Origin of the sequence: Methylomicrobium lacus (genome assembly GCF_041897535.1) — a bacterium.
Classification (GTDB): Bacteria; Pseudomonadota; Gammaproteobacteria; order Methylococcales; family Methylomonadaceae; genus Methylomicrobium; species Methylomicrobium lacus_A.
The window spans coordinates 3,087,096-3,200,685 of sequence record NZ_CP169217.1 but is presented as its reverse complement, the minus strand read 5'-3'; the positions used below and the strand labels follow the sequence as shown (position 1 = coordinate 3,200,685).

Below are 113,590 nucleotides of genomic sequence, written 5' to 3'. Positions count from 1 at the left end.
AATTCTTCTTCAAACCCAAAATAAAGCGCGACAGCCGATGGGCATCATCAAAAAACTCGCCTCGCAAACCGCGATCTACGGCCTCAGCAGCATTTTCGGGCGGTTTCTGAATTATCTGTTGGTGCCGCTCTATACCTATCATTTCTCGGCGGCCGAATACGGGGTCGTCTCCGAGTTTTATGCCTATGCCGGCTTTTTTGCGGTGCTCCTGGTGTTCGGCTTCGAGACCGGCTATTTTCGCTTCCGCGACAAGAACGACCCGCAGCGCGATAGCGCCTATGCGACCGCGTTATGGTTCGTGCTGGGGGTCAATCTGTGTTTCCTGCTGCTGATCCAGCTCGTCCAGACGCCGCTTTCGGACGCGCTGCATTATGCCCACCATCCCGAATACGTGCAGTGGTTTGCGATCATTTTGGGTCTCGATGCGATCGCCTCGATTCCGTTTGCGAGATTGCGCGCCGAAAACAAGGCGTTTCGCTTTGCCGGCATCAAGATCGTCGAGATTGGGGTCACGGTGGGGCTGAGCCTGTTTTTCATCGCCTATTGCCCGCCGCTCTACGCGAAAAACGAACAGATCTGGTTCGCGCCGATTTACGATCCGCATATCGGCCTCGGTTACGTGTTCATCGCGAATCTGGCCGCCAGCGGGGTCAAATTCGTGCTGCTGACGCCGCAGCTAAAAGGTCTGCTCTGGGGCTTCGACAAGGCGCTGTTCCTTAGCATGCTGCGCTATTCGCTGCCGATGGTGGTGATCGGTTTCGCCGGCATCATCAATGAAATGCTCGACCGCGCCTTGTTGAAGTATCTGCTGCCGCACGATCCGCTGACGAACATGCGCATGCTCGGCATCTACAGCGCCTGCTACAAGCTGTCGATCCTGATGTCGCTGTTCATCCAGGCGTTCCGCTATGCGGCCGAACCCTTTTTCTTCGCCTATGCGGACAAGAGCGATGCGCGCCAGGTGTATGCGGACGTGATGAAATATTTCGTGATTTTCTGCATGGCGATCTTCTTATTGGTGACCCTGTATATCGATTTCTTCCAATATTTCATCGGCAGGGAATTCCGCGCCGGGCTCGGCGTGACGCCGATCCTGCTGCTCGCGAATCTGTTTCTGGGCATTTATGTGAACCTGTCGATCTGGTACAAACTGACCGACCGGACCTTGATGGGCGCGTTCGTGTCGCTCGGCGGCGCGCTGATCACGATTGGACTGAATCTGTGGTGGATTCCGCTGTACGGCTATGTCGGCTCGGCCTGGGCGACGCTGGCCTGCTATGCGGCCATGGCGCTCGTTTCGTACCTGCTGGGCCGGAAGTATTACCCGGTCGCCTACGACCTGAAACGGATACTTTTCTATATCGTCTTCGGCCTCGGCCTGTATTTCGCCCGCGAACCGCTGTCGACGAATACTGCCGCTTTGCCGTCCTGGCTGATCGCCGCCTTGCTGATGCTGAGCTATTTATCGGCTGCGGCGCTGCTGGAACGCCGCCGGCGCATTGCGATTCAATGAGGAATCGGCCATGCAACTTAGCGAACGTGATTTTTTGGAAGTGATCGAGCGGACGCCGCTGGTGTCGATCGACCTGGTCGTTCAGGACGCTGCCGGCCGGGTGCTGCTCGGCTGGCGCAGCAACGAACCGGCCAAAAACACCTGGTTTGTGCCGGGCGGACGCATCCGCAAGAACGAAACGCTGGACGCCGCCTTCCTGCGCATCACCGCCGCAGAGCTCGGCAAGGCCGCCGCCCTTGCGGAAGCGGTGCCGCTGGGCGCCTATACGCATTTATACAAAACCAATTTCGCCGAAGTGGACGGCATCGGCACCCATTATGTGGTGCTGGCCTATGCGCTGCGCCGAGCCGAACTGCCCGACCGACTGCCCGCGGAGCAGCACAGCGATTATTGCTGGCTGAATGCCGACGAGGCACACCGGAATGCGGAAGTGCATCCGAATGTGTTGCCGTATTTTGAAGCCCTTTCAGGATTGGCCGGTGGCAATAAAAAACCTGCCGGGTTTTAAAAACCCGGCAGGTTTTTTGATCAATCCTTCACCCAGCCTTCCCTGAGCGTGACGGTCCGGTTGAACACCAGATTGCCGTCCTGGCTGTCCTTATCCAAACAGAAATAGCCGATCCGTTCGAACTGGAAGCGGCTTTCCGGCTCCGCGTTCGCCAAACTGGCCTCGACCCGGCAGCCGCTCACGACCTGCAAAGAGTTCGGGTTCAACGCATTCAGGAAATTGTCTTCATTGTCTGGCTGCGGCACCGAGAACAGGCGGTCGTACAGGCGCAGCTCCGCCGGCAGCGAATGCGCTTCGGAGACCCAGTGGATCACGCCTTTGACCTTGCGGCCTTCCGGATTCTTGCCGAGCGTCTCAGGATCGTAGCTGCAGCGCAGTTCGACGACATTGCCGTCCGCGTCCTTGATCACCTCGTCGCAGCGGATCACGTACGAACCGCGCAGACGCACCTCGCCGCCCGGCACCAGACGCTTGTATTTCGGCGGCGGATTTTCGGAAAAGTCGTCGCGCTCGATCAACACAGTCTTCGCAAACGGGACGGCCCGTGAACCGAGCTCGGGGCGCTGCGGATGATTGCCGAGGCTCAGGTTTTCGACCTGCCCGTCCGGATAATTGGTGATCACGACCCGCAAAGGCTCCGCGACCGCCATGGCCCGCAGCGAGTTCTGGTTCAGATCCTCGCGGATGCAATGTTCGAGCACACTCATCTCGATCCAGGAGTCCTTCTTGGTCAGGCCGATCCGTTCGCAAAAATCGCGTATCGCGGTCGGCGTGACCCCAGCCCGGCGCAGCCCGGCGATCGTCGGCATGCGCGGATCGTCCCAGCCCGACACATGCTTTTCGGTGACCAATTGATTCAGCTTGCGCTTGCTGACGATCGTATATTCGAGCTGCAGGCGGGCGAATTCGATCTGCTGCGGCCGCCACGGCGTATCCAGTTGCTCAAGCACCCAGTCATACAAGGGCCGGTGGTCTTCGAATTCGAGCGTGCACAACGAATGCGTGATGCCCTCGATCGCGTCCGAAATGCAGTGCGTGTAGTCGTACATCGGATACAGGCACCAGTCGTCGCCGGTGCGCTGATGATGCACCCGGCGAATCCGGTACAAGGTCGGATCGCGCATGTTGATGTTCGGCGACGCCATGTCGATCTTCGCGCGCAGCACATATTGCCCGTCCGCATACAGACCGTCGCGCATGCCCTGAAACAAGGCCAGATTTTCCTCGATCGAACGGCGGCGGTCCGGGCTGTCATTGCCCGGCTCGGTCAAGGTGCCGCGGTAGGCGCGAATTTGCTCCGGCGTCGAGCTGTCGACATAAGCCTTGCCGTCCTTGATCAGTTGCACCGCATAATCATAGAGTTGGCCAAAATAGTCGGACGCATGGCGCAATTCGCTCCACTCGAAACCGAGCCAGCGCACATCGCGCTTGATCGCCTCGACATATTCATCGCTTTCCTTCTCGGGATTGGTGTCGTCGAAACGTAGGTTGCAGGTGCCGTTATATTCGAGCGCGAGGCCGAAATTCAGGCAGATCGATTTGGCATGGCCGATATGCAGATAACCGTTCGGTTCGGGCGGAAAGCGGGTCGCGACCTTGCCGTTGTGTTTGTTGGTTTTTAAATCGTTATTGATCAGATGGCGAACAAAATTCGCCGGCGACGGATTATCGTTAATGGACATGAACTCTTGGCTTCAGGTTTTATCGTGTCGCGCAGATTAGGCAAGCACGAGTTATCGGAATGTTTTTGGCAACCTCAAATGCTACTTGATTTGCCGATCACAGTAAAGCTCAAAAGCCCGAAATCATTGATGCACGGCAGGTTTTGCACGCCGCAACGGCCCGCCTTAACAACGCGGCGAAATCTCAGCTTGTCATCCGGACGCAGGCCGGCAAGGCGCTTGCTCCTCGTGAAGAGGCTTGGGCTTGCCGGTGAAATAGCCTTGCGCATAATCGACTTGCAAACCGGTTAAGGTTTGCAGGATCACCTGATTTTCGACAAATTCGGCAATCGTTTTTTTGCCGAGCACATGGCCTATATCGTTGATCGATTTGACCATCGCCAGATCGACCGAATCGTGCTCGATATCCTTCACGAAAAATCCGTCGATCTTCAAAAAATCGACCGGCATATGCTTAAGATAGGCGAATGAAGACAAGCCGCTGCCAAAATCATCCAGTGAAAACTTGCAGCCGTATTCTTTCAGGCGGTTCATGAAATCGGTCGCGAGCGTCAGGTTCGCGATCGCCGCGGTTTCGGTAATTTCAAAACAGACCTTCGCAGGCGGCATCGCCGTTCTGACAAACTCGCTTTCGATAAAACCCAAGAGACCAGGATCGCTCAGACTGGCGCCGGAAAGATTGATCGAGCACAACGACAAACGTTCCAGGCGTTTGCGATGCTCGGTAAAATAGTCGAACACATGGCGAATCACCCAGCGATCGATTTTGGTGGCCAATTGGTAACGTTCCGCGGCCGGCAGAAAAGCATTCGCCGTGACGATATTGTCATTATTGTCCTTCATCCGCAGCAGAATTTCGCAGTGCTCGCCTTCATCGGCGCCGAGCGGCACGATATCTTGCGTATAAAGGCAAAAAAGATCCTGTTCCAGCGCATTATTGATCCGAACCACCCAATTCATCTCGCCGTGGTGTTGCACCAGCGCCTTGTCATCATCCCGATAAATGTGCGTCCGGTTTCTACCGGCTTCCTTGGCCGTGAAACAGGCCATATCGGCCTGCTTCATGTGAATGTCGGCGCCGCCTTTGCATAAATCGACCATCACCAGGCCGATGCTGACGCCGATCCGGAAACTTTTGTCTTGCCAAAAAAACTGGAATTGTTCGACCGCTTGATGAATTTTGTCGGTCACCGCCACCGCCGCTTCGAGCGGGCAATTTTCCATCAAGATCGCGAACTCGTCGCCGCCCAGACGCGCGAGCGTATCGCTGCGCCGGATCACTGTCGAAAACAGGTTGCTGATTTGCCTGAGTAGCTCGTCTCCGGCCGCATGGCAGCAGGTGTCATTGACGATCTTGAACTGATCGAGATCGATATAGCACAAGGCATGTTGCGCCGTGCCGTTGTCCGTCAAGGCGACGACGCGTTCGAGGCGCCGATCAAACTCCTGCCGGTTAATCAGTTGCGTCAACGCATCATGGCTGGCTTGATAGGACAACTTCTCGGTCAATTGCAGCGCTTCGGTCACGTCCTCCTGAATCGCGACATAGTGGGTGATTTCGCCTTCCGAATTAATCACCGGCGCGATAGACTCCCGGGCCCAATACAGATCTCCGGATTTTTTCCGGTTTTTCAAAACGCCTCGCCAGACCTGCCCTGACGAGATGGTATCCCACAAAATCATGTAACTGTCCGCCGAGAAGCCGGAGCTGAAAATCTTGGGCGTTTTACCGATGACTTCTTCCGAAGAATAGCCCGTCGTTTCGGTGATTTTACGGTTGGTATATTCGATAATGCCATTCCGATTCGTGATGAAAATCAGATTCGGGCTATTGTCCATCGCGTGATACAGCTTGCAAAGATCGTTTTCAACCAGTTTCCGCTCATGAATGTTCCTGATTACGCCAAAAACTCTTGGCAGCGCATTGGCTTGACCATGAGCCAAGCTAAACAAATCGATCGAATGCGGATTAATGTCCATCGAGGTAATTTCAACATACTTTACCCCTTCCCCATTTTGACATTGCAAGCGTAACTGGGTAGTTACAGGATGATGGCAAAGACCGTTGCTTTTGAATACCGCTTCGGCTTTTTTCCAGTCTTCCTGATAGACCACCTGCGAATAATGCTTTCCTGTCATTTCGGCCAGCGCACAGCCCAACAAGTGCTCTGCCGCCTTATTCAAATAAGTAAAATTTCCGTCCTCATTCATCAAAAAAATGATGTCCGGAGAATTTTCCACAAAAAACCGGTGCATTTGCTCCGAATGATGAAGCCGGCTCAAAATCTGCTGGTTTTCATCTTGCAAATGGATAATTTTTTGCGCTTTCGCGACCGTATTTTTCAACGCCTTGACGTCATAGGGCTTTTTAATGAAGTCATGAACAAAATTATAGCGCAGGACATGCCGTGCCTCGGCAAAGCCGGCTTCGCCGCTAAGCACGATCACCTGCGTATTCAGCATCATGTCGGCGATATGCTTCAACACATCATATCCGTTTAAGTCCGGCATGTTCAGGTCCAGTAAAACCAGTTCCACCGGATGCGTGTTTAAAAGGTCGATGGCCGCGCGGCCGCTGGGCGCCACGGCCACTTTATGCCCGTCCAACTCAAAAACCTGGCGCAAACTGTCTCGCGCCAGCTTTTCATCATCGACGATCAAAAGTTCGATCACCCCGCCCAGGGCGCTGTCTGAAACGGCTATTCGAGAGATGAGACTTGAATCTAAAAGCATGACAATTCACCGTTACATTTTTCGATCGGATTTGTAGGGGCTCGCGGTAGAAAAACATGAAAAACCGTACCGGTCGCCGCGGATGAATCGCAGCGTATCATGCCTTTTAATTCATCGATCAGGCACTTACAGATTGTCAGGCCAAGCCCTGCGTGATTGTTACCCTTGCTGCTAACCACCGGAGCGTATAATTGCCGCAAAACTTCCTGAGGCAGACCCGGGCCTTCATCTTCGACCCTGATCTCGATCAATCCGCCGCTCCCGAAGTCAACGTTATCTCGGGTCGCGATCGTTATTTTGCTACCCGGCCTTGAGGCTTCCAGTGCGTTTTTTATCAGGTTGATCAATAGCTGTTTCAGCTTGTTTTGACTGATGAATACCGAGGGTATGGCATGATCCAGCTTCAGATCGATGTTGATTCCACGTAAGGCACACAGGCCGGTTTGAAAAAGTTTTCCCAAGTCAATGATCAGCGCATTGACGTCGACCCTGCCGGATTCATCATTCGGCATATCGTCGATCATATCTGGCAAACTCGACAACAATTTGCCAACCCTGTCCATTTCATCCTGAATGATTCTGATTTCATTGGCATTTTCGCCGCCCAATCTTTGCGCAAGCAAATAAAGATAGTTTTGAATGATACTGAGCGGATTGCTGGCTTCATGCGCCAATTTTTTGGCCTGCAAGCGGTAATTTTCACGCATCTCTTCCAGTTTTTGCAGGGTCGTCCGCTCGCTCGAACTGAGATTCAGCAGCGCGCGCGCCGCCTCCCTCGAAAAAAGCAGCATAAATTCGGCTTTTGACGCCATCGCCTGCGCGTCGGATTGACTGAGACCGGCAGCGACGACGCCAACGTCCTTCTCGCCTTCATACAGCGGGATCAACATCAGCCCTTCGGCACCCAACATGTGGCAAATTTGCCGATCCACGACGGACATGCTGGGCTGCGAACCCGCCTCGAACGAATGCAGGAGGCGCCTTTGCAAAAAGCACTGAGCAAGCAAGCTTCGATCCGGAGATAGGCTAATGATCACCGATGACCATCGAAAATCCTCTTCCGGGTGTCTGGCCACTCCCACTAGGTCATTCGTTTCAGATCGGAACAGAAAAACAGCGGCGACCTGAAAGCCGAATAAGGCGCACAAGTCTTTCTGAATAACGCCAACAACGTGATTCAATTCCGGGGACGCATCCAATTGCTGCCGCACCGCGGTCGACAGCATCATGGATTTGATGCGCTCCCCTAGGCTGCCCCGAATCGTCTCCCTTTGCTGTACGAGGGTAAGGCACTTTAACCCCTTGCCTTCGGCATGGACCACCATTATCCCGAGTTCATCCGCAGATTGCCGAACCGAGTGGACGACTTCTTCGAGCATATCGTCGAGCAAGGGCTCATTGATACCGAATAGCCTATCGGCCAAATCCAATACGTCCTGCCTGTCGGCTGTGTCGATGCTGGCAATTTGGCCGGCAAGGTTGATGATTTTTACCAATGGGGCGCTATCGGCGACCTGATCGAATGCTTGATACTGACGACACACCGCATCGGAGATAAAAGACTGAAGATTCCAACTTTCAATCAGCTGTCCCCCAATTTCATTATGCCGGGCGCCAAACAATTGCCCTTCAAGTTCACCTTCCCTTCCGTCCAGGTGCTGCGCCAGAAATAGCGGGTAGTCTTGCGGAAAACAGTCCAATAAAACCAATTGGCCAATTCTATGCAGCAAACCGGTCAAATAAGCTTCCTCCGGAAACGGATAAGCCGTCAATTTTGCCAATTTGTGCGCGAGATGAGCGCAGGTTAGCGAGCGGTACCAGATAAGCTCGAGGGAATCATGATTTGCCCGCGGCATTTGAGAAAAATACTGTTGCACAGAGCGGGTGATCGCAATGGTTTTTACGGTGGACAAGCCTAAAACAATGATCACTCGATTTAAGTCGGTGATCTCTCCCCATTGCCGATAATAGGAAGAATTGGCGACCGCCAGCACCTTCGAACTCAAACTGGCATCTTGGCCAATGATACTCGCCAATTCCTTAAAATTGACCTCGACACGCTGGGTGACCCTGATCAGATCAAGCAAGACCTTCGGTACGACCGGCAGATTGTTGAGATCAACCCTGGATAAGATGGACAGTACGGCATTCTCCATAGCTCTATTTCGCCTGATTGCGTTGCAGTGAACAACATCTGAGTCGATGACTTAAAGACGCGGACTCGCTCTACCCACAAAATGATGCTGTTTTTGCACACCCACATCATAATGTTTATTTAAGTTTAGCAGATTTAAGTGTTCTTTTCGTCAAAACTGTTTGCTGTCCGGCTACCACTAGGCGCAGTCCGTGTCACGGCAGCGCGTCACTTCCACGGTGACATGCGACAATTTATTCAGTCCTCCCAGCCTATTGAATTTTTTCAACAAATTTTTGTAATGCTGCGGATTTTTCGGATCATGGGTCACAATCGACACAATCAGCGCATAATGATTCGGCGCGATCCGCCAAATATGCAGATCGGCAACCCGGTTATCGGCATCGCTTTCGATCCGCTCGACAATCGCCTGACGGTAATCGGAAGCTAAGCTCTCATCGAGCAGGACCGGGCTGGTTTCCTTGACCAACGCGTAAGACCAGCGGGTAATGATGATAGCACCGACCACGCCCATGGCCGGATCGAGCCAGCCCCAGCCGTAAACCTTGCCTAATACCAGGGCAGCGATCGCCAGCAGCGACGTCAACGCATCCGCCAGCACATGCAGGTAAGCCGCCTTCAGGTTATGGTCATGATGATGATCGTGGTCGTGATGGACATGAGGGTCGCCATGATGATCGTGAACATGGTGATGATCTTTCAGCAACAAAGCGCAAATCAGATTAACTCCCAAACCGATGCCGGCGATTGCGATCGCTTCATCGAAATGAATTGCGTGCGGGTGAAAAAACCGGTTGCCTGACTCGACGAGCATCAGCAATGCCGCGATGCCGAGCGCGATCGAGCTGGCAAATGCGCCGAGCACGCCGACTTTGCCGGAACTGAAGGCAAAAGTCTCATCGTGAAGATGCGCGCGCGTATAGCGGTAGGCGAGCAAGGTAATCAAAAATGCCGCCACATGCGTTCCCATATGCCAGCCGTCGGCAAGCAATGCCATCGACCCCAGCTTTAAGCCCGCGACGATTTCGAGCACCATCGTCACGATCGATAGCGCCAGCACCTGCCGGGTGCGTCTTTCGCCTTTTTTGTTGATCAACGCAAAGTTGTGGTCATGTTGCAAAAGACCGATGGTACGAGCATGCATAAGGAAAATCCTGGGTCTGTTTTTTGTGAAATCGGCTATGGATTGATCTGCCGCCAAGGCCGAGCGCATTGACCGACATAAGGATAATAGCCGGCAGGTTCGTCGCAGTAATACCAGTAGCCGGGCGCCTGTCCATCAGGATAAGGCCTGACGCTCTGCCAGCCTTCCGGACAGTCCGTTACATTCGGATAATAGCCGTCAGCGCTGGGGCAGTAAGACCAATTCTGCGCGCCATAGGCCGGATTTCTTCGCGGTTCGATATAGGCAGGCGGCACCGGTAGCTGATAGGCGGGTGGGTAATAATAGGGTTGATAAGGATAGGGACGATAGTAATACGGCGGATATAAAAAAGGAACGCCAAAATAAAAGCTGAATCCCGGATGGCCCCAGCCCCAATAAACGCCGCCATGCGCCAACGCATCTATGCTGCAAGCCGCTAAAAGTAGCAAAACACCCGCGGTAGTATATCTTCCGAGTTTCATCGCCTCCTCCTTATGTGTATTCAAACCGGCTTAGGCCTTAGCGCCGCCCCGAACCGCCGCGTCCACCGCCAAAATGATGGCCGCCGCCTCCGCGACCGAATGAGGCGCCCGGACTGGAGCGAAAGCCACCGCCCTCACGAGGACTGCCGCCACTCCATTGATGGCCGCCGCCGACACTTCCTCCCTGCCCCGAATGCCAGCCGCCATCGCCCCCTGAACGTCCGCCCCAAGAGTGACCGCCGTCGTGTTCTCCGCCCGGTCTGCCGCCATGTCCCCAACCGCCGTCCCAATGATGGCCGCCGCCTCCGCCTTGCCAGTAGTGTCCGCCATGTCCTCCCCCATAGTAACGACCTCCGCCGCCATAGTAGTAAGGCCAATAACCGTAGGAATAATAAGGCCGATAACTGTAATAGGAATACGGCCAATAGCCATAACTCCCATAACCATAACCGATTCCAAACGAGGGATAATAAGAGTCATAGCCGTAATAGCCCCCCGCAGGGCCATAATAGTAGCAACCCTGAATGACCAGCAGCATTCCCGTTGCCACGGCCAGCTTGAGCAAGCGTTTCATCTCTGCTTCTCCTCTAAATTGTTCATGGATTTCTGCTCCGGGCTTCATCTGGCGGCAATGCCGGCGCCTGCATTCCAGGCAGCGGATAGGACGCTTCCGGGTATTGTCCGGCATCAGGCGTTTCATCAGCAAAAGCGCCGCTGACCGGCACCTGGTTACCGTAAGCATACATGCATTGGATATAGCCCATGTCGTAACGCTGCTGGGCTTCGTAGCCGGTCGCGCGGGCGGTCTCCGAACCGGAAATCGTGCCCGCTCCCGCCTTGCCGACACCGCTCTCGGTTGCGACCTGGCTTGGCGTGACGCCGCCTGTCTGCGCGAAAGCATATTGCCGGCACCGCGTATCATCGGCGCGAAATTGCTCGAACGATTTGTCCGAGCCCGGCAGCACCAGCACGCTCGGCCCCATCGGCAGGGTCGAACATCCGGCCAGCAGCAAAACCGGCAGAGATAATGATTGCGTCATCCTCATTGAACTTCCCCTGATCGATAAGCCATCCGATACGGATAACCTTGGTAAATGAAGCAATTAGATAAATGCAAGCAGGCCGGGTTCCTGAGATGCATGGCGCCCTTTTCAAAACGGCATGCTATTGACTCGGGACGTCGCGCTACCCTATGATGGGGTGATCTTGAAACTGAGACAGGCACTGAACGGGCCGCGCTCATTTTAACCCGCATTCGCGCCTCCCTGACTGATGGCTTTCAAACTAGCACAATCTTTCCAAAACCGCACCTTGGCCGTGTACCTCGGCCGTCTGGAACAACAACAAGCGTTGCTCCGGCGCATCCGCGCCGAACTGCCGCAATCCTTGGCGGGCCATGTGCTGCATTGCGTGGTGCATGAGAATACACTGCTGCTGTATACCGACTCGGCGGCGTGGGCTTCGCAATTGCGTTTTTTGAAACAGGACATTCTGCAAACGGCCGGCAAGGCGCAGAATTACGCATTCGAAAAACTGCAGATCCGCATTTTGGCCGATCAAATCGGCGCGAGCCCGCGTCCCGAAAGCAAAGCGAATCTGCCTTCGGCGGAAAAAATCGCGATGCTCAGGCATCAGGTAGATGACATCCGGGACATTCGGTTGCAGCAAGCGTTGCAACGGCTGAGCGCAACGCTTGCGAGACTGAAGGACGAATAAAGCGGGGGGTCAGGCGGCGGGTCTTGGCGCCTCGGCCGAACGCATGAAGGAAATCGGCGCTTCGTTTTCGTTTTCGAAAGTGACCATTTCCCAGGCCTCCTTATCGTCCAGCAAGGTGCGGAGCAGTTGGTTATTCAGGCCGTGTCCGGACTTATAGCCGGTAAACTCGCCGATCAAACTGTGCCCAAGCAGATATAAATCGCCGATCGCGTCAAGGATCTTGTGTTTGACGAACTCGTCGGCATAGCGCAGGCCGTCTTCGTTCAGGACTTTCGCATCGTCGACCACGATCGCGTTATCCAGACTGCCGCCCAGCGCCAGATTGTTGCGCCGCAGCATGTCGATGTCTTTCATGAAGCCGAAAGTTCTGGCACGGCTGACTTCCTTCACGAAGGTCGTCGAGGAAAAATCCATCGTCGCGGTTCGGAGATGCTCCGCAAAGGCCGGGTGCTCGAAATCGATCGTAAACGTCACCTTGAAACCGTCGAACGGATCGAAAGCCGCCCACTTATCGCCGTCTTCGACCCGGATTCGCTTTTTAATCCGGATATACTGTTTGGCTGCGTCCTGTTCCTGAACCCCGGCCGATTGCAGCAAAAAGACAAAAGGTCCGGCGCTGCCGTCCATGATCGGCACCTCGGCCGCGCTGACATCGATCAGGGCATTGTCGATGCCTAGACCGGCGAAAGCCGACAGCAGATGTTCGATCGTAGAGATCTTGACATTGCCGGCAACCAGTGTGGTAGAAAGCACCGTTTCGCCGACATTGCTCGGCGAGGCCTGAATCGTGACCGGCTGATCAAGATCCACCCGGCGAAAGCGAATGCCGGTATTCGGCTCGGCCGGATGCAGGGTCAAATAGACCTTCGCCCCCGTGTGCAGGCCGACGCCAGTGGCTCTGATCGAATTTTTCAAAGTACGCTGTTTAATCATAAATGATCTGTAGAATTTAAAGCATAGGAATAGCTCATTCTATCATGTTCGGTCCGCAAAAACAGAAACCGGCCGGGTTTGCAGAGCAAAACCCGGCCGCCACCGCAATCCGTCAATCGGCCTGACGGCGCAAGAATGCCGGAATATCCAGAAGCTCGAGATTGGTTTCCTTGCCGGCCGCGGCGTTGAAACGCGCTTCCCGGCCTTCCGGTTTGTTGCGCATCACGGTCGGTTTGTCGAATTCGTTATAGCTGACCTCGCCGGCCGCGGCTCTGTGCATCAGTTTAACCGGCGCCTTGGCCTGTTGCCGCTGCGATCCCATGCCGGTCGCGACCACGGTCACCTTGATTTCATCGCCGAGCCCCGGATCGATCGCGGTGCCGATCTTGATGATCGCGTCTTCGGAAGCAAACTCGTGTACGATTCTGCCGACTTCATCAAACTCGGCGATGCCCATGTCGGAAGCGCTGATATTGACCAGAATGCCTTTTGCACCTTGCAGATTGATGTCTTCGAGCAGCGGGCAGGCGATCGCTTTTTCGGCCGCTTCGCGCGCGCGCTGATCGCCGGTTGCGGAACCGGTACCCATGATCGCCGCCCCCATGCCCTTCATGACCGTACGCACGTCGGCAAAGTCGACGTTGATCATGCCGGGATGCACGATCAGTTCGGTGATGCCCTGAACCGCATCGAGCAATACATGATTAGCCGCCTTGAACGCATCGACCAAGGATACGTTATGGCCCAACACCGGCAGCAATTTCTGATTCGGGATCGTGATCAACGAATCGACATATTTTTCCAGTTCCGCGATGCCTTGCTCCGCAATCGCCAGTTTCTTCTTGCCTTCGAACAGGAACGGCTTGGTGACGACCGCAACGGTGAGGATGCCCATTTCACGCGCCAAGGACGCGATCACCGGAATCGCGCCGGTGCCGGTACCGCCGCCCATGCCGGCGGTCAGGAACACCATGTCCGCGCCTTCCAGCACTTCCTTGATGCGATCGCGGTTTTCCTCGGCAGCCTGGCGGCCGACTTCAGGATTCGTGCCCGCGCCGAGGCCCTTGGTCAGCTCGACACCCAGCTGGATGATCGTGCCCATATTCAGTTTCCTGAGCGCCTGCGCGTCGGTATTCGCGCAAATGAACTCGACGCCCTCAATGTGGCTGTTCACCATCTGACTGACTGCGTTGCCACCGCCACCGCCGACGCCAATCACCTTGATCACCGCCGACTCGGTGCACGTATCGATTAACTCATACTTCATAACCCACCCCTAATTCGTCTTTGAAATTAAAAATTACCTTGAAACCAATTTTTGATCTTTGACCACCAGCCAGTTCCATCATATTCGATGGTTTTTCCGTAACTTTGGTGCTCCCTGCCGTAAATCAATAAGCCGACACCTGTCGAGTAAATCGGATTTCTGACCACATCCGGCAACCCGGTCACGTTTTGCGGAACCCCCATCCGCACCGGCATGTGGAAGATCTCCTCCGCCAACTCGATCAACCCCGTCACCTTCGAACTGCCGCCGGTCAGCACGATGCCGGCGGCAATCAGTTCTTCGTAGCCGCTGCGCCGGAGCTCCGACTGCACCAGCATCAACAATTCTTCGTAGCGCGGCTCGATGATTTCCGCGAGATTTTGCATCGAAATCTTGCGCGGCGCGCGGTCGCCGATGCTTGGCACGTCGATCGAGCCTTCGACATCGGCGAGTTGGGTCAAGGCGCAGGCATGTTTGCGTTTGATCTCTTCCGCATTCACGGTCGGCGTTCTCAAGGCAACCGCGATGTCATTCGTGACCTGATCGCCGGCGATCGGAATCACCGAAGTATGCTTGATCGCGCCGTCGGCAAACACCGCGATATCGGTCGTACCGCCGCCGATGTCGATCAGACAGACGCCCAGTTCTTTTTCGTCTTCTGTCAACACCGCATTGCAGGACGCCAGTTGTTCGAGCACGATGTCATCGACTTCGAGACCGCAACGGCGAATGCATTTGATGATGTTTTGCTGCGCGCTGACGCTGCTGGTCACCATGTGCACCTTCGCCTCGAGACGAATGCCGGACATGCCGATCGCTTCCTTGATGCCTTCCTGCAAGTCGATCACGAACTCCTGCGGCAAAATGTGCAGAATCTTTTGATCGGCCGGAATCGCGACCGCGCGCGCCGAATCGATCACCCGATCGATGTCGTATTGCGTGACCTCCTTGTCCTTGATCGCGACGATACCGTGCGAATTCAGGCTTTTGATATGGCTGCCGGCGATTCCTGCGAACACCGACTTGATCTGGCAACCGGCCATCAGTTCGGCCTCCTCGATCGCGCGCTGGATCGAATTGACGGTCGACTCCAGATTTACCACGACGCCCTTTTTCAAGCCGCGCGACGCAGTCTGGCCGATGCCGATCACCTCGATATGGCCCTCGCTGGTAATCTCTCCGACAATCGCAGCGACTTTGGTGGTGCCGATGTCCAAGCCGACGATTAAATTACGTTCTGTTTTTTTTGCCATATTTTTTACTCTGAGTGGCTTTATTCGTTTGTTCTTCGCTGACCGGTTTCGGATCGGCCAGTTTGCTCCAATCGATTGGCGGCGTGTCCGGCCGCCAGGTCACCGCATAACCGTTCGGATAGCGCAAATCGGCGATCGCGATCGCATCCGCCTGCTCCGGGCCCATCACCTGCAACGTCCGTAAAAAGCGCTGCAATTTCTTTAACTGGTCTTCGCGTCCCAACAAGATTTCCATGCCGTTCGCGAGCCTTATCTTCCAGGCCCAACGGTCATTGATCGCAAACTCGGTCAATACCATCGCCTGATCTTCCAGCGCGGTGGTGACGCCCTTCATGATTTCGAGCACTTTTTGTTCCTGCAGCGCAGGGCCCGTCACCTTCGGCAACATCAGAAACTGATCCACATTGTGCGGTGAAAAAATCACGCCCTGCTCGGTGATCAGACTGTTATCGCCCCAGCGCGCGAAAGCGGTTTTCTCCCCTACCCGAATGTCGATCGCATCCGGCCACACCCGCTTGACCTCAACGCCTTCAACCCAGGGCAAATTCGCGACCGCCACATGCACAGCCTGCATGTCGGTGGCTAGAAAACCTGCCTGCACCAACGGCAACAGCGTGTTTTTAATTTCGTCTTTGGTCAGATGCTGGAACACGCCCCCGATTCTGACATATTTGACCGGCGTGACATGGGAACTGTAAGGCTTGAAGCCTTCACCAAATTTCCAGACCAGGACGCCGATTACGCCCAGTACTGCCAGGATTTTCCAGCTTGCATTCATCGTTACCGGCAACTGGTCGCCAAAATCCGCCACACCAATTGATCAAAATCGAGCCCGGCCTGGCGCGCGGCCATCGGCACCAGACTGTGATCGGTCATGCCTGGCACCGTATTGATTTCGATCAATTGCGCTTGTCCTGCATGATCGATAAACACGTCGACCCGCGCCCAGCCTTGCACACCGACCACCTGACTGGCGCTGACCGCCAGTGCCTGCAATTTCGCCTCCTCGGCGTGATTCAGGCCGCAAGGGCAATGGTATTGGGTCGTGTTCGCATGGTATTTCGCATCATAATCGTAAAACGTATGCGGCGTTTCGAGACGGATCACCGGCAAGGCTTCGCCGTTCAGGATACCGACCGTATATTCCTGCCCGGTCACCCAGGCTTCCGCATACACATCGCACTTGTACGATGCAGCCAATTGATAGGCCGCCACCAGCTCGTCGCGGTTGTGCGCCTTGCTCATGCCGATGCTGGAGCCTTCCTGCGCCGGCTTCACGATGACCGGAAAACCCAATTGCTCGATGCAACTGTCGATATCGCCTTGATCCTTCAGCAGGGTCCAGGGCGGCGTAGGCAGGCCGAAGCCGCGCCAACACAGCTTCGTGCGCAACTTGTCCATGCTCAATGCCGACGCCAGCACGCCGCTGCCGGTATAAGGAATCTGCATCACTTCGAGCACGCCTTGCAGTACGCCGTCTTCGCCGCCGCGGCCGTGAATGATGTTGAACACGCGGTCGACCGCGACACCTTGCAAGGCTTCGATCGGGCTGCCGGTCACATCGATCGCGACCGCATCGACGCCCTTGCGTTTCAAAGCTTCATAAACCGCCGCGCCGCTTCTGAGCGAGACCGGCCGTTCCGCGGCGGTTCCTCCCATCAATACGGCAACGCGCCCAAATTGTTCCGGATTGTTATACACTCAGAGCCTCACTCGTTTCGCCGACCATACAGACCTCGGTCTGCAGGCTGATACCATAGTTGTTGTTGACGGTTTGCCGAACATGGGCGATCAGCGCCTCGATATCGGCCGCCTTCGCCTTGCCCGTGTTCACGATAAAATTCGCATGTTTCTCGGAGACGCAGGCGCCGCCGATCGCATAGCCTTTCAAGCCGGACTGCTCGATCAGGCGTGCCGCATGATCACCCGGCGGATTCTTAAACACCGAGCCGCAACTCGGCTGGTTGGTCGGCTGGGTCTTGCCGCGCCGGTCCAGCAATTCCTTGATTTTTTGCTGGCTGGCTTCGGTGTCGCCGTTCGGCAGCCGCAAGACCGCCGAAATGAACCATTCCTTATTCGCGTCGAAGCCCTTGACCGAGCGGTAGCTGATCTGGAAGGACGCCTTGCTGCGTTCAGACAATTCGCCCGTCGCCGAAAGCATCTCGACGCTTTCGACGATTTCCCAGGTCTCGCCGCCGAAGGCGCCGGCGTTCATCTTCAACGCGCCGCCCATCGTGCCTGGAATGCCGGCCAGAAACTCGGCGCCGCAAAGGCCCTGTTCGCCGCAGAAGCGCGCGACATGCGCGCAAGGCACGCCGGCCTCGACATATACCGAACCGTCGACCAACCGTTTCATTTCCTTCAAGCGGCCTTTCGTGTTGATCACGGTGCCGCGGATGCCGCCGTCCCGGACCAACAGATTGCTGCCGAGACCGATCCAGAACACCGGCTCTTCGGCCGGCAATTGCCGGATGAAGTCGATCAAATCCTGCCGGTCGAAGGGGATGTACATCCTGTCGGCAGGGCCTCCGACGCGCCAGCTGGTATGCTTCGCCAGCGGTTCGTTTTCGAGCAGGCGGCCTTTCATAGCATTCGTCTCAAGGCTCAGCATGCGGCCAGCGCATCCTGCAGCAGAGTCGGCAACTGCGTCGCGATCTGGCCGACATTGCCCGCGCCCATCGTCATGATCACATCGTTCGGCTTCACGATGCCGGCCAGCACGTCCGCCAACTCTTCCCAGTTCTCGACAAAAATCGGGTCGACCTTGCCGCGGTTCCTGATCGCCCGGCTCAACGCGCGGCCATCCGCGCCGTGGATCACCGCTTCGCCGGCCGCATACACATCCAGCAGGACCAATACGTCGACCGTCGACAGCACATGCACGAAATCCTCGAACAAATCCCGCGTCCGCGTATAGCGGTGCGGCTGAAACACCAGCACTTCACGGCGGTCGGGCCAGGCCTGACGCAGCGCCTCGAGGGTCGCGGCGATTTCGCGCGGGTGATGGCCGTAGTCGTCGACCAGGGTCAGCCTGCCTTCCGGCAGATCGATATTGCCGTTGATCTGAAAACGCCGGCCGACGCCCTTGAAGGCGCGAAGGCTCGAAACGATCGCGCTGTCGTCGACGCCGAGGCGGGTCGCGACGCTGATCGCGGCCAGCGCATTCAGCATGTTATGCCAGCCCGGCAGGTTCAACGTCACTTCGAGCGGCGGAAAATCGCCGCGCCGGAGCGCGGTAAAGGACGTATGCATACCCTGCTGCACGATGTTCACCGCGCGCACATCCGCATCGTCGTGCACGCCGTAGGTCGTGACCGGCTTCGACAACTGCGGCAGGATTTCCCTGACGCCCTCGTCGTCCATGCACAACACAGCCATCCCGTAAAACGGCAGGTGATGCAGAAATTCGATGAACGTCTCTTTCAGGCGCTGATAGCTGCCCTCGTAGGTTGCCATGTGGTCCTGATCGATGTTGGTCACGATCGCCATCATCGGCTGCAAATACAGGAAAGACGCATCACTTTCGTCGGCTTCGGCGACCAGATAATTGCCGAGGCCCAGTTTTGCGTTGGTGCCGGCGCTGTTCAAGCGACCGCCGATCACGAAGGTCGGATCGAGGCCGCCTTCGGCCAGCATGCTTGCGACCAGGCTGGTGGTGGTGGTCTTGCCGTGCGTGCCGGCGACCGCGATGCCGAAACGGAAGCGCATCAGTTCGGCCAGCATCTCCGCGCGCGGAATCACCGGGATCCGCTCCAGATAGGCCTGATCGACCTCGTCGTTGCTGCGGTCTACCGCGCTCGACACCACCACCACATCGGCTTCGGTCACATTCTCGCGCTTATGACCGATAGTCACCTCGACGCCCAGTCCGGCAAGCCGCTGCGTCACCGCACTTTCCTTGATGTCCGAGCCGGAGACCTCGTACCCCAGATTCCGCAAGACTTCTGCGATGCCGCTCATGCCGGTGCCGCCGATGCCGACGAAATGAATCCGCTTGATGTTGCAGAGCACCGCGGCCGGTCCATTGATATTCGGAATGTTCATCAGTTCGCCTCGGCAATACAGTAATTCGCGACCGCCTCGGTCGCATCGAGCCGCGCACATGCCTTCGCCGCGGCGGCCATCTTTGCCAGCTCGGCGCGCATGCGGGTTACCGCTTCGGCCAAGGTTTCCGGCGTTAAATCCTTTTGCAGCAGGATCACTCCCGCGCCGGCATCGCTCAGATAATGCGCATTCGCGACCTGGTGGTCGTCGATCGCCCAGGGCAACGGCACCAGAATCGCAGGACAACCGATCGCGGCCAGTTCGCTGATCGTCATCGCGCCCGCCCGGCAAATCGCCAGATCGGCCCATTGATAAGCCTGCGCCATGTCCTGAATGAAAGCCTTCGCTTCCGCATTGACGCCGAGTTCCCGGTAACGCGCCGCGACCTCTTCCTGCATCGCCGCTCCGGTTTGGTGGAGCACCTGAATGTCTTTCAGCCGCGCCATCGCCTCCGGCACGATCTCGTTCAGCCTTTGCGCGCCCTGGCTGCCGCCGACAATCAAAATTCTCAAGCCTTGCTCGACCTTATCTTGTTGATCTTTGTGCATCGATAAAAACTTTTTTCTGAGCGGATTGCCGGTGCAGGTCGCCCGCCGCTTTTTTGCAAAACTATCCGGAAAGGCTTCCAGGACGCGGTTGGCCAAGCGTGCGAGCCAACGATTGGTCGTTCCGGGCACCCGGTTCTGTTCATGGATGACCAGAGGAATGCCGAGCATCTTGGCCATCAGTCCGCCGGGCCCCGCGACAAAGCCGCCCATGCCCAGCACCACATCCGGCTTGCGTTTCTTCAGCAATCTCGCCGCCTGCAGGCAGGCCTTGACCAGCTTGAACACCGCGGTCAATTTGGACAGAGCCCCCTTGCCCCGGACGCCGGCGACCGACAGCCAGTCGATCGCGATGCCGTGCTCCGGCACTACCCGGGCTTCGAGGCCGCCCCGCGTTCCGAGCCAGGAGACTTCCCAGCCTTTCTCCAATAACGCTTCCGCGACCGCCAAGGCCGGAAAGACATGTCCGCCGGTGCCTCCGGCCATGATGACTATGCGTTTTGCCATCTCGATTTTCCTTTGGGTGTGCTGGCGTGAATTTCCGCGATCTCGGTATGCACCCGAAACAATAAAGCGACCGCCATACACATCACGATCATACTGCCGCCGCCGTAACTCATCAGCGGCAATGTCAAGCCTTTCGTCGGCAAAATGCCCATATTCACGCCCATGTTCACAAAGGCCTGGAAGCCGAACCACAATCCCAGGCCGTAGGCGATAAACGCCGCAAACAGTTGCCCCGCCTTTTCGGCGGCGGCCGCGATTTCGAAGATGCGCCAGAAGAACAGCGCAAACAGTCCGATCACGGTCACCACGCCAAGCAAACCCAACTCCTCGGCGATCACCGAAAACAGGAAGTCGGTATGCGCCTCGGGCAAATAAAACAATTTCTGTATGCCGCTACCTAAGCCGACGCCGAGCAGTTCGCCGCGTCCGAACGAAATCAGAGCCTGCACCAATTGAAAGCCGGTACCGAGCGGATCGGCCCAAGGGTCCAAAAAACCGGTAATCCGCTTCATCCGATAAGGTTCGAAATAGACCAGCAAGGCAAAAGCAACGACGCCGACCGCCCCCAACGGAAACAGGATCGACAAGCGCGCGCCGGCCAGAAACAACATGCCGATCACGATCATCAGGATCACCACCGCCGAACCCAGGTCTGGCTCCATCAACAGCAATAAGGCGACCACCACGAACAAGCCGAGCGGCGCGATCAGGCCCATCGCGGACGACTGCAATTTCGCCTGACGCCGGTTCACGTAACCGGCCATGTAGATCACCGCAAAAAACTTGACCGCCTCGGATACCTGTATCCTAAGGCCGGCTATCGTGAGCCAACGGGTACTGCCCTTGACCCTCACGCCCAGCCCCGGAATCAGCACGACCGTCAGCAATACCATTCCGAAAGCCAATAGCCAGGGGCCGAGTTTTTCCCATTTGCCGACCGGCACCTTCATGATCACCCAGCCCATGCCGAGGCCGAGCAGGATATGCACCAGCTGGCGGATCGGATAATGCAGCGAGGTCTCGCCCTGTTTGACGCCCAGATGCAATGACGAGGAGGTAACCATCACGAAGCCGATCAGCAACAGGCTGACCGAGGTGAGCAGCAGCACCGAATCGAAATGCCAGCGCTTGACTCTGGGCGAGCGGTTCTCGATGCTCACGCCAGCAATTCCTGGACCGCTTTGGCGAACTTTTCGCCGCGCTCCTGATAGTTTTTATATTGATCGAGGCTCGCGCAGGCCGGGGACAACAACACCGCGTCGCCGGGCTCGGCCAGGCTGGCCGCAATCCGCACCGCTTCCTGCATGTCTTGGGCACGGTACGTCGGCACACAGCCGGCCAAAGCCTGGTCGATCAGGTCCGCATCCCTGCCCATCAACACCACGCTTTTGACTTTTTCCTGTACGGCAGGCCGCAATTCGCTCATATCGGCCCCTTTCGCATCGCCGCCGGCCAACAGCACCACCTTGCGGTCGCAGCCTTGCAGCGCCGCGATGCAGGCGCCGATGTTGGTCGCTTTCGAGTCGTTGATCCAGGTCACATCCTTGATTTTGCCGACGCGCTGCATCCGGTGCGGCAGGCCCCGGAAGCGTCTGAGCGCATCGCACATGCTGTCCGGATCCAGGCCGACCGCAATCCCAAGTGCCAGCGCGGCCAGCGCGTTGGCGGCATTATGACGGCCTTCCAGGCGCAATTCGGACAATTCCATCAGCTTCCTGCCGCCGTAGACCAGGCATTCGACGCCCTCGATCTTCGCCAGCGTGAAATCGGCGGCTTCTTTGATCGAATACGCATAGGTCCGCCGGCCTTTACGCCGCATCGCGTTGACGCGAGGATCATCGGCGTTGATCACCATCACCCCGTTGCCGTCAAAGATGCGTTGTTTGGCGCCGGCATATTCCTCGACATCTTTGTGCCGATCCAGATGATCGGCCGAGATGTTCAGCACGGTCGCGGCGGCCGCGTTCAAGGCGGTCGTTCTTTCGAGTTGAAAACTCGACAATTCCAACACGAACAAATCCGCCGGCGTCTCGAGCAGATCCAGCGCGGCCGTGCCCAGATTGCCGCCGACGCCGACCAGCTTGCCCGAAATTTTGGCCATCTCGCCGAGCATCGTCGTTACCGTGCTCTTGCCGTTCGAACCGGTAATCGCAACGATCGGCGCATTCGTCGAACAGGCAAACAGATCGATATCGCCGAGGATCACCGAACCGTTCGCGACCGCCTGAGCGATCGCGGGTTCGGTCAGCGGAACGCCCGGGCTGATTACCAGATGCGACGCAACCTGAAAGGCTTCTTCGTTGAATTTGCCGGTAAAGATCGGCACATCCGGCATCTGTTCGGTGAACTCCTTCAGCGACGGCGGGTTGTCCCGGCTGTCGACGACCGCAAAATTGAAGCCGAGCCTTGACAGATATTTCGCGACCGACAGTCCGGTTACGCCGAGGCCGACCACCAGCACTTTCGCGCGCCGGGGATCCAGTGCAAATCGGGAAATCAGTTTTTTAATAATCGGGGCATTTTCCATGCATCACCTCCCAAAGGCATCAACGCAGTTTCAGGGTCGCGAGACCGATCAGCACCAGAACTACGGTGATGATCCAGAAACGCACGATCACACGCGGCTCGGGCCAGCCTTTCAATTCGAAATGATGATGAATCGGCGCCATCTTGAACACCCGTTTGCCGGTCGTTTTGAAAGACGCGACCTGGATGATCACCGACAAGGTTTCCATCACGAAGACGCCGCCCATGATCACCAGCACGATTTCCTGACGCACCAGCACCGCCAACAGGCCCAGCGCCGCGCCGAGCGCCAGCGCGCCGACATCGCCCATGAACACCATCGCCGGATAGGCGTTGAACCAGAGAAAACCGAGCCCCGCGCCGATCAGCGCCGAACAGAACACCAGCAGTTCGCCGGAATGCGGCAAAAACGGAATCGCAAGATAATTCGCGAACGCCGCGTGCCCGGAAAGATAGGCAAAAATGCCGAGCCCACCGGCCACCATCACGGTCGGCATGATCGCCAGACCATCCAGGCCGTCGGTCAGATTCACCGCATTGCTGGTGCCGACGATCACGAAATAGGTCAGGACCACATACAACCAGCCCATGTTGAATACGACATCCTTGAAGAACGGCACGAAAAACTGCGTTTCGACGGGCAAGGTCGCGGTTTTATATAAAAACACCGCGGCCGCGAAACCGATCACCGACTGCCAGAAATATTTGGCTTTCGCGGACAGGCCGTCGCTGTTGCGCTTGATCACTTTCCGGTAATCATCGACAAAACCGACGATGCCGTAACCCAGCGTAACCAATAAAATCGTCCAGACATAATGGTTGCTCAGATCGGCCCAGAGCAGCGTGCTGACCGCGATCGCGACCAGAATCATCGTGCCGCCCATCGTCGGCGTGCCTTTCTTTTCGTAGTGCGATTCGGGACCCAGTTCGCGAATGCTTTGACCGATGTTTTTATGGGTCAGCTTGCGGATCATGAGCGGCCCGAACAGCAATGAAATGGCCAGAGCGGTCAACGAGCCCAAAATGGCTCTAAAAGTCAGGTAATGAAACACCCTGAAGGCACTATCAAATGACATTAAATAATCTGCAAAGTACAGTAACATCGATTACGCTCTAAAATTTTCCACCAGTGCCGCCGCGACATTTTCCATCCGGCGTATTCTCGACCCTTTGATCAGGATCGTTTCATCACCCGTCAATTCGTGTTCCAGCGCCGCGATCAATTCTTCCTGGGTCTCGTAAAAAGAGGCCCCTTTGCCGAAGGCTTCAACCGTGGCCCTGGCATCGGAGCCTGTGGCTAGCAGGCGCACAACTCCACTCGACTTGATCAACCCGCCCATGTCCCGGTGCATAGCCAAGCTCTCGGGACCCAATTCGCCAAACGCGCCCAGCACCAGCCAGGGCTTTTGTCCGACGCCGGCCAGCACATCGAGCCCGGCCTTCAGCGATCCCGAGTTCGCATTATAGGTATCGTCGATCACAATATTACCTTTGCGGCCGACCCAAGGCTGTAGCCTGCCGGTGACCGGCTTGACCGCCTGCAGGGCCTCTACGATCTGCTCCAGACCCAAACCCAGCGCCAAACCGGCCGCAGCCGCGGCCAACGCGTTCACTACATTATGCCGGCCTGCCAACTGTAACCGGCAATGCGCTCGGCCTGCGGGCGCGGAAAGCATGAAGGAGGTCCTGAACCGATGCTCGATGACCTCGGTTTTGATATCCGATGCCGTCACATCACTCTTTTCGCGCAAACCGAAGGACACGACCTTGCGCGCACCCGCCACCGACCGCCAGTACTCAAAGAAGGTATCATCCCGGTTGATGATCGCCACGCCGTCCGGCTTCAACGCCGCAAACAGTTCGCCCTTGGCCCGGGCCACCCCTTCGACGCTGCCGAAACCCTCGATATGCGCGGGGCCGGCATTCGTGATGATCGCCACATCCGGCGCGGCATAAGCCGCGGTGTAGGCGATTTCGCCAGGATGATTGGCGCCCATTTCGACCACCGCGTAACGGTGCCGCTCCGCAAGGCGCAGCAGGGTCAGCGGCACGCCGATGTCATTGTTCAAATTGCCCTTCGTATAGAGCACTTCGCCATCACTCGCGAGCACCGCCGCGGTCATTTCCTTCACGGTCGTCTTGCCGTTGCTGCCGGTCACGCCGACGACTTTCGCCCCGGTCTTCTTGCGCCAGGCACCGCCCAGTTCGGCCAGGGCCAGATGGGTGTCTTCAACCTCAATCGCCGGGATGTTCGCTGTGACGCCCCGGTGCACGACTGCCGCTACCGCGCCGTTTTGCGCCGCCTGGTCGACGAATTCATTGCCGTCGAAGCGTTCGCCCTTGATCGCGATATAGAGATCGCCCGACTGTAAGGTCCGGGTATCGATGCTGACCGCCCCGAAGACGCCATCGCCGCCGATCAACTCCCCGTTCAGGAGCTCTGCGCATTCACTCAACCGCATATCCACTCTTGTTCCTCAATCGGTCGTCCTCAATTCTAATGCCCTCTGCACGGCCTCGGCATCGCTAAACGGATAGCGCACGCCGGCTATTTCCTGATAATCCTCATGGCCCTTGCCGGCGACCACGATCCAGTCGTCTGCGCCCGCCTCCAGGATGGCCGTTTCGATCGCCTGTTTTCTGTCTCTGATCACGCGCACCCGCTCTTTACGGCAGCCGGTCAGGATGTCGCCCACGATGTGCTGGCCGTTTTCGTGACGCGGATTGTCGTCGGTCACGATCACGTGGTCGGCCCACCGTGAGGCGCCGGCGCCCATTTCGGCGCGCTTGCCCCGGTCCCGGTTGCCGCCGCAGCCGAATACCACCCATAAGTGCTGCCGGCAATGCTGTCTGACGCTCGCCAACACTTTATCGAGCGCGTCCGGCGTATGCGCGTAATCGACAAACACCCAGGGCTGCCGGTCGCCGCCAAAGCGCTCCATGCGTCCCTGAACCGGGATCAGCCCCCGCAATTTGATGGCGGCACGGTCGATCGGTTCACCGATCGCCAGCAGCACCGCCAGCACGCTCAAACAGTTGTCGATATTGAAATCGCCAAACAACGGCGTCTGTACGGTCACCCGCTGCTCGCGCCAGCACACATCGAACTCGATGCCGTCCGGCTGATGCCTGACATTCTCGGCATTTAGGCTTTCGCCCTTGGCGCTGGTTTTTCCCTGCCGGCTGTGCCCCCATACCGTCACGCTGTCCGGCGTTGCGGCCAAGATTTGCGCGCCGTAGTCATCGTCCAGATTCACCGCCGCAAACTTGAGGCCAGGCTGCCTGAGCAGGGCCAGCTTGGCCGCGACATAGGCCTCCATCGTGCCGTGATAGTCGAGATGATCGCGGCTGATATTCGTGAATACCGCGCCCTCAAAATGCACCCCGTTGACCCGGCCCTGTTCGATACCGTGCGATGATACCTCCATCGCGACGGACGCCTTGCCCTGTTGCCGCAATTCGGCCAGCATGCGCTGCACCGCGAGCGCATCGGGCGTGGTATTCAGCGTCTTGTTCAGCCTACCCCATTCGCCCCAACCCAGGGTGCCGATAATGCCGCAAGCGGGCAACAGCTGGCTCAAAAACTGGGAACAGGAAGTCTTGCCGTTGGTGCCGGTAATGCCGAACACCCGCATCGCCGCAGACGGATCGCCGTAGAAGCGCGCGGCCAGATCGCCCAGTTTCCCGCTCAAATCTTCGACCGCCACCAAGGGCGCGCCGTTTAAGTCCGCCGCCAGTTCGGAACCGCCGCCAGCCGGATCGTACAGAATGACCGTCGCGCCGAGTTCGAGCGCCTGCGCCGCATGCTTTAAGCCATGCTGATTCGCGCCGGCCAAAGCGACGAAGGCATCGCCCGGGGCAACCTGCCGGCTATCCAAGTTCAGGCCGCTGATGTCGACATCGTGCAGGGGCGCCACCGGAGCGGCGAGTAACTCAGTCAATTTCATGGCTGTCTCCTGACGACTCTTTATGAGACAACACGATCGGCATCGTATCCTCCCTGTCCGGTGGAATATCCAGCACCCGCAAAGCGCCGCTCATTACCCGGGAAAACACCGGCGCCGACACCAGGCCGCCGTAATACTTGCCCGCCGAAGGTTCATCGATCATCACCGTGATGATCAGCCTCGGGTCGCTGGCCGGCGCGATGCCCGCAAATACCGCGAAATATTTGTTGCTGGTGTAGCCGTGCGCGCCGGCGGCCTTCTTGACCGTGCCGGTCTTGCCCGCCACCGTATAGCCATCCACCCTCGCCTCATAGGCGGTGCCGTCCTTCATGATCACGCTTTCCATCATCTTGCGCACGCTTTGGGCGGTCTTGGCCGAAAACACGCGCACCGGATTCGGATCCTCATCGCGTTTCAACAGACTGACCGAATGCAGAACGCCATCGTCGGCCAAGGCGGTGTAGGCTTTCGCCAGTTGCACCACCGAGGCGCTGAGTCCGTAACCGAACGACAGCGTCGCCCGGTCGAAGTCCTTCATTTTCGAATAATGCAGCAGCCGTCCCGAAGCTTCGCCGGGAAATCCGGCCTCCGCCGATTTGCCGAAACCGAGCTGGTTATAAATGCCCCAAAAATATTTCGGCGGCATCTTCAATGCCATCTGCGATACCGCGACATTGCTGGATTTCTTGATCACATGCGTCAAGTCCATCGTGCCGTAATTATGCACATCCCGGACCGTATGCTTGCCGACCTGAAACACGCCGTGCGTCACGAACAACGCATTCGGGCGCACATAGCCGCCATCCAGCGCCGCGGCGACCACGAACGGCTTCACGGTCGAACCGGGTTCGAAAATCTCGGTCATCGCCCGGTTCCGGTAAAGAGCCTCCTTCAAGTCTTCCCGCGCATTCGGATTGAACGGCGGCAAACTGACCGCGGCGAGAATCTCGCCATTCTTCGCATCCAGCACCGCCAGCGAAGCGGATTTGGCCTCATTCTCGGCCACGGCGCGTTGCAGTTCCTTATAGGCAATGTACTGAATGCGCTGATCGATGCTCAACTGCAAATCGCGACCCGGCGCCGGGTCGCGGACGTTTTCGACATCCTCGATGATGTGCTGCTTACCGTCGCGGATCACCCGCTTGCGTCCCGGCACCCCCTTCAGCACGTCTTCGTAGCCCTTCTCGATGCCTTCCTGGCCGGCGTCGTTCAGATCGGTAAAGCCGACCACATGCGCGGAGACCGCACCGGTCGGGTAAAAGCGTTTGAATTCGCGGTCGAAATTGACGCCGGCGATCTTCAGGTTCTTCACCTGCTCGGCAAGCGGCGGTTCGATTCGGCGAATCACGTAGGCAAACTGCCGCTTCGGATTGTCATTCAACAAGCCGGCGACCCTGCCCGGCGGCAAATCGAGCAGCCGCTCCATCTCGCGGATTGCGGCCCGGCTCTTGCCGCGATAGTCGTTCAACAGCGCCTCGATGTCTTCCGGGCTTTTTTTGCGTTTTTTCAGTTCGTCCGCGAAATCCTGTTCGGCCTGATGATGATCCTTCGCGTTCACCCAGATCGACTGCATCGGCGTACTGACCGCCAGCGGCTCGCCGTTTCTATCCCGAATCATGCCGCGATAAGCCGGCACGACCACATCGGTCACATAGGTTTTATTGCCCTGCTTCTGCAAAAACTGCTTGTCGAACACCTGCAGATCGACCGCCCGCACTACCAGAACGGCCATGCACACCAGCACCGACAAAACGAGCAGCTTCCTCCTCCGTTCGCAATCGACCGGCGCCGATCCTGATTTGACTCTGCCGCGAAAATCTCTCATGGTTTCAAATAAACGATCTTGTCGCGTTCAGGCATGACCAGTTTCAGTTGTTCACGCGCGCTCAGCTCGACCTTGCTTTGGTCCACCTGAGTCGTCAGTTCCAGTTGCAGTTGCCCCCACTCGACATCGTACTGATCCAGAATCTTTTCCTGTTTCTGAATCTCGATAAAAACCTGACGCGAATGGTATTTGCTGTAAATCGCGGCCAGCGCCGACGCCAGCAGCAGCGCGAATAACGCACCCATTGCCAAATTTTTGAATGCCGCCACTTAAACTCTCTCTGCCGTCCGCATCACCGCGCTGCGCGCCCGCGGATTTTGCCCGGTCTCTTGCTGACCGGCCTTGATCGATGAACCGATTTTTTTCAATACGCCTTTTTCAATCTCGCTTTCCCTGATCGGCAATTTGCCGGGATCGTATTTGCTGCCCGACTCGCTGCGGATGAAACGCTTCACGATGCGGTCTTCCAAAGAATGAAACGAGATTACGACCAGCCGTCCGCCGGGTTTCAACACCTGCACCGCCTGCCGCAGCACGGTCTGCAATTCATCCAGCTCGTGATTGATCTCGATCCGTATCGCCTGGAACGTGCGGGTCGCAGGATGCTTGTGGCGCTCCGTGGCCGGCGACGCCTCGGCAATCAGTTCGGCCAGTTGCCGGGTCGTTGTGATCGGGGTTTCTAGCCGGCGGGTCACTATCGCCTTCGCAATGCGCCGCGCAAAGCGCTCCTCGCCGTATTCGAACAACACCCTGACCAACTCCTTCTCTGGCACAGTCGCCAGCCAGTCCGCCGCCGAAGGGCCGACGCTGCTGTTCATCCGCATGTCCAAGGGGCCGTCCTTCATGAAGCTGAAGCCTCTGTCCGGATTGTCCAACTGAGGCGAAGAAACGCCGAGGTCCAGCAAGATACCGTCGATTTGGCCTGTCAAGCCTTCACGCTCGACGATCGCGGCCAATTCCGAAAAACAGCCGTGAAACAAGCGAAAACGGCCGTCTTGCCGCAGATCCTGCGCGGCGTCGGACTCGACCGCTTCCACATCGCGGTCGATCGCAAACAGGCGCCCATCCGCATCCAGCCGCTGCAGCAAGGCTCGGCTATGGCCGCCGCGCCCGAACGTACAATCCAAATAAACCCCGCGAGGCTTGACCGCCAATTGCGCCAGCGCCTCTTCCAGCATGACCGGTAAATGCAACACAGTTTTTCTCTTTAAAATGACAACTTAAAATGATAACGGGCCGAGCTCGTCCAATCCGTCGTTGTCATCGCCGGCCAGCCATTCGGCTTCCTTGGCCGTCCATGCGTCTTCATTCCAGATTTCGAATTTGTTCAACTGTCCGACTAAAACGATTTTTTTTTCCATGCTAGCAAAACGCCTGAGTTTTTCCGGCAGCAATAACCTGCCCTGCGCATCCATTTCACATTCCGAAGCATTGCCGATCAGAAAGCGGCGTAATTTACCCGCCATCTTATTTAACGTCGGTAATTTGCTGATCGTGTGTTCGAGCTTTTCCCATTCGGGCAGCGGGTAGAGCCATAGGCAGCCGGCTTCGCCGACGCACAATTCGTTGACTGCGACGGTCACCACCAGTTGACGATCGCAACACTCCTGCAGTTCGTCCCGGTAACGGGTCGGAATTGCCAGGCGCCCCTTGTCGTCAAGATTGAGCGAACTGATGCCCCGAAACAAAAACTCCCCCCGGAACTAGAAAAAACCAAAATTTTCCACTTTTTACCACTTAAGTGTCACTATAGATTTCTAGCGAACCAGAGTCAAGAGCCTTTATCACAAATTTCTTTCTTTTTTGACAATGACTTACAGAGAGCGCATTCGAACGCCAGAATGAAAAACGGCAGGACAAAAAATAATTTTTTTGTATCAGAAGGTTATAAGCGAACAATAAGAAATTACTTTAGAAATGCTTAAAAATAGATACGCGGCCGAAAAAATCGACAATCCGGAGGAAAGAACGCAGGAAAGGAAGGATCGATATAAAAAAGGATGAAGCTTGAACGTTTGGGTTAACCCAAAGAAGAAAGGAAAATAAAAACTGAAAGAGTCAGCCTGTAAGCCGGGTTCTGTCTTGAACAGCCATTCATCTAGGTTGCAAGTCACCTTGCAACTCAAGCAATCTACCCAGGAACCGCGCGGGCCGCGCGTTTGTTCCTCTATTTGATCTTGCTCCGGGCGGGGTTTTCCATGCCGCCTCTGTTACCAGAGACGCGGTGCGCTCTTACCGCACCTTTTCACCCTTACCCAGCCCCTAAATTTCCTGAAGCCTTGACAGGGGTCAAAAATTTCAGGAAATTTAGAAGATGGGCGGTATATTTTCTGTGGCACTTTCCGTAGACTCGCGCCTCCCAGGCGTTACCTGGCGCCCTGCCCTATGGAGCCCGGACTTTCCTCCATTCCATCATTACGATGAAACAGCGACTGCCCAGCCGACTCTTTCAGCGCATAGTGTATCACAATACTGTCATAATCGAAGAATATAAATGATTAACTCCGCCAGTTGCCCCCTTTTTCCGAACCAATAGCCAAAGCCGCCTGATATAACGCTTTCTTGCGCGCCCCGGTGATCTCGACCGCCAGTGCAACGGCGGTTGAAACCGAACAGTCTTGCAGCAAAATCTCGAGCACTCTTTGCTGCTCTGCCGAAATCTCGGCCCGCAGATCCTCTTTCGGCGCCCCTTCGACAATGATCACAAATTCGCCTTTCTGCATATTCGGATCGGTTTCGACCAAGGCCTGCGCCTCGGCCAGCGTGGTTTTGACGATCGTTTCATGCAGCTTGGTCAGCTCCCTCGCGATCACGATCTGGCGATCCTTCGGCAGCACCTCGCCCATGTCCCGCAAGGACGCCAGCACGCGGTGGCAGGACTCATAAAAAATCCAGGTATCGGGGGATGCGGCCTTGGCCTTGAAAAAAGACTTTCTTTCCGCCGACGTTCTCGGCGCGAAACCTTCAAATGTAAACCGCGCAGTCGGCAAGCCCGCCGCCGATAGGGCCGCGATCAACGCACAGGCCCCCGGCAGCGGCGAAACCTCGATGCCGGCATCCCTGACCATCCGCACCAGCGGCATGCCGGGATCGCTGACCAACGGCGTCCCCGCATCAGACACCAGCGCAATCGACAGGCCCGCACGCAGTTTTTCGAGCAAATCCGCCGAGGCGCGCTCTTCATTATGCTGATGCAGCGAGATGACTTTCTGATTGATGCCATAATGTTGCAACAGGGTCTTGATATGCCGGGTATCCTCGGCCGCGATCAGATCGACCCGCCGCAGCGTTTCCACGGCCCGGTAACTGATGTCGCCGAGATTCCCTATCGGAGTTGCTACCACATACAATTTGCCACATTCGCTGATCATGCATCCATCCATCAAAGCTCCCATCAAGACAGACCGGAAAAACTGTGCCAAAATCGCCGCCTGCTTGCTGAAATGCTGGTTAATCTTCAAAGTACGGGATTATAACCCGCCGCAACCCAACCTTTGACTTCATGAAGCATAATAAAACCTCGCTGTTGACCCTGCTCGCCGGCATTCCCGCCAAGGCGCCCCACCTCGTGCGCGGCAATGCTGCGGAAGATAAGGCCCGGCAATTCCTGCTCGACAAGGGCCTGACGCCGGTAGGCCGGAACTTTCGCTGCAAGCACGGCGAACTGGATCTGATCATGAAGGACGGCCGAACGCTGGTAATCGTCGAAGTCAGGTTCCGCCAATCGAGCCAATACGGCAGCGCCCTGGAAAGCATCACCCGCAACAAGCAATCGCGTATAATAGCCGCGACCCAGGTGTATTTATCCAAGCAAAAACTCGACTGTCCGCTTCGCTTCGACGTGGTGGCGATCAGTGGCGACGGCGGCATCGAGTGGATACCCAATGCCTTTTCATCGTAAGACCCGCACATGATTTTACAAGAACGCGTCATCAACCATTTCACGAACAGCATCCATACCCAGCAGGAAGCGCTGGCCAATCTGTCCGAGCTGATCGGCTTCGCCTCGCAACGCCTCGTTCATGCACTGCTCAACGACAATAAAATCCTGGCCTGCGGCAACGGCGGTTCGGCCAACAACGCACAATTGCTGGCCGCCTCGCTGGTCAATCGTTATGAACGCGACCGCCCCTCGCTGCCGGCGATTGCGCTCGGCACCGGCATGACCATGCTGACCGCGATCGCGAACGACATGCAATACGACGACGTTTTCGCCAAGCCGCTCCGGGCCCTCGGCCACAGCGGCGACATCCTGGTGGTTTATACGATCGGCGGCCATTCCGCGAATACCCTGAAAGCGGTCAACAGCGCGCACGACAAGGATATTGCGGTAATCGCGCTGACCGGCCAGGATGGCGGCAGCATCGCGCCGCTGTTGCGTGAGAACGACCTGGAGCTGCGCGTGCCGTCGAACTCCGCCGCGCACGTCCTGGAAACCCACCTGATGATCACGCACTGCCTATGCGACCTGATCGACTACCAAATCTTCGGCGGCTGATCAGTCTGCGCCGCGGCCGTGGATAAGCGCCCCGAATTGGCGGCCGGATTTTTGTCCCGGCTCCGAGCTATCCTGCCGCCGAAGGCCGTTCTGACCCGCCCCGAAGACTGCTGGGCCTACGGCTACGACAACAGCCGCCGCCACTCCCTGCCACAAGCGGTCGCGTTCCCGGCCTGCCATGAGCAAGTCGCCCGAATCGTCGACGCCTGCAACCAATACCGAATTCCGTTGACCGCGCGCGGGCGCGGCACCAACACCGTCGGCGCGACCGTTCCGCTTCAGGGCGGACTGGTCTTGTCGCTCGAACGGATGAAGAAGGTGCTCGAATTTTCGCCAGAGAACCGCTACCTGATCGTCGAGCCTGGCCTGACCAACGAGGAAGTGCAGGCAATTGCCGGCAGCCGAGGCTTTTTCTGGCCGCCCGACCCGACCAGCGCGGCCTATTGCAGCCTCGGCGGCAATCTGGCCTGCAATGCGGCGGGGCCGCGCGCGGTTAAATACGGCACGCCACGCGAGAATACGCTGGGCCTGCGCGCGGTCACCGGCGCGGGCCTCGAAATCCGCACCGGCGTCCGCACCAGCAAGGGCGTGGTCGGCTACGATTTGACGCGCCTGCTGCTGGGCTCGGAAGGCACGCTCGCGATCATCACCGAAGCGACCTTGAAACTGACGCCGCTGCCGGAAGCGACCCAGACCCTCAGGGCCGTCTACCGAAGCGTGCTGGATGCGGCGGAAGCCGTGTCAAAGATCATGGCGCAGCCGATCGTGCCGTGCGCGCTCGAATTCATCGACGGCAACGCGATCGCGATGATCCGCGGCCATTCCGCCTGCGACCTGCCCGCACAGGCTGGTGCCCTGCTGATGATCGAAGTCGACGGTCCCCGCGAAGGATTGGACAGCGCCGCCGCCAAGGTTGCCGAAGCCGCACGCAACGACGGCCTGCTCGACCTTCGCATCGCCGCCACCCGGCAGGAAGTCGAAGCGCTCTGGCAAACCCGCAAGGCCCTGGCCCCGGCCCTGCGCAAGATCGCTCCGAAAAAAATCAACGAAGACGTGGTCGTGCCGGTCACCGCGATTCCCGAGTTGATCGAGGGACTCAATCGGCTATCGGCCAAATACAAACTGCCGATCATCAACTTCGGCCACGCCGGCAACGGCAATATTCATGTGAATTTATTGCTGAACCCTAACAGCCCGGAACAAAGTCGGAAGGCGCAAGACTGCCTCGATGGGGTGTTTACACTGGTTCTGGCGCTACGCGGCACATTGTCCGGCGAGCACGGCGTCGGCCTGGAAAAACGCGATTTTATCGACCGTGAACTGGACGCGAATGCGCTCGAACTGATGCGTGCGATCAAACGTCAATTCGATCCGAACGGGATACTGAATCCCGGCAAGCTATTGCCGCCGGGTTGATGCGAATGCAACGAGAAAATTGCTTTGGATAAGCCCCCTTAGCGGGTCCCGAACACCACGATCGTCTTGCCGTGCGCGCTGATCAATTCTTTTTCCTCCAGCTCCTTCAACACGCGCCCGGCCATCTCCCTTGAACAGCCGACCAAGCGGCCGATTTCCTGGCGGGTAATATGCAACTGCATCCCGTCCGGATGCGTAATCGCGTCGGGCTGTTTGCTCAAATCGAGCAAAGTCCGCGCGATCCTTCCTTCCACATCCATGAAAGCCAGATCGCAAAACTTGCGGCTGGTCATCAGTAAGCGCGACGCCAATTGGTCCCCCAACAGATAAAGCAGGTCCGGCGCATAATCCAAGAGCTCCTTTTTCAACACCTGTTTGAAGCGGTCATAGCCGATCTCGGCCAAATGGCACGGGCTACGCGTTTTTACGCTGACTTTCCTCACCTCGGTGCCTTTGAAAACACCGACTTCGCCGATAAACTCATTTTTGTTCAGATAGGCCAGGATGATCTCCTGGTTGCCTTCTTCGTCTTCGGCGCAAATACTGACCGAGCCTTCGATAATGAAATACAGCCGATCGCCGACATCGCCGGGCCGGATCACGGTCGCCTTGGCGGGATATTTCTTTTTATGACACAACTGCAAAAATGCGTTCAGTGCCTCTTGGTTCGATACCGGTGTGTTTTTTAACATGATGCTCTCGTCCGCGGCGATCCTTGCTGAAAAGGGTTTTCTACTGTGTCGAGTTTAGCAAAAAAACTACGCAGTCCAACACAAATGTAGCTTATTTTCTGTAACGAACCTTATCTTGCGGAAATTGAAAGGGCATCCAAGGGAAAATCGCCTTTATCCGTTTTTTCAGTTGGCTGATACCACCCTCCGGACAAGATCGACCATAGCGCAGTTGGACGAATTCGAATACCCTCCTTGGCCATTCTGCGACGGAAACTCTTGTACAGCCTGACTTCGAAATCTTCGGCTTACGCTGAGAATTCAAAACGAACAGCCGCGCCAGCGTATGCGCCAAGGTCGTCTTGCCAACGCCCGGCACATCCTCGATCAGCAAATGGCCTTTTGCAAGCAGGCAGCACACGGCCAAACGGATTTGCCGGTCCTTGCCGAGGATGATTTGGTTGGCGGCGGCCAACAGGTCGTTCAAACTTTCGCTCATCCGTTTAGGATTCGCTCAAAAATAACTTCCCGAAATCCCCCTACGGAAAAGCCCGATAATTCCAACGAGGAAGATGTTCATCAAAAACGATCCTGATGTTTTCGAGAAAATCCGCGGCGCATTTTTTCCCGGTCTCGTAAACACCCGCCAACACCTCCACCGTGACCTTCAATCCGGTGGAAGTTCTTGCCTGTTCCATGAAGCGCTTGGCAATGGCGAGCGAATGAAAGACGACGCCCTGGCAGGCACGGGTGATGTGCGGAAACAGGCGATGCTCAATCGGATTGTGTTTTGAGCAATACGGCGGATAATGCGCAATGCGAATTTCCAGCCCCAACTGAGTCGCCAGCGCCTGCAACGCTTCCTTGAACACATGGCGATTGGCGGCATTACTGCCGCCGCCATCGCAGAGGATAAGTAACCTGCGCGCTTCGGGATAATGCCGACTGCCGTGGCGTTGCCACCATTGGGCAATACTGGCGCAGCACAATTCGCTGGTATCGTGGCTGGTGTTGAGGTGTATCGTGCCTTCGTTCCTCGCCAAATCATAGAGGCCATGCGGGATCAATTTCCCGCTGCCGGCGCTGGGAAAGTCATGATCCAGGGTGTCGACCGGCGCCTGTGTGTATTCAACAGCTTGCGCACCGTATTCGGGCTGACCGGCGTCGCTTTCGCGGCCAAGCGCCGACTGATTTCGCCACACGACAGATTCGTCCACAAGACGCCTTCGCGCACTTGTGCCCCTTGCGGGTATCGGGTCGCCGGCGGTGAAGTCCGTCAACAGGCCGAGAAAGTGAGTCTCCAACTGCGCTGATTGCTCAAGCGCCGTTTTCCGGCCCCCACCTTTTTTTTCGGACCCGATCCGCTGCCGGGTCATCGGTCGCGTCGAGTTCCAACTGGCTCCGGCGGATGGTCTTGGGGTCCAGGGCAAATAGCCGGGCGATATAATCAATGCCGCCATGCCCCAGCTTGGCGGTTTCTATGCCGGCATAGCGGCGCCTATCTTTCTCGGATAGGCTCGCAAAAAGGCGTTGCATTTTGACTTCTATTGCGGGCTCGTAACCAATCATGTCCTGTTGAGATTTGCGTTGTCGATGGCGTGTTATTATCCGCCAATTCGCTTTCATTTAGTGAAGTTGATTTTGACGAAATCCTAAGCGTGATTAGGCCAGGCGCAGAGGGAATTGAACCCTAAGCGCCGTCAAGCCGCTTGGGATAAGCAGGCGACCGCGACCGCCGGCGCGCAATCGGCGGCGGTCATGCCGTTTGCATTGAGAACGGCCGGGAATAAGGCCGAGAAATCGAGATAAGGATGCCCGATCTTGTCGGCAAGCCGCCTGACCAAAAAGCGCCCCACGCCCGCTCCGACGAACGGACTCGGCGCGGCAAGCCCGCCTCGCGCCAATTGTTTTTCAATGCCGCGTTGAATCTTATCCAATTGCTTCTGCCGCAGGTTTTCGGCCAATCCTTGCCAGCGCGACAGATCTTTGGGATCGAAATCGCAGCCGATCATCCGCGACAGCCGCCTGGCGCTCGCCAGCACCGTTTTTTCGGCGCCGTCGGCCGTGTCGGCCTGGTCGTGCGCCTCGTTCAACTCGCCGGTCACCCGGTACACATCGGCCATCGTCGCGAAATATTCGGCCATCAGCCCGACCTCCCGGCCCTGATCTTCGACGCTGTCCGCAATCGCCATCACCGCCGACCTGACGATGCCGGTGTAGATCAGCTCCTGCGCCACCAAGCGCTCATAGTCGGTATAGCCTTCGGCGATTACCCGGCCTCGATCGAACGGCAAAATATCGGTCGTGGTGCTGCCGATGTCGATGAACAGGCCGCTGCCGACTTGCTGCGCGGCATAACTTGCGCTGGCCAGCCAGTTTGCGGACGCTATCGCGGCATAATGATTGTGATCGACCTCTGACGCCTTCAGAAAGCCCAGCTTGCCGGCATAAAGCAAAAGATCGGCGCCCGGTAAAAGCTCGCTCATCGCCGCGATGATCGTCTTGACGCCGTCATCGCGTCCCTCAAACAGATCGACCAGTTCGCCGGTCATCGTGATGGCATGGCAATAAGGCGCGGGCGGCAATTCGCTCATCACCGCCGCCACCGCCGCCCTGAGTTTATCGAGCCCCAGCCACAACGGGCACGGCTTCTGCATGATCGCGGCCAATTCGCCTCGCCCGTTCAATACGGCGGCTTTGACATGCGCGCCGCCGATGTCCCAGCCGATTATTTCATTTGTCATGGATGTCCTATTTGAACGGTTACCGTTTGATTCGCGCCGCGCCGAATGACCGGATCGCCATGCAATAGCTGCAAGACCAGCGCGGCGACATTGACCCCCAAGGCGGAATTCAGCCCCGCGAAGGAAGACGTCAACCTAGGGTTGATTTCCAGCACCAGCGCTTGCCCTGGCGTTTCGATCAGGTCGATGCCGGCGTAGCCCCATAAGCCCGGCACCGCGCTCGCGATCTGCGCGACCAAGTCCCGATAAGGGCTCGGATCAAAGCGATGATTGACGCGAATGGCGGACAGCCGGTACTGATTATCGACGATGTCGAATTGCTGCAAATTGACCGACAACAGCCAGGCCTGTCCGTTTTTGAACAAACAGGAAAGGCTGGTTTTCTCGCCCTGCATATGCGGCTGGATAATATAATGGCCTTCGCCCCGCAGCCGCCCGGCCGCCCGCTCGAAGCCGTCCGCATCCCGAAGCAGGTAACTGTCGCCGCAGCCGGCGCCGTCTATCGGCTTGACGATGCTCTCCCCCGGAAAGCCGGCGCACTCGTCGAAAAGCCGGGTCGCGACGGTCGGAATTTGCCGGCTTGCCAGACAGTGATAGGTCGCGTATTTGTCCGCCGCCAAGCGCACCGCCTCCGAAGCCGACGCCAGCAAGGTTTTGCCGAGACGCTCGACCGTCTGCGACAAGGTGAATAAAATCGCATCGAACTCCGGCGCGATCGGCCAGACCGCATCGTGCCGTTCGACCAACTGTTCGAAACGTTCGAAGCAGTCGTCTTGCGGGCTGATCACCGCTATCTCGGCAGTTGGCGGTGCAAGCTCATCCCAAAGACGCGCATCGAGCATCACCGTCACGTCCAGTCCCGGAATCTCGTCCAGGCCATCCAGCAGGGCCTTAAGCATCATCAGCCCTTCGCGGACCAGCGATGCGGGCAACTTTTCCCGATTGAAACCGCCGCCGCTGATGTATTCGAACACCAGAATTTTCATTGCGCACCCATTAACATTCGTTTTTTCCCGCCGTATAGCTCGATGCCATCAAACGGAATATTGTATCATTGCCGCCTTAAGCTTTTGGATGAACTCCCTACATCATGCAAGTCATTCCGGTCATCGATTTGAAAGACGGCGTTGTCGTGCACGCGAGGCAGGGCAAGCGCGAGTCTTATTTGCCGATTCATACCGATTTGTGCCCGTCCGCGGACATAAGCGCGGTGATCGACGCCTATCTGAACTTATTTGATTTTACGATTTTTTATATCGCCGATCTGAATGCGCTGGAACGGCAAGGCGACCATCGAGCCTTGATCCACACCGTGGCCGAACGTTTTCCTCAGCTGACCTTTTGGCTCGACAGCGGCCTCTGTACCGGACCGCCGCGGGGCCATCAGCCCGACAACATCAAAACGGTGCTCGGCAGCGAATCGCTGCGGGATGACGGCGTGAGCCTGCTCGAAACCTACGCGCAGGACTTTATTTTGTCGCTGGACTCTATCGGCACAAAACGCCTGGGCGCCGAAAACCTGTTTACCAAGCCACGCTATTGGCCGAACGACATTATCATCATGACGCTGGAGCGCGTCGGCAGCGGGTCAGGCCCGGATTTGGAAAGACTGGCGGCATTTTGCAGAAATCATCCCGGTAAAAATTTCATCGCCGCCGGCGGCATCAGAAACCTGGGAGACTTGCTGGCACTGAAAAAAATCGGCATTCGACAGGCGCTGGTCGCCAGCGCGCTGCATTCCGGCGCGATCGGACGCGCCGAACTCGCCGCGCTTTAGACAAAAAAATACCCCAACGAGTGGGGTATTTTTGTGCGCCTAAAAAGCTAAAAGCTGATTAGTTGGCAGCGAATGGGTGTTTCGCGGTGCCTTTGGCAGCAACAACTTCAGCAGCGGTAGGAGAACCGGCAACAGCGCGAGCGATTGCTTCTCTGGTGGCTTTATAGTTGTATTCTTGGATTTTCGCGTCGTCTTCAGCAGCCCAGTGGATGAAAACACCCACGCTGATGAACAGGTCATCGGCTTCGTCGGCTGGGATGGTGCCGTCTTCAACGCTGTCTGCAACAGCCATCGCCACACCGCGTTGCGCTGGGCCAAACATTTGCACGGCTTGTTTTGCACCTTTGATGGTGACTTTGTTGAACAAAATGGTTGCTGGTTTAACCATCAGGTTTGGAGCAACAACGGCCAACAAAGTAGAGAAACCGTCTTTGTTGTTGGTCAAAGCGATTGCAAATGCGCTTTCAGCAGCAGAACCTCTGGGTCCGATGATCAAGTCGATGTGTGCAACTTCGTTGCCTTCGCCAACTAAAGATTCACCAACGCACAATTTATTGATTTTAGCCATGCTTGTTTTTCCCCTGTGAAGAAAAAAGTTAAAAAAAATGATTCCAGTATCATTACGATGGTTAGCGGATACCGCGACTGACATAGCTGTAATGGCTACATCAAGCGTTCAAGCTATCTTCCAACAATACCGTAAAAAGTGTTGCCACGGTTAGATCGGCCGTCGTCCCGGGATTGATGCCCTTGGACTTGAATTCCTGATCTATCTGGTAAAGCAACGGCAACATTTGCTCGGGACTTTCAGCTTTCAGAAGCGCATCGCCAAGCTCAGCCATCCTGGCTTTTACCATCCCGGTGTATTGGTCACCATACTTCCTTTCGATATGACTATCGGGAAATCGGCTTAGCAATCCGGCATAAACCAGCAGAGCCGCCCAATTACGACCAATCCTTCCACTTATAACATTGTAATACAATCTTGTGGAGAAATCGAATATATCTTGATAATTTGAGCTATATTGAAAGGCTATGCGGTCTCTCGATGCCGCCAAATGCATCGCTTCGAGCAGGTTCGCGCTGGCTTTTTGATGCACATCCTGCTCGCTCGCGTTGCCGAGCCCACCGGGAGCGGCCAGCGTGATCGCCTTGAAAACCCAGTCCGCATCGTCGATCGTGGTCGAAGACAGCACGCAACCCAAAGCCTGCCGCAAGGGCTCACCCTTCGACTGAGCCGCCGCCTGCACCAGCGGCGCGCACAGCAGTAAAATCCCGAGGTTCGTATTGCAGCCGACCGCCTCGCGCGTCGCCTTGACCGCGTAATAGATTTTCTCGCCCAGGGAATAAGCCGGATTGCACAAGGGCCCGGCACTGACTTCGGCGCTCAGCCGGAAGTCGGCTACGGTCATGTCGTGGCCGTCCGCATAGACGCTGACATTGCCCGGCTTGAACGCCTGCAATTCGATTTCGCAGGCTTCGCGAAACAGCGCTTCGAGCGTTGCCGGAGCGATCATGAAATTTCGGCAGACACCCGAGAGCGGCTCAGCCCCAGATAGCGCCCGAGCAGGTCATCGACCAGCAGCTCCGCGACATTCACCGCGCAAACGCTTTCGAGTCCCTTCCAGGCCGGCACGCTGTTCACTTCGATCACCGTGTAATGCCCGTCCCGGTCGAGCATGATGTCGACGCCCGCATAATCCATCTCCAGTGTTTGAGCGGCCCTGACCGCCAGCTCGGCCAGTTCACTGCCCGCCTCAATCCATTCGCAGTCCGCGCCCTGCGCCACATTGTTCAACCAGGACTTGCCGAGTCGCCGCATCGCGGCGACCGCACGGCCGTTGATCACGAACACGCGATGGTCGTAATATCCCTCTCCCGCCGCGTGCACGAAGCGTTGCAGATAATAGACGCCGCGGCTCGAGGTCAGCCAGAACAGATCGGTCATTTTCTCGATCCGGCGGATGCCTTCGCCCTGCGAGCCGAACAACGGCTTGCTGATCAACAAATGACCGTCTTGCAATTCCTCTTCGGCGATCCGCCGCGCCGCCTCCGGATCGCGCAGCACCCAGGTCGGCGGCGTCGGCAGGCCCGCGCGCTGCAACAGAAAACTGGTCATGCCCTTGTCGACGCTGCGCTCGATCGCGCGGCCGTCGTTATAGACCGGAACCCCGAGCAGCCTCAGCGCGTGCAGAATATCCAGATACAGCACCACTTCCTCGAGCGAGCCGCCCGGCACCCCGCGCACGAACGCCGCGTCGGGCAGCGCCTGTTCGAATCCCGGAATCCAGACCGGCAAGCGGCCGGAGGCCAGCATCAACCGGCATTCGGTCAGCGAAACGTATTCCGCCCGGCAGCCGTACTCGGCAAACGCCTGCGTCAGCCGTTTGCCGTGCCAGCCCGGATCGTCGGTAAAGATTGCGATGCGGCGCACGAATGCCTTTTACGCGCCGAAAGACTGATCGAGCAAGGCATTGTCGAGCTTGCCGGCACGGAAGCTCTTGCCCGATTCGACCGCGGTCACGATCACGCTGGCCGGACTGAACAGCATCGCATCGATCTTGAAGAAATCGTATTCGTATTGTTTGAAAATATCCGCGAACGGCTTGCCATAGTCTTTCGAGGTCGAACTCGGCAATTCTTTCGCGAGCTTTTCGGCCGCTTCGTCGCTGCCCTTCACGAACAGATGCACCTGGCCCGCGAACAGGATCGCGTCATTGGTGCGCCCCATCGCCTTCACGAAGTTCGGATGCGGCGGACAAACCGGCGCGCTGCCGGAGCCGTCGATGATGTTTTCGAGCGGGAAATGCAGTGCGTGCGCCTTGTGCATCGCAACCTCGAGCACGCGCGCGACGACCTGCAAACCGCCGGCCAGCGAACTGGTCGGCGTCACGATGATGGTCAACTTGCTGGGGTCGACCTTGCAGGCACTGGCGACTCTTTCGACTATCTCCAGCGGCGGAATCGCATCGTTTTCGATCACCAGCACGGTCGAATCGAAGCTGTCGCGGTAACCCAGCTCCTTGTACAATTCCTCGACCGGCTCCTCCTTGCCTTCCTTCATCTTGGTCGCCAGCGCGCGCGCAGGGCCCGAGCCGAGCGCATAATATTTCTCGTGCGACAGGCTCCAGCCTGCATACTGGCTGCCGAGGCAGCCCAATACCGGATTGCCGGTATGCACGTTTACGGTCAAAGGCCAGTTCGCGGTGTAAGGACTGTGGCTCAGCGTGACGGTGCCCATGCCGCCGAGACAGATTTCGGCGATGATCCGGCCTGCTTCGAGACCGCCCGGCACCTTGATGCCGGCATCGATGATCGTGCAGCCGTTGCCGAGAGTCTCGACCGCCACCCGCAACTTGTCCGCATTCGCGATCAAATGCTGCACCAGGGGCTGGGTCAATTTATTCACACTCGCTTGATATTCCATCTCACTGAACCTTTATTAATTGATTGAAAATTTGTTGCTGCCGGGTCGCCAGCGCCGCCAACACCTGCCGCGGCTCGCTGCGGCGGGCGATGATGCTGCACACCGGCTGCCCCGGGCGGCAAACCGCGCCGACACCCGGCCTGTCCTGCGTCCACTCGGGCCAGTCGAAGGCATCGGAAACGCGCAAGTCCTTATCGGCATAAACGACCCGGAAACCTGCAAAACCTCGCTGCTTCGGCAACTCATCCGGCAACCGGCCCTCGCAGGCTGCGACATGATGCGTCAGCAAATCGCCGTATAACTGCATGCTCGCGGACGGGCGCGGATTGATTTCCAAGGCATAGACGCGCTCGCCGTCCTGGATGTAATCGAGCGAATTCAGTCCCTTCAAGCCAAAAGCCCGGACGCAGCGGGTCAGCCAGTCGAAAATCAGCATTTTCTGACTGCGGGATAAAGTCGAGTGATTAATGAGGCCGGAAAATGCAAATTCAAGACCGGCCTCCAACTGGGCGGTAAATTGCAGATTGAAGCCGATCACCCGGGCGTCTCGCGTGTCGGCCAAAAACAGCACAGAGCCCGGCGTTCCGGGCTGGAATTTCTGCCAATAAACGTCTTCACGGACGGGACAATTCGGATCATGACGGCGAATCCCCAAACCGCCCTGCCCTCGCATCGGCTTGCTCAGCCAAGCCTGGCCCGAGTAAGGCATCGCAAACGAAACTTCCGGAAAAGGAATCTTCAGCTCGGTCAGCGCGGCAAAAAACACCGCCTTGTCCTGAAGACTGCGAAATACGGCCGGTGTATTGCCCAGGACCGTGAAGCGCTGACTCAGATAATCCAGGGTTTCCGGATGCGATTCCAGGCCGCTGCCGTAAACGACCTGGCCGACATCGTAATGCCCGATCAAATCCTCCAGCACCGGCACCACATGCTCGACCGCCAACGACGGCGCCCGGCGCACCTTGATCGAATGCATCCGGGTATCCAGGTCGGCATAAAGATCGAGCACCAAGGCCTGAAATCCGGCTTTACGCGCCGCCTCGGCCAGCATGCGACCGGAACCTGCGACAATCAGCAAACATTTTGAACGATTCATAGGACATACCCTTATCCGCTTTCGCAGGTCCGTTTAACTAAAATAATTACTCGACAACCACCAGCCCGCCGCTGTTGCGGGCGCTCGCACCGATAAACACCAGCGTATCGCTGGCCGCAAATTTTCGCCGCGCCAGCTCGACCAGAGCCTCCGCCCGGCCGGCACCATTCACCATGCAAAACCCGGTCGGCCCCCAGGACGTTTGCCCGACCGCGACCGCGCCCTGCTCTGCCAGCCACTCCATCGCGGCGGCCACCTCCGGGCTGGTATAAATACCGCCCTGCACCGCCGCAAAATGCTCGCCGACCGAACGCTGCAGGCGCGTAATCACCTCGCCAAACCTGACGATGTCGTTTTCGGCGATCGCCGGCAGCGCCTGCATCAACAGCAAATAGCACAATTGCTCTGCCTCGCGCCGGGGAAACGGCGGCAGTTCCTGAAACGCCTGAATTTCCTGCAAGCCGTGCAGCCCCTGGCCGCGCTTGTCGAATACCAGAATAAAACGCCAAGCCTCAGGAATCGCCATCCGCGCCAGCAGCGGCGGCGTAACCGTATGTTCGCCGCGGCCGCCGTCGACGACCAGGCCGCCCTGCTCGAACACGCCGATGCCGATACCGGAACGCAGCCCCCTAACCATTACCTTGGCGATGTCGCGCACACTCAGGCCCAAATCATAAAACGCATTCAAGGCCGCCCCGATCGCGAGCGACATCTGTGTGCCCGAACCGAGGCCGACATGCTCGGGTATCGCGCTTTCGATGTGGATTTCGAGCGTATCCGGCACCTCGAGCGCCTTGCACAGGGTCGCCAAGCATTTTTCCGCGCGCGCGGAGGAAGGCCCCGAGATGAGGCGCCGATCCGCGCCGGCCACCGTCAACCGGGTCGCCTGCTCATTCAGCGCCACGCCGATGCTGCCGAAATGCCGCCCGAGGGAACCGCTCAAGTCGATAAAACCCATGTGCAGCCGGGCCGGCGCGGTCACCGATACTTTCTGATGTCGAAATTGCAAGGGATTATTTCACAGACTGCATTAAAAAACGCCTAATTATACATGATCGGGTTGACAGCGGCGACCTAGCCGCGCACCAGTTCCAGCAGTTCGCTGAGATCGTTCAGCACGAACCGGCAACGCGCCGCCGTTGCCGCATCCACCGGCAAGGCCGACGGCACCATCACCGTCAAAGCGCCCGCCCTGGCCGCGGCCTCGATGCCGGCGGATGAGTCTTCCAACACCAGGCAGCGATCGATCGCCACATCGAGCGCCGCCGCCGCCTGCAGAAAAATATCGGGCGCCGGTTTGCCGCGCTCGACATGATCGCGCGCGATCAGCGTCGCAAAGACGCCTTCGAGCCCGGCCAAGCGCAGACACTCTTCTGCATTGATTAAGGTGCTGTTGGTCGCCAGACAAAAAGGGACGCCTTCCCGATCGAGATAATCCCGAAGCAAGTGAAAGCCGCGCTTGACCTCGATGCCGCGCCGCTCGACATAGTCGCGCCAGCACACCGCGCTCAGGCGGTTAAACTCGCCCGTATCGAAACCGGGACCGCAGAAGCCTTCGATCTCCCGCAGCACCGCATCGATGGCCAAGCCGGTCAACGCCTCGAGAAATGCATTCGGCAAGTCATAACGCATCGCCCGGCCGGCTTCGCGCCAAGCGATCCGATAAGTTTTTTCGGTATCGAGCACCAGGCCGTCCATGTCGAAGATGACTGCCGCAATCTCGGCACGCCTAAGCATCGATCACCCGGATGTATTCGCCGCGCGCCTCTCGGCTGGAGCCGACCACGATATGCTGCGCGCCCCGTGCATTCCGTTCGAGCATGCCAGACACTTCGACAAGCTCACCATTAAATGCCTGACCGGTATAAGTCGCTGTAAAACAGACGATGAAGGAAATCGCCTCATGCTCGATGCGGTAAACGGACGGATAATCGAACGCGCGCATATCGTCCGTAATCCTGCAGATCAACGTAATCGGCTCAAGCTTTTGATAGCACTCCTGACCGCCCGCTTCCTCCGGCTCGATCAGGCTCAGGTCGAACTTGCGGCCATTCACCATCGCCTTGTTGAATTTACGCTTTTCGTGCCGGACATAGTCCTCGTAACTCAGAGAACAATCCCGGCGGCGATACGATTCCTGCCAGTCACTGTCGGCCAGATCCTGCAAACGTTTCTGTTCGATCAATGCCCGGACGGCGGCCCGGCAACGATGGAATACCTCGCGCCCGTAACAGACCAGATCGATGTCCGAACCGTCTTTTTGCACGCCGACAAGGACGGAACCGGTGATGCCGACACTTTCCAGGTCCATTCCTTGTTGCTTGAGCAATTCGCCGAGCATCAAAACGTCGCGCTCGATCGGATCATGGTGTTCACTCTGCATGATATGCAAGAGGCGCTGCCTAGGCTGATGGCGCTTGGCGATTCTTTCGACATCCACCGCGTGCAACTCCGCATCCAGCACGGGCGAATAATGCAGATAATCGGGATGATGCTTGCGCAAAAAGGCATTCGCCTCGTCGGTCGCCTGCTTGCGCCAGCGGCCGCCGTCATTTACATAGCGCAAAAAACACAGCGCCTTGCCCTGCTCCAGACCGGGGTTGACGACCGCAAACAACAGGCCTTCGGCGGTTTCGATGAAGTCTTTGGGGAAAAACATGAACAGATCGGAGATGAATGCAGAAAAAAACACTGGCGAAAAAAGCATCGCCATCCACTGAATTGCCCAGACAATCAGAGAAATTTATAAAATTCTTATGCCAGTCAGATTCTACCGGGCAACGGCCGGCCTGTCTAATCGATAGGCAATCCTGAGAGCCGAAGCGATTCGCCGCCCCACGCCTCGACCTTGTCACAACGACGCCATTAGCTTTCGGCAGGCAATAAAAAAGGCCCTGCGATTTCTCGCAGGGCCTTGAATTCGTGGTGGCGATGGGTGGGATCGAACCACCGGCCTTGGGGTTATGAATCCCACGCTCTAACCGGCTGAGCTACATCGCCTTCTTGAGATCTTCAAAAAGAAGCGGAATTATAAATATCAAAATTCCGTTTGTCAAACATTGAAGCGAAAATGCACGACATCACCGTCCTTCACGATATAGTCCTTGCCTTCGAGACGCCATTTGCCGGCATCTTTCGCGCCTTGCTCGCCCTTGTGCGCAATGAAATCTTCATAGGCGATCACTTCGGCGCGGATAAAGCCGCGTTCGAAATCGCTGTGAATCACGCCGGCCGCTTGCGGCGCGGTCGCACCGACCGGGATCGTCCAGGCGCGGACCTCCTTCACGCCGGCGGTGAAATAAGTCGCCAGATTCAATAACTGATAGCCGGCCCGGACCACGCGGTTCAAGCCCGGCTCTTCGAGGCCCAGGTCGTCCAGGAACTCTTTCTTTTCCTCGTCATCGAGCAAGGCGATTTCGGCTTCGATCGCCGCACAGATCGGCACCACCATCGCGCCTTCCTTGTCCGCAAAAGCCTGCACTTTTTCGAGCAGCGGATTGTTCTCGAAGCCGTCGTCCTGCACGTTCGCGATATACATGGTCGGCTTGATCGTCAACAGGCAAAGATCCCTGACCAGCGCTTTTTCATCGTCGGACAGACCCAGCGCGCGCGCCGGCTGACCTGCGTCCAGATGCTGATAAATTTTTTCGAGCACCGCCTTTTTCGCCAGCTCATCCTTGTTGCCGGACTTGGAGGCTTTCTGGGCTCGCGTCAGCGCTTTTTCGACGCTCGCCATGTCGGCAAGCGCGAGTTCGGTATTGATCACTTCGATATCGGAGATCGGATCGACCTTGCCGGCGACATGCACGACATTTTCGTCATGAAAGCAGCGCACCACATGCGCGATCGCATCGGTTTCGCGGATGTTGCCGAGAAACTGGTTGCCGAGCCCCTCCCCTTTCGAGGCGCCGGCGACCAGGCCCGCGATATCGACGAACTCGATCGTGGTCGGCAACACGCGCTCCGGTTTAACGATTTCCGCAAGCTTGTCCATACGGGTGTCGGGCACCGGCACGACGCCGACATTCGGGTCGATCGTACAGAACGGATAATTTTCGGCCGCGATCTTGGCCCGGGTCAACGCGTTAAACAGGGTCGATTTGCCGACGTTCGGCAGGCCGACGATTCCACAATACAATGCCATAAGGTGCTATTTTTCGAATCAGAGAGGGTATTTAAGGGGCGCAATTATACAGACAATCGCTTATTCAGGCAGCCGAGATTTTCAGTTTCACGATCAATCGGCGAAATTCGTGCTCGGGCAGCGCATCGTTCACGATCAATATCGCCTTTTTACGGGCGCCTTCCGCCTTGAAATGCAGCCAGATCGCGAACGGCGTCACGACGGTCGAGGGGAGGATCAGGACCGCTTCGTCATTGATGTTCCAGCCGGAGGCGGCGTGATAACGGATCGTATCGCGCCGATGGTCAACGTCTCTAACGGCGAAACCAAGATGAATAAGCAGCGCCAGCCCCAACGGGAGTTTTCCGGGCCAGGGCAGCGCGCTGCTCAGGCAGGCACAGAGGGCCAGACCGTGCGCGGCGATCAGCGCATATTTCAAGCGCATGGACGGCATGAGTGCAAACAGGACGGGCGGGACGGGAGGATGTCTGGACACAGTGAATGATCGGCATGCTTCAAAATGACGGCGAGTGGCACCTTGGAATCGCCCTATGCCTTGACTTGCGAGGCAGGAAGATACCAAAATGGGCGACGGGTTTGCGGCGGCCTGAAACTTTTGCGCCCGTCCATTTTCCAATGGCGTTAAACCCTTTCAGAATACACCAAATCCAGCATTAGAGTAGATCAACGATGTCAACAGCATGGGCGGGCGGCACGGACGCCATCCTGGAAAGAATGGAGCAGATGACCAACCTCTTCATCGAGGAGCAGCGCAAATCGATGTATGCGGGCGAGTCGGCCACGCATTGCGAGGAATGCGGCGAGCCGATACCGGAAAGCCGGCGTCAGGCGATTCCGTGCAAATATTGCCTGGCCTGCCAGACCGAGCTCGAAAAGAGCACCCGATAAACGCCGGGATCAGATGCATTTTCTCCGCCAGTCTTCCGAATTGCCCGGCCCCAAAGGCTTGCCGCTCCTCGGCAATCTCTTGCAAATCGATTTGCCCAAACTGCATCTGATCCTGGAGGAATGGGCCGACCGATACGGCGACATGTACAGGTTCAGACTGGCTAATAAAGCGGTCGTGGTGATCGGCAATCCTGAACTTATCCAGCAAGTCTTGCGCGATCGTCCGCAATCCTTTCGCCGAGGCGGTTCGATAGAACAGATATCGAGAGAACTCGGCACCCATGGCGTTTTTGCCGCCGAGGGCGAACAATGGCGGCGTCAGCGCGCGCTGACGATGCAGGCATTCAAGCCGGAACAGTTGCGGCGCTTCTTTCCGACCCTGCGCGCCATCACCGAGCGGCTGCAAGCCCGCTGGAGCCAACTTGCCGAAGCCGGAAATCCGCTTGCAGTCGACAAGGACTGGATGCGCTTTACGGTCGATGTGACCACGCAATTCGCCTTCGGTTACGACATCAACCTGCTCGAAAACGAAAACGCCGACTTTCAGCGACACCTGGAAAGCCAGTTGCCCGGGCTCAACCGCTGGGCGAACGCACCGTTTCCGTACTGGCATTATTTCAAGCTGCCCAGCGACCGCGCGATGGAAAAATCGCTGGTTGCCATCAAGGAAACGATCAACGGCTTCGTGCGGCAAACGCGGGAGCGGCTCGCACAACAGCCTGAACGCGCCGGCCAGCCGGCAAACTTCCTCGAAACCTTGCTGCAAGCTCGGGACGAAAACGGCGCCGGGTTGTCCGACGAGGAGATCACAGGCAACGTATTCACGATCCTGATCGCGGGCGAAGACACCACCGCACATACCTTATCCTGGCTACTGCACCTGCTTTGCGAACACCCGGACGTGCAGCGCAAGTTGCAGCAGGAAGCCGATGCTGCCTTGGGCGGTCACGCCCTGCCGCCCGATCTCGGCGTCCTCGAAAACATGCCTTATCTCGAAGCCGTCGCCCTGGAAACCCTGCGCTTGAAAAACGTCGCACCGATTTTATTTCTGGAACCCAATCAAGATGTCGAACTGAACGGCGTCACGATCCCCCAAGGCACCCTATTGATGCTGCTGAACCGTTATAACGCCTTGCAGGACGCAAATTTCTCCGCCGCGAGCCAATTCAGGCCGGATCGCTGGCTCGATGCGGATCCGGCCAGTTGCCCCCACAACCGCAGCGCCTTCACCCCTTTCGGCGCGGGACCGCGCTTTTGCCCCGGACGCAGTTTGGCTATGCTCGAAATCAAAATGGCGATCGCGATGATGGCCCGAAATTTTACCGTCACCCCGGTAGACACGGGGCAACCGGTGCGGGAGTTGTTTTCGTTTACGATGATGCCGGAGAACTTGCAGGTCCGCTTCAAAAAAAGACAAGCCCTATCGATTCGACACGACGGCATAGAACCTTTGGCATCCTCCGGAGTCTGAGATAGTCACAGTTGTTTAACGCCAGGAGAAACCGATGCCAATCCAAAAACTCCAGCCCTGCCTGCGCTTGTTCGGATTGATTTTCTGCTGTTATTCCCCCCTCTCCCCTGCGCTTGAAGAAGGTGCCGCCATGTCGATGACGCTGAAGTCCTCCTCCTTTGCCCAGCAAACCGATATCCCCAAGGAGTTTACTTGCGACGGCTCGAATGTTTCGCCCGCGTTGGCCTGGACTGATGTTCCGCAAAACGCCAAGAGCCTCGTGTTGATCGTGGACGATCCCGATGTGCCGGCGCCTTTCCTGCCGCTCAGGACATGGGTGCACTGGCTGCTTTACAACATCCCGCCGACGGTTTCCGAATTAGCGCAGCAACTTGCCCCTCAGAAATTACCCCAAGGCACTCTGCAAGGCAAAAACGACTGGAAAGACACCGGCTACAATGGCCCGTGTCCGCCTTTTGGCAGGCATCGTTATTTCTTCAAGCTTTACGCGCTGGACACGGTATTGCCGGATTTGAACCAGCCCGACAAGGCCGCTCTGGAGAAGGCGATGGAGGGACACATCATCGGTCAGGCCGAATTGGTAGGAACTTATAAGCGTTAACAAAAGTTCATAGTGCTGAATCAGTGCCATCTGCTCGATCTTCACAACATATCGAAGCTTATCCCCCTGCGGGATGCCATTTGGTTGCAAAATGAAAAAACATGTCGCCTTGCATCGTGGGAGCGGTTTTCAACCGCGACCGAACGCAGATATATCTCCGGGCATGATTGTCGCGCTTGAAAAGCGCTCCCACAAGTAAAGTATTTATCACTCGTTTGATTGGACAACATGCGTAAAAAGCCTCATAGCCGCGATTTGCGCAAAGGCCGCTATTCGGAGCAAAATCGGATTTATCATGTCCCCACTTCCACCGAAGACAAACGACCTTTGTTCTTCGATTTCCATCTAGGCCGCGTGGTAGTGCAAAGCCTGCGCTTCCTACACGAACGCGGCGATGTCGTGAGCTTGGCTTTTGTGGTGATGCCTGACCATCTACACTGGCTTTTCCAACTGACAGGAGAAAGGCCGCTGGAGAAAGTCATCCATTCGTTGAAGCGTCATACATCCAACGTCATTAATCAACACATAGTTGCTGCGGGCGAGACCGTTTGGCAGGAAGGGTATTTTGACCGCGCCCTGCGGGCTGAAGACGATGTCCGCGTAGTGGCCCGCTATATTGCGTTTAATCCTCTGCGAGCGGGACTTTGCCAGCATATCGGAGCTTATCCCCTGTGGGATGCCATTTGGTTGCAAAATGAAAAAAGCATGTAGCCTTGCATCGTGGGAGCGGTTTTTTAACCGCGACCGTACGCAGACATATCTCCGAGCATGGTTGTCGCGCTTGAAAAGCGCTCCCACCGAAATGAAACGATCAGCAGGATGGCGAGGTGTTTCACATGCGTAGATACTGTTATTCGAGTCAAGCGTCATGAAGAACAGGGTTGAACGATTTACCTGATTTCAAGACGCCGAATGCGACATGAACGAGCTTACGCATCATGGCGCCAATGATGAGCTTAGGTGGCTTTCCGGTGCTGGTCAGGCGTTCTTTAAAACGCTTGCCCCACGCGGTTTTGTAAAGGGTGACCATCGCAGGCATATAAAGCGCTTTACGCAGAAAGGCATGGCCGACCTTGGACAACCTGGGTCTGCCTCTCACGCTACTACCCGACTCGTATTGGCGTGGATCGAGCCCGGCAAAAGCAGCAGCTTGGCGGCCGTTGGCGAAGCGGTCGGTGTTGGCATAAAACGCCAGTATGATGGCGCTGGTGCGCTCGCCGATACCGGGGATGCTGTCGAGCAAATCTCGTTTTTGTTTGAGATCAGGGTATTTGTCGATGTGCTCGTTAATGTTTTTAATCAGTTGCTTAATAGCATTGTCGAGCCAATCGAGATGCTGCTGAATATCGTCATGGACGGCATCGCGGGAAACGCCAAGACGGTTGCTTTCCTGTGTACGCATGGTCTGCAGCGCCTCCAGACGCAGTACCAGAGCACGCAAAGCGATTTCCTCCTGACTTGGAGCCTGCCAAGATTCGGGTCGACGCTCGGCACAGAAATCGGCGATCAGCCGGGCATCGACCGCATCGGTTTTGCTACGGGTGAGCCGGGAGGCGGCATAGGCTTTAATTTGCGCCGGATTGACGACACTGACAGTGAGACCTGCCGTCGCCAGGCACTGGGCAACGTCTTCCCAGTAAATGCCAGTGGCTTCCATGCAGACATGGACGGATGTTGCTTGATACGACGCCAACCAGTCGGTTAATTGAGCAAAGCCGGCGTTGGAGTTGGCAATGACTTTGCTGCGAAACTTGCCGTTGGGCAAGCGCAAGGCGCAGTCCAACTTGGCTTTAGCAACATCAATGCCGAGATGAAACAAAGACATAGAAAACCTCAAATGATCTACCTTGTGAATGCGGGCTACCGGCAAGCCGGGCCAAAGATACTGTCCGATCGTTGATCGAGGCGAGTAGCTGCTGCATGATCTACGTCACGGACTTGGTTTTCCAAGGCTGGGTACGGCATCCAGCTACTCAAACCTGAGGTGCCCCTCAGGTGTGTTACACGGTGCTTTTATAGCTTAAACCCGTTTAAATAACACGGGATTTATAATACAAGGCTGGTATTTTAAGAGTGGCATTAGCTGCGACTGTTGCCGCTCCTAACGCATAGCAAATCCTCGGCAATCGAGAACGAGGACAGGCCGGGCTTTAACCCGGCCTGCCCCGACTTGGCATCAGGCTTTCACAAACCGCAAAGTCCCGTCTTCCGCTTCGACTTTCACCGTATCGCCCGCACTGAAGCGGCCGGACAGGATTTCCTGCGCCAGCGGATTTTCCAGCTGATGCTGGATCGCGCGCTTCAAAGGCCGCGCGCCGTACACCGGATCGAAGCCGGCCTCGCCGAGACGGTCGAGCGCGGCCTCGCTGATTTCGAAGCCGATTTCGCGGTCGGCCAGACGCTTTTGCAGCTGGCCGATCTGAATCTTCGCGATCGCCCGGATCTGCTCGCGTTCGAGCGGGTGGAACACCACGACCTCGTCGATCCGGTTAATGAATTCGGGCCGAAAATGCATGCCGACGATCTCCATCACCTCGGACTTCATTTCCTGGTAATTGGCCTCGCCCGCGAGTTCCTGAATCCGGCTCGAACCGAGGTTCGAGGTCATCACGATCACGGTATTGCGAAAATCGACCGTGCGACCCTGCCCGTCGGTCAGGCGTCCGTCGTCCAGCACCTGGAGCAGCACGTTGAACACATCCGGATGCGCCTTTTCGACTTCGTCCATCAAGATCACCGAATACGGCTTCCGGCGCACCGCCTCGGTCAGATAACCGCCTTCCTCGTAGCCGACGTAGCCCGGAGGCGCGCCGATCAGACGCGCGACCGAATGCTTCTCCATGAATTCGGACATGTCGATACGTATCATCGCATCGACCGTATCGAACAGGAATTCGGCCAGCGCCTTGCATAGTTCGGTCTTGCCGACGCCTGTCGGTCCCAGGAACAGGAACGAGCCGTTCGGCCGGTTCGGATCGGACAGGCCCGCCCGCGCGCGGCGGATCGCGTTGCTGACCGCCTTCAGCGCCTCGCCCTGGCCGACCACGCGCCTGCTGATCTCTTCTTCCATGCGCAAGAGCTTGTCGCGCTCGCCTTCCATCATCTTCGACACCGGAATGCCGGTCCACTTCGAGACGACTTCGGCGATCTCCTCCTCGGTCACCTTGTTGCGCAGCAGCGTCATCTTGTGTTGCTCGCCGGAATCCGCCTGCGCCAATTGTTTCTCCAGCGCCGGAATGATGCCGTACTGCAGTTCCGCCATCCGGTTCAAGTCGCTCGCGCGCTTGGCCGACTCCAGTTCGACTTTCGCGTGGTCGAGCTTTTCCTTGACCGAGGCGGAGCCTTGCAGGGAGGCCTTCTCGGCCTTCCAGATTTCCTCAAGGTCCGAATATTCCTTCTCGACCTCGGCGATTTCTTCTTCGAGAATCTCCAGGCGCTTTTTCGATGCTGCATCGGCTTCCTTCTTCAGCGCGACCTGCTCGATCTTCAACTGAATCAGGCGCCGGTCCAGCCTGTCCATCGCCTCGGGCTTCGAATCCTGTTCCATCCGGATTCGGCTGGCCGCCTCGTCGATCAGGTCGATCGCCTTGTCCGGCAGCTGCCGGTCCGCGATGTAGCGGTACGACAGCCCGGCTGCCGCGACGATCGCAGGATCCGTGATGTCGACGCCGTGGTGAACCTCGTATTTTTCCTTCAGGCCGCGCAGGATCGCGATCGTATCCTCGACGCTGGGTTCATCGACCAGCACCTTCTGGAAACGGCGTTCGAGCGCCGCATCTTTTTCGACATATTTGCGGTATTCGTCCAGGGTCGTCGCGCCGACGCAATGCAGTTCGCCGCGCGCCAGCGCCGGCTTCAGCATGTTGCCCGCGTCCATCGCGCCTTCGGCCCTGCCCGCGCCGACCATCGTGTGCAACTCGTCGATGAACAGGATCACCTGCCCTTCCTGTTTGGCCAGATCGTTCAACACCGCCTTCAGGCGCTCCTCGAATTCGCCACGGAACTTCGCGCCGGCGATCAAAGCCGCCATGTCCAGCGCCAGCACCCGCTTGCCCTTGATGCCTTCGGGCACTTCGCCGTTCACGATGCGCTGGGCCAGGCCTTCGACGATCGCGGTCTTGCCGACGCCGGGCTCGCCGATCAGCACCGGGTTGTTTTTGGTGCGGCGCTGCAAGACCTGGATCGTGCGGCGGATTTCGTCGTCGCGGCCGATCACCGGATCCAACTTGCCCGCTTCGGCACGCTCGGTCAGGTCGATCGTGTATTTTTTCAAGGCCTGGCGCTGGTCTTCGGCGCTCTGATCATCGACCGCCTGACCGCCGCGCATCGCCTCGATCGCCTTTTCGACCGCCTGCTTAGTGGCCCCGGCTTTTTTCAGCAAATCCTGCAACAGCCCTCTTTCCTCGAACACGGCCAGCAAGAACAGCTCGCTGGCGATGAACTTGTCGCCGCGCTTTTGCGCCAGCTTGTCGGTCACGTTCAACAGCCGCGCCAGCTCGTTCGAAATCTGTACGTCGCCGCCCGCGCCCGATACGGTCGCCAGCCGGTTCAGCGCCTGTCCGAGTTCGACGTGCAATGCCGTCGTATTGACATTGAGCTGGGCCAGCAAAGGCTTGATGCTGCCGCCCTCCTGATCGAGCAAGGCGATCATCAGATGCACGGGCTCGATGAATTGATGATCCTTGCCCAAGGCCAGGCTTTGGGCTTCCGCCAGCGCTTCCTGAAATTTGCCGGTTAATTTATCCATCCGCATGTGGGTTTACCTCTATAAGGAATTTATTAAGTTGCGGAGGATATGGGGCGTTAATGGCGAATTTTCAATCCGGCCAAAAAACGAATTATGGACGGATTACTCAAACGGATTAATCAAATCAATACCGCAGTTCTCAAAATCTTTAATGTTTCGTGTAGCCAGCAAGCCATAGCCAATCTCTGCAATGCTTACACTGGTGATGAATAGATGCGTGCTGTCCTGCCTATTCAACCACGCTAAAACAGCCGGATTTGGCTGAGGCCGCATCACTTCGGAAATGATATTGGTATCCAAAACAATCACTGCGACAAATCCATCGGATCGTGCGCCGCATAGCGCGGCAAATCCAATTCAACCCCCTGTTCTTTGCCAAATAACTGCAACGCCATGTCGCCTAGCTTCACTTGCTGCGTGGTAACGGCTTGTTTAAGAATCCGGCGAACTTCTTCTTCCATCGACACACCGTGTTCCTCTGCAAGGGTGCGCAGCCTAAAAAACACATCGTCGTCTAATTCTCTGATGCTTATATTTGCCATGCGAGCCCCCATCAATCGGCCTCAAAATTCAACATTTCTCAAATGATAGCACCCGCTAGCATCGCGATCAATGAACATGCTCCCCGGCCATATCGACCGCCAGAAAGGCCGCAATATCCTGCCCCTCCTGAAAATTGCCATACGCCAGCGCCAGTTTCACATAAGCCGCTTCGATCGACAGATTCCAGATCATTTCCGCGCCCGCATCGAGCAAGCACCACGTGCTCTCATACGCATCGGGCGATTTCCGCGCCGGGGCCAGGTAAACCTTCACGCCCTGCTGCCGGCAGCGCTTGATGAACGCCAGCAGCGAATGCTTGTCGCCCCATTGCAGGGTGCTGCATGCGGTGCCGGAATGATAAAGGTCATGCAATACCGCATCGACGCCGTCGAGAGAAAAATGCGCGTAATCAAGGCCCGGATAAGGCCTGATCATCAGGATACGGCCTGAAAACAGCGGCTTCAACTCGGGTAATTCCGCTTGCCGCTCAAACGCCGGCATGCCGGTCCTGACAAACCGGCCACCCGCATACGCCATGTAGCTTTGCCCCTGCACGCTGTAAAAATCACCGCTCAATTGCAGCGACGAAGCCAGCCGCGCGCCCCGATGCACCTGTAAAGTCTGGCCCTGATTGCGGTATGGCACGAATACGCCGGGTTCCTTAATCTCCCGGATAAAATCGACCGCGCAATGAAAGTTATCCAGCCCGTTGGCCTTAGGATGATCGAGCGGATAATCGCTCGAAACCAGCAGCAAAGGCACCTTCAGCCCGTGGAAATAAAAGCTGAACGCCGCCGCAGTGTAGGCCAGCGTATCGGTGCCGTGCGTCACGATCACACCGTCATAGCGTTCCGGCTGTTTGGCTTCGATCGCTTCGATGATGACAGGCCATGCTGCAGGCGCGAGGTTTTCGCTGAGCAGCCGGATCGGCTCGATCGATTCGAAAGCGATGTCCTTCGCCGCCTCGGGGAAGCGCCGCTGAAATTCGTTGAGCAACATGAAAGGCGCAGCATCGGACGGCTTGATCGTGCCTTCGCTGGCGCTTGATCCGATCGTGCCGCCGGTGAATACAACCAGAATATGTTTCATAGTATGATGTGTTTTTTTCGTGTGATTATTCAGGCCCCATCTCTGATTCCAGTATCGCTAAGTAAAGCCGTCATCCCGGCATGGATTGCCGGGATCCAGGCTACATGGATGTATTAAGGCTCGCCATCCTTGGCAACCCGGCAACTGCTCCTGCGTTGCCCTACCTCCGGCATCCTTGCAGTCGTGGATTCCGGCATTCCCTGCCGGAATGACGCGGTTTTCCTGAGCTTCATGGCATTGCCTCTAGCCTACTCGCCCATTGGGGGACAGCGATTAAGATCAGAAAATTACCGAATAATTACATTTTTGCAGTTTTCAAAACAAAGCCATACAAATTCTAAACCACCCCAACATGAAAATCTCACTTATCGTCGCGATGGCGAGCAACCGGGTCATCGGCCTGAACAACAAAATGCCCTGGCACCTGCCGGCCGACCTGAAACGTTTCAGAAAAATCACGATGGGCTCGCCGATCCTGATGGGCCGGAAAACCTTCGAATCGATCGGCTGCCCTCTGCCCGGCCGCACCAATATCATTCTGAGCCGCAATCCTGCCTACACGCAGGAAGGCTGCGTCGTCGTGAACGATCTTGAAACCGCGGTCTGGACCGGGTGCCGGAATGCCGGCGAGATATTCGTGATCGGCGGCTCTGATCTTTACCAAGCCTTGCTGCCGAGAGCGCAAACGATTTATTTGACCGAAATCAGACGGGAATTTCCGGGGGATACGTTTTTTCCAGAACTGGACATGAAGGAATGGGTGGAGGTGAAACGGGAAGATGTCGATGAAGATGCCAATGCGGGGTTTAGATATAGCTTTTTACGGTTAGATCGGGAATACAACCGTAAATCAAGTTGAGCAAGGGGCCAAAGACCTTATCTTTTTCCTCCCACTTCTCATCTGTAATTGGTGAGCTGAAAAGCGCCTAGGCTAACATCACAAATTTGTTGCAACCGATTTAAAAGCTAGGGAAGATATACGAAAATTAGTTTTTTATATTTCAACTCAGGAGGATTGCTTGTCCACCCAAGACAACGAGAAAATACTTAGTGAAACAACTAGCGGCGACTTGGCTGTCGTTGGTGAAGGAACACCGAATGAGACTAAAATCAGCCTACAGGTGCTCCAAAGCATTTATCATGAACTTACAGGGAAAACCGAGGATGTATCAAAGTCCTACAACGAGCCGTTTCAGGTAGCCCTTTGTGATTTTCAGCAGCTCGATCATCGAATTACTCAATGTTGTGAGCAGTATAACATCAAGGCTGCAAATTGCTCCGCCAAAGTCTTCTATGTCAACGACAGTCAAGAAACCTTTAGCTCGTTTAATCGGTTTGTAGGGTTTAATTCAGGCTCTACGAGTGCAGTCGAAAGTGTGCTCATCACCTACAACTTTATGATAATGCTCCCGAGGGTTGAGAAACCGCAGAGTTATTCTCTATCTGTCCGAATAGCATCACGCGTTGCAGTTGAAAAGCAGATGCGAGAAAGCATGCCATTCCATATACCAAAGATCCTCAGAACCATGGGAAATCGGACCGGAGTCGTAACGGTAAAGTATGTTGACTATGTGGTAGCGCGCAGCCTACTCAATACGGTCGATCAATGGTTTGAAGCGCTTCCACGGGCCGAAACTTCGAGCGTTTGGAAGCACATTACACAACGATCACACTACCTTCCTATCGTCGCTCGCTATATTGCCGGCGCGTTTGTTGCTATCTTAATTTTTCGCTCGATTGGCGCGTTTATCCCCGAAGGAGCGTCATTGCAACAACTTGCTAGGTTTTCACTTTGTTCCTTTGTTGGTCTCTTCGCTGCATACAAACTTGCGTATCATCTTGGTCGCACAGCTGAAGATTCGCTCGATATGTGGTCACAGCTATCATACGTGTCGCTAACTGCTGGAGACAAGAATTTGATTCGCGAAGCAACTGCGGCCAATAAAAGAAGCGTCATAGCCGCACTTACCAAATTTACTTCAGCCCTTTTAGTCTCCGCGGCTGCCAAAGTTATCGTTACTATTATTGTTCCATAGCCGTAATCATACTATACGTTCCTACCAAGGAGTAATTAAGCAAGTAGCCCGGATGCAATCCGGGCGCTACACAGAGGCGAACTTCGCTGTTCATGTGGCTTTACGTCGGCGTAATCTGAGATTCGGCTGGAATTAAAAAATTTGGTGCGGCAAAAGCTTAACCCGGATTCCGCTACGCTGCATCCGGGCTTCTCTAAAGCGGCCCTTGTTGTCAAGTCTCCGCGCCTGTATTTATATCAGTTTTTCATTCCTCGGAAATTTCGATCAGTTTATGTTTAAAGACAAAAGGTTTTCAGGCTTCTCTCCGCGGTCAATGCCGCACGATGTAATCGGAGGGTTGGCCTCAATCTACTGTGACGGATTGTATCCAAGCCCGGAACGAGGTCCAACCTTCCGAAAACTTTTATCTTTAAAAATGCCGCTCCTTTCCTAACCCTTCGAATGCACTTAAGGCGTTGAATCTAAGTTATTTTGAACAACACTTTCGGTTTTTCGCATTAAACCCGTTGCCAGTCGAATGTCTCTCCGGTGATCCATAAGCGGTGCAGGATGACCGCCAATTTCCGCGCCACCGCCACCCGCGCCTTGCCGACGCCCTTTTGTGCCTCCAGCCGCTCACCCCAACGTTTCAAGGCACAATCTCGCTGCGTATGGCTCAGGAGATTATGCGCCGCCTCCACCAGCAGCCAGCGAAGTAAACCGTCACCTTCCTTGGTAATCCGCCCTCGGTAATCGATGTCGCCGGATTGATAGACGCTCGGGACTAAGCCGAGATAAGCGCCGACTTGGTCGCTGCGCTGAAAACGTTCAGGATCGTCGATAGTGGCCAGGTAAGCCGCCGCCGTCAACGGCCCGACGCCCGGCACGCTCATCAATCGCCGGCAAACGCTGTCTTGCCGGATCCGCACCTTGATCTCTTTGCGTAACACTTCCGCCGCATCGATCGACTGCCGCCACAGATTCAATAATGGCGTTAAAGCGCCCGCCAAGGCAGGTTCGCGCGCCTCGACCACGGCCTGGACTTTCATCTCGAACTCCCGCTCCGCCACCTTCCCCAACTTGATCCCATGCGCCCGCAACAAGCCTCGGATGCGGGCATTGAGTGCATTCGCCGTCTCGACTAGCCCCGCCCGCGCCGCCAGCCAAGTACGCAACTCCCGTGCCGCTCCTGATTTGCGGTGCACCGCCGTATACCAACCCGTGCGTGCCATATTCGCGAGGTCGCGGGCGTTCACACGATCGGTCTTCTTCTTGGTACAGACCACCGCCTTGGCGCGCCTCGCATCAATAATCACCGCTTCGTGACCTAATCTTTCCAACACCTGCACCGCCCATTCCGCCAAGGGCGACGCCTCCACGACGCACTTCATCGCCTCCTCACCGCCAAGGCAGATGCGGAAACCATCCGCATCGGTCGGTATCTCTTCTTCCCGCACAATGCCGCCAGCTCCATCCATCAGGCAAATAGCGCTTGCTTTGCTTGCTAAACCAATGCCACAGTAGTTCATGTCAGCCTCCGGTTATTTTGGGGCTTCCTTTGCGGATGACCCCGTGTTTGTTTAATCAACTTTCGGAGGCTGACACTTTTTATTCAAACTGTCCACCCGTTTCGGTGCAGGATGACAGCGGGCCGCTTTATTACATCTACTTGCTATACAAGCCATTGAAGGCTGGTAGGGTACGTGATGCGTACCAGAGTACGATGTTAGTCCCGCCATATGGGCAGCCACCATTTCTTCGGCAACCACATCTGCGCGAGCGAGGTAAATAACATCACCGTAGAAGCAAGACTATAACCGATGCCGCCTATCATGGTCAGCCAGGCGCATTCGGGAAAGAACTTGGTGAGCCACCACGAAAGAACATCGAGGATAAGAAATACAAAGGGCGTTGCGATAAGCAGGATTTGCCAACGGCTGGGAAATTCGGCCATCGCAAAAATCCAGCCCATAAACATAAAGATAAAGGCAATACCGAATAAATGAATATGGGAGTCCCGAGTCAAAAGGCTATAGCTGGCGCCTTGATCAACCTCAGCGACTTTTTGTAAGTTTTCGAGTTTAGTGAAATTGGGCAATTCCGAACTTCCGTTATGGCAGGAAGCGCAATACTTCTGTATCAACGGCTCGATTTTGGTCTTCCATTGCTCGGCGGGAGCGCCATCCCGGGTCCATTGAATAAGCTCAAATCTGTCTCCATCCGGCGCCATGGCCTTCATCTGCCCTTCCAGCATGGTTTCCAGTTTGGAACCCGTGCGATTGCCATAATAGCTGTAAATGATGTCATCGATGGATAGTCCGGGTTTCCCATCGGCCATGCCATGGGTCAGCATGATCTGCGCACCCGCCATCATTAATCCAAAGCCGATGGTGACGAGATAACCCGTAAACAGGACTTTATATTTTGTGGGAAGCAGGGAGAGGGAAGCCACTTGAGTTCCGGAGATCATTTGAGAGAATCGGATCGAAATTAAACTTAGTCCGATAGGGTACCGCAACACGCACCGTTTCTAAAGCGCTCAGGTAAAATCAAACTCAAAAACGCTTTTGGGGTCACTTACCCGATCGACGTGCAGGGTGCGGTTTCCAGCTGACTTCTAGATCATTGCGTCGAGTGTCGAAAATTCGCTCCAGCCTATCCCGCAATCAGCCGGCGGCTCAAAAGCTCTGCCAGCCAGCCGAAGGGCATGGCATAGAACATGATGTCCTCCAGCCGAATGCCGTTTTCGGTTTCGGTCAGACAGACCTCGTGGCTCCAGAATTTGAACGGACCGATGCGCTGCTGCTAGACGAAACGTTTCGGTTCGTTGTATTGACTGACTTCCGAAAGCCACACCATCGGGAGGACGAACACGGCCTTCATCCGGTAGCTGATCAATAGGTTGGCATAAATTTTTTCGGGACCGCGGGAGGTGATTTCAAGGCGAACTGTTAGATTTTGCCTGCTGCATCGCCTCAGCCCCGCCGCCCAAGGCCTTATATACCGCAATCAGATTCGTCGAAGCGTCCGCCTCGGAGCGGGCCAGGTCGATTTCGGCGACATAAAGCGCGCGTTGCGCGTCCAGCACGTCCAGAAACGAGCTGACGCCTTCCGTATAGCGTAAATTCGACAAGCGCACCGACTCCTTCAGGTCGGCCACCGTGCGGGCAAGCGTCTGCCGCCGGATTTCTTCCTTCAGGTAGCGGGTCAGCGCGGTCTCGGTTTCCTGCAGCGCCTCCAGCACCGCCTTTTCATAGTTCAGATAAGCCTCTTTCTGCTTCGCATCGGCCAGATCGATGCCGGCGCGGATGCGGCCGAAATTCAGCAAGGGCTGTAACAGATTGGCGGCGGTGCCGTAGGAAAACGACGCCGATTTGAACAAGCTTTCGATGTCGGTATTGCGCAGCCCCAAGAAGGCCGACAGCGATAGCTTCGGAAACAGTTCCGCGATCGCCGCCCCCTGCATCGCGGTCGCGGCCGCGAGATTGCGTTCGGCGACGCGAAGGTCGGGGCGATGGCGTATCGTTTCGGCCGGCGAAGACAGAATCTGGACCGCCGGCGCCGCCGGCACCGCACGGTTCGAATTCAGTTGCTTATCCAGGGCACCGGGCCTGCGCCCCGCCAGCACTTCGAGCTGGCGCAAGGCCGCCGTCAGCCGGGCTTCGAACGCCGGAATCTGGGATTCGGTCGCAGACGCTTGCGCCCTCGCCCGCACCACATCGTGCTTCGTGCCGACGCCTTCGTCGTTGAGCCTTTCGGTCAATCGCAACGTCTTCTGCTGCGACTCCAGGTTTGAGCGCGTAATTCTGAGCTGGTTCTGAAGGCTCCGGTATTCGACATAGGTGCGCGCGATTTCGGAGGTCAGCACGACCTGCGACTGGCGATACGCTTCGGCCGCGCCCTCCAGATCCGCGGAGGCGGCCTCCAGGCGCCGCTGCTGGCGGCCGAACAGATCGATTTCCCAGATCGCATCGAAGCCGAGCTCGAACAGATTGAACTTGATGCCGGGCGCGAATCCCGGAAACGGATTCTCGTTGCGCTCTGCGCCGGCGGCCACATCGACTTTCGGGAACAATTCCGCGCGCGTGCTGCGGCGCTCGGCGCGGGCCTGATCGATTCGGGCCAGCGCGATCTTGATGTCGAGGTTTCCGTCCAGCGCCTCCGCCATCAGGCGGTCCAGCTCGGCATCGCCGAAACTCTGCCACCAGCGCTTCAACGCCTCGGAATCGACAGGCTTAGCGCCCGCTTGCGCCGGTTTCAACCCGGCGGCTTGCCAGCGCTCAGGGACACTTGGCGCGGTTTCCTTGTAATCGGGGCCCACCGCGCAGCCGGCCAAACCGGCGGCGATCAAACATGACGCTAAGCTAGGCTTCATAGCGATGTCCCTTCAGAAACAAGGCAACGGCAGCATCGATCATAACTTCCTTCTCCGTAGCGTTCAATCCCTCCTCCATCCCCAGCAAGCAGCGAAAATGCTCGTCCCCCTTCAACATACTCAGAAACAGCCGGCTCGATGCCTCGACATCGGCGATTTGCATCGTGCCGCTTGCGGCCAGTTCGGCAAGGTAGGAAGACAGTTGCTTCAGAACCGGTTCGGGGCCGGATCGATAGACCTGAGCCCCCAATTCCGGAAAATGTTGCTGCTCGGAGATGATAAGCCGGTAAAGCTGCAGCGATTCGGGCGCATAAATCAGATCGACGAAAGCGCGGGCGATCCTTTTCAGTCCAACCTCGGGGTTCTGGTTGTTGCCCTGTGAACTCGCGAGCGTTACGAGCAGTGATGCGCACTGTTCGGCGATCACCGCCGCAAACAGTTCCTGCTTGCCGTGAAAATGGCTGTACAGCGTCGGCTTCGAGACCGGCGCGGCCTCGGCGATCGCTTCCATGCTGACGCCGCTGTAGCCGTGTGCGAGAAATGCCTGCCTCGCGGCATTGAGAATGGCCTGTCGTTTGGATGGGGAAGCGTGGGTCATGATCTTACTCAAGAAAATTTGATTGCTTAGGAATCGGTTTCGCGATTAAAATAAACTAAACCGTTCAGTTTAGCAATCCTTAAATTATGCGCACTCCCTTTTACAAGACACCGCTGTTCCTGATCGCCCTCCTGCTCCTGGCGGCATCGGCCGGCGCCTTTTACTGGCTCAAGGCCGTGCATCCTTTCGAAAGCACCGACAATGCCTATCTGAAGTCGCACATGAGCCTGATCAGCCCGAAGGAAAGCGGCTATGTGAAGGAGGTGCTATTCGAAGACAACCAACGGGTGAAGCGCGGCGACCTGTTGGTCGTGATCGACGACCACGATTTCCAGGCCAAGGCCGCGCAGGCCGAGGCGCAGGTCCTGCTCGAAAAGGCGAGCGCCGCCACCCTGGAAACCGATAAACGAGCGCAGGAAGCGATGATCCGCCAGGAGCACGCAAACATCGCTTCCGCCGACGCGAGCGTCGAAAAATCGGCCAGGGATCTGAAACGCTTTACGAACCTCGCAAAAGAAGGCGCCATTTCCGCGCAGAACCGCGACGCGGCCGAATCGGCCTACAAACAGGCCAAGGCCGAGCGTGACAAATTCGCTTCCGCCAGGCAGGGCGCGGAAAGCCGGCTGTCTTCGCTGGATGCCCGTCTGAATGAAAGCCGCGCCCGGCTAAAAGCGGCGGAGGCAATGCTGGAACTGGCCCGCATCGACCTGGCCAATACCCGCATCGTCGCACCGTTCGACGGGGTGATCGGCAACCGCGGCGTGCAGGTCGGGCAACTGGTGCAACCGGGCAGCGCGCTGGCCTATCTGATTCCGGGCGGCGGTCTGTTTGTCGAAGCGAACTTCAAGGAAACCCAGATTGCCCTGATGAAAGCAGGACAGGCGGTTGAGATTCGCGTCGATGCGGTGCCGGGACGCGTTTTCGAGGGCATCGTTGACAGTTTCGCGCCGGCTTCCGGTTCCGAATTCAGCCTGCTGCCGCCCGAAAACGCGACCGGCAATTTCACCAAGATCGTACGCCGGGTGCCGGTGAAGATCAAGTTCCGTGCGGGCGCCGATCTTGACGGCCTGAGGCCCGGGCTCTCGACCACGGTCAAGGTCAGCGTGCGGTAAAACGGCCATGTCAGTCACTGAAGCATTGGCGGCGCGCCCGCAAGACAGCACGCACACACCCAAAGCCATAACGATCCAATCCCCACCCGATGGCGAGCTGACGACCCAGCAATGGCTCGGCTTCACCGCGATGGTGTTCGGCATTTTCATGGCGATTCTGGACATCCAGATCGTTGCGAGCTCTCTGGAACAGATTCAGGCAGGGCTGTCGGCGACCAAGGACGAGATCACCTGGGTACAGACCGCCTATCTGGTCGCGGAAGTCGTGATCATCCCGCTGTCGGGCTGGCTGGCGCGCGCCTTTTCCACGCGCATTTTGTTCGTGCTGTCCTGCGGCGGTTTTACCCTGATGAGCCTGTGCTGCGTGCTGGCCTGGAATCTGCCGTCGATGGTGGTGTTCCGGGCCTTTCAGGGCTTGTTCGGCGGCGCGATGATACCGACCGTGTTTGCGGTGATCTACACCTTGTTTCCGCCGCGCCTGCAGCCGGCGATGGTGATCGTGGTCGGCATGGTGGTGATGGTGGCACCGACCGCGGGGCCGGTGCTGGGCGGCTATCTGACCGAAGTCGTATCCTGGAAGGCACTGTTTCTGATCAATCTCGCACCGGGTGTGCTGGTGTGTTTGGCGACATGGCAGTTCGTCCGGGTCGACGAACCCGAGTGGGATTTGCTGAAGAAGATCGATTTTCTCGGCATCGTCTACATCGTGGTGTTTCTCGGCAGCGCGCAATTCGTGCTCGAAGAAGGCGTCAAGGAGCAATGGTTCGAGAGCCGGGAGATCGTATTTTTCACTTTCGTCGCGGTTGCCTCCGGCATGGCGATGCTTTACCGCGAACTGACGATAGATCATCCTATCGTCGACCTGTGGGCGTTCCGCAATCGCAATTTCACGGTCGGCTGCACGCTCGGCTTCATACTCGGCACCGGTATGTTCACGCTGATGTTTCTGATGCCGGTCTATCTGGCCAGCGTGAAAGGCCTGAACAGCCTGCAGATCGGTCAGTACATCATGGTCACCGGCATGTTTCAGTTGCTGTCCGCGTTCGTCGCAGGTCCCTTGGTGAAACGCATCGATTCGCGGCTGATGCTGGCGCTGGGTTTGTCCGGCTTCGCGCTGGGCTGCTGGATGAACGGCAATCTGACCTATGATTCGGGCTACTGGGAATTTTTCTGGCCGCAGGCGATTCGGGGCTTTTCGTTGATGTATTGCTTCCTGCCGATCAATTCCCTGGCGCTAGGCACCTTGCCGCCGGAAGAAGTCAAGAATGCCAGCGGGCTCTACAACTTGACGCGCAACCTGGGCGGCGCGATCGGTCTCGCGGTCGCGAATACGCTGATGATTCAATTGAACAAGGGGAATTACGCGGCACTGCGCGAGCATGTCACGGCCGCATCGCCGGAAGCATGGGCCTTGCTTGGCGGATTAAGTCAACGCCTATCCGGCGCCGGCCTGCCCGATGCCGACTTGGCCGCGCTAAAGCAGGTTTACGGCATGGCGATGCGCGAAGCCGAAGTGCTGACGCTGAATACGATGTTTCATATCCTGGCGCTGGTGTTTTTTGCCACGCTACTGCTGATGCCGTGGGTCAGCAAGGTCTCGGCTGACAGCGGAGCTAGCGGCGGGCATTGAGGGAAAAATAACAGCCACGAACGGGCGGGTTTCCAAAAGAAAAAAAAGGGGGGAGAAGACGAAAAAAGTATCGGGAAGCACGAAGCCTCCCGATAGGATTTCAAGCAGAAATTAGAGCAGACCTTTCAGCGCGGTGAAATCTTGCAGCGCTTTTCTCAGCAGTTGTTCTGCTTCTGGAATGTTGCCGGCTTTGGCAGCGTTGCGAGCGTTTTTCAACACAGTGTTGCCGCGGCTGCGAGCGATATCGACTTTGTCGTTAGCGTTGATTTCTTTGCTCATATCCGATGCCGCCTTGGTCAGGCTGGCGATCGTTTCAGCATCGCCGCCGGAAGTTGCAGAAGCCAGAGCCGCTTCGATTTTCTTAACGGTCATATCAATCGCTTCTGCTGGTGGGTAGACGATACGTCCGTCAGAAGCTTCCGCCATTGCAGAGGTAGAGAAAACACCCATGGAAGCGCCGACCAGTGCAGCAAGTGCGATTTTTTTCAAGATTTTCATATTGTTAGAGTCCTCTGTTTTTTTTGTTATTTGATTTTTATAAATCAGTAACGGTTTTGAAACGGTATTAGTGTACCGTCTGCGATTCTACCACAATTTATTAATGTTTTAGCAATCTCCTACGCAAGATATTTGGCTACGCAAACCCTTCATCTTAATCGAAAGTCATCAGAACAGGAGGCAAGCATTTCAATCATTTCATGAATTTGTTTTTAACAGGGCCTTGAAGCAAAGCGCCGCTTTCTCGATCGTACTGTTCAAATCCTGCTCGCTATGCGCGGCCGACACGAAGCCCGCCTCGAATGCGGAAGGCGCGAGATACACGCCTTCGGCCAGCATCGCATGGAAGAAACGCTTGAAGCGTTCCTGATCGCATTGCATCACGTCGGCAAAGCTGGTCACCTTGTCCTTGGCGCTGAAGAACAGCCCGAACATGCCGCCGACCGCGTTGGTCGTGAAGCCGATGCCGGCTTGATCCGCCACCGCTTGCAGGCCGCTCGTCAGCCTTCGGGTTTTCGCGCCGAGCGCCTCGAAAAAGCCCGGCTGCTGGACCAGTTCCAAGGTCGCGAGACCCGCCGCCATCGCGACCGGATTGCCTGACAAGGTGCCGGCCTGGTAGACCGGGCCCGCCGGCGCCAAGATCTCCATGATCTTGCGGCTGCCGCCGAACGCGCCGACCGGCATCCCCCCGCCGATCACCTTGCCCAAGGTGGTCAGATCCGGCTTGATGTTGTAAACCCCTTGCGCGCCCTGCAAACCGACGCGGAAGCCGGTCATCACCTCGTCGAAGATCAGCACGCTGCCGTATTGGTCGCAAACTTTCCTGAGCGTTTCGAGAAAGCCCGGCACCGGCGGAATGCAGTTCATGTTGCCGGCCACCGGCTCGACGATGATGCAGGCGATTTGTTCGCCGATTTGCCCAAACAGTTCGGCAACCGCCTCGCTGTCGTTGTAGGTCAGGGTAATCGTATTCTCGGCCACCGCATTTGGCACGCCCGGCGAACTCGGCACGCCGAAGGTCAAGGCGCCGGAGCCGGCCTTGACCAGCAGCGAATCGGAATGGCCATGATAGCAGCCCTCGAATTTGACTATCTTGTCGCGGCCGGTATAGCCCCGGGCCAGACGAATCGCGCTCATCGTCGCCTCGGTGCCGGAGCTGACCATTCGTATCAGTTCGACCGAAGGCAACAGCTCGATCACCTTCTCGGCCATGCGCGTCTCGATTTCGGTCGGCGCGCCGAAACTGAGCCCCTTTTCGGCCGCGGCCTTGACCGCCGCGATCACCGCGGGGTGCGCATGCCCGAGAATCATCGGCCCCCAGGAGCCGACATAGTCGATATAGGCCTTGCCTTCACTGTCGTAAATATACGCGCCCTGCGCCCTGTCGATGAAGACCGGCGTGCCGCCGACGCCGCTGAAAGAACGCACCGGCGAATTGACGCCGCCTGGAATCACACGCTTTGCTTCGGAAAAAAGTGTTGCTGCTTCTGTCATATTGATCGTTTTCAGGTTAAAATCTACGGGCTTGTCGAAATCGGCTAACTTTAGCATGATTAGCGCATGCTGTTACCGCCGATTCGGGATCGAAAAAAAATTATTCCAGCAGGACTTGCTTTTTTTTCAAATCCCCCGGATAATAGCCGACTCACAGCCGCTAAGGCTGAATTATGGTAATCGTATCGGTCCTCCCGCAACGATACGCTGCGAACCCCGCCAGGTCCGGAAGGAAGCAACGGTAGCAGCAGATTCGTGTGCCGGGATGTGGCTGGTGCGGTTACCGCCCTACTCGCTTTCTATCCGTACTGAGCCTGAAATGAGTTACCAGGTTCTCGCCCGCAAATGGCGCCCGCATAATTTCTCCGAAATCGTCGGTCAAGAACATGTCGTCAAGTCGTTGATCAACGCCTTGCAGCATGACCGTTTGCATCATGCCTATCTGTTCACCGGCACCCGCGGCGTCGGCAAAACCACCCTGGCCCGCATTCTGGCCAAAGCCATCAACTGCGAAAATCTACAGGATTACAATCCCTGCGGCGCCTGCAAGGTCTGCCGCGACGTCGATGAAGGCCGTTTCCTGGATTTGATCGAAGTCGATGCCGCCTCGCGCACGAAGGTCGAAGATACCCGCGACCTGCTCGACAATGCGCAATATGCGCCGAACCAGGGCCGCTTCAAGGTCTATCTGATCGACGAAGTGCACATGCTGTCCGGCCACAGCTTCAACGCGCTGCTGAAGACGCTCGAAGAGCCGCCCGCGCATGTCAAATTCCTGCTCGCGACGACCGACCCGCACAAGATTCCGGTCACCGTGCTGTCGCGCTGCCTGCAATTCAATCTGAAACGCTTGTCGCAGGAACAGATCAGCGGCCAGATGGAATTCATCCTGAACCAGGAAACGATCGCCTTCGAAGCCCCGGCCCTGAAGCTGTTGGCGCGCGCCGCCGACGGCAGCATGCGCGACGGCCTGAGCCTGCTCGATCAGGCGATCGTACACGGCAACGGCAAGGTAACTGCCGACGATGTCGGCGCGATGCTTGGCGTGATCGCGCAGCAGCCGGTCGGCGACCTGCTTAACGCGCTGGCCACCCAGGACGCCCCCGGTCTGCTCAGAATCATCGCCGACCTGGCCGATTTGTCGCCCGATTTCAGCGGCGTGCTGCGCCAATTGTTACAAGCCCTGCATGCGATCGCGGTGCTGCAGCAGGCGCCGGTCCATATCGACGCGGGACTCGACGGCGAGCTGATCAAGTCTCTGGCGGCGCAACTGCCTCCCGAAGACGTGCAGCTTTACTACCAGATCGGCCTGCTCGGACAAAAAGACCTGGACCTCGCGCCCGACCCGCGCAGCGGCTTTGAAATGGCACTCCTGCGCATGCTGGCGTTCCGTCCGGTGACCCGGGACACTGCCCAGGAAAAACGCCCGCAACCTGCCGCGAAACCGGTTCCAGCTCCGCCACCGATAGCGACCCGGCCGGCACCAGCCCCCGAGCCCGTCGCGAGCCAACCGGCGCGCGAAGAGCCCCGAGCACAAGCGCCTGCGCCGGCCCTGCCCGCCACCGACAACTGGCTGGAGATGATCACGGCGATGCGGCTCGAAAGCATCACCAAACAACTGGCGCAGCAATGCGCCTTGCAGTCGATCGACGATCATGCCTGCACACTGCTGCTGGACCCTGCGTATCAAACCATGCTGTCGCCGATGCGAATCGAAAAGCTGCAAGACTCGCTGCGAACCTTGCGCGGCAAACCGCTCAAGCTGACGATCCTGATCGAAAAACCGACCACCGCGACGCCGGCCGAGCAACTGCTGAAGCAGCGCGAAGGCCGACAACAGGCCGCGGTCGACGCGATCGAGGCGGATCAAAACATTCAAGCCCTCAAAGAACATTTCGGCGCCCGGGTCGTTCCCGGCACCATCGAACCCGTCTAAACAAGGAGAACACTCATGAAAAATCCTCTCGGCAGCATCATGCAGCAAGCCCAGAAAATGCAGGAAGACTTCAAACGCGCGAAGGAAGAAATCGAAGCGATGGAAGTGACCGGTCACTCCGGCGGCGGCCTGGTCACGATCCTGATGACCGGCAAGCGCGAAGCGCGCAAGGTCACGATCGACCCGTCGCTGATCGGCGACGACAAAGACATGCTCGAAGACCTGGTCGCGGCCGCGATCAATGACGCGGTTAACAAGGTCGGCAAAATGAAGAAGGAAAAAATGGCCGAAATCACCGCCGGCCTGCCCTTGCCGCCCGGCTTTCAAATGCCGTTCTGAACATGCGTGACACCGGCCTCCTGGGCCGCCTGATCCAGCACCTGCGCTGCCTGCCCGGCGTCGGCCCGAAGACCGCACAGCGCATGGCCTTCCACCTCTTGCAAAAAGACCGCCAGGGCGCGCGCACGCTGGCCGAGACGCTGCTGCTGGCGATCGACCACATCGGCCAGTGCGGTAACTGCCGCACCCTGACCGAAAAACCGCTCTGTGACATCTGCGCGAATCCGGCCCGCGACAAGTCGCTCGTCTGCATCGTCGAAAATCCGTCCGACGTCTGGAGCATCGAACAGGCGACCGTATTCAAGGGCCTGTACTTCGTACTGCACGGCCGCTTGTCGCCGCTCGACGGCATCGGTCCCGGCGAGCTCGGGCTCGATCAACTCGAACAGCAACTGGCTCAAGGCCAGATCAAGGAGTTGGTGCTCGCAACCAATTCGACCGTCGAGGGCGAGGCGACCGCCTTCTTCATCGGCGAACTCGCCAAGAAGCACCACGTCCAGGCCAGCCGCATCGCGCACGGCGTGCCGATGGGCGGCGAGCTCGAATACATCGACAGCGGCACGCTGCTGCATGCGTTCAACGGGCGCCGTACCATTTAAGCCTCTTCTCCGAACGTTTCAAGCCGCATGGGATGCGCATCGCGTACCTTTTGGGCTTCTCGATGGTGCGCGATGCGCACCCTACAATACTTCCGACGATTAAAGTCATCCCCGCAAACTTCGGTTCGGTATAAAATGCGCCATCCGATGCATAAACTCTTACGCATCGGCCCGTGATTTTTTACTCTCATCCGACCCAAGGCAAAACGATGACGAACTGTTTATTCTGCAAAATGGTCGCCGGCGACATCAAACCGGACGTGGTTTACGAAGACGACACCCTCATGGCGTTCCGTGACATCAACCCGCAGGCACCCGTCCATATCCTGGTAATCCCGAAACGCCACATCGCGACGCTGAACGAACTCGACGACGCCCATCTGGGAGGCCAACTGCTGCAAACCGCGGTCAAGCTGGCCGAACAGGAAGGCATCGCCGAAGAAGGTTACAGAACCTTATTCAACTGCAACAGGAACGGCGGCCAGGCGGTGTATCATTTGCATTTGCATTTGTTGGGCGGACGGGCTTTGCATTGGCCCCCGGGATGATGCGGGAGCCATAGCTCGTATGCCGAGTTGTAGCCTCACCCCCCCCCACACATAAATACATTGCTGATGGTCGTTTCTCAACCCAGCTTACCCACTGCCGCACGGATATGCCTTGATTATCGCTTTCAAAAAAGCAAGTTGAGCCCTGATGAAAAAAATATTGATCACCGGCGCGACCGGTCAAATCGGATCGGAACTGGCTCAGGTTCTCCGGCAGCAATACGGTGCGGATAACATCATTGCATCCGGCAATCGGCAGCCGTCTAATGGAGCGCTCGAATCAGCCCCGTTTTACCCGCTCGATGTACGCGATGCGGCGGCGCTCGATCGGGTCGTCGAGGAAAATCGCTGCGACACGATCTTTCATCTCGCCGCGCTGCTGTCCGCGGTGGCCGAAGAAAGGCCGCAGGAAGCCTGGGACATCAACATGAACGGCTTGCTCAACGTACTGGAAAGCGCCAGAAAACACCAATGCGCGGTGTTTTTTCCGAGCTCGATCGGCGCCTTCGGTCCCGGCACGCCTGCCGATGATACGCCGCAGGATACCTTGCAGCGGCCGACCACGATCTATGGCATCACCAAGGTCTCCGGCGAACTGTTATGCGACTATTATCACCGCCGCTTCGGCGTCGATACGCGCGGCCTGCGTTATCCGGGGCTGATTTCGAGCAAGACTCTGCCGGGCGGCGGCTCGACCGATTACGCGGTCGAAATTTTTTATGCGGCCTTGACCCGCCACCATTACGAGTGTTTTTTGAGCGCCGACACGCAATTGGACATGATGTACATGCCCGATGCGATCGACGCCGCAATCACACTGATGACAGCGGATGCAAGCCGCCTCAGCCACCGCAATGCGTTCAACGTGACCGCGATGAGTTTCACGCCCGCGGAATTGGCCGCCGAAATCCAGAAGCACATCCCCGACTTCACGATCACCTATACGATCGATCCGGTCCGTCAGGCGATCGCTTCCTCCTGGCCGCGACACATGAACGACAGCGCCGCCCGCGTCGAGTGGGGCTGGCAGCCGCGCTTCGATAGGGCGGCGATGGTCGAGGATATGCTTCAAAAAATCGCGGTCAAACTGCAAAACGGCTAATCGGAGGTCCAATGTCGCTCTCAAAAATTGAAACACTGCTGCAAGACAAAGTCAGCCAATTACGGCAGCAAGGCATCAGCAAGGGTCGCGAGAAGGTAATCACCGGCATCCTGCCGGCGGTAGACGGTTTCGGACCGCGTTATCTGCTGGAGGGTTTCGGCAGTCGCCATTTTTTACGGATGAATGCGAATGCCTATCTGGGTCTCGGGCTCGACCCGCGCGTGATCCGGGCCGAAGCCGAAGCGGTCGAAACTTATGGCGCAGGGCCCGGCGCGGTGCGCTTCATCAGCGGCACTTACCGGCCGCATGTCGAGCTCGAAAAACAGCTGGCCGAGTTCCACGGCCGCGAAGCCGCGATGCTGTTCAGCGCGGCCTATGCGACGATGCTCGGCGTGCTGCCGCTGTTGATCGCGGAAGATACGCTCGTCGTCAGCGATGCGCTGAATCACAACTGCATCATCAACGCGATCCGCCTCGCCCAGCCCGTCCGCAAGGAAGTGTTCGCGCACGGCGACCTGGCCGCGCTGGACGCAATCCTTGCGGCTTACCGAGGCCTGGTCAAGCGCGTTTGCGTGGTCGTCGACGGCGTCTTCAGCATGCGCGGCGATCATGCGGAACTCGGTAAAATCAGCGCGATTTGCCGGCAACACGAAGATACCTACGAACAGGGCATCATCACCTTGGTCGATGATTCGCACGGCGTCGGGGCATTCGGCAAAACCGGACGCGGCACCGAGGAAGTCACCGGCGGCAAGGCCGACATCCTGATCGGCACGCTCGGCAAGGCCTTCGGGGTGAACGGCGGCTATGTCGCCTCCAGCGCGGCGGTGATCGCTTACCTTAGGGAAAGCGCGCCGCTCTACATCTATTCGAACCCGATCACCCCCGGCGAAGCGGCGGCGGCTTCGGCCGCCTTGCGGGTCGTCGATAGCCCGGAAGGAGCACAGTTGCTGGAAACCTTGCGCGGCTTGAGCCTACATCTCCGAAACGGCCTGCAACGCCTCGGCTTTGAGACCCTGCCCGGCGAACATCCGATCGTGCCGCTGCTGATCCGCGACACCGACAAAACCGCCGCGCTGGTCGATCATTTGTTTGCGCACAATATCCTGGCGACCGGCTTGAATTATCCTGTGGTTCCGAAAGGCGAACAGGAAATCAGGCTACAGGTTTCCGCCAATCACACCGCAAAAGACCTGGATTATTTGCTGGATAAGCTGGCGTGTTTTCCCTGAAACTCGACTTCATAGCCGGTAAACTTGCGGATGTTGATCACGCCGGTATCGAGCAGCAGATACTGGCCCTTGATGCCGTGCAGAACGCCTGAAACTTCCGGATTTTTGTCCAGATTGAACGAGGCGACCTTGACCGGATAATGGTCGACCGGATAGCGGATATCGACGCTCGGCTGATCCGTCAGAAATTCGATCGCGTTGCCTTCGAGGCGTGCAATCAACTCATCCAGCTCTGTCTTGCAGAGCGCCCACAGCCTATCGCGCTCGGCCTGAAGGTCGATCGGACTGACCTGATTCTTCAGCATTTGCTGCCAACTGGTCTTGTCGCTGATGTGCCTGGCGAGGATCACTTCGATCAGGCCGGACGCATGGCGCGACGGCACGCGGAAGATCGGCAAGGCCTGCACCGCGCCCTGGTCGATCCAGCGCGTCGGAATTTGCCCCTCTCGGGTGATGCCGACCTTGATGCCGCTCGAATTGGCCAGATAGACGATATGCGGCTGCATGCAGAACTGCTCGCCCCAGGCCGGCTCGCGGCAGGTGCCGGCCGCGTAATGGCAGGTCTCCGGCTTCATGATGCACATGTCGCACTGCGCCAGCTTGATGAAGCAGGGATAGCAGTAGCCCTGGTTGAAACTTTTTTTGGTCGCCTTGCCGCAGTGCACGCAAAAAATGTTGCCGGTGTAGCGCAGCCTGATCGACTGGCCGAGCAAGGGGTTCAACTCCACTATCTGGTCACCGAGCGGCAGGCGGTACTGCACCGGCTGCTCCAGCTTCACCTGCATCTTATCCAATGCTCCCAACATCCTTTGCCTCACTCTCTTCTCAAATAGCCGTCGGTATTCTCGGCGACCCAGCGCTCGCCCTCGGCTTGCAATCTTTCTTTTTTCCAGAACGGCGCTTTCGACTTGAGCGCCTCCATGATGTGCCGGCTCGCATCGAACGCATCGCCGCGGTGCGAAGTCCACACCGCGACCAGCACGATCGGATCGGCCGGCTTAATCTCGCCGACCCGGTGCACGACCAGTGCATCGAGCACCGGCCAGCGCTCCGCGGCCTCCTGCACGATTTTTTCAAGCGCTCTCTCGGTCATGCCGGGATAATGTTCGAGCACCATGCCGGTCACCCGATCGCCTTCGTTGAAATCGCGCATCGTGCCGACGAACAGGCTCAAGGCGCCGAGCTTGCCGGCCATTTGCCCGGCCGCGTCTTGATAGGATCGCGCCTCAAACCACGGATCGAACGGCTCGGCAGTCACTTTGACGTGCATGTTAACCTCCGGTCACCGGCGGGAAGAACGCGACCTCATCGCCATCCTTGACGAGGCTGTCCCAGTCCGCATAATCCAGGTTGATCGCGACCAGGATCTGCTCCGGCGGCGGCAATTCGGGGACGCATTGCCGCCACAGCGCGTCCGCAGTCAGAGATTCGGCGATCGTGGCCTCCTCTTCCGAACGCCCGACGCGTTCCTTCAGACTGGCAAAATAGCGAACTTTGATTGACATAAACCTTCACGCAATGATAAAAATCAGCCTTTGTGCTCGAAAACGAGCGTTTTGATCAGTCATTCTACCGAATTGTGACGCATACTCCACATTTTAATCAGGCCGGCGAAGCGATCATGGTCGATGTCGGCGACAAAGCCGTGACCCAGCGCACCGCGGTCGCAGAGGGTTACATCGAGATGCAGCCCGCCACCCTGGACATGATCCTGAAAGGCGAACATAAAAAGGGCGACGTGCTGGCCGTGGCGCGGCTTGCCGGCATCATGGCCAGCAAGAAAACGTCCGATCTGATCCCGTTGTGCCATCCGCTGCCGATTACGCATGTCGCCGTCGAATTCGGCGCCGAGGCGGAACTGAGCCGCATCCGCTGCCAGGCGCTGGTCAAGACCTGCGGCCAGACCGGCGTCGAAATGGAAGCGTTGACCGCCGTACAAGTCGCGCTGTTGACCATTTACGACATGTGCAAGGGGGTCGACCGCGGCATGACCCTGCAAACCGTGCGCCTGGTCGAGAAAGACGGCGGCAAGTCCGGCCACTGGCGACGTGGCTAATTCCGCTCGCCACTGATGCCGTATCACACTAAGGCGCGGCTTGAAGCCACCCGACGGGTCCTAAAATTGACTTGCGATACCCTGCCAACATCAAAACCATCCTGAATGAAACACTCTCTGGATCGGGTTACGGCTGAGCCTAGCCCGACCGACAAGACTGCCATCAGACCATAGCAACAAGCGAGAACGCCATGCCAATCACCGTAAAAGAACTAGCCGAACTCTGCGGAGCCCGGATCGAAGGCGGCGACGCCGACCGGATCATCCATTCCGCCGCCGACATCAGCTCTGCACAGGCGGGACAGGTCACGCAATTGACCAACAGCAAATACGCCGCACATCTGCAACAATCGGCCGCGTCGGCTTGCTTGATCGCGGAAGGCTTTGCCGATCAGAAAGTTCCAGAAACCTTGGCCTTGCTGGTCTGCAAGGATCCCGAACTGGCCTTCATCGAGGCGGTCAAACGCCTGCATCCCGAACGCACCTATGCGCCCGAGATCGCGCCGCAGTCCGTGCTTGCGAGCGATGTGGCGCTGGGCGAGGCGGTATATATCGGCCCTTACGCAGTGATCGGCGAACAGACGCGCATCGGCGAACACAGCGCGATTCTGGCGGGCGCCTATATCGGCCGCAACGTCAAGATCGGAAAGCATTGCCGCATCCATCCTTATGCGGTGATCTACGACGACGTCGAGATCGGCGATCATGTGACGATCCATTCCGGCGCGATCATCGGCGCGGACGGCTTCGGCTATAAATTCAGAAACGGCGCGCACGTCAAGGTACCGCAAATCGGCAATGTCAGGATCGAGGACAACGTCGAAATCGGAGCCAATACCTGCATCGACCGCGGCGCCTTGGGCAGCACCGTGATCGGCACCGGCTCCAAAATCGACAATCTGGTGCAGATCGGCCATAACAACAAGGTCGGGCGGCATGTGATCATGTGCGGGCAGACCGGCGTCTCGGGCTCGTGCACGATCGACGACTATGCGATTCTGGCGGGCAGCGCCGGGGTCGCGGATCATGTCACGATCGGCAAGGGCGCGGTGGTATTGGCGCGCTCCGGCGTCGCCGGAGACATTCCTGCAGGCGCACAATATTTCGGCAGCCCGGCCAAGGATAAAAAAACCGCTTACAAGGAACAGCTGGCAATACAGAAACTGCCCGAATTGATCAAGAAGGTCAAGCAGCTGGAGGAAAAATTGCAGACACTGGAGAAGGAGTCATAGCCGCAGGACATGAGGGCTTGATACGCAATGCTTCAAGTAGCGGGCCACCCTTCTTCCCGGCACAGGGAAGAGCGGAGGACAGTTCAATCGCTCGACAAATCGCCAGACCGCAAGCCGTTTTTCCCGGATCAGGGAAAAGCGGAGTCGTCAATCGGATAAGTCTATCAAGAGGATCACATCTGTTCCCGCGGGGCTTACGGAATCAGACCAAGATTAAGTGTTGAGGAGTGGGGATTTTTTTATGCGTAAGAAAATACCCCCTACCGGCTAGCGCCACCAGGGGGTACTGCTTTATTACTGTTCAGTAACGTTTCTGGTTTTTCTTTGTGCTAATTTAGCATCGATTTCTGCGTTACTTTGAGCAACGGTGCCGCTTTCCAGGTGCTTCATTTCGTCTTTCTTCAGCAATACAACCAACAGGATGATTGATGCGATTGCAACGCCAACGATGATCCAGGTGTTATCTCTTTCTTGTGCTTCAGCCATTTTTAAATCCTCTATAGTTATTAATTTTATAAGCCCCTCTCCTCAAGAGAGCAACCCATCAAAAATTTTAACGAGTTGGTTGTCGGTTTATATCTGAACAACGGCGTAATTTTTAACATGAGATAAGCCCCCGTGTCAAAGCCATATGAAAAAAAAATCCATCGCCTATGGCTTCCAAAATCACGCATTGAAAAAAACGGCTCATCCCGACATTAAATAAACCACTATAACAAATTGAAAACTATTGTTATTTTTTAACACCCACTCCCTCATAAATCAAAACTCCCAACACACTCTGGAAGAGTCCCTTTGAATTATGCCGACTCAGGATGGCGACAAAGCGGGGCGACTTTTACCCCCTTCTTTATCAAGGTTTTGACAAAACCCACCGACCCGAACGGACATGACCCAGCCGCGAGAAGCCGCACCCTTAATCCCGGACGGATTGATTCTTGGGGCAATTTTGCTCGGCATCCGCCATCCTGCGCAGCTTGATATCGGGATGGCTTTTTTCCAGCGTCTGCAGCCTACCGGCAATCGATTCGGCGCCGGCAATCAGCGCAAACTTTTGCCGTTTGCTCTGATAACGCGGCTTCACAACCGAATTGACGCCTTTGTCGAGCAGCTTTTTTTGCATTTGCACGGCATTCTCTTCCCGATTGAACACCCCCAGCGATATTTGCCCCTTCTCTTCACCAGAAGGCAATGGCCAGGCATCGTGGAGCCCCTGCGCCCGCAACATTTGAATAGTGGATTTGGTGCCTTCCGCACCGCCAGATGAAACGTACAACACCAGATAATCGCTGATCGCTTTGCCATCGCGTAATATCGGCTTCATCTGGCCGTTAACACCCGCAACCTGTCTCTGCCAGGCACTCAGACTTTGCGCATTCGAGAAAGGCCCCGCCTCGTAACAAACGAGTCTGGCGGGTTTTGCGCCTGCCGCGCCGTTCGGCTGCTTTTGCGCCGGCTTTCCGGGCGTTTTTTGCACGACCGGCTCAACGGCTTTCAATGCCGCAGTTTCGGCGCTGACGGCTCTACTAGGCAGGGTTACGGTATCAGGTTGCCGCGCATGTTCCATCGCCTGCATTGTTCCACTCTCGGCCGGTTCCGCAACGGGTGGCGCCGATTGATCCGAGCGATTTTCCAAGCAAAGAGGATCGTTATCGGGCAACGCCTTCAGTCGAATCGTCGGATATTGTTTACCCAACTCGTTCAAATGCTCGGCGATTGCTCCGGGACCTGTTAACAAGACATATTTCTGCGCCGCCTCCTTAAAGCGCGGCTTGACGACCGCCTCGACTCCCCTGCCCTGCAAGTCGTTTTGCATATGTGCGGCCTGGTTTTCCCGGTGAAACATGCCGAGCGAAATATAGCCCTTATATTCGCCGGTTGCGAGTGGATAGGCGTCGCGAATACCCTGCTCGCGCAAGGTTTGCATGGCAGCCTTCATGTCCTGCGGGCTGCCCGTCGTCGGGTAAAGCAGCAGATAGCCGGTGATTTCCTGCGCGTTGCGCATGATCGGTTTTACGTCGCCTTGAACGGCCTTGACGGCCTGGCTCCAGGCCTTCAACACCTGCGCATCCGCAAAGGGCCCGGCCTGATAGCAGGCGGATGCGGCAGGCTGGGTGTCCTGAGGTGCCGCCTCCGCGGTTTCTTGCTTGCTGCCTAGATCCTGAATTGGCGCCGCGAGGCTGGCAGGCGGCTCTTTCTGCTCCCCCGCCAGCACGATAGCCTCCCTATGCATACCCGTATCCGGCGCGGGCACATCAGCCGCCTGATCGAAGGCGCCGCGGTGGTACTCGTACATCAACAGGGTCAAATTCGCCAAAAGCACGAGAAAAAAGGCTGATTTCATAGACATTATTCGACAAGCAGAGACAGTCCGCGAAACACCAGATCGGCATCGATCCGACAGGCGCAGCCGAGCTGGCCTGCGATCAGTCGCGCATCGCCGCCGGTCAACAGCAACTGACAATGTTCGGGCTGCGCGGAAAAAACGTGTTCGATCAGACCGGCCGCCGCGCTCAGCACGCCGCTGTAAATGGCCGCGCCGGTATGGTTCGCGGGACCCACCGCAAAGGCCGAAGCTTCATAGACCAGCGCCTCGGTGCCGGCAGAGAGCGATTTTTTCATCAGCTCCAGGCCGGGGCAAATCATGCCGCCGAGGTGCTGGCCGCGCTCGTCGATCAGATCGACCGTGATCGCGGTCCCGCAATCGACGATGCAGACCGGCAGCGCGTAATGGCGGCGCGCCGCCAGCAAGGCCAGCCAACGGTCAACGCCGAGTTTTTCGGGCTGTAGATAGGCGTTCCTGACGCCGAATGCCTCGGCCTCGGATTTGGCTTCGATTATAGTGATGCCGGGCCATAGACGGCCTGCGACCGAACGCGTGATCCCGGCAAGCCGACGGGCGCTGACACAGGAGATGGCCAGCCGTTCCGGCGGCGGAATGCCGCCCCAGACATCGGCCAGGCTTTCTTCGGTCAGTGTAGAATTTGCCAGCGCGGACCCTGCGGCCAGCCCGCCCGGCCCCGATGTCGCCCATTTCAAACGGGAGTTGCCGATATCGACCAGCAGATTCACGGAAATGCGCGCCGAAAGCTGACTTCGCCGGAAGCGAAGGCGCGGAGCCTGTCGTCCGCATCGCGCATCAACAAAAATCCCTGCGCATCGATGCCTTCCAGGGTGCCATCGAACTGCTGCGCGCCGATAAAGACGCTGGCCGACTCGCCGCACAAACAATCGTATTCCCGCCATTCGTCCAGATAGGCCGCAAGGCCGGTCTGCTCGAATCCGGTCAGCACCTTGAGCAATTGATCGATCAACTCGCCGGCCAGTTGATTCCTGCCGATAGGACGGCCGCCGGCAATGCGGCCAAGATCCGTCCATGGCTGATCGATAGCTCCGGCCTCCTCTTCCGGCAGAAACAGGTTCAGACCGAGGCCGGTCACCGCGTAACAGGGACCTTCGTTTTCGCCCGCCACTTCGATCAGAATACCGCCCAGCTTTTTGCCTTCGCTGTAAATGTCGTTCGGCCATTTCAGGCCGGCTTTGTCGATGCCCAGCCGCCGCAGCGCCCGAATCACCGCGACACCGATCGCCAGACTCAACGCCGAAATCGCGGCCGGCCCGTGCTGAAAACGCCAGAGGATCGACAGCAGAATATTGCTGCCATAGGGTGAAATCCATTGTCTGCCGCGCCGGCCCTTGCCGGCGGTTTGCCGTTCGGCAAGACAGACAGAGCCCGAAGGCGCGTTTTGCCGCGCCAGGCTGCTCAGGTAGGTGTTGGTGGAGTCGATTTGATCGTGAATTTCCAGGCTGGAAATCTTGGCCCGGTGCTGCTCATCGAGATGATCGAGGATCTTTGCGCCATCCAGCAGCTCTATCGGCCGGGACAGGCGATAGCCCTTGCCGCTGACCGCCGCATGCGGCACCCCCAGAGACTCCAGCCCGTTCAACTGCTTCCAGACCGCGGAACGGCTGACCCCCAAAACCTCCGCCAGTTCGGCGCCGGAATGAAACTCGCCGTCGGCCAATAGGGACAGGATTTTCTTTTGACTGTCGGAAATCAGCACGGATGTCTTGCCGTACTCATGCTTACCGGGCCTGATCGATACGCGCGCATCAAGCCTTCTGCTCCCGAATCTGCTCCAGTTGGCGCTTGTTCACATGTTTGATCAACAGTTCGCGGTCTTCTTCTTTCATGTTCAGGTAATCGACGCTGACGATATACGGACAGTCCGGATCGTTTGCCGGATTCTTTCGGCATTGAACGACCCGGCAACAGGTCGTGACCTGCGCCCGCGAGGCCGGCAACAGAACCTTCAACTCCAGATAATCGCCTTCGTTCAAGGGCAGTTCGCTACCGAAGGCCAGGCCCGACGCGCTCAAATTCACATGGCTGGCGTTTTTCTCTCCGGCCCGGTCGTGCCGCCGCGCCAGGAACTCGGCCAGCATGTCCACCTTGTAATTGAGCAATTTCAAATAGCCCGCGACATCGGGCTCAGCCGTCTCGATCCGCTTCAACAGACCGTTCATCTCCTGCGCCACCGCCTCCATGATTTGCGGCAAGGCGTCGCCGACCAGCACATTTTCGTCGACGTGGCTGACCTCCGCCGCTTCCTGACCGGCGATTTTTCGGTAATAAAGATCGACTTCATCGTTGATACGAAAAAATCGCCGTCTGTCTCCGGCTTCTGGCATGAGGCTTGGATCTCCTGAAATCTGCTTAGTGTGCCGCGATCAAAAATCGAGCTCGCCTTCATCGAAATCGCCGAGTTGTTCCCTGAGGCGTTTTTTCTCCCAGTACATTTCAATTTTTCTGCGCGCCGCCATTTTTTTCACGGCCGATTCATCTTCGGTCGGAAAAGAAATGTATTCATCGATCAGATGCAGGTCGTAATCTTCGATCTCTATATCGGCATCGTGCTTGCTTTTTTCGATTTCTGGCTCGACTTTGGGGTTTTCCGCTGCGGATGGCTGTGTGTCTTTCGTCATAAAAAATCAACCGTTAAAAATGCGATTTATAATTATCTAAAAGACTGTTGTAAAGAAAAAATAATTCAACCCGTCAAATTCCACTGGGCCTGCCTGGAACCCACCCGCGCCGCCGAAAATTTGCTCGACGGCGAACCGATCCCGCGGCCGCGCCACCGCCTTCTCGGCACCCGGCCCTCATCATCCGCAACATCAAACGGATCAAAGCCTTACATCGCCCCAATCTTTTAGAAGCCGCAGTTTTTCAAGCCGCTAGTGCAATAATTCTATCCAATGCACGACTTTTTGCTGAGAGGTCGTTTGCAAATGTGTCAAACAGCCGATATTGGCGGTCGCGATCAGGTCCGGCCGAGCGGCCTGCAAGGCTTGCAGCTTGCCATCGCGCAATTGCGTGGAAAGATCCGGCTGCAGCAACGAATAAACGCCGGCCGAACCGCAACACAGATGCGCATCGCCGACCGGCGTCAAGCGGTAACCGAGCTTTTGCAGAATCGCTTCGGGAAGGCCTTTGAGCCTTTGCCCGTGCTGGAGCGTGCAGGGCGACTGAAAGGCGATGCTGTGGCCGCTGGCCTGGAAGCAAGACAAATCCTCACCGGCCAGCACTTCCGCAATATCCTTGACCGCCGCCGAAAAGCGCGCGGCTTTTTCGGCATAGACAGGATCATCTTTGAATAACCGGCCGTAATCCTTCGCCATCACACCGCAGCCCGACGCGGTCGAAACGATCGCTTCCATGCCTTGATCCAGATAAGGAACGCAGGCATCGATATTTTGGCGCGCCATCTCGAGCGCCCTGTCATGCGCCGACAAGTGGTAAAGCAAGGCCCCGCAGCAGGCGCCATTCTCCACTTGCAGCAACGCAATGCCCAGCCTGTCCAGCACTTTGGCTGCCGCCAGATCGATAGCCGGCGCCAGCGCAGGCTGCACGCAACCCGGCAGAATCCCCATCTTGCGCGCATGCTTCGAGCGCGGCCAAAGGTCTTGCGGCGTTGCGGGCGGAATCTTGCTGTTCAGATCGGGCGGCAACAGCGGTCTGAGCCGGCGCGCCATCTTCAGCAATAACGCAAACCGGCGCCGATAAGGAAACACTCGAATGATCACATAGCGCTTCAAACGATCGACAAAAGCCCTCCCCGCCTGCCGTTCGACGATGTCCCTGCCCGCGTCCAGAAGGCGCCCGTACTGCACGCCGGAAGGGCAAGTCGTTTCGCAGGCGCGGCAGGTCAGGCAGCGGTCCAGATGCGTCTGCGTCAGCCGCGTCGCCGTCTGGCCTTCGAGCACCTGCTTGATCAGGTAAATGCGCCCGCGCGGGCCGTCTAGCTCGTCCCCGAGCAATTGATAGGTCGGACAGGTCGCATTGCAAAATCCGCAGTGCACGCAGGCGCGCAGGATCGCTTCCAGCTCGCCGCGCCCCGATGCGTCGATATGAGAGGCGTCGATATGATCGGCCAAACGGGTATGCATTACCAATCCTGATACATTCTATGGGGATTGAACAGGCCGTAGGGATCGAACGCCTGTTTGCCCCGTTGATTCAATTGCCGCAATTTGCCGGTCAAGGGCTGAAACACCTCGCTGCCTCGCTCTTTGCCTTTAAACAGCAGCGCATGCCCCCGCGCCTGTTCGGCCGCCGCAAACACAGCCTCCGCCGGCTCCGCCGTTTTGAGCCAGCGCAAACCGCCGCCCCAGTCATAGATCCAGTCGCCCGCGAGCGCCAATGGCTCGGCCGCAGGCGGCACACTCAAGCGCCAGATATTCAGCTCGGTTGCGAAAAAATCGAGCCGGTGTTCGTTCAAATCACGCCAATAAGCACTATCGGCCGTAGCGGCCGCGCCGCCGATGCGCGCCGCCGCCGTTTTGACCGCCCTCTCGGCGCCGGACAGCCTGACATACAGCAGCCGTCCGTCATAACTGAGTCCCGAGACCGGCAATGGGCCTGAAGCCAGCGCCGTCATTTTGACCAAGGCCTCGGCAACCGTCAGTTCAAATGCACAAGTCAGCTCCGTCTCGGGCAAAGGCAGCACCTTCAGCGAGATTTCGAGCAACACGCCCAAGGTGCCGAGCGCGCCGACCATCAGCCGCGACACGTCGAAACCGGCGACGTTCTTGATCACCTCGCCGCCGAACGCCAGCACTTCCGCCCTGCCGTTGATGATCTTGCAGCCGAGCACGCAATCCCGGGCCGAGCCCGCAAAGGGCCGCCGGGGTCCCGAAAAACCGCAGGCGATCGTGCCGCCCAGGGTCGCCGAAGCGCCGAAATGCGGCGGCTCGAAGGCGAGCATCTGGCCGTGTTCGGCGAGCGTCTGCTCAAGCTCCGAAAGCGGAGTGCCGGCACGCGCGGTCACGACCAGTTCGGACGGATGGTAATTGACGATGCCGCGATGGCCGTTCATGCCTAATGGCTCGCCGGAAGCCTCCCTGCCGTAAAAAGCCTTGCTGCCGCCGCCGGTGATAAGGAGCGGTATTTTGGCCACCATCGCCCGCGCAACGCGCTGTTGCAGACTTTGGGTATGGTCGTTGGAAGCCGCCGTCATGAAGTGAAATTAAAGAGTGTATCCAGCATAGGTAGGACAGATTGTCGGTCGGATGGGCTTCTCAGGTCAATAGCAAGGCGTCTTGAAAAATCGGAAGCAGCGCATCCATTTCGAAGAAAGCATCAATCCAGGAAATTGCCGCCCGCGCGGATAGATTCCACTGGACGAAGCCGATTAATAAAATCTAACCCCAGTGACAAGTCCTGAATAGGTTTTTTTTACGTTTGTCTGACGGGTGTGTCCATGCAACATTGACGACGGCCAAGGATCATGTCGGCAAAATCTTCACCAAGCGGGATATCCATCACCGCGCTGAAAGAATCATCCTGCCCATTGATCCGCGCATGCCGCGCGAATTACAATTTAGTTCAAACAAGGCAATTCAAGCACGGGCCACTGAGAACTATGCAGACGGAAATCAGCACCACAACAACCACGTTGGCCGAGCTTTTGACCCAGATAGCCGAGACCTTTGGCGACAGGCCGGCCCTGATCAAGCGTTCAGGACTGCGCGACGATGTCTGGAGTTACGCGCGCCTTAACCGCGTCGCTAGGCATGTAGCACGCCAACTGCTTGAAGATTACCGGTTGCCTCCCGGCTCTAAAGTCCTGGTTCAGGGCTTCAACGATCCGCAATGGGTAGCCGTTTATCTGGGGTGTTGGGTTGCCGGGGTGATCATTGTGCCGCTTGACCAGCATTCTTCTCCGGATTTCGTTGCCCGCATCGCCGCATCGGTCGAAGCCTCGGCATTTATCGGCAGTCATGCGGCCGAGCAGATTTCCGCGATTCCACGGATCAATTTGGCCGATCTCGACTGGTCCGAACGGCCGGAGGCGGCACTGCCAATGAGCCCCAAACCCGACGATGTCGCCGAAATCATCTTTACTTCGGGCACGACCGGCCAACCGAAAGGGGTCATCCTGACCCATCGCAACATTCTCTTCAGCATTCAGGCGATTCAGGACGTCTATCCGTCATGGCAAGAGGTCCGTTTTCTATCGCTGCTGCCGCTCTCGCATCTGTTCGAACAGACGGTCGGCTTGTTCGCGCCCTTGCTGCATGGAGCGACCCTGTTTTATCCGGACGGCCGGCATTCCTCGGCCATTCTGCAAAAACTCGCGAAGAAGCGGATTCACGGCGTCGTTGCGGTGCCGCAGATACTCGAACTGCTGCTCGGCGCGATCGAAGCATCGATCATCGGCAACGGACAAAAACGATTATGGCAACATTGGCCTCGCCTCGGGCGGCATTTGCCGTTTGGCTGTCGACGTTTTTTCACCGATCTGTTATTTCCGGAGGCCGCCCGCTTGCCGAAGTTTTTCGTCTGCGGCGGCGCAGCGTTGCCTCTGCATTTGGAACAGCATCTGGAACACCTCGGCATCCGCGTGGTGCAAGGCTACGGCGCAACCGAATGCGCGCCGGTGATCGCGACCAACCATTTCGATCGAAGAATTCAGGGTTCTGTCGGCTGGCCAAAGCCAGGCATCCTCGTCAAACTCTCGGAGCAAGGCGAAATTCTGGTCAAGGGCGACAATGTCACTCAGGGCTATTGGAAAAACGAGCAAGCCACCCGCGCCGCGTTCACCCAGGATCACTACTACCGAACCGCCGATCTCGGCGAAATCGGCCAATACGGCGAACTCTATGTGAAGGGGCGCTGCAACAATTCGATCGTGCTGGCAAGCGGCCTGAACGTCTTTCCGGAAGACATTGAACCGATCGTCGAAGCCGAGCCCGGCGTCGCCGGCTGCATCGTGATGGCATTGCCCGATGCCGCGGGGGCTAACGGTATCACCGCGGTCCTGCGGCTATCGGAAGATACTGGAGAACCTGCGGAACAAATGGCCATCGCCCATCATGCGGTACGCTTAGCCAATGCGAAGCTGGCCCCGCATCAAAGAATCGCCGCCGTCCGCATTTGGCACGGCGACTTTCCGCTCACGCCGTTGCTGAAAATCCAGCGCTGGAAAGTGCGGGAGGCGCTGCTGAATCAAAATCCTCGGAACATGCACGCGGCAAATCAGGTTCCTGACTCCGGTGAACTGGCCACCCTGGAGCAATTATTGGCCACCGTCTGCAAGGTTCCGCTGCAATCGATCTCGGAAAACTCCGACCTGGATCTGGATTTGGGTCTGGATTCGCTGGACCGGGTCGAACTGGCCGTGCTGTTGGAACAGAAACTGGGCGTGCATCTCGATGATGTCGACCTGATCGGCATCCGCCGCGTCGGCGATCTCGAAGACTTGGTCAAACGCGGCGAGAAAGCCACGGCGGCGGCAAGATTCCCGGCCTGGCCGCTGACCGGCGCGTCCGGCGCCGCGCGCCGTTTGCTGCAACAAGCGATTGCGTTCCCGGCACATCGCGGGTTGAGCCGTTCGTTCACCGTCACCGGCACCGAGAACCTCAGCGATCTCGCCCCGCCCGCGCTGTTCATCGCCAATCACAGCAGCCATGTCGACACGCTTTCGATCCTGCGCGCGCTGCCGGCGCCGATTCGCAGAAAATTGGCCGTCGCGGCCGCGGCCGATTATTTTTTCAGCAACCGCCTGCTGGCAATCGCGCTTCCGCTCGCGATCAATGCCTTTCCGTTCACGCGCGAAGGCTCGATCCGGAGCAGTCTCGAATTTTGCGGCGAATTGATCGACAAGGGCTGGTCGGTGTTGATCTATCCCGAAGGAACCCGTTCGACCAGCGGCCGATTGTTGGACTTCAAACCCGGCATCGGCTATCTGGCCACGGGGCTCGGAGTTCCGATCGTGCCGGTCGCGGTCAGCGGCGGTTTCCAAATCCTGCCGAAAGGCGCGGTCTGGCCGCACCGTCACGAGGTTCGCGTGCATTTTGGGACACCGGTCAATATCCCGCCCGGCATCGAAAAACAGGACGCCACAAGCATCTTGCATGCGGCCCTGTTACAATTGCTTGACGAACCCAGTGATGAATCCGCCTGAAACCTGAGCCCTAGCGAGGACGACATGCCAAATGACAGCCATTCGAAGAACATCGACCGCCGGTCAGTGCCGGCGCGCGAAAACCGCTGGTCAAAAAAGGTCGCGCATTGGTTGGCAGAGGCCGATGTATCGCCCGATACGATTTCGATCTGCGGGGTGCTGGCGGCCCTGGTCAGCGGGCTTGCCTTCGCACTGACCGCAGGCGCCGATTCCATCCAAAGCCATCTGTTGTGGATCGTCGCCGGCACGATGGCGGGCCTCCGCCTGATTTGTAACATGCTGGACGGCATGGTCGCGGTCGAATGGGGAAAAGGCTCGCCGCTGGGCGCGTTGTATAACGAGATTCCCGACCGGATTGCCGATTTCATCATTCTGGTCGGCGCCGGCTACAGCGCCGGCGGCCATGTCGAGCTTGGCTACATCGCCGCTTCGGCCGCGGTATTCACCGCCTATGTCCGCGTCGCGGCCAGAAGCGTCGGCGCGCCGAGCGATTTTGGCGGGCCGATGGCAAAACCTCAGCGCATGGCGGTGATCATCGCCGCCGCGGCCTACCTCGGTTTCACGCCCGAGCGCTGGCACCCCGCGTTCGGCGATACGCAGCCCTTGGGTTTGACAAGCCTGGCCTTGGCGGTCATTTGTGCGGGCAGCCTCCTGACGGCGATCTTGCGTCTCCGGCGCGCGGCGCGTTATCTGCGCGCTTCGGCGAGCGCTTGACGAAGCGGCCAAACGATTACAGATTAAAAATACATGGTTCTTTTGATCTCATTAGGATAAGTCGCGATGATGCTACCGGCAAACCCCATCGACAGCCCCTTGTTTCTGCCGGCGGCCTACCGCATCCTGATTCTGCTGGGCCTCAGTCTGGCGCTGATTCTTTGGGTCGAACGCAGGAATTTAGGCCGGATACTGCAGGCCTCGTTATTCCTCAAGTGGCGGACCTGGGCGATCATCGCGCCGATTTTCGTGAGCGCGGTGCTCGGCGGCCCCCTGACTTTGTGCGTCCTGGTCGCCGCGATCTCCTGGCAGGGCATCCGGGAATATGCGGCGCTGGTCAGCCTGGTGCCGGCCTATCGCAACGTGTTGCTCGGCATGACCCTGATCGCGGCGCCGGTTGCGGTGCTGTCGCTCGACGGCTTTTTTCTCCTGGCCCCGCTGCTGTTGTTGGTCGCCGTCGCGCAGCCGCTTGCCTTCCAGTCGATTGCCGGCGGCGTCCGGCAACTGGCCCTGTCGACGCTCGGCTGGGCGTATATCGCCTGGCTGCTCGCGCATTTGCTGCTGATCGCGGTCCACATTCCGGGAGGTTCGGGGATTCTGCTGGTCCTCGGCGCGTCGGTCGCACTCAGCGATAACGGCGCGTTCGCGGTCGGCAAGCTGTTTGGCCGTCATCAATTATCGCCGGCGCTGAGTCCGAATAAAACCTGGGAAGGGGTGGCGGGCAACCTGATTGGCGCCTATGCCGGAACCCTGCTGATGGGCTTTGCGTTGCCGGAGTCTTCCTATGCCTTTCTATTGATCTCGCTGCCGCCGATCATCGCGATCGGCTCGTTATGGGGCGACTTGTTCGAATCGGCGATCAAGCGGGAAGCCGGCGTCAAGGATGCCGGCGACTGGCTGCCGGGCTTCGGCGGCCTGTTGGACCGGATCGACAGCCTGATCCTGGTCGCGCCACTGACCTATTATTTTTTGCGCCTGACCCAGTAACGGAAGGGATTAACGCCCCATCAAATACATGCCCAGCACGATGCAGGCCATGCCGGCGATATTGACCGGTTTGATCGGGATGCCGTAGGCGAACAGTCCGATCAGGGCCGCCCAGATGAAGGTCGACGCATAAACCGGATACAGGACGGTCGGCGATCCGCCTTTTTTAAAGGCGGCGATGAACGACACCATCACGCTGATATAGCAGACGACGCCGGCCCACAGCCGGGCATTCAGAAGATACGAGAGGATGCCGCCGCCCGCCGCATCGGCGCCGGTCTTGTAAAGAAACTGGCCGACCGCGCCGGCGATCGCGGCGAACACGAATAATAGTACCGAAAGGATCGGTGTTTCCATATCAGCCTCCACTCAGGATGTTGTGGTCGGGTGACCCGTTTGCGCCAGGATCGCGGCCAGGTTTCCGCCCAATATTTTCGCTTTCTCCGCTGCCGGAAGATTCAGCGCATCGATCTTCGCCAAGGCATCCCCGACATCTTCGCACATCACCGGCACATCGGAGCCGAATATCAGCTTGCCGGCGCCGATCGTCTTGCACAGGCGCCTGAGCTTTCCTGTCGTTGCGATATAGCTCGATGTGTCGACAAACACATTGTCGAGCCGTCGCGCCAATGCGATCGTTTCCTCGAAGCGCTGCACGCCGGCATGCGCGATGATGAAGGTAACGTCCGAAAACGCTTCTGCCAGCCATTCCGGTTCCGCGGCGGCAGCGCCTATGCCAAGATGCATGAACACCGGAATCCGGCATTCCCGCGCCACTTCGCTCAACGCGGTCATGTTCCTGCCGCGCAGATCGGTCGGGTATTGCACCAGGGCCAGCTTGATGCCCCGAAACCCCTCTGCAAGGCAGCGCCGAAGCTCCGTGAACGCATGGGGAGATTCGGGATTGACGAACGCGAATCCGTAAAAACGGTCCGGGCGCTCGCGCACGGCCCGCAAGACATCCTCGTTGCGCGGGTCGCCGAGCAGATTCTCGCGGAAGGCCCGCGAATTGACCAGCTGCCGCGCCTTGAGCATGCCGAGGGTCCGAAACAGCAGATGGCTGCGGAACAACGGCGAGTCGTGGATCGTGACCACATCGAGATTACGGACGCCGACGCCGACCAGCACGGTCTTGGCTATGCCTAATGCGTCCATGCGCTCGAGAATCGGCGCATAATCGCCGACGATATGCTGGTGGCCGTCGATGATCATCTAGGACGACTCCTTCCACGCATCAATCGCCGTAGCGCCGGCAAAACTGCCCGATTCCAGAAAAGCCGCGATCCTGGCCAGGAGCGCATCCGAGGTGTAAACATCATCGTGGCTCAATTCGGTACAGAAAACCGCCTTCGCGGGAGGAAGGCAAAACGCTTCGCGGTGGCGATAGACTTCGAACTGGTCCGCCCTGATGCCCAGTTGCGCGGCCATGGCGGAAACGCCTTTCTCGAGGATCACGCCCTCCTCCGCGCCAATCACCGGTAGCCGGTCCTTATCCCGGGATGCCAGATCGAACAGCATCTTGCCGTTGCTGAATGCCGCCGCGATCGATCCCAATTGTTCGATGACCCGTTCCGGAACCGCTTCCTGAAACGGAGAACGCAGATAAACGACGCGCCCGACATTCGCTATCGGCTTCACGCTCAAGGCCTGACGCAAGATGAACCCTCCGGAAATATAGCAAACGAAATGGCAGCGCGAATACCGCCCGATTTGATGCCTTTCAAGAAACCAGGCCAGTTGCCGCGCCGACCAATCAATACCGCAAAATTGGCAAAGCCGGGGCAGGAAAACTTCGTATTCGGTATTTCCCCGAAAATAATCCAGCACATGCGCCTTTTTGCTCGCATCGGCGGTTATTCCGGTCAGTATCATCAGCGCTTCTTTTGCCATCGTCGATGATCCCCTCTCCACCGGCCCCGCTTACCGTCAATAGTGGATTCGATTTCGGAAGACGCATTAAATTCCGCTATCAATCCTCAACCAGCAGCCACTTCGCGCTCAAAAATATCAGCCCCATCAGCAAATAGGCCAAAGCCCACTCCCAGGCCGGCGTCAGCGACAGCGCGGTATCCGCCGGGGTCCAGCGGTAGGAGTGCATCAGGCCCAAAGCAGACAAAAGGCTGGCCGAACCCGACCAAAGGGCGGCCTTGATGAAATGGCGCTCGATCACCGCGACCGTCAACGCGGCCAAGATCATCGCGCTAAAAATGAAGCCCTGCTCCAGCGCAAAGGCGCCGCCGATCCAGATATCGGCCTGTGCAAACCGCGCCAGCATCGTGTCCGAGAAGGCGGGCATCGGCGCGCCGCCGTAGTCCGCCGCACGCACCCCGCTCTTGGCCATGAACGCGCCCCAGGCGGCGATGCCGGGCAACAGCCCCATCACGACCGCCGGCGCATGGCTTTTCGGGGTTTCCTGAAACGCCTGCGCCGCGATCACGATGCCGATCCACAATACGATCGCCATGCCGGCGTCGATCGGCACCGCCCAGGCGATGTAGGACAGGCTGCCGGTCAGGCAAATCAAGGTGATGAAAGCGCCGTTCAATATCGAATAGCCGGCGCGGGCGCCCATCGCCTTCCAGCCCGGATGACCGATATAGATCGTGGTCGGAAAGCAGGAGCCGAACAGGCTGGCAGCCAAGGTTCCTATCCCGTTCGCGGCCAGCGAAGAGCGTGTCGGATAGCTGTCGCCGGCCGCTTCGGCCGATTCGATGTTTTGCAGCGAGCCGATCAGAGTGAACAGCCCCATCGGCACGATCACGGACAGATAGCTCAGGCTGTCCTTGGAAACCAGGGCCTGCCACAAATCGCCGGCCACCGGTAGCGGCCAATACCAACGGATCGGATTATCCGGCAGGGGGCCGACCGGCGCGAGCCCCACTCCCCAGGACAATAACACGCCCAGTATCACCGCCACCAAGCCGCCCGGCAGATTGCCGCGAAAGCGCAGCCGGCCGAAATAGACCAGCAGGATCACCGCGAAGGTGACCAGGCCGACGACCGGATGCGCATAGGCGCGGAACAAAAAACCGAGCGCAATGAAGGTCAGCGCGATGCCGGCCAGGGTGGACAGCAAGGCCGCGCGCGGCGTGGCTTTTCTTAGCTTCTCGACCACAAATGCGCCGCCCAGTTCGATCAGGCCGGAGCCGAAACAGGCCAACAGACCCGCCTGCCAGGCGATCGTTTCAGGATGCTCGGCCCCGCTGGCTTCCGCAATCAGCTTCGCGGGCAGCATCACCAGAAAAATATACGCGAACAGCGACACGGTGTTGATGCCGTAAGGCAAGGCGCAAATATCGTCGCGGCCGGTCGCCGCCGCCAGACGTTTGGCCTGATAAGCGTAAAAGATATTGCCGAGCAAGACCGACACCGCAGCGCCTGGCAGGATGTGCCGATAGATCAGATCGTCCGAAAAGCCCAACACGTGACCGCACAAACCGACGATCACCAGCAATTGCACCAGATTATCCAAAGCCAGACCGAAAAAGCCGTCGATGTCGGCGCGTACGAACCATTTCACAGAGACATCCTAAATCATTTAGAGTCGGCATTTTCTGCCGGCACCGCGACCACGGGTTTAAGCCCCATTTTCAAGGCACGCCGCGCAAAACGCCGGTCGTCGAAGCTATAAAAATATCGCAGTGCTTGCTGGCTTGCAAATGCAGCGCGTCGGCAAAATCCAGGCCTTCGGCATGCAATTCCAAGGCATCGGCGACGACCGGCCAGCTTTCGACGCTGACATTGGCAAGCCCTAACAAATGCCGGATGACGCGCGCAAAATCGCCGCTGCCGAAACCATAGAAGGCTCTGAGTACCCATTCCAATTCCAACACCACCGTCAGGGGCACGAATAATTGGGGCGATTCGATCATGATGCGCCGGGCAATCGGCCGTTGTTTTACCGCCTCGGGATCATTGGGGTCATCCACATAAAAGCGCGCCAGGATATTGGTATCAATCGCGATCATCTCGCATCTCACGCATCGCCTCGGCGACATCGAAATCGGACAAGCGTCTTTCTCCGGTTTTTTTACAAACCAGCATGCCATAACCCTCTTCGGGAAGGCTCGGTTGAACCCGGCGCTTCACTTCGACGCGCAGGGCATTCCCTTCCAGGATGAATTCAAGCTGGCAACCCGGCGTGATCGCCAAGCGGCGGCGTATATCCGCCGGAATCACAACCTGGCCTTTTTCGGAAACGGTGACGGTTTGCATGGCGAATAGACTCTCTTACACTGTAAGACGAAGTGTACCACTTTCAATGCCGTTGTCCATCGACGTATGGCAGTTAAGTGACCCTCAACCCTATATGCAAACCGCCTGAAACGTCAGCCCAAAACGCTGCAAATATTGTTTCAAGCGGTGGCTGTCGTTCACCCTGGTTTTTTGATTGCGGCTGGCGTTGTACAACTTCCGCCCCGCCTCGGCCATACTGCGGCTTTCGCGGCATACCTTCACCACTTCGGAAAGCTGCATCCGATCGAACAAATCCAGCTCGCTGAGCGTCTCCGCCGGCAGGACTTCGGTCAATACCTCAGTAGCGATTGACTTTTCCTGACTGAAAGCGAACCACGCCTGTTTGAGCCGCTCGATTTCACCCGCCACGATGTCTTCGGTGATGCGTCCTCCGGTTGCCAAGGTCGCCATCCGGGTCACGCTGGAGTTCAGGTCGCGAAAATTGGCGCGCCATAAGGCTTCGGGCGCATAGGCGAAAGCCAGATACTGCGCCCTCGCCGCCTTGTTGAAGCTGACCTTGTAGCCGGCCCTGACCGTGAACTGCTGCAATTCGTGTTCGAGGTTCGGCTCGAAATCCTCGATGCGCTGCTTCAACGCCGGCAGTTCGTAGGTCCATAAATTGATCCGCGCCAGCAGGTCCTCGCGGAATCGCCCGGTGCGTACCTGTTCGTACAGATTACGGTTGGTGCCCACGATCAATTGAAAATCGCTGCCGGTCTCCCTGTCGCCGCCGAGCGGCATGAACACCTTGTCTTCGATCGCGCGCAGCAGCATCGCCTGTTCGTCCAGACCCAATTCGCCGATTTCATCGAGAAACAATAGCCCCTTGTCCGCCTCGCGCAAAAGTCCCGTCCGCGCGGACAATGCCCCGGTAAACGCGCCTTTGACATGGCCGAACAGCGCGGACATCGCATTGTCGCCGCGCAGGGTCGCGCAGTTCACCTCGACCAGCCTCCCTGTCACCTGGCCCCGTTGTTTTTTCAATTCGTAAATCCGTTTGGCGAGGCGCGATTTGCCCGCGCCGGTCGGCCCGGTCAGCAGCATCGGCGCGGACGACTTGATCGACACCTGCTCCAGCTGCGAAATCAGCCGGTTGAAGGCGGCATTGCGGGTCTCGATGCCACCTTTCAGATAGGCGATGCCGTCGCGGGCTTCCTTCTCGAAGCGCGAGGCAATCTGGTCGTAGCGCGACAAATCCAGGTCGATGATGTGGAAAGTCCCTTGCACGCCATCCTTGCTCGGCGAGGTTTGGATCAGCTTACCCGGCAAATAATTCGCTTCGGTCAACAGGTACAGGCAGATTTGCGCGACGTGGGTGCCGGTGGTGATGTGGATGTAATAGTCGTTCTGTTCGGGATCGAACGCATAACTGCGCGTGAAGTCGAGCAAGCGGCTGTAAACCTGCTCGAAATCCCAGGGGTCGTCGTAATCGACCAGATGGGTCGTGATGACTGTTTGCGGCGACAAGGCACGCATGTCGTCGACCGAGATGTCGGCCAACTGCTGCTCGTCAGGATGATGCAGCAGGACGAATTCGTCGACCGGCAAACTGTCGTGCATCACCAGCGATACGGTCGGCCGCCAGCGTTCGTGCCGTTTTCGGCCCAAACCGCCATGATCAAGACGCGCGCCCAGCAGGCCGATGATGACAGTCTTCATGCAATGCCTCCTCAAATGTAGCCTCGATGCAGCGCAGCGGAATCGAGGGATCGACGGCTTCGAAACCTCGATTCCGTTACACTCCATCGAGGCTACACCTCATCACTACGACATCGGTTATAAAAATATTTATATAGATAGCCATCTATCTTAATCGATATAACAAGAATAACCAGGCTCAACCCCAAATTTTCCTTGCTATCAAAAGCACCCTATTTTTACCCTTCATAAACATAGCATTAAAGAAACTCACAAAGCCTCACGCAATACTGGCACGCGCTTTGCTATCACTTTATCGTCAGCAACCGAAAGAGAATAACGATGACCACTCCCTACGAAGTCCTGCACGAACCCGGCCGGCATCCGATCAAATCCTGGACGCGCGGCGTCAGCTTCGACGACAACTCCAAACGGCAATTGCGGAATATCGCGGCAATGCCGTTCATCCACAAATGGATCGCGGTGATGCCGGACGTGCATTTGGGAAAAGGCGCGACGATCGGCAGCGTGATTCCGACGATAGGCGCGGTGATTCCGGCCGCGGTCGGCGTCGATTTGGGCTGCGGGATGATCGCCGCGAAAACCAGCCTGAGCGCTAACCAGTTGCCCGATTCTTTGGAAGCGCTACGCAGCCGGATCGAAACGCTAGTGCCGCACGGCCTGCAAAGAACCGTGCGCGGAGGCCGCGACAAGGGGAGCTGGGGCGAACCGCCCGAAGACGTGCTGAACGCCTGGGCGGCATTGAGCGGCCGCTTCGACCGCCTGTGCGAAAAGCATCCGTTCCTGAAAAACACGAACAATCTGACGCAGCTTGGAACGCTCGGCACCGGCAACCACTTCATCGAGATTTGCCTGGACGAGAACGATGCGGTCTGGATCATGCTGCACTCGGGTTCGCGCGGCGTCGGCAACAGGATCGGCTCGCATTTCATCGAACAGGCCAAATTGGACATGGAACGCTGGTTCATCCATATGCCGGACCGCGATCTGGCCTACATCCCGGAAGGCAGCGCGCACTTTCAGGATTACATCGATGCGGTCGCCTGGGCGCAGGATTTCGCCCGAATCAACCGCGAAACGATGATGGCGCGCGCCGTGCGGGCGCTCCGCGACGTGCTCGCGATCCCGTTCGAAACCTATATCGAAGCGGTCAACTGCCATCACAACTACATCCGCCGCGAACAGCATTACGGCGAGAATGTCTGGGTGACCCGAAAAGGCGCGGTCAGCGCGCGGCTCGGCGAAATGGGGATCATTCCGGGCAGCATGGGCGCAAAGTCGTTCATCGTAAAGGGGCTCGGCAACGCCGAAAGCTTTTGCAGCTGCAGCCACGGCGCGGGCCGGGTGATGTCGCGCACCGAGGCGAAGAAGCGCGTGTCGCTGGCCGAACATATCGAGGCGACGGCCGGCGTCGAGTGCCGCAAGGACAGTGAGGTGATCGACGAAACGCCGTCCGCCTACAAGCCGATCGACCAGGTGATGGCCGCGCAGGCCGATCTGGTCGAAATCGTGCATACCCTGAAGCAGGTCGTCTGCGTCAAGGGTTAAAGAATTTGGCGAGCCGTTGTCAGCAGCGGCGCAGGTTCAAAAGCCTGCCTGACGCGCCCGTTTAACCTAGCGCGTATCGATGACAACAAGACGCCAAACGCCGCCGTAGCTCAGCCAGGAAGAGCGCCGCGCCCAACGCGGAAGTCGCAGGTTCGAATCCTGCCGGCGGCTCCATTGCTATAGCTCAGTGGGATAGAGCAACTGACTCATCATCAGTCTGTCGCCGGTTCGACCCCGGCTAGCAAACCTACCCTGCCAAGGTAGCTTGATAAACCGGCCCGCAAGGGCCACGGCGGACCTCCGGGCCGCGAGTTTGGAATCGTCAAGGAAGCAGCATGCGGCTGGGTTAGCGCATGGCGGCCGGGATGCCGCAATCCGAACACAAAGCAACATCGGCAAAGCCTGCCGGCGAAAATCGGCCGGCGCGCGCCGCGCAGGACGCAAGGCGCCCGCCGGTTGAAGCGTCAGCAGCCCGCGTCGATGCGGAGGTTCCGTCAACCCCAATTTAAGGAGAAAACGATGTCCATCAACAAAAAAATGATCATCACCGAAGCCCAACGCGGCCTGTTGTTCAAGGATCAGCAGTTCGTGAAGGTCCTGCCGCCCGGCGTTTACCGGCTCTGGGACTGGCTGAACCGCTACCAGTTGCAGACCGTCACGATCACGAACGCCTTGCAGCAAACCGTCACCGGCGATTTGTTGAACCTCGCGCAACTGCACGCGGAAGACTTTGCGCCGCACTTGCAGCTTTGGGAAACGGCTGACCACGAGGTCGGCCTGGTCTATCAGAACAACGTGCTGAAAGACATCAAGGCGCCGGGCCAACAGGGCGCGTACTGGAAAACGCAAAACGAAATCCGGATCGACAAGCTCGACATCGGCCGGGAATTGGCCCTGCCGAAGCCGCTCGCCGCGCAATTGTGCAACGCGAAGGAAGACATGCTGAAGCGGGCCGCGATCAACGCGATCGCGATCTTCAGCATTCCCGACCATCACGTCGGCTTTCTGGCCGTGGACAACGAAATTCAGGCGGTGTTGAGCGCGGGCGTGCATGCCTGGTGGCGCTTCAACCACAACCCGACGCTGACGCTGTTCGACCTGCGTTTGCAAAACATGGAAGTGAACGGCCAGGAAATTTTGACCAAGGACAAGGTCAGCCTGCGCGTGAATCTGTCCGCGACCTGGCAAATCAAGGAAGCGGAAAAAGCCCGCGCGGAACTGGCCGACGCGAAGGAGTTTCTGTACCGCGAGTTGCAGCTGGCCCTGCGCACGGTCGTCAGCACGCAAACGCTGGATGAACTCTTGGCCGACAAGAACTCGCTGAACCGGCAGATTCTTGAGATCGTCGCCGCGAAGGCGTCCGTTTACGGCATCGAAGTCAAATCGGTCGGTGCGCGCGACATCGTCCTGCCCGGCGACATGAAAGCGATTTTGACCCAGGTCGTCGAGGCGCAAAAAATGGCCGAAGCGAACCTGATCAAGCGCCAGGAAGAAACCCAGGCGACACGGTCGTTGCACAACACCGCAAAGGTGATGGAAGGCAATCCGATTCTGTTGCGTTTGAAAGAGTTGGAGTCGCTCGAAAAAATCACAGCGCGAATCAATACGCTGAATGTTTATGGTGGATTGGATAGCGTGATGAATGGTATGGTCAGGCTGATCGACAAGACGAACACGGTTTAACCGCGTAGGTCTGGCAACGATGAAGCTGTTACCCGACCTACCAGGCTCAACCTAACATATACGACTATTTAATCACTCATTACACATCAATCTATGCATCGTAAATTGGAATCACCGAAATTTTTACAAGGCCTTGGGCAGTTGGTAGTCGATTTTGGATTCATGGAACGCGCTGTACGAAGTGTAATAATTGTCATGGCAAGAGATCATCATTTGGCCAAAGCATTAGTGCCACCCGGAAACACGGTGTCTCAAAATCTTGAGCTTCTTCGGCGCATTTGTATACACAAAGTTCAAGAAGAAGCTCTAGCCCACTGGCTTGCCGCTATAGACGATCTGAAATCCATATTTGAAGAAAGAAATAAGATATTTCACGGCATGTTCTATGCCGAAGAGCATCGGGTTCTTCTCTCTCGGGTGAGCAAGGGAAAAAGACAGCTAACAGACCGGCTTACAGATATAGAAATTGAAGATGATTTCATTACGGCTCTTCATAAGCGTCTCAATGACAGACGTCGGCAGCTAATGGACTTCTGCGATGACTACTATTCCGATGAAACAGGTCCTGCTCATCAATCTTCGCAAGACGCTCATCCGAGCCTGTCATATGGAAAATGAGCCACAAGGGGGCGCATTGCGCCCCTTTTCATTGTCAAATTTTTAAAGCGGAAATGGTGCGCGGTGCGCACCCTACAGGGCCATAGGATGGGTTGACGAAGGAAGCCCATCGTTCGCGATTGATGGGCTTCGTGCCTCGGCCGATTCTATTGAACTGAAGTGCACATAAAAAACCAAAAGTCAAAGGCTGTCAGGTAAGGGTCGCATCGCGCCCCCTTTTCGATGCCAAATTACGACGATAATCTTGGCAAACGAGATAGATAGCCCACCGGAATTCGATAAAACGGCCCGACTTGGAAATGGTGCGCGGTGCGCCCCCTTGTATCTTCAACGCTACTCGCTGATTCAAGAGTTAAGCATGGTCAGTAGGAAACCCAAGAACGCAACCATGCAAACGCTGGCCCACCAAGCGGCATGCCGCGGCAGCTTGAACCAGAAGGCCAAGGGAAACAGCCCAAGGGCGATATACATGCATCCGCCCAAAACTGCCGAACGACCTTCGAGAAATATATCGGCTCCACCCAGCTTGGATGTGTGCCCCGAGTAGGTTCCGCTGAAGATGGACCAGAGCCCAAGCCCAATCAGCACAACACTGATAAGCGATGCCAAGATACGGGCAACTCGCATGTCTCGGCGATTATCGGTTTCTGCTTCGGGCTCCATAACTATTCCTCTTATTTACATAACCGCAAGATTCGGTGAAACACGCCCCACATCCGGCCGTGGCACGCTCACGGCTTGCCCTTAACTTTCCGATATTGCCCGTTGAACGAAACATTGAGTCCACCGCAGCGCATGTTGTCATCGCTGACGGTCAGGCCGTTCGGAGCGAAGGCAATGGTCAGCCGGCAGCCTTCTGCCTCGCCGTCGGCATAATGAATCTTGCCGTTGTCGAGCGGGAACGATCCTTCCAGCTCGCCGGTGTTAACGTTTCCTCGTTCCGCGTTACCTACCCATGCCGCATCGCCCCGCACATGAATCCGGCCGTCCTTCTCTTCCTTTACCAGGATCGTGGCCGAGTCCTTAGCCGGCTTGCCGTTATCATAGCGTTCGTATTCTCCGAAAATGCCATTCGCTTTCGGCGCGGCCGCGACGACCCCATCGAGGCCGGCAATCCTGTTCACATAAGCCTGCCTCAAGCAGGCTATGTCCTTACACGGATTACGCGTCGATTTGAGCCAGGCTTTTTGCTCCGCTTTCAGAGCCTCGCCTTTGGCGGCGACCGCCAGCGCGTTTTGATACGAATCCGTTAATTGCTCATCAAGGCCGGACAATTCAACATCGGAGCAGATCGTTTTCTCAATCCAGTTACGCGCCTTCGCACAGTCGAAGCTGGCGGCATAGGAAGCCGGTGAGGCGATTAAAAATCCAGCCGCGGCGATCAAGAGGAATGTCTTCTTTATCATGTCAAATTTCCCGACTTAGAAACTGGACTGAAAGCTATTCCACTTTCTCGACTTCGAAGACGGTACCGTTCACCGAAACCACCCGGACCTTGGTGTGAATGTCGCAATCGGGCCCGTGTACCGTCCAAATGGAATCTCCCACCCTGATCTTGCCCTGGCCGTTTTCGATCGGCGTGTACAGATTGAAAACGCGGCCGATGTATTGCGCGCCGCGCTTGTTCAAAAGCGGACGGTCGCTTTCTATCGGGTGTTTTTTGACATAAAAGCGCCAAACCGCGATCGCGGCGACCGACAGTATCGAAAATTCAAAGATTTGAAAATTTTCAGGCGTATCGGGAAATAGGAAGACCAGACAGCCGGTCACGAAACCCGCCGCAGACATCCACAGAAAGAAGAAGCCGGGCGCGAGCAGTTCGATCACCAACAGCAGCAGCGCCCATACCCACCAGTACCAGAAGACAAAATCCAGTTCGCTCATCGCCATTTCCATTACGCGCCTTTGGTGTTTTTGCCCATCGCTTCCTTGGCCAGTTCGCCGATGCCGCCCAGCGCGCCGATCACACTGGAGGCTTCGAGCGGCATGAAGATCAATTTGCCGTTTTCGGCGGAAGCGATTTTTTGCAGCGCGTCGATATATTTTTGCGCGATGAAATAATTGATCGCGTTCAGGTCGCCCTTGCCGATCGCTTCGGACACCATCAGGGTCGCCCGAGCTTCGGCTTGCGCCAGACGCTCCCGCGCATCGGCATCCCGATAGGCGGCTTCCTTGCGGCCTTCGGCCTCCAGAACCGCCGCCTGCTGAGCGCCTTCGGCGCGCAGAATTTCGGATTGCCGGAGCCCTTCCGCTTCCAGAATCGAGGCGCGTTTCAAGCGTTCCGCCTTCATCTGTTTGCCCATCGCTTCGACCAGGTCTTTCGGCGGCGCGATGTCCTTGATTTCGATCCGTGTGGCTTTGATGCCCCATGGCGTCGTCGCATCGTCGACCACCGTCAGCAAGCGCGCATTGATGTCGTCGCGCCGTGACAGCAACTCATCCAGATCCATCGAACCCATCACAGTCCGGATGTTGGTCATCACCAGATTCAGTATCGCCCATTCCAGCTTGCTGACTTCGTACGCGGCTTTCGCGGCATCCATGACCTGATAGAACACCACGCCGTCGACGGTCACCATCGCATTGTCCTTGGTAATCACCTCCTGCGACGGCACATCCAGCACCTGCTCCATCATGATCATTTTACGGCCGATCTTATCGATGACCGGCATGATGATATTCAAGCCTGGGGTCAAGGTATTGGTATAACGGCCGAAGCGCTCGACCGTATATTCCATACCCTGGGGAACGGGTTTTACCGACAAAAACACCAGCAATATCGCCAGCACCAACAAGACTAAAACGAACGCGCCAAAGCCCATGGGGCCTCCTCATTTCTCAGGTTGAAAAGGTGAATGACAGCCAACAGTATGGCACAGAAAACTTGCTGCCTGCCGGCGGTTGCAACTAATTTAGGCTGCGTGAAGACTTAGCGCGATTTATATCACAATCGCCCCATTTTTCACCATATAAAGCATCCAAGACGCCGAATGCCGCTACCTTGACTGCGTTCATTCCGCTTCCTGGAGATCAAGCCTGCGCGTGCAAAAATACCCGAATATTATCCCTTTGATCAGGCGGAGGATTAATTTCGGCGCGTCGGAATGGTATAGTAACGGGTTGCAAACCGCGGGAATCATGCTCCCCGCAACTCTCGGCTTTTACTCGTTTTTACAGGCAACTCATTATGGTAAATGATTTAGTAAATTTTTCTTTTCAGTTGGCAGCGTTTACGGTTATTTTCTTTGTGCTCGGCATGATCAAACCGAAATGGCCGCTTTTTTTCCTGAAAGAGCCCACGCGTTTTATGATCGCGATGATCACGCCGATCCTGATCATGATTACCGTCACCCTGTACGGCGAAGGGCTGAAACGCGAAAAAGAAGCCAAGGCGCTGAAGGAAACTCCGGCACAAATCGTAGCGCCCGCCCCGGCCCCGGTTCCAACGCCCACCCCGGATGCGGCGCCGAGCGCTCCGGCAGCCAAATAGTGCAACCACGCGATGGGGACGACGTATTTCGTCCCCCATCGCGTAACGCCCAAAAACGTATCCGGCACCTACCCTGCCACGCTAATCATGATAGAATCGGCAGTTTTAATTGAACGCAGCGCTGATTTATGCCTTTTCTGAGTCCGCCGTTACAGGTCAAACCATGCCTTACTGCTTAACGGCAGGACCGATCCCGACTCCACCCGCGTGTTTGAAGCGTATGCCATGCGTGTAATCAGAGGCTTATCCCATCTGGAGCCGCTCGATCCGGGCTGCGTGCTCACGATCGGAAATTTCGACGGCCTGCATTTGGGCCATCGCGCGGTGATCGAGAAACTGGCCGCCAAAGGCCGGGCGACCGGACTTCCGGTCGTGGTGATGATTTTTGAGCCGCAGCCGCTGGAATATTTTCTCGGCGACAACGCGCCGTCCCGGCTGATGCGCCTTAGGGAAAAAGTGATCGATTTTGCCGGGCTTCCGGTCGATTATTTGCTGGTCATGCGCTTCAATCGGCAGTTTGCGAATCTGGACGCCGAAAAATTCATCGATGACATTCTGATCGAGAAATTGAATGTCAAACATCTGGTGATCGGCGACGATTTTCATTTCGGCAAGGCCAGGCGCGGCAATTTTGCGATGCTGCAGGAAAAAGGCCTGCACTGGGGATTTACGGTCGAAGACACCGGTTCGTTTTATGTCGACGGACTCCGCGTCAGCAGCACGTTGATCCGGGACGCGTTGACGGCCGGCAATCTCGCCCAGGCCGAACAATTGCTGGGCCGTAGTTATTCGGTCTGCGGCCGCATCGTGCATGGCGAAAAACGCGGCAGAGCGCTGGGTTTTCCGACCGCCAACATCAAATTGCATCGCAAGAATACGCCGTTGCAGGGCGTTTTCGCGGTCACCATGACCGGGCTCGGCGAGGAAGCCATTCAGGGCATCGCCAATGTCGGCACGCGGCCGACCGTCGACGGCGGCTCGAAAGTGATCCTCGAAACCCATTTATTCAATTTTAACCGGGAAATTTACGGACGCTATGTGGAAGTGCATTTCAAGCACAAAATCCGCGATGAAATGCGTTTTCATTCCCTCGAAAAACTGAAGGCCCAGATCGAGAATGATGTGGCCGTCACCCAAAAGATTTTTGCCGATTCGAAAGCTTATGACTATGGATTATAAAAAAACGCTTAATTTACCGACGACCGCTTTCCCGATGAAAGCGAACCTGGCGCAGCGCGAACCGGAACGGTTGAAGATCTGGAACGAATCCAAACTGTACCACAAGATCCGTGCAGCGGCGGCCGGGCGTCCGAAATTCGTTTTGCATGACGGCCCTCCGTATGCGAACGGCGAAATCCATATCGGCCACGCGGTCAACAAGGTGTTGAAGGACATCATCGTCAAGTCGAAAACGCTGGCCGGCTTCGATGCGCCTTATGTACCCGGCTGGGATTGCCACGGCCTGCCGATCGAACTGATGGTCGAGAAGAAAGTCGGCAAGGCCGGCGTCAAGGTATCCCCCGCCGCGTTCCGCAAAGCCTGCCGCGAGTATGCCGGCAAGCAGGTCGCGCTGCAAAAGGATGCTTTCGTCCGCCTCGGCATCCTCGGCGACTGGGACAATCCTTATCTGACGATGGATTTTGCGTTTGAAGCGGACATCGTGCGCTCGCTCGGCAAGATCGTCGCGAAAGGCCATATCACACACGGCGCGAAGCCGGTGCACTGGTGCACCGACTGCGGCTCCGCGCTGGCCGAAGCCGAAGTCGAATACGAAGACAAGCATTCGCCGGCGATCGACGTGCGCTTCGAAGCGGTCGATCCGGCCGCTTTCCTGGCCCATTGCCACCATGTCGGCGCAGGCGAAGGCCCGCTGTCGGTCGTGATCTGGACCACCACGCCGTGGACCCTGCCCGCAAACCAGGGCGTCGCCTTGAATGCCGAGCTCGATTACGCGGTCGTGCAATGCGAAAAGGACGGCGTCAAGGAACGCCTGGTCGTCGCCGAAGCGCTGCTGAAGGATGCGATGTCGCGTTACGACATCGACAATCCGCAGGTGATCGCCTACTGCAAAGGCGCCGCGCTCGAACATCAGATGCTGCACCACCCTTTCTACAAGCGCCAGGTGCCGATCATCCTCGGCGACCATGTGACCACCGATGCGGGCACTGGAGCTGTGCATACCGCGCCCGGCCACGGCCAGGAAGACTATGTCGCAGGCCTCAAATACGGGCTGCCGGTCGACAATCCGGTCGGCGGCGACGGCGTGTTTTTGCCGACGACCGAACTGTTCGCCGGCGAGCATGTGTTCAAGGCGAACGCGCATGTGCTGGAAGTGCTGGAAGCGAACGGCAAGCTCCTGCATCACCATGCGATTCAGCACAGCTATCCGCATTGCTGGCGGCACAAGACGCCGATCATTTTCCGCGCGACGCCGCAATGGTTCATCTCGATGGAGAAGAATCATCTGCGCGAGACCGCGCTGGCCGAAGTCAAACGCGTCGACTGGATTCCGGATTGGGGACAAGCGCGTATCGAAAGCATGCTGAACGGCCGGCCGGACTGGTGTATCTCGCGGCAGCGCACTTGGGGCGTACCGATCACCTTCTTCATTCATAAAGAAACCGGTGAACTGCATCCGCGCACGGTCGAATTGATCGAGCCGATCGCGAAAAAGATCGAGGCGCAAGGCATCGACGCCTGGTTCGAGTTGGACCCTGCGGAACTTTTGGGCGAGGATGCAGCTTTCTACGACAAGATCAACGACACCCTCGATGTCTGGTTCGATTCCGGCGTGACCCATGCCGGCGTGCTCGACCGCCGCGACGAGTTGACCTTCCCGGCCGACCTGTACCTCGAAGGCTCGGACCAGCATCGCGGCTGGTTCCAGTCGTCGCTGTTGGCCTCGACCGCGATGAACGATGTCGCGCCGTACAAGGCGGTATTGACGCACGGCTTTACGGTCGATGCGGACGGCAAGAAGATGTCCAAATCGAAAGGCAACGTGGTCGCGCCGCAATCGGTGATGAAGGATCTCGGCGCGGACATCCTGCGCCTGTGGGTCGCTTCGGCCGATTACCGAGGCGAAATGACCGTATCCGATGAGATTCTGAACCGGACCGCCGACGGCTACCGCCGCCTCAGAAATACCGCGCGCTTTTTATTGTCGAATCTGAACGACTTCGACCCGACGCAGGATCTGATCGAAACCGGCAAGCTGCTGCCGCTGGACCGCTGGATCATGGACCGCGCCTGGCAGCTGCAGGAAGAGGTCAAGGCCGCCTACGAGGCCTATCAATTCCAGTCGATTTACCAAAAAGTGCATCACTTTTGCGTGATCGACCTCGGCGGCTTTTATCTGGATGTGGTCAAGGACCGCCAGTACACCGCGAAAACCGACGGCCTAGCCCGGCGTTCCGCGCAAACCGCGATGTATCATGTACTCGAAGCGCTGGTGCGCTGGCTTGCGCCGATCATCAGCTATACCGCCGATGAAATCTGGCATTTCATGCCGGGCGCACGCAGCGAGTCGGTGTTTCTCGAGACCTGGTATACCGGCTTAGCCCAACTCGACGCCAATGCTGCGATCAGCCGCGACACCTGGCAAAAAGTGATGGCCGTGCGCACCGCGGTCAGCAAGGAACTCGAAAAAAGCCGCGCGAAAGGCGACATCGGCGCCTCGTTGAATGCGGAAGTCGAACTGTACTGCAACGAGGATTATTTCGACGCCTTGAACCTCTTGGCCGGCGAACTGCATTTCGTGCTGATCACCTCCGGCGCGTCGGTGATCGCCGAACAATTCTGCCCGGACGATGCGGCCCCGACCGACATTCCGGGCGTCCGCGTCAAGGTGATCGTGTCGGAACAGCCCAAATGCGTGCGCTGCTGGCATCAGCGCTACGATGTCGGCGAACATGCGGATCATCCCGATCTGTGCGGGCGCTGCGTCGAAAACGTGGTCGGCGACGGCGAAAACCGTCAATTTGCATGATCATGCCGATGTTGAAATGGCTTTGGTTAACCCTGTTCGCGGTGCTGCTCGACCAGGGCAGCAAGTTGACGATCGACGTCTCGATGCATTTGTACGAATCGATTCCGGTCATGCCGTACTTCAATCTGACCTATGTGCATAACACCGGCGCCGCGTTCAGCTTTCTGAGCGAGGCCGGCGGCTGGCAGCGCTGGTTTTTTTCGGGACTGGCGCTGACGATCAGCGTCGCGATCACGATCTGGCTCGCCAAACTGCAAAAGCATGAGCATTTGCTCGGGGCTTCATTGGCACTGATCCTCGGCGGCGCGGTCGGCAACCTGATCGACCGGGTGGCCTACGGTTATGTGATCGATTTTATCGACGTGTATTACGGCAACTCGCATTTCCCGGCGTTCAATATCGCCGACGCCGCGATCAACCTGGGGGTGTTTCTGATGCTGGCCGAATCGTTCGGCTGGTTTGGTTCGGCCAAAAAAGAACCCGGCTAAACCTTGCCTTAAAATCAGGCGTATCGCAGGGTTCAAATCCTCAGTCAATCTCGCTGCCGGGATTGCCGATATACTCGACTTTGACCTTGGCCATCCCGCGAATGCCTATCTTTCTGGCGGCGGCTTTCGATAAATCGATCAGCCGCCCCTTCTTGAAGGGCCCTCGGTCATTGACCACCACATCAACCGAACGGCCGTTATGCAGATTGGTCACCCTGACCTTGCAGGGTAACGGCAAGGTTTTATGCGCGGCGGTCAGGCTGTGCGGCCTGAACCGCGTTCCCATCGCGGTTGTGTTCCCCGACTCCGAGCCATACCAGGAAGCAATGCCGAATTCCTTGTAGCCCGCCGCCGAGGTCATCGGATAATAGGTGCGACCTCGAACCTGATAAGGTCGATTATAGGCGGCCTTGTGCCGGTAATTTTCGGCATGCTGGACTTTGCTTGGTTGATACAATCCCGGCGATACGGCCGGCTTGGTCGCGCAGCCGCTGAACAGCGCCGCACTCAACACGGCGCCGAAGAGTACCGTCTTCTTTTGAACCCTTTGCAACTCAGTGATCATCGGCATAGTTCGGCAACCTCGCAGTAAAACGATAAAACCGCAATAAAAAAGAGGTCTTAATAGTTTTCTGATTATACAAACAAACGCCGCCTAACGGCTTAAATTTGCGCTTGAATCAAGGTTTTCCTTCGCAACGTCTCGCCTTGCCAAGACATGCGCCGATGACCTGCGTATTGCCTTCGATCAATATCATCAGCAACAGCGCCAGCATAAACAGCACGATCGGCGCATCCCCGCCCAGCCGCGCAAACGGCGTCAGGCCGGCCATCGGCTCTATCGTACCGGTCAACGTGGTCGCGGTGAACAACGGCGCCTGACTGAGCACTTTTCCCTCGGGCGAAATGATCGCGGTCGCGCCGGTATTGGTCGAGCGCAACAGATACCGCCCCGCCTCCAAGGCGCGCATCCTGGCCATCTGCAAATGCTGGTGCGGTTCGATCGAGTCGCCGAACCAGGCGTCATTGGTCGCATTAACCAGGTAAGCCGCCTCCGGCAAACCGCGCAGCGCATTCTCCGCAAACGCATCCTCATAGCAGATCGAGGTGCTGAAGCGGTAGCCGCCCGCGCTGAGCAAAGGCTGGTCCGGCCTGCCCGGCGTAAACTGGCTCAGGCGCATGTTGAAATGAGACAGAATCCAGCCCGATACCGGCTGCCACGGCATGTATTCCCCGAAAGGCAAAAGATGCACCTTGCGGTACATCCCGGCTTCCCTGCCCAGCGTAATGACCGAATTGTATTTTTCCCCTTCGGTATTGCCGTAGGACGGCACGCTGACGATCAGATCGGTCCGATGCGCTTTCGCGGCCTGACCCAACGGCAACAGGAAAGCGTCGTATACATCGGACAAATACGCCGGCACCGCCGATTCCGGCCAGACGATCACTTGCGAATCCCAATGCGCCTCGGTCATCTGGCTATAGCGCAGGATCGTGCCGATCCGGGTTTCGGGCAGCCATTTTTTGTCCTGCGCGACATTGCCCTGAATCAGGGCGGTCTTGATCGGCTCTCCAATCGGCTGCGTCCATGCCTGCGTCCTTAACCAGCCGCCGGCAATCCATAATCCAGCTAAACTCGCCAGCATCCATAACGAGGATTTGGGTTTGCTTGCGATGCCGACCAGCAGGGCGGCCGAAAGCGCCGCAAGTAAGCCGGTGCCATAGCCGCCGACGAGAGGAATATAGCCGGCCAGCGGCGTGTCCAGTTGCGAGTAGGCGATTTGCAGCCAGGGAAAACCTTCCAGCACGATGCGCCCGCGCAGATAGTCGACCAACACCCACAGCAGCGGACATAAAAGCAGACGACTGGACCGTTTATACGGCAACTGGGTCGCGAGATACACCGCTAGCGCGGGAAACAGCGCCCAAAAGCCGACGAATAGGCCGGCAATCAACAGCGAGCCGAGCAGACCTCCGCCGCCATAGTCATGCACGCTGACATAGACCCAGGAAACGCCCAAACCGAACTGACCCAGACCGAATACATAACCTCTGAGAGCGGCACGCTTCGGGCTTAAGGCTAAGGTCGCAAAAAACAGGCAGGCCAGCGCGGGAAAGACGGCATAGGATAAATTGAAAGGCGCAAACGCCAGGGTATAGACGACTCCGGCAACGAGCGCGATAACGTCCCCAAGAATGGGCCTGGAGAAATTGAAGTTTTCGCGAAAAGGTTTCAAGGCAGGGAGCTAGCGTAATAAGATCAGGCCATAAGCCGAACTGAGCGCGTATTTTAGCGGAAGCCGGATTAAAATTCAGAGAAACACAGGAAGGCTGGCAGGCACTTACCTCACCCCGGCTTATTTGGCGCTTTCCACCGGCGGATGAATCAGATCGCTCAAACTCCGACCATCCAGAACAGCCTGCGCCGCGTTCTCGATATGAAGGGTCAAATCCAGCACGCTTTCGGCGATTTTTGGACTCATCACGGTCATATGCGCTTGGCCGTCAAACGCGCGCAGGCAGGCGTAAATCTCCTTGAGACTGATCGTTTCGATCGCCCTGGCCGGAAGATACGCATTCGGCTCGGACTGGATCGCGATCACGAATCCCGATTTTTCGAGACCCTGCACCATGTGCTGGACCGCCTCCCAGGGCAATTCGACCGCCTCCGCCAAGGCATGCAAGGTCCACGGCGCTTGGCCCTCGTAATACGCCTTGCCGATCAGATACATGATCAGGAAACCGAGATACTCCTGCTGACGATGCGTCAGGTCCGGTTTTTTGTTTTTGTGCAGAAGATAGCGCGGGTGCTGGTGCAGAAATGAAATCACGCCGCCCAGCAGCACGATCAGCCAGCTGACATAGAGCCAGATCATCGACAAGAGAATGATCGCGAAACTCGAATAGATCGCGTTATAACTGACCGATTTCGCGACGAAGATGCCGTACAGCCAGCCGACCATTTTCCAGGTCAGTCCGGCCGCGATGCCGCCGGCCAATGCGGAACGAAAGTTGACCCGGGCATTCGGCATGAACATGTAAAGAAAGGTCAGCGCCGCGACGATCAACACATAAGGCAGAATCAACCCGGCCAGATAATAGGCGCTGCCGAAAGGCTCTTGCGCGATCAGCTTCTGCGCGAAGGCGGTATTGGCCATCGATGCCATCACGCCGAACGCCGAAACGACCAGGACCGGCCCGACCAGCAACATGCTCAGGTAGTCGCTGCTGCGGCGAATCCAGTTTCTGGGCATCTCGACGCGCCAGATCCGGTTGAAGCATTCCTCGATGATTTTCAACAGCGAAACCACCGAATAAAGCAATACCACCAAACCGGCCGCGCCCAAAACACCGATATGGATGTTTTCGACATAACCGATGATCTGTCCGGCCATCTCCACGCCTTTGCTGCCGAGCGGCTCCAGCAGACTCAGCAGCAACGGCATCAGCTGGTTATGCACGCCGAACGCCTTCAGCATCGAAAAACTGACCGCCAGCAGCGGCGCCAACGACAGCAAGGTCGTATAGACCAGTCCCATCGCCCGGTAGCGCAGATCGCCCTCGGTTGCTTCCCGGATCAGAATCAGCATGCCGCGCAGTAACGCGGCTATCCTTTGGGCAAAGCCGGAACGGGGTTCGCCGTATTCCCGCCAAATTTCAGTCGTCAGATAATGTTTGATCGCATCGAAGTTCGGCATCGCCAGGGGGCTCCTTATCGGCAAGCTGAAAAAATACCGTACCAGACTCGATAGTAATGGCCGGCAGGACTTTTTAAAAGCAAAAGTTCGGCTTTTTTAGTCGTTTTTGTTGTATCCGGAACAGCATGCCGAAGCACAAGGCATTTGAAACGTGATAGGATAAAACCGGATATTGAAAAATCTTCACCCGTCCGGTCAACCGGAGACGCTCGGCCCGATTTTTCACGACCGGCATTGATTTCCTCTACCGTCTCCGATTCGCTACCGAAACGTCTGTCAGCAAACTTCGGGGGGCTTCGCGCTTATGAGTATCACCAGATGCCCGACTCAATACCCGATCCTGGCCGCGTTGCTGATCCTCGGCGGACTGTTTCCTGCACAGGCGGCGGACTCCGGCATTTCCGGCCTGTTACGCCGCGCCCTGCCGCTTGGCATGACCGGATCGGCCAAACCGGCCATCAAGATTTCCGGCATCGCAGGCCCCTTGCATGACAATGTCCGCGCCTTTCTGAGCCTGATCAAGGAACCTTGCGACGCTCCCCGCTGGCGGGTCGAACGTTTATTCGAGCAGGCCGATAAGGAAATCGGCAAGGCGCTGCGCGCACTCGGCCATTATCATCCGGCCGTCAAAAAACATCTTGCCTTCGACGCCGCCTGCTGGCGTGCGGATTTTGAGATTCATCCGGGGACGCCGGTGACCGTAGCGGCACTCGACATCCGCGTTTCGGGGGAAGCGGAATCGGACCCGGCGTTTGCCCGGTTGCTAAAAAAAACTCCCATGAAGATCGGCCAGGTTCTGGATCACGGACGCTACGAAGCCTTCAAAAAAAGCCTGCAATCGCTGGCGCAGGAACGCGGCTATTTCGATGCCAAATTCGAAAAAAGCGCGATTCAAGTCGATACCGAACGCAACAGCGCGGTGATCGTACTGGCCTATGCCTCCGGCCGCCGCTATGCGTTCGGCGAATTGACTATCGAACAGGACATTCTGCAACCGGAATTTGTCCGGCGCTTCATCCCGTTCACGGAGGGCGACCCCTATTCGAGCCGCAAACTGGCCGACACTTACAATAATTTGAGCCTCGGCGGCTATTTCAGCAGCCTGGAAATCAAGCCTGCCATCGAAGAGGCTCTCGGCTTGAAGGTGCCGATCGCCATAGCGCTGCAGCCGCAGAAAAAGCACCGGTATGAAGTCGGCATCGGCTACGATACCAATTACGGCCCCCTGTTCAGTCTGGCCTATACGAATCGAAGAGTGAACCGCCGCGGCCATACGCTGAGCGCCGAACTGGCCGTTTCGCCGGTTTTATCCACGCTGGAAAGCCGCTACAACATCCCGCTGCAAAATCCGACG

At 57.3% G+C, this 113,590-nt stretch carries 110 protein-coding genes, 3 tRNA genes, 2 other RNA genes and 1 pseudogene (1 of these 116 running past the window's edge); 37 read left to right on the top strand and 79 right to left on the bottom strand.

Translation table 11 applies throughout. From position 1 onward, the window contains the following. Positions 1-37 precede the first annotated feature (37 nt). Together ACEPPP_RS14255 and ACEPPP_RS14250 are read left to right on the top strand one after the other, a co-directional pair. The gene (locus tag ACEPPP_RS14255) at positions 38-1,513 is read left to right on the top strand and encodes a lipopolysaccharide biosynthesis protein (protein ID WP_374087746.1); all 1,476 of its coding nucleotides are present in this window, start codon (positions 38-40) and stop codon (positions 1,511-1,513) included. Positions 1,514-1,523: 10 nt separating this feature from the next. Continuing rightward, positions 1,524-2,021, top strand: a complete 498-nt coding sequence (locus tag ACEPPP_RS14250) for a GDP-mannose mannosyl hydrolase (RefSeq protein ID WP_374087745.1) — start codon at positions 1,524-1,526, stop codon at positions 2,019-2,021. A gap of 20 nt (positions 2,022-2,041) precedes the next feature. Here ACEPPP_RS14250 and ACEPPP_RS14245 read toward each other — a convergent pair whose 3' ends face one another. The 7 genes from ACEPPP_RS14245 to ACEPPP_RS14215 form a co-directional block, all read right to left on the bottom strand. After that, entirely contained in the window at positions 2,042-3,703 is a 1,662-nt protein-coding gene (locus ACEPPP_RS14245; RefSeq protein WP_374087743.1) for a glutamine--tRNA ligase/YqeY domain fusion protein, read from the bottom strand. A gap of 192 nt (positions 3,704-3,895) precedes the next feature. Beyond that, complete coding sequence (locus ACEPPP_RS14240) at positions 3,896-6,436, bottom strand: EAL domain-containing protein (RefSeq protein ID WP_374087741.1); 2,541 nt, start codon at positions 6,434-6,436, stop codon at positions 3,896-3,898. Then, entirely contained in the window at positions 6,427-8,592 is a 2,166-nt protein-coding gene (locus ACEPPP_RS14235; RefSeq protein WP_374087740.1) for an HDOD domain-containing protein, read from the bottom strand. The genes ACEPPP_RS14240 and ACEPPP_RS14235 overlap by 10 nt, the downstream gene beginning before the upstream one ends. Before the next feature lie 177 nt (positions 8,593-8,769). Next, positions 8,770-9,735 (bottom strand): CDF family Co(II)/Ni(II) efflux transporter DmeF, encoded by a 966-nt coding sequence (gene dmeF / locus ACEPPP_RS14230; protein WP_374087738.1) that lies wholly within the window; start codon positions 9,733-9,735, stop codon positions 8,770-8,772. A gap of 35 nt (positions 9,736-9,770) precedes the next feature. Continuing rightward, on the bottom strand, positions 9,771-10,217 hold the full coding sequence (locus ACEPPP_RS14225) for a hypothetical protein (protein ID WP_374087736.1): 447 nt from the start codon (positions 10,215-10,217) through the stop codon (positions 9,771-9,773). 37 nt (positions 10,218-10,254) lie between these two features. Beyond that, complete coding sequence (locus ACEPPP_RS14220; protein ID WP_374087734.1) at positions 10,255-10,791, bottom strand: hypothetical protein; 537 nt, start codon at positions 10,789-10,791, stop codon at positions 10,255-10,257. Between the two features lie 22 nt (positions 10,792-10,813). Further along, complete coding sequence (locus tag ACEPPP_RS14215) at positions 10,814-11,257, bottom strand: hypothetical protein (RefSeq protein ID WP_374087732.1); 444 nt, start codon at positions 11,255-11,257, stop codon at positions 10,814-10,816. 232 nt (positions 11,258-11,489) lie between these two features. On the opposite strand from ACEPPP_RS14215, the gene ACEPPP_RS14210 reads away from it, so the two are divergent. Continuing rightward, on the top strand, positions 11,490-11,933 hold the full coding sequence (locus ACEPPP_RS14210; protein ID WP_374087731.1) for a DciA family protein: 444 nt from the start codon (positions 11,490-11,492) through the stop codon (positions 11,931-11,933). Between the two features lie 9 nt (positions 11,934-11,942). Here the strand turns inward: ACEPPP_RS14210 and lpxC are convergent, their stop codons facing one another. From lpxC to rsmI, 19 genes are all read right to left on the bottom strand, one after another. Further along, positions 11,943-12,866 (bottom strand): UDP-3-O-acyl-N-acetylglucosamine deacetylase, encoded by a 924-nt coding sequence (lpxC, locus tag ACEPPP_RS14205; RefSeq protein WP_374087727.1) that lies wholly within the window; start codon positions 12,864-12,866, stop codon positions 11,943-11,945. Positions 12,867-12,978: 112 nt separating this feature from the next. Then, the gene (ftsZ, locus tag ACEPPP_RS14200) at positions 12,979-14,133 is read right to left on the bottom strand and encodes a cell division protein FtsZ (protein ID WP_374087725.1); all 1,155 of its coding nucleotides are present in this window, start codon (positions 14,131-14,133) and stop codon (positions 12,979-12,981) included. Between the two features lie 26 nt (positions 14,134-14,159). After that, positions 14,160-15,386: a cell division protein FtsA gene (ftsA, locus tag ACEPPP_RS14195; protein ID WP_024299872.1), complete on the bottom strand. Its 1,227-nt coding sequence runs from the start codon at positions 15,384-15,386 to the stop codon at positions 14,160-14,162. After that, positions 15,364-16,164 carry a cell division protein FtsQ/DivIB gene (locus ACEPPP_RS14190; RefSeq protein ID WP_374087723.1) on the bottom strand — a complete coding sequence of 267 codons (801 nt, stop codon included), beginning with the start codon at positions 16,162-16,164 and terminating at the stop codon, positions 15,364-15,366. The genes ftsA and ACEPPP_RS14190 overlap by 23 nt, the downstream gene beginning before the upstream one ends. 2 nt (positions 16,165-16,166) lie before the next feature. After that, positions 16,167-17,045, bottom strand: a complete 879-nt coding sequence (locus ACEPPP_RS14185) for a D-alanine--D-alanine ligase (RefSeq protein WP_374090930.1) — start codon at positions 17,043-17,045, stop codon at positions 16,167-16,169. Positions 17,046-17,079: 34 nt separating this feature from the next. Beyond that, entirely contained in the window at positions 17,080-17,973 is an 894-nt protein-coding gene (gene murB, locus ACEPPP_RS14180) for a UDP-N-acetylmuramate dehydrogenase (RefSeq protein ID WP_374087721.1), read from the bottom strand. Between the two features lie 17 nt (positions 17,974-17,990). Next, positions 17,991-19,430, bottom strand: coding sequence for a UDP-N-acetylmuramate--L-alanine ligase (murC, locus tag ACEPPP_RS14175; RefSeq protein ID WP_374087719.1), 1,440 nt, complete (start codon positions 19,428-19,430; stop codon positions 17,991-17,993). Further along, positions 19,430-20,482 carry an undecaprenyldiphospho-muramoylpentapeptide beta-N-acetylglucosaminyltransferase gene (gene murG, locus ACEPPP_RS14170; protein ID WP_374087717.1) on the bottom strand — a complete coding sequence of 351 codons (1,053 nt, stop codon included), beginning with the start codon at positions 20,480-20,482 and terminating at the stop codon, positions 19,430-19,432. Before murG ends, murC begins: the two co-directional genes overlap by 1 nt. Continuing rightward, a complete protein-coding gene (ftsW, locus tag ACEPPP_RS14165) occupies positions 20,467-21,642 on the bottom strand; it encodes a putative lipid II flippase FtsW (RefSeq protein ID WP_374087715.1) in 1,176 nt (391 codons plus the stop codon). Before ftsW ends, murG begins: the two co-directional genes overlap by 16 nt. Further along, positions 21,639-23,009 carry a UDP-N-acetylmuramoyl-L-alanine--D-glutamate ligase gene (murD, locus tag ACEPPP_RS14160; protein ID WP_374087713.1) on the bottom strand — a complete coding sequence of 457 codons (1,371 nt, stop codon included), beginning with the start codon at positions 23,007-23,009 and terminating at the stop codon, positions 21,639-21,641. The genes ftsW and murD overlap by 4 nt, the downstream gene beginning before the upstream one ends. A gap of 19 nt (positions 23,010-23,028) precedes the next feature. Continuing rightward, complete coding sequence (mraY, locus tag ACEPPP_RS14155; protein ID WP_374087711.1) at positions 23,029-24,111, bottom strand: phospho-N-acetylmuramoyl-pentapeptide-transferase; 1,083 nt, start codon at positions 24,109-24,111, stop codon at positions 23,029-23,031. Positions 24,112-24,114: 3 nt separating this feature from the next. Further along, a complete protein-coding gene (murF, locus tag ACEPPP_RS14150; protein ID WP_374087710.1) occupies positions 24,115-25,470 on the bottom strand; it encodes a UDP-N-acetylmuramoyl-tripeptide--D-alanyl-D-alanine ligase in 1,356 nt (451 codons plus the stop codon). A 15-nt stretch (positions 25,471-25,485) separates the two neighbouring features. Beyond that, a complete protein-coding gene (locus ACEPPP_RS14145; protein ID WP_374087708.1) occupies positions 25,486-26,955 on the bottom strand; it encodes a UDP-N-acetylmuramoyl-L-alanyl-D-glutamate--2,6-diaminopimelate ligase in 1,470 nt (489 codons plus the stop codon). Further along, positions 26,942-28,780, bottom strand: coding sequence for a peptidoglycan D,D-transpeptidase FtsI family protein (locus tag ACEPPP_RS14140; RefSeq protein WP_374087706.1), 1,839 nt, complete (start codon positions 28,778-28,780; stop codon positions 26,942-26,944). Before ACEPPP_RS14140 ends, ACEPPP_RS14145 begins: the two co-directional genes overlap by 14 nt. After that, entirely contained in the window at positions 28,777-29,025 is a 249-nt protein-coding gene (ftsL, locus tag ACEPPP_RS14135; protein WP_374087705.1) for a cell division protein FtsL, read from the bottom strand. Before ftsL ends, ACEPPP_RS14140 begins: the two co-directional genes overlap by 4 nt. Before the next feature lie 24 nt (positions 29,026-29,049). Next, positions 29,050-29,958, bottom strand: a complete 909-nt coding sequence (rsmH, locus tag ACEPPP_RS14130) for a 16S rRNA (cytosine(1402)-N(4))-methyltransferase RsmH (protein ID WP_374090929.1) — start codon at positions 29,956-29,958, stop codon at positions 29,050-29,052. A gap of 42 nt (positions 29,959-30,000) precedes the next feature. Continuing rightward, positions 30,001-30,468: a division/cell wall cluster transcriptional repressor MraZ gene (gene mraZ, locus ACEPPP_RS14125; RefSeq protein WP_374087703.1), complete on the bottom strand. Its 468-nt coding sequence runs from the start codon at positions 30,466-30,468 to the stop codon at positions 30,001-30,003. A gap of 362 nt (positions 30,469-30,830) precedes the next feature. Continuing rightward, an RNA gene (gene rnpB, locus ACEPPP_RS14120) (RNase P RNA component class A) lies at positions 30,831-31,228 on the bottom strand. A gap of 50 nt (positions 31,229-31,278) precedes the next feature. Beyond that, positions 31,279-32,151, bottom strand: coding sequence for a 16S rRNA (cytidine(1402)-2'-O)-methyltransferase (gene rsmI / locus ACEPPP_RS14115; RefSeq protein ID WP_374087701.1), 873 nt, complete (start codon positions 32,149-32,151; stop codon positions 31,279-31,281). A gap of 131 nt (positions 32,152-32,282) precedes the next feature. Between rsmI and ACEPPP_RS14110 the strand changes: the two genes are divergently transcribed. The 3 genes from ACEPPP_RS14110 to ACEPPP_RS14100 are packed head-to-tail and all read left to right on the top strand — an operon-like array spanning position 32,283 to position 34,694. Next, positions 32,283-32,681, top strand: a complete 399-nt coding sequence (locus tag ACEPPP_RS14110; protein ID WP_374087699.1) for a YraN family protein — start codon at positions 32,283-32,285, stop codon at positions 32,679-32,681. 9 nt (positions 32,682-32,690) lie between these two features. Further along, positions 32,691-33,278, top strand: a complete 588-nt coding sequence (locus ACEPPP_RS14105) for an SIS domain-containing protein (protein WP_374087698.1) — start codon at positions 32,691-32,693, stop codon at positions 33,276-33,278. Positions 33,279-33,296: 18 nt separating this feature from the next. Next, a complete protein-coding gene (locus ACEPPP_RS14100; RefSeq protein ID WP_374087697.1) occupies positions 33,297-34,694 on the top strand; it encodes an FAD-binding oxidoreductase in 1,398 nt (465 codons plus the stop codon). A gap of 38 nt (positions 34,695-34,732) precedes the next feature. Here ACEPPP_RS14100 and crp read toward each other — a convergent pair whose 3' ends face one another. The 6 genes and pseudogenes from crp to ACEPPP_RS14070 all read right to left on the bottom strand — a co-directional run bounded on the left by crp (position 34,733) and on the right by ACEPPP_RS14070 (position 39,095). After that, complete coding sequence (gene crp, locus ACEPPP_RS14095; RefSeq protein ID WP_374087696.1) at positions 34,733-35,386, bottom strand: cAMP-activated global transcriptional regulator CRP; 654 nt, start codon at positions 35,384-35,386, stop codon at positions 34,733-34,735. A 289-nt stretch (positions 35,387-35,675) separates the two neighbouring features. Next, positions 35,676-35,864: pseudogene (locus ACEPPP_RS14090) on the bottom strand (AAA family ATPase); the annotation flags it as partial. Positions 35,865-35,904: 40 nt separating this feature from the next. Beyond that, the gene (locus ACEPPP_RS14085; RefSeq protein WP_374087695.1) at positions 35,905-36,582 is read right to left on the bottom strand and encodes an ISAzo13 family transposase; all 678 of its coding nucleotides are present in this window, start codon (positions 36,580-36,582) and stop codon (positions 35,905-35,907) included. Between the two features lie 100 nt (positions 36,583-36,682). Further along, positions 36,683-36,901 (bottom strand): hypothetical protein, encoded by a 219-nt coding sequence (locus ACEPPP_RS14080; protein ID WP_374087693.1) that lies wholly within the window; start codon positions 36,899-36,901, stop codon positions 36,683-36,685. Between the two features lie 164 nt (positions 36,902-37,065). Continuing rightward, positions 37,066-38,109, bottom strand: coding sequence for a hydantoinase/oxoprolinase family protein (locus tag ACEPPP_RS14075; protein ID WP_374087692.1), 1,044 nt, complete (start codon positions 38,107-38,109; stop codon positions 37,066-37,068). Beyond that, positions 38,106-39,095 (bottom strand): ATP-grasp domain-containing protein, encoded by a 990-nt coding sequence (locus tag ACEPPP_RS14070; RefSeq protein ID WP_374087690.1) that lies wholly within the window; start codon positions 39,093-39,095, stop codon positions 38,106-38,108. The genes ACEPPP_RS14075 and ACEPPP_RS14070 overlap by 4 nt, the downstream gene beginning before the upstream one ends. 104 nt (positions 39,096-39,199) lie before the next feature. On the opposite strand from ACEPPP_RS14070, the gene ACEPPP_RS14065 reads away from it, so the two are divergent. Next, on the top strand, positions 39,200-39,886 hold the full coding sequence (locus ACEPPP_RS14065) for a HisA/HisF-related TIM barrel protein (RefSeq protein ID WP_374087688.1): 687 nt from the start codon (positions 39,200-39,202) through the stop codon (positions 39,884-39,886). Positions 39,887-39,944: 58 nt separating this feature from the next. Here ACEPPP_RS14065 and fae read toward each other — a convergent pair whose 3' ends face one another. From fae to ACEPPP_RS14010, 11 genes are all read right to left on the bottom strand, one after another. Further along, a complete protein-coding gene (fae, locus tag ACEPPP_RS14060; RefSeq protein WP_374087686.1) occupies positions 39,945-40,454 on the bottom strand; it encodes a formaldehyde-activating enzyme in 510 nt (169 codons plus the stop codon). A gap of 100 nt (positions 40,455-40,554) precedes the next feature. Next, positions 40,555-41,403, bottom strand: coding sequence for a triphosphoribosyl-dephospho-CoA synthase (locus tag ACEPPP_RS14055; RefSeq protein ID WP_374087684.1), 849 nt, complete (start codon positions 41,401-41,403; stop codon positions 40,555-40,557). Continuing rightward, positions 41,400-42,320, bottom strand: a complete 921-nt coding sequence (locus ACEPPP_RS14050) for a RimK family alpha-L-glutamate ligase (protein WP_374087682.1) — start codon at positions 42,318-42,320, stop codon at positions 41,400-41,402. The genes ACEPPP_RS14055 and ACEPPP_RS14050 overlap by 4 nt, the downstream gene beginning before the upstream one ends. A gap of 9 nt (positions 42,321-42,329) precedes the next feature. Continuing rightward, positions 42,330-43,313, bottom strand: coding sequence for a methenyltetrahydromethanopterin cyclohydrolase (mch, locus tag ACEPPP_RS14045; protein ID WP_374087680.1), 984 nt, complete (start codon positions 43,311-43,313; stop codon positions 42,330-42,332). Position 43,314: 1 nt separating this feature from the next. Further along, a complete protein-coding gene (locus tag ACEPPP_RS14040; RefSeq protein WP_374087678.1) occupies positions 43,315-44,409 on the bottom strand; it encodes an ATP-grasp domain-containing protein in 1,095 nt (364 codons plus the stop codon). A 46-nt stretch (positions 44,410-44,455) separates the two neighbouring features. Next, positions 44,456-45,418: a beta-ribofuranosylaminobenzene 5'-phosphate synthase family protein gene (locus ACEPPP_RS14035; protein ID WP_374087677.1), complete on the bottom strand. Its 963-nt coding sequence runs from the start codon at positions 45,416-45,418 to the stop codon at positions 44,456-44,458. Between the two features lie 65 nt (positions 45,419-45,483). After that, positions 45,484-46,146 carry an HAD family hydrolase gene (locus ACEPPP_RS14030; protein WP_374087675.1) on the bottom strand — a complete coding sequence of 221 codons (663 nt, stop codon included), beginning with the start codon at positions 46,144-46,146 and terminating at the stop codon, positions 45,484-45,486. Then, positions 46,139-47,122, bottom strand: a complete 984-nt coding sequence (locus ACEPPP_RS14025) for a nucleotidyltransferase domain-containing protein (RefSeq protein WP_374087674.1) — start codon at positions 47,120-47,122, stop codon at positions 46,139-46,141. Before ACEPPP_RS14025 ends, ACEPPP_RS14030 begins: the two co-directional genes overlap by 8 nt. 210 nt (positions 47,123-47,332) lie before the next feature. Continuing rightward, positions 47,333-47,409 (bottom strand) — tRNA-Met (locus tag ACEPPP_RS14020). Between the two features lie 52 nt (positions 47,410-47,461). After that, a complete protein-coding gene (ychF, locus tag ACEPPP_RS14015; protein ID WP_374087672.1) occupies positions 47,462-48,553 on the bottom strand; it encodes a redox-regulated ATPase YchF in 1,092 nt (363 codons plus the stop codon). Between the two features lie 64 nt (positions 48,554-48,617). Beyond that, entirely contained in the window at positions 48,618-48,977 is a 360-nt protein-coding gene (locus tag ACEPPP_RS14010; protein WP_374087670.1) for a protein YgfX, read from the bottom strand. 245 nt (positions 48,978-49,222) lie between these two features. Between ACEPPP_RS14010 and ACEPPP_RS14005 the strand changes: the two genes are divergently transcribed. The 4 genes from ACEPPP_RS14005 to ACEPPP_RS13990 all read left to right on the top strand — a co-directional run bounded on the left by ACEPPP_RS14005 (position 49,223) and on the right by ACEPPP_RS13990 (position 52,224). Continuing rightward, on the top strand, positions 49,223-49,441 hold the full coding sequence (locus tag ACEPPP_RS14005) for a TraR/DksA C4-type zinc finger protein (protein WP_374087668.1): 219 nt from the start codon (positions 49,223-49,225) through the stop codon (positions 49,439-49,441). Positions 49,442-49,454: 13 nt separating this feature from the next. Then, positions 49,455-50,912, top strand: a complete 1,458-nt coding sequence (locus ACEPPP_RS14000; protein ID WP_374087666.1) for a cytochrome P450 — start codon at positions 49,455-49,457, stop codon at positions 50,910-50,912. Between the two features lie 34 nt (positions 50,913-50,946). Then, complete coding sequence (locus ACEPPP_RS13995) at positions 50,947-51,513, top strand: YbhB/YbcL family Raf kinase inhibitor-like protein (RefSeq protein ID WP_374087664.1); 567 nt, start codon at positions 50,947-50,949, stop codon at positions 51,511-51,513. Positions 51,514-51,741: 228 nt separating this feature from the next. Beyond that, positions 51,742-52,224, top strand: coding sequence for a transposase (locus ACEPPP_RS13990; protein WP_374087662.1), 483 nt, complete (start codon positions 51,742-51,744; stop codon positions 52,222-52,224). 148 nt (positions 52,225-52,372) lie between these two features. On the opposite strand, the gene ACEPPP_RS13985 is transcribed toward ACEPPP_RS13990, so the two are convergent. The 5 genes from ACEPPP_RS13985 to ACEPPP_RS13965 all read right to left on the bottom strand — a co-directional run bounded on the left by ACEPPP_RS13985 (position 52,373) and on the right by ACEPPP_RS13965 (position 57,892). Continuing rightward, positions 52,373-53,338, bottom strand: a complete 966-nt coding sequence (locus tag ACEPPP_RS13985) for an IS110 family transposase (protein WP_374087657.1) — start codon at positions 53,336-53,338, stop codon at positions 52,373-52,375. Positions 53,339-53,689: 351 nt separating this feature from the next. Next, positions 53,690-56,266 (bottom strand): ATP-dependent chaperone ClpB, encoded by a 2,577-nt coding sequence (gene clpB, locus ACEPPP_RS13980; RefSeq protein WP_374087655.1) that lies wholly within the window; start codon positions 56,264-56,266, stop codon positions 53,690-53,692. Between the two features lie 96 nt (positions 56,267-56,362). Beyond that, a complete protein-coding gene (locus tag ACEPPP_RS13975; RefSeq protein ID WP_374087653.1) occupies positions 56,363-56,560 on the bottom strand; it encodes a PIN domain-containing protein in 198 nt (65 codons plus the stop codon). Positions 56,561-56,565: 5 nt separating this feature from the next. Then, the gene (locus ACEPPP_RS13970; RefSeq protein WP_374087651.1) at positions 56,566-56,802 is read right to left on the bottom strand and encodes a plasmid stabilization protein; all 237 of its coding nucleotides are present in this window, start codon (positions 56,800-56,802) and stop codon (positions 56,566-56,568) included. A gap of 67 nt (positions 56,803-56,869) precedes the next feature. After that, on the bottom strand, positions 56,870-57,892 hold the full coding sequence (locus ACEPPP_RS13965) for an asparaginase (RefSeq protein WP_374087649.1): 1,023 nt from the start codon (positions 57,890-57,892) through the stop codon (positions 56,870-56,872). Positions 57,893-58,244: 352 nt separating this feature from the next. Here ACEPPP_RS13965 and ACEPPP_RS13960 point away from each other — a divergent pair, with 352 nt between their 5' ends. Next, on the top strand, positions 58,245-58,751 hold the full coding sequence (locus ACEPPP_RS13960; RefSeq protein ID WP_374087648.1) for a dihydrofolate reductase: 507 nt from the start codon (positions 58,245-58,247) through the stop codon (positions 58,749-58,751). A gap of 160 nt (positions 58,752-58,911) precedes the next feature. After that, entirely contained in the window at positions 58,912-59,928 is a 1,017-nt protein-coding gene (locus ACEPPP_RS13955; protein WP_374087646.1) for a hypothetical protein, read from the top strand. Between the two features lie 497 nt (positions 59,929-60,425). Here ACEPPP_RS13955 and ACEPPP_RS13950 read toward each other — a convergent pair whose 3' ends face one another. From ACEPPP_RS13950 to ACEPPP_RS13935, 4 genes are all read right to left on the bottom strand, one after another. After that, positions 60,426-61,436 (bottom strand): IS110 family transposase, encoded by a 1,011-nt coding sequence (locus ACEPPP_RS13950; protein WP_374087643.1) that lies wholly within the window; start codon positions 61,434-61,436, stop codon positions 60,426-60,428. Positions 61,437-61,633: 197 nt separating this feature from the next. Continuing rightward, a complete protein-coding gene (locus tag ACEPPP_RS13945; protein ID WP_374087642.1) occupies positions 61,634-62,377 on the bottom strand; it encodes an elongation factor-1 alpha in 744 nt (247 codons plus the stop codon). Between the two features lie 468 nt (positions 62,378-62,845). Further along, the gene (locus ACEPPP_RS13940; RefSeq protein ID WP_374087638.1) at positions 62,846-64,282 is read right to left on the bottom strand and encodes an efflux transporter outer membrane subunit; all 1,437 of its coding nucleotides are present in this window, start codon (positions 64,280-64,282) and stop codon (positions 62,846-62,848) included. Then, a complete protein-coding gene (locus ACEPPP_RS13935; protein WP_374087636.1) occupies positions 64,272-64,880 on the bottom strand; it encodes a TetR/AcrR family transcriptional regulator in 609 nt (202 codons plus the stop codon). The genes ACEPPP_RS13940 and ACEPPP_RS13935 overlap by 11 nt, the downstream gene beginning before the upstream one ends. An 86-nt stretch (positions 64,881-64,966) precedes the next feature. Here ACEPPP_RS13935 and ACEPPP_RS13930 point away from each other — a divergent pair, with 86 nt between their 5' ends. Then, positions 64,967-65,992 carry an HlyD family secretion protein gene (locus tag ACEPPP_RS13930; RefSeq protein ID WP_374087634.1) on the top strand — a complete coding sequence of 342 codons (1,026 nt, stop codon included), beginning with the start codon at positions 64,967-64,969 and terminating at the stop codon, positions 65,990-65,992. A gap of 130 nt (positions 65,993-66,122) precedes the next feature. Further along, a complete protein-coding gene (locus ACEPPP_RS13925) occupies positions 66,123-67,622 on the top strand; it encodes a DHA2 family efflux MFS transporter permease subunit (protein WP_374090928.1) in 1,500 nt (499 codons plus the stop codon). Between the two features lie 111 nt (positions 67,623-67,733). On the opposite strand, the gene ACEPPP_RS13920 is transcribed toward ACEPPP_RS13925, so the two are convergent. Together ACEPPP_RS13920 and hemL are read right to left on the bottom strand one after the other, a co-directional pair. After that, complete coding sequence (locus ACEPPP_RS13920) at positions 67,734-68,120, bottom strand: hypothetical protein (RefSeq protein ID WP_374087632.1); 387 nt, start codon at positions 68,118-68,120, stop codon at positions 67,734-67,736. Between the two features lie 198 nt (positions 68,121-68,318). Next, positions 68,319-69,614: a glutamate-1-semialdehyde 2,1-aminomutase gene (gene hemL, locus ACEPPP_RS13915; protein ID WP_374090926.1), complete on the bottom strand. Its 1,296-nt coding sequence runs from the start codon at positions 69,612-69,614 to the stop codon at positions 68,319-68,321. 183 nt (positions 69,615-69,797) lie between these two features. Between hemL and ffs the strand changes: the two genes are divergently transcribed. The 7 genes from ffs to ACEPPP_RS13880 all read left to right on the top strand — a co-directional run bounded on the left by ffs (position 69,798) and on the right by ACEPPP_RS13880 (position 75,370). After that, positions 69,798-69,894: signal recognition particle sRNA small type (gene ffs, locus ACEPPP_RS13910), an RNA gene on the top strand. A gap of 39 nt (positions 69,895-69,933) precedes the next feature. Further along, positions 69,934-71,550: a DNA polymerase III subunit gamma/tau gene (dnaX, locus tag ACEPPP_RS13905; protein WP_374087630.1), complete on the top strand. Its 1,617-nt coding sequence runs from the start codon at positions 69,934-69,936 to the stop codon at positions 71,548-71,550. Positions 71,551-71,565: 15 nt separating this feature from the next. After that, complete coding sequence (locus ACEPPP_RS13900) at positions 71,566-71,889, top strand: YbaB/EbfC family nucleoid-associated protein (RefSeq protein ID WP_374087628.1); 324 nt, start codon at positions 71,566-71,568, stop codon at positions 71,887-71,889. 2 nt (positions 71,890-71,891) lie between these two features. Next, entirely contained in the window at positions 71,892-72,488 is a 597-nt protein-coding gene (gene recR, locus ACEPPP_RS13895; protein WP_374087626.1) for a recombination mediator RecR, read from the top strand. 209 nt (positions 72,489-72,697) lie between these two features. Beyond that, the gene (locus tag ACEPPP_RS13890; RefSeq protein WP_024299807.1) at positions 72,698-73,036 is read left to right on the top strand and encodes a histidine triad nucleotide-binding protein; all 339 of its coding nucleotides are present in this window, start codon (positions 72,698-72,700) and stop codon (positions 73,034-73,036) included. A 148-nt stretch (positions 73,037-73,184) separates the two neighbouring features. Then, entirely contained in the window at positions 73,185-74,138 is a 954-nt protein-coding gene (locus ACEPPP_RS13885; protein ID WP_374087624.1) for an L-threonine 3-dehydrogenase, read from the top strand. A gap of 11 nt (positions 74,139-74,149) precedes the next feature. Beyond that, a complete protein-coding gene (locus ACEPPP_RS13880; protein WP_374087622.1) occupies positions 74,150-75,370 on the top strand; it encodes an aminotransferase class I/II-fold pyridoxal phosphate-dependent enzyme in 1,221 nt (406 codons plus the stop codon). On the opposite strand, the gene ACEPPP_RS13875 is transcribed toward ACEPPP_RS13880, so the two are convergent. Genes ACEPPP_RS13875 through moaD form a run of 3 tightly spaced genes read right to left on the bottom strand, consistent with a single transcriptional unit; the run spans position 75,337 to position 76,875 of the window. Then, the gene (locus ACEPPP_RS13875; protein ID WP_374087621.1) at positions 75,337-76,176 is read right to left on the bottom strand and encodes a DUF2797 domain-containing protein; all 840 of its coding nucleotides are present in this window, start codon (positions 76,174-76,176) and stop codon (positions 75,337-75,339) included. The genes ACEPPP_RS13880 and ACEPPP_RS13875 overlap by 34 nt on opposite strands. 8 nt (positions 76,177-76,184) lie before the next feature. Beyond that, positions 76,185-76,640 carry a molybdenum cofactor biosynthesis protein MoaE gene (locus ACEPPP_RS13870; RefSeq protein WP_374087619.1) on the bottom strand — a complete coding sequence of 152 codons (456 nt, stop codon included), beginning with the start codon at positions 76,638-76,640 and terminating at the stop codon, positions 76,185-76,187. A gap of 1 nt (position 76,641) precedes the next feature. Further along, on the bottom strand, positions 76,642-76,875 hold the full coding sequence (gene moaD / locus ACEPPP_RS13865) for a molybdopterin converting factor subunit 1 (RefSeq protein WP_374087617.1): 234 nt from the start codon (positions 76,873-76,875) through the stop codon (positions 76,642-76,644). A gap of 116 nt (positions 76,876-76,991) precedes the next feature. On the opposite strand from moaD, the gene moaC reads away from it, so the two are divergent. Next, positions 76,992-77,426, top strand: a complete 435-nt coding sequence (gene moaC / locus ACEPPP_RS13860; protein ID WP_374090925.1) for a cyclic pyranopterin monophosphate synthase MoaC — start codon at positions 76,992-76,994, stop codon at positions 77,424-77,426. Between the two features lie 191 nt (positions 77,427-77,617). Next, positions 77,618-78,658, top strand: coding sequence for a UDP-3-O-(3-hydroxymyristoyl)glucosamine N-acyltransferase (gene lpxD / locus ACEPPP_RS13855; protein WP_374087615.1), 1,041 nt, complete (start codon positions 77,618-77,620; stop codon positions 78,656-78,658). Between the two features lie 294 nt (positions 78,659-78,952). Here lpxD and ACEPPP_RS13850 read toward each other — a convergent pair whose 3' ends face one another. From ACEPPP_RS13850 to glcE, 8 genes are all read right to left on the bottom strand, one after another. Continuing rightward, entirely contained in the window at positions 78,953-79,144 is a 192-nt protein-coding gene (locus ACEPPP_RS13850; protein ID WP_374087613.1) for a hypothetical protein, read from the bottom strand. Between the two features lie 430 nt (positions 79,145-79,574). After that, positions 79,575-81,002, bottom strand: a complete 1,428-nt coding sequence (locus ACEPPP_RS13845) for a hypothetical protein (protein ID WP_374087612.1) — start codon at positions 81,000-81,002, stop codon at positions 79,575-79,577. A gap of 5 nt (positions 81,003-81,007) precedes the next feature. Further along, on the bottom strand, positions 81,008-81,730 hold the full coding sequence (locus ACEPPP_RS13840; protein WP_374087610.1) for a type III pantothenate kinase: 723 nt from the start codon (positions 81,728-81,730) through the stop codon (positions 81,008-81,010). Further along, positions 81,727-82,722, bottom strand: coding sequence for a bifunctional biotin--[acetyl-CoA-carboxylase] ligase/biotin operon repressor BirA (gene birA, locus ACEPPP_RS13835; RefSeq protein ID WP_374087608.1), 996 nt, complete (start codon positions 82,720-82,722; stop codon positions 81,727-81,729). The genes ACEPPP_RS13840 and birA overlap by 4 nt, the downstream gene beginning before the upstream one ends. Before the next feature lie 49 nt (positions 82,723-82,771). Then, positions 82,772-83,350 carry a PilZ domain-containing protein gene (locus tag ACEPPP_RS13830; protein WP_374087607.1) on the bottom strand — a complete coding sequence of 193 codons (579 nt, stop codon included), beginning with the start codon at positions 83,348-83,350 and terminating at the stop codon, positions 82,772-82,774. Positions 83,351-83,389: 39 nt separating this feature from the next. Continuing rightward, positions 83,390-83,644 carry a PA3496 family putative envelope integrity protein gene (locus ACEPPP_RS13825; protein ID WP_374087605.1) on the bottom strand — a complete coding sequence of 85 codons (255 nt, stop codon included), beginning with the start codon at positions 83,642-83,644 and terminating at the stop codon, positions 83,390-83,392. Between the two features lie 252 nt (positions 83,645-83,896). Beyond that, complete coding sequence (gene glcF / locus ACEPPP_RS13820; protein WP_374087604.1) at positions 83,897-85,108, bottom strand: glycolate oxidase subunit GlcF; 1,212 nt, start codon at positions 85,106-85,108, stop codon at positions 83,897-83,899. After that, positions 85,108-86,178: a glycolate oxidase subunit GlcE gene (glcE, locus tag ACEPPP_RS13815; RefSeq protein ID WP_374087602.1), complete on the bottom strand. Its 1,071-nt coding sequence runs from the start codon at positions 86,176-86,178 to the stop codon at positions 85,108-85,110. The genes glcF and glcE overlap by 1 nt, the downstream gene beginning before the upstream one ends. A 405-nt stretch (positions 86,179-86,583) precedes the next feature. Between glcE and ACEPPP_RS13810 the strand changes: the two genes are divergently transcribed. The 3 genes from ACEPPP_RS13810 (at position 86,584) to ACEPPP_RS13800 (ending at position 90,828) form a co-directional block, all read left to right on the top strand. After that, the gene (locus ACEPPP_RS13810) at positions 86,584-89,127 is read left to right on the top strand and encodes an AMP-binding protein (protein ID WP_374087600.1); all 2,544 of its coding nucleotides are present in this window, start codon (positions 86,584-86,586) and stop codon (positions 89,125-89,127) included. 24 nt (positions 89,128-89,151) lie between these two features. After that, positions 89,152-89,841 (top strand): CDP-alcohol phosphatidyltransferase family protein, encoded by a 690-nt coding sequence (locus ACEPPP_RS13805; RefSeq protein WP_374087598.1) that lies wholly within the window; start codon positions 89,152-89,154, stop codon positions 89,839-89,841. A 66-nt stretch (positions 89,842-89,907) separates the two neighbouring features. Next, positions 89,908-90,828 (top strand): phosphatidate cytidylyltransferase, encoded by a 921-nt coding sequence (locus ACEPPP_RS13800; protein ID WP_374087596.1) that lies wholly within the window; start codon positions 89,908-89,910, stop codon positions 90,826-90,828. Between the two features lie 9 nt (positions 90,829-90,837). Here the strand turns inward: ACEPPP_RS13800 and ACEPPP_RS13795 are convergent, their stop codons facing one another. From ACEPPP_RS13795 to rtcR, 7 genes are all read right to left on the bottom strand, one after another. Then, on the bottom strand, positions 90,838-91,185 hold the full coding sequence (locus ACEPPP_RS13795) for a hypothetical protein (protein WP_374087594.1): 348 nt from the start codon (positions 91,183-91,185) through the stop codon (positions 90,838-90,840). Between the two features lie 12 nt (positions 91,186-91,197). Beyond that, positions 91,198-92,040, bottom strand: a complete 843-nt coding sequence (locus ACEPPP_RS13790; protein WP_374087592.1) for an amidohydrolase family protein — start codon at positions 92,038-92,040, stop codon at positions 91,198-91,200. Then, positions 92,041-92,718, bottom strand: coding sequence for a hypothetical protein (locus tag ACEPPP_RS13785; RefSeq protein ID WP_374087590.1), 678 nt, complete (start codon positions 92,716-92,718; stop codon positions 92,041-92,043). A gap of 79 nt (positions 92,719-92,797) precedes the next feature. Beyond that, complete coding sequence (locus ACEPPP_RS13780; protein ID WP_374087588.1) at positions 92,798-94,348, bottom strand: NCS2 family permease; 1,551 nt, start codon at positions 94,346-94,348, stop codon at positions 92,798-92,800. A 70-nt stretch (positions 94,349-94,418) separates the two neighbouring features. Beyond that, positions 94,419-94,796: a type II toxin-antitoxin system VapC family toxin gene (locus ACEPPP_RS13775; RefSeq protein ID WP_374087586.1), complete on the bottom strand. Its 378-nt coding sequence runs from the start codon at positions 94,794-94,796 to the stop codon at positions 94,419-94,421. Further along, a complete protein-coding gene (locus ACEPPP_RS13770; protein WP_374087585.1) occupies positions 94,783-95,043 on the bottom strand; it encodes an AbrB/MazE/SpoVT family DNA-binding domain-containing protein in 261 nt (86 codons plus the stop codon). Before ACEPPP_RS13770 ends, ACEPPP_RS13775 begins: the two co-directional genes overlap by 14 nt. Before the next feature lie 90 nt (positions 95,044-95,133). Beyond that, positions 95,134-96,723 (bottom strand): RNA repair transcriptional activator RtcR, encoded by a 1,590-nt coding sequence (gene rtcR / locus ACEPPP_RS13765; RefSeq protein ID WP_374087583.1) that lies wholly within the window; start codon positions 96,721-96,723, stop codon positions 95,134-95,136. 321 nt (positions 96,724-97,044) lie between these two features. On the opposite strand from rtcR, the gene ACEPPP_RS13760 reads away from it, so the two are divergent. The 5 genes from ACEPPP_RS13760 to ACEPPP_RS13740 all read left to right on the top strand — a co-directional run bounded on the left by ACEPPP_RS13760 (position 97,045) and on the right by ACEPPP_RS13740 (position 100,572). After that, positions 97,045-98,271 (top strand): RtcB family protein, encoded by a 1,227-nt coding sequence (locus ACEPPP_RS13760; protein WP_374087581.1) that lies wholly within the window; start codon positions 97,045-97,047, stop codon positions 98,269-98,271. Between the two features lie 99 nt (positions 98,272-98,370). Beyond that, a tRNA-Trp gene (locus ACEPPP_RS13755) sits at positions 98,371-98,445 on the top strand. Continuing rightward, positions 98,445-98,515 (top strand) — tRNA-Met (locus tag ACEPPP_RS13750). Before ACEPPP_RS13755 ends, ACEPPP_RS13750 begins: the two co-directional genes overlap by 1 nt. A 275-nt stretch (positions 98,516-98,790) precedes the next feature. Then, a complete protein-coding gene (locus tag ACEPPP_RS13745) occupies positions 98,791-99,954 on the top strand; it encodes a slipin family protein (RefSeq protein ID WP_374087579.1) in 1,164 nt (387 codons plus the stop codon). 93 nt (positions 99,955-100,047) lie between these two features. Then, on the top strand, positions 100,048-100,572 hold the full coding sequence (locus ACEPPP_RS13740; RefSeq protein ID WP_374087577.1) for a hypothetical protein: 525 nt from the start codon (positions 100,048-100,050) through the stop codon (positions 100,570-100,572). Positions 100,573-100,917: 345 nt separating this feature from the next. Here ACEPPP_RS13740 and ACEPPP_RS13735 read toward each other — a convergent pair whose 3' ends face one another. The 4 genes from ACEPPP_RS13735 to ACEPPP_RS13720 form a co-directional block, all read right to left on the bottom strand. Then, the gene (locus ACEPPP_RS13735) at positions 100,918-101,235 is read right to left on the bottom strand and encodes a hypothetical protein (protein ID WP_374087575.1); all 318 of its coding nucleotides are present in this window, start codon (positions 101,233-101,235) and stop codon (positions 100,918-100,920) included. 68 nt (positions 101,236-101,303) lie between these two features. Further along, positions 101,304-101,978, bottom strand: coding sequence for a lysozyme inhibitor LprI family protein (locus ACEPPP_RS13730; RefSeq protein ID WP_374087573.1), 675 nt, complete (start codon positions 101,976-101,978; stop codon positions 101,304-101,306). Between the two features lie 34 nt (positions 101,979-102,012). Continuing rightward, positions 102,013-102,456 carry an NfeD family protein gene (locus tag ACEPPP_RS13725; protein ID WP_374087571.1) on the bottom strand — a complete coding sequence of 148 codons (444 nt, stop codon included), beginning with the start codon at positions 102,454-102,456 and terminating at the stop codon, positions 102,013-102,015. 11 nt (positions 102,457-102,467) lie between these two features. Then, positions 102,468-103,394: an SPFH domain-containing protein gene (locus tag ACEPPP_RS13720; RefSeq protein ID WP_374087570.1), complete on the bottom strand. Its 927-nt coding sequence runs from the start codon at positions 103,392-103,394 to the stop codon at positions 102,468-102,470. A gap of 434 nt (positions 103,395-103,828) precedes the next feature. Between ACEPPP_RS13720 and ACEPPP_RS13715 the strand changes: the two genes are divergently transcribed. The 4 genes from ACEPPP_RS13715 (at position 103,829) to lspA (ending at position 108,538) form a co-directional block, all read left to right on the top strand. Continuing rightward, positions 103,829-104,062, top strand: coding sequence for a hypothetical protein (locus ACEPPP_RS13715; protein ID WP_374087566.1), 234 nt, complete (start codon positions 103,829-103,831; stop codon positions 104,060-104,062). 225 nt (positions 104,063-104,287) lie between these two features. After that, positions 104,288-105,241: a bifunctional riboflavin kinase/FAD synthetase gene (gene ribF, locus ACEPPP_RS13710; protein ID WP_374087564.1), complete on the top strand. Its 954-nt coding sequence runs from the start codon at positions 104,288-104,290 to the stop codon at positions 105,239-105,241. Continuing rightward, on the top strand, positions 105,225-108,050 hold the full coding sequence (gene ileS, locus ACEPPP_RS13705) for an isoleucine--tRNA ligase (RefSeq protein ID WP_374087562.1): 2,826 nt from the start codon (positions 105,225-105,227) through the stop codon (positions 108,048-108,050). Before ribF ends, ileS begins: the two co-directional genes overlap by 17 nt. Before the next feature lie 8 nt (positions 108,051-108,058). Then, the gene (lspA, locus tag ACEPPP_RS13700) at positions 108,059-108,538 is read left to right on the top strand and encodes a signal peptidase II (RefSeq protein WP_374087560.1); all 480 of its coding nucleotides are present in this window, start codon (positions 108,059-108,061) and stop codon (positions 108,536-108,538) included. Positions 108,539-108,578: 40 nt separating this feature from the next. Here lspA and ACEPPP_RS13695 read toward each other — a convergent pair whose 3' ends face one another. The 3 genes from ACEPPP_RS13695 to ACEPPP_RS13685 form a co-directional block, all read right to left on the bottom strand. Further along, complete coding sequence (locus ACEPPP_RS13695) at positions 108,579-109,109, bottom strand: septal ring lytic transglycosylase RlpA family protein (protein ID WP_374087558.1); 531 nt, start codon at positions 109,107-109,109, stop codon at positions 108,579-108,581. A 109-nt stretch (positions 109,110-109,218) separates the two neighbouring features. Further along, on the bottom strand, positions 109,219-110,775 hold the full coding sequence (lnt, locus tag ACEPPP_RS13690) for an apolipoprotein N-acyltransferase (protein ID WP_374087556.1): 1,557 nt from the start codon (positions 110,773-110,775) through the stop codon (positions 109,219-109,221). 120 nt (positions 110,776-110,895) lie between these two features. Next, entirely contained in the window at positions 110,896-112,236 is a 1,341-nt protein-coding gene (locus ACEPPP_RS13685; RefSeq protein WP_374087554.1) for a YhjD/YihY/BrkB family envelope integrity protein, read from the bottom strand. A gap of 304 nt (positions 112,237-112,540) precedes the next feature. On the opposite strand from ACEPPP_RS13685, the gene ACEPPP_RS13680 reads away from it, so the two are divergent. After that, positions 112,541-113,590: the 5' portion of an autotransporter assembly complex family protein gene (locus ACEPPP_RS13680; protein ID WP_374087551.1), read on the top strand. 762 nt of this gene lie beyond the right edge of the window; only the first 1,050 of its 1,812 coding nucleotides appear in the window; the start codon lies at positions 112,541-112,543; its stop codon lies off the right edge, out of view.

Coding starts and splice junctions, on each gene's coding strand:
- ACEPPP_RS14255 (WP_374087746.1), top strand. CDS start 38: ATGGGCATCATCAAAAAACTCGCCTCGCAAACCGCGATCTACGGCCTC.
- ACEPPP_RS14250 (WP_374087745.1), top strand. CDS start 1,524: ATGCAACTTAGCGAACGTGATTTTTTGGAAGTGATCGAGCGGACGCCG.
- ACEPPP_RS14245 (WP_374087743.1), bottom strand. CDS start 3,703: ATGTCCATTAACGATAATCCGTCGCCGGCGAATTTTGTTCGCCATCTG.
- ACEPPP_RS14240 (WP_374087741.1), bottom strand. CDS start 6,436: ATGCTTTTAGATTCAAGTCTCATCTCTCGAATAGCCGTTTCAGACAGC.
- ACEPPP_RS14235 (WP_374087740.1), bottom strand. CDS start 8,592: ATGGAGAATGCCGTACTGTCCATCTTATCCAGGGTTGATCTCAACAAT.
- dmeF (WP_374087738.1), bottom strand. CDS start 9,735: ATGCATGCTCGTACCATCGGTCTTTTGCAACATGACCACAACTTTGCG.
- ACEPPP_RS14225 (WP_374087736.1), bottom strand. CDS start 10,217: ATGAAACTCGGAAGATATACTACCGCGGGTGTTTTGCTACTTTTAGCG.
- ACEPPP_RS14220 (WP_374087734.1), bottom strand. CDS start 10,791: ATGAAACGCTTGCTCAAGCTGGCCGTGGCAACGGGAATGCTGCTGGTC.
- ACEPPP_RS14215 (WP_374087732.1), bottom strand. CDS start 11,257: ATGACGCAATCATTATCTCTGCCGGTTTTGCTGCTGGCCGGATGTTCG.
- ACEPPP_RS14210 (WP_374087731.1), top strand. CDS start 11,490: ATGGCTTTCAAACTAGCACAATCTTTCCAAAACCGCACCTTGGCCGTG.
- lpxC (WP_374087727.1), bottom strand. CDS start 12,866: ATGATTAAACAGCGTACTTTGAAAAATTCGATCAGAGCCACTGGCGTC.
- ftsZ (WP_374087725.1), bottom strand. CDS start 14,133: ATGAAGTATGAGTTAATCGATACGTGCACCGAGTCGGCGGTGATCAAG.
- ftsA (WP_024299872.1), bottom strand. CDS start 15,386: ATGGCAAAAAAAACAGAACGTAATTTAATCGTCGGCTTGGACATCGGC.
- ACEPPP_RS14190 (WP_374087723.1), bottom strand. CDS start 16,164: ATGAATGCAAGCTGGAAAATCCTGGCAGTACTGGGCGTAATCGGCGTC.
- ACEPPP_RS14185 (WP_374090930.1), bottom strand. CDS start 17,045: ATGGGAGGAACCGCCGCGGAACGGCCGGTCTCGCTCAGAAGCGGCGCG.
- murB (WP_374087721.1), bottom strand. CDS start 17,973: ATGAAAGGCCGCCTGCTCGAAAACGAACCGCTGGCGAAGCATACCAGC.
- murC (WP_374087719.1), bottom strand. CDS start 19,430: ATGAACATTCCGAATATCAATGGACCGGCCGCGGTGCTCTGCAACATC.
- murG (WP_374087717.1), bottom strand. CDS start 20,482: ATGGCAAAACGCATAGTCATCATGGCCGGAGGCACCGGCGGACATGTC.
- murD (WP_374087713.1), bottom strand. CDS start 23,009: ATGGAAAATGCCCCGATTATTAAAAAACTGATTTCCCGATTTGCACTG.
- mraY (WP_374087711.1), bottom strand. CDS start 24,111: ATGTTACTGTACTTTGCAGATTATTTAATGTCATTTGATAGTGCCTTC.
- murF (WP_374087710.1), bottom strand. CDS start 25,470: ATGCGGTTGAGTGAATGCGCAGAGCTCCTGAACGGGGAGTTGATCGGC.
- ACEPPP_RS14145 (WP_374087708.1), bottom strand. CDS start 26,955: ATGAAATTGACTGAGTTACTCGCCGCTCCGGTGGCGCCCCTGCACGAT.
- ACEPPP_RS14140 (WP_374087706.1), bottom strand. CDS start 28,780: ATGAGAGATTTTCGCGGCAGAGTCAAATCAGGATCGGCGCCGGTCGAT.
- ftsL (WP_374087705.1), bottom strand. CDS start 29,025: ATGGGTGCGTTATTCGCGCTGCTGCTGGCGTCGGCGCTGGCCGCGATT.
- rsmH (WP_374090929.1), bottom strand. CDS start 29,958: ATGCTGGAAGAGGCGCTGGCGCAATTGGCGGTCAAGCCTCGCGGGGTT.
- rsmI (WP_374087701.1), bottom strand. CDS start 32,151: ATGATCAGCGAATGTGGCAAATTGTATGTGGTAGCAACTCCGATAGGG.
- ACEPPP_RS14110 (WP_374087699.1), top strand. CDS start 32,283: ATGAAGCATAATAAAACCTCGCTGTTGACCCTGCTCGCCGGCATTCCC.
- ACEPPP_RS14105 (WP_374087698.1), top strand. CDS start 32,691: ATGATTTTACAAGAACGCGTCATCAACCATTTCACGAACAGCATCCAT.
- crp (WP_374087696.1), bottom strand. CDS start 35,386: ATGTTAAAAAACACACCGGTATCGAACCAAGAGGCACTGAACGCATTT.
- ACEPPP_RS14080 (WP_374087693.1), bottom strand. CDS start 36,901: ATGCAACGCCTTTTTGCGAGCCTATCCGAGAAAGATAGGCGCCGCTAT.
- ACEPPP_RS14075 (WP_374087692.1), bottom strand. CDS start 38,109: ATGACAAATGAAATAATCGGCTGGGACATCGGCGGCGCGCATGTCAAA.
- ACEPPP_RS14070 (WP_374087690.1), bottom strand. CDS start 39,095: ATGAAAATTCTGGTGTTCGAATACATCAGCGGCGGCGGTTTCAATCGG.
- ACEPPP_RS14065 (WP_374087688.1), top strand. CDS start 39,200: ATGCAAGTCATTCCGGTCATCGATTTGAAAGACGGCGTTGTCGTGCAC.
- fae (WP_374087686.1), bottom strand. CDS start 40,454: ATGGCTAAAATCAATAAATTGTGCGTTGGTGAATCTTTAGTTGGCGAA.
- ACEPPP_RS14055 (WP_374087684.1), bottom strand. CDS start 41,403: ATGATCGCTCCGGCAACGCTCGAAGCGCTGTTTCGCGAAGCCTGCGAA.
- mch (WP_374087680.1), bottom strand. CDS start 43,313: ATGGAATATCAAGCGAGTGTGAATAAATTGACCCAGCCCCTGGTGCAG.
- ACEPPP_RS14040 (WP_374087678.1), bottom strand. CDS start 44,409: ATGAATCGTTCAAAATGTTTGCTGATTGTCGCAGGTTCCGGTCGCATG.
- ACEPPP_RS14030 (WP_374087675.1), bottom strand. CDS start 46,146: ATGCTTAGGCGTGCCGAGATTGCGGCAGTCATCTTCGACATGGACGGC.
- ACEPPP_RS14025 (WP_374087674.1), bottom strand. CDS start 47,122: ATGGCGATGCTTTTTTCGCCAGTGTTTTTTTCTGCATTCATCTCCGAT.
- ychF (WP_374087672.1), bottom strand. CDS start 48,553: ATGGCATTGTATTGTGGAATCGTCGGCCTGCCGAACGTCGGCAAATCG.
- ACEPPP_RS14010 (WP_374087670.1), bottom strand. CDS start 48,977: ATGCGCTTGAAATATGCGCTGATCGCCGCGCACGGTCTGGCCCTCTGT.
- ACEPPP_RS14005 (WP_374087668.1), top strand. CDS start 49,223: ATGTCAACAGCATGGGCGGGCGGCACGGACGCCATCCTGGAAAGAATG.
- ACEPPP_RS14000 (WP_374087666.1), top strand. CDS start 49,455: ATGCATTTTCTCCGCCAGTCTTCCGAATTGCCCGGCCCCAAAGGCTTG.
- ACEPPP_RS13995 (WP_374087664.1), top strand. CDS start 50,947: ATGCCAATCCAAAAACTCCAGCCCTGCCTGCGCTTGTTCGGATTGATT.
- ACEPPP_RS13990 (WP_374087662.1), top strand. CDS start 51,742: ATGCGTAAAAAGCCTCATAGCCGCGATTTGCGCAAAGGCCGCTATTCG.
- ACEPPP_RS13985 (WP_374087657.1), bottom strand. CDS start 53,338: ATGTCTTTGTTTCATCTCGGCATTGATGTTGCTAAAGCCAAGTTGGAC.
- clpB (WP_374087655.1), bottom strand. CDS start 56,266: ATGCGGATGGATAAATTAACCGGCAAATTTCAGGAAGCGCTGGCGGAA.
- ACEPPP_RS13970 (WP_374087651.1), bottom strand. CDS start 56,802: ATGGCAAATATAAGCATCAGAGAATTAGACGACGATGTGTTTTTTAGG.
- ACEPPP_RS13965 (WP_374087649.1), bottom strand. CDS start 57,892: ATGAAACATATTCTGGTTGTATTCACCGGCGGCACGATCGGATCAAGC.
- ACEPPP_RS13960 (WP_374087648.1), top strand. CDS start 58,245: ATGAAAATCTCACTTATCGTCGCGATGGCGAGCAACCGGGTCATCGGC.
- ACEPPP_RS13950 (WP_374087643.1), bottom strand. CDS start 61,436: ATGAACTACTGTGGCATTGGTTTAGCAAGCAAAGCAAGCGCTATTTGC.
- ACEPPP_RS13945 (WP_374087642.1), bottom strand. CDS start 62,377: ATGATCTCCGGAACTCAAGTGGCTTCCCTCTCCCTGCTTCCCACAAAA.
- ACEPPP_RS13940 (WP_374087638.1), bottom strand. CDS start 64,282: ATGAAGCCTAGCTTAGCGTCATGTTTGATCGCCGCCGGTTTGGCCGGC.
- ACEPPP_RS13935 (WP_374087636.1), bottom strand. CDS start 64,880: ATGACCCACGCTTCCCCATCCAAACGACAGGCCATTCTCAATGCCGCG.
- ACEPPP_RS13930 (WP_374087634.1), top strand. CDS start 64,967: ATGCGCACTCCCTTTTACAAGACACCGCTGTTCCTGATCGCCCTCCTG.
- ACEPPP_RS13925 (WP_374090928.1), top strand. CDS start 66,123: ATGGTGTTCGGCATTTTCATGGCGATTCTGGACATCCAGATCGTTGCG.
- ACEPPP_RS13920 (WP_374087632.1), bottom strand. CDS start 68,120: ATGAAAATCTTGAAAAAAATCGCACTTGCTGCACTGGTCGGCGCTTCC.
- hemL (WP_374090926.1), bottom strand. CDS start 69,614: ATGACAGAAGCAGCAACACTTTTTTCCGAAGCAAAGCGTGTGATTCCA.
- dnaX (WP_374087630.1), top strand. CDS start 69,934: ATGAGTTACCAGGTTCTCGCCCGCAAATGGCGCCCGCATAATTTCTCC.
- ACEPPP_RS13900 (WP_374087628.1), top strand. CDS start 71,566: ATGAAAAATCCTCTCGGCAGCATCATGCAGCAAGCCCAGAAAATGCAG.
- recR (WP_374087626.1), top strand. CDS start 71,892: ATGCGTGACACCGGCCTCCTGGGCCGCCTGATCCAGCACCTGCGCTGC.
- ACEPPP_RS13890 (WP_024299807.1), top strand. CDS start 72,698: ATGACGAACTGTTTATTCTGCAAAATGGTCGCCGGCGACATCAAACCG.
- ACEPPP_RS13885 (WP_374087624.1), top strand. CDS start 73,185: ATGAAAAAAATATTGATCACCGGCGCGACCGGTCAAATCGGATCGGAA.
- ACEPPP_RS13880 (WP_374087622.1), top strand. CDS start 74,150: ATGTCGCTCTCAAAAATTGAAACACTGCTGCAAGACAAAGTCAGCCAA.
- ACEPPP_RS13875 (WP_374087621.1), bottom strand. CDS start 76,176: ATGTTGGGAGCATTGGATAAGATGCAGGTGAAGCTGGAGCAGCCGGTG.
- ACEPPP_RS13870 (WP_374087619.1), bottom strand. CDS start 76,640: ATGCACGTCAAAGTGACTGCCGAGCCGTTCGATCCGTGGTTTGAGGCG.
- moaD (WP_374087617.1), bottom strand. CDS start 76,875: ATGTCAATCAAAGTTCGCTATTTTGCCAGTCTGAAGGAACGCGTCGGG.
- moaC (WP_374090925.1), top strand. CDS start 76,992: ATGGTCGATGTCGGCGACAAAGCCGTGACCCAGCGCACCGCGGTCGCA.
- lpxD (WP_374087615.1), top strand. CDS start 77,618: ATGCCAATCACCGTAAAAGAACTAGCCGAACTCTGCGGAGCCCGGATC.
- ACEPPP_RS13850 (WP_374087613.1), bottom strand. CDS start 79,144: ATGGCTGAAGCACAAGAAAGAGATAACACCTGGATCATCGTTGGCGTT.
- ACEPPP_RS13845 (WP_374087612.1), bottom strand. CDS start 81,002: ATGAAATCAGCCTTTTTTCTCGTGCTTTTGGCGAATTTGACCCTGTTG.
- ACEPPP_RS13830 (WP_374087607.1), bottom strand. CDS start 83,350: ATGCCAGAAGCCGGAGACAGACGGCGATTTTTTCGTATCAACGATGAA.
- ACEPPP_RS13825 (WP_374087605.1), bottom strand. CDS start 83,644: ATGACGAAAGACACACAGCCATCCGCAGCGGAAAACCCCAAAGTCGAG.
- glcF (WP_374087604.1), bottom strand. CDS start 85,108: ATGCATACCCGTTTGGCCGATCATATCGACGCCTCTCATATCGACGCA.
- glcE (WP_374087602.1), bottom strand. CDS start 86,178: ATGACGGCGGCTTCCAACGACCATACCCAAAGTCTGCAACAGCGCGTT.
- ACEPPP_RS13810 (WP_374087600.1), top strand. CDS start 86,584: ATGCAGACGGAAATCAGCACCACAACAACCACGTTGGCCGAGCTTTTG.
- ACEPPP_RS13805 (WP_374087598.1), top strand. CDS start 89,152: ATGCCAAATGACAGCCATTCGAAGAACATCGACCGCCGGTCAGTGCCG.
- ACEPPP_RS13800 (WP_374087596.1), top strand. CDS start 89,908: ATGATGCTACCGGCAAACCCCATCGACAGCCCCTTGTTTCTGCCGGCG.
- ACEPPP_RS13795 (WP_374087594.1), bottom strand. CDS start 91,185: ATGGAAACACCGATCCTTTCGGTACTATTATTCGTGTTCGCCGCGATC.
- ACEPPP_RS13790 (WP_374087592.1), bottom strand. CDS start 92,040: ATGATCATCGACGGCCACCAGCATATCGTCGGCGATTATGCGCCGATT.
- ACEPPP_RS13785 (WP_374087590.1), bottom strand. CDS start 92,718: ATGGCAAAAGAAGCGCTGATGATACTGACCGGAATAACCGCCGATGCG.
- ACEPPP_RS13775 (WP_374087586.1), bottom strand. CDS start 94,796: ATGATCGCGATTGATACCAATATCCTGGCGCGCTTTTATGTGGATGAC.
- ACEPPP_RS13770 (WP_374087585.1), bottom strand. CDS start 95,043: ATGCAAACCGTCACCGTTTCCGAAAAAGGCCAGGTTGTGATTCCGGCG.
- rtcR (WP_374087583.1), bottom strand. CDS start 96,723: ATGAAGACTGTCATCATCGGCCTGCTGGGCGCGCGTCTTGATCATGGC.
- ACEPPP_RS13760 (WP_374087581.1), top strand. CDS start 97,045: ATGACCACTCCCTACGAAGTCCTGCACGAACCCGGCCGGCATCCGATC.
- ACEPPP_RS13745 (WP_374087579.1), top strand. CDS start 98,791: ATGTCCATCAACAAAAAAATGATCATCACCGAAGCCCAACGCGGCCTG.
- ACEPPP_RS13740 (WP_374087577.1), top strand. CDS start 100,048: ATGCATCGTAAATTGGAATCACCGAAATTTTTACAAGGCCTTGGGCAG.
- ACEPPP_RS13735 (WP_374087575.1), bottom strand. CDS start 101,235: ATGGAGCCCGAAGCAGAAACCGATAATCGCCGAGACATGCGAGTTGCC.
- ACEPPP_RS13730 (WP_374087573.1), bottom strand. CDS start 101,978: ATGATAAAGAAGACATTCCTCTTGATCGCCGCGGCTGGATTTTTAATC.
- ACEPPP_RS13725 (WP_374087571.1), bottom strand. CDS start 102,456: ATGAGCGAACTGGATTTTGTCTTCTGGTACTGGTGGGTATGGGCGCTG.
- ACEPPP_RS13720 (WP_374087570.1), bottom strand. CDS start 103,394: ATGGGCTTTGGCGCGTTCGTTTTAGTCTTGTTGGTGCTGGCGATATTG.
- ACEPPP_RS13715 (WP_374087566.1), top strand. CDS start 103,829: ATGATCAAACCGAAATGGCCGCTTTTTTTCCTGAAAGAGCCCACGCGT.
- ribF (WP_374087564.1), top strand. CDS start 104,288: ATGCGTGTAATCAGAGGCTTATCCCATCTGGAGCCGCTCGATCCGGGC.
- ileS (WP_374087562.1), top strand. CDS start 105,225: ATGACTATGGATTATAAAAAAACGCTTAATTTACCGACGACCGCTTTC.
- lspA (WP_374087560.1), top strand. CDS start 108,059: ATGTTGAAATGGCTTTGGTTAACCCTGTTCGCGGTGCTGCTCGACCAG.
- ACEPPP_RS13695 (WP_374087558.1), bottom strand. CDS start 109,109: ATGCCGATGATCACTGAGTTGCAAAGGGTTCAAAAGAAGACGGTACTC.
- ACEPPP_RS13685 (WP_374087554.1), bottom strand. CDS start 112,236: ATGCCGAACTTCGATGCGATCAAACATTATCTGACGACTGAAATTTGG.